General features: G+C 56.7%; 88 protein-coding genes, 5 tRNA genes and 1 pseudogene. 66 read left to right on the plus strand and 28 right to left on the minus strand.

The genetic code is table 11. The features are described from left to right. The first annotated feature begins 120 nt into the window (after positions 1–120). Positions 121–196: transfer RNA gene (locus tag ACESQ2_RS26405), tRNA-Trp, on the plus strand. Positions 197–278: 82 nt separating this feature from the next. On the opposite strand, the gene hdfR is transcribed toward ACESQ2_RS26405, so the two are convergent. Then, positions 279–1,100 carry an HTH-type transcriptional regulator HdfR gene (gene hdfR / locus ACESQ2_RS26410; RefSeq protein WP_004097454.1) on the minus strand — a complete coding sequence of 274 codons (822 nt, stop codon included), beginning with the start codon at positions 1,098–1,100 and terminating at the stop codon, positions 279–281. A 118-nt stretch (positions 1,101–1,218) separates the two neighbouring features. Here hdfR and ACESQ2_RS26415 point away from each other — a divergent pair, with 118 nt between their 5' ends. Beyond that, complete coding sequence (locus ACESQ2_RS26415) at positions 1,219–1,557, plus strand: DUF413 domain-containing protein (protein ID WP_004097464.1); 339 nt, start codon at positions 1,219–1,221, stop codon at positions 1,555–1,557. A 23-nt stretch (positions 1,558–1,580) separates the two neighbouring features. Here the strand turns inward: ACESQ2_RS26415 and ACESQ2_RS26420 are convergent, their stop codons facing one another. Continuing rightward, positions 1,581–3,101, minus strand: coding sequence for a YifB family Mg chelatase-like AAA ATPase (locus tag ACESQ2_RS26420; protein WP_373171557.1), 1,521 nt, complete (start codon positions 3,099–3,101; stop codon positions 1,581–1,583). A gap of 350 nt (positions 3,102–3,451) precedes the next feature. Here ACESQ2_RS26420 and ilvL point away from each other — a divergent pair, with 350 nt between their 5' ends. The 6 genes from ilvL (at position 3,452) to ilvA (ending at position 9,995) form a co-directional block, all read left to right on the plus strand. Further along, a complete protein-coding gene (gene ilvL, locus ACESQ2_RS26425) occupies positions 3,452–3,550 on the plus strand; it encodes an ilv operon leader peptide (RefSeq protein WP_001311244.1) in 99 nt (32 codons plus the stop codon). Positions 3,551–3,689: 139 nt separating this feature from the next. Next, complete coding sequence (ilvG, locus tag ACESQ2_RS26430; RefSeq protein WP_032747330.1) at positions 3,690–5,336, plus strand: acetolactate synthase 2 catalytic subunit; 1,647 nt, start codon at positions 3,690–3,692, stop codon at positions 5,334–5,336. After that, complete coding sequence (gene ilvM, locus ACESQ2_RS26435; RefSeq protein WP_004097471.1) at positions 5,333–5,590, plus strand: acetolactate synthase 2 small subunit; 258 nt, start codon at positions 5,333–5,335, stop codon at positions 5,588–5,590. Before ilvG ends, ilvM begins: the two co-directional genes overlap by 4 nt. Positions 5,591–5,606: 16 nt before the next feature. Then, positions 5,607–6,536 carry a branched-chain amino acid transaminase gene (locus ACESQ2_RS26440; RefSeq protein ID WP_025108419.1) on the plus strand — a complete coding sequence of 310 codons (930 nt, stop codon included), beginning with the start codon at positions 5,607–5,609 and terminating at the stop codon, positions 6,534–6,536. Between the two features lie 61 nt (positions 6,537–6,597). After that, complete coding sequence (gene ilvD, locus ACESQ2_RS26445; protein ID WP_014227447.1) at positions 6,598–8,448, plus strand: dihydroxy-acid dehydratase; 1,851 nt, start codon at positions 6,598–6,600, stop codon at positions 8,446–8,448. A gap of 2 nt (positions 8,449–8,450) precedes the next feature. Continuing rightward, the gene (ilvA, locus tag ACESQ2_RS26450) at positions 8,451–9,995 is read left to right on the plus strand and encodes a threonine ammonia-lyase, biosynthetic (RefSeq protein ID WP_014227448.1); all 1,545 of its coding nucleotides are present in this window, start codon (positions 8,451–8,453) and stop codon (positions 9,993–9,995) included. A gap of 56 nt (positions 9,996–10,051) precedes the next feature. Here ilvA and ilvY read toward each other — a convergent pair whose 3' ends face one another. Further along, positions 10,052–10,942, minus strand: coding sequence for an HTH-type transcriptional activator IlvY (ilvY, locus tag ACESQ2_RS26455; RefSeq protein ID WP_004097479.1), 891 nt, complete (start codon positions 10,940–10,942; stop codon positions 10,052–10,054). A gap of 153 nt (positions 10,943–11,095) precedes the next feature. Here ilvY and ilvC point away from each other — a divergent pair, with 153 nt between their 5' ends. After that, a complete protein-coding gene (ilvC, locus tag ACESQ2_RS26460; protein WP_373171558.1) occupies positions 11,096–12,571 on the plus strand; it encodes a ketol-acid reductoisomerase in 1,476 nt (491 codons plus the stop codon). Positions 12,572–12,741: 170 nt separating this feature from the next. Here ilvC and ppiC (ACESQ2_RS26465) read toward each other — a convergent pair whose 3' ends face one another. After that, positions 12,742–13,023 (minus strand): peptidylprolyl isomerase PpiC, encoded by a 282-nt coding sequence (gene ppiC / locus ACESQ2_RS26465; protein WP_004097481.1) that lies wholly within the window; start codon positions 13,021–13,023, stop codon positions 12,742–12,744. Positions 13,024–13,075: 52 nt separating this feature from the next. Next, positions 13,076–13,357 carry a peptidylprolyl isomerase PpiC gene (gene ppiC, locus ACESQ2_RS26470; protein ID WP_004127352.1) on the minus strand — a complete coding sequence of 94 codons (282 nt, stop codon included), beginning with the start codon at positions 13,355–13,357 and terminating at the stop codon, positions 13,076–13,078. Positions 13,358–13,551: 194 nt separating this feature from the next. Between ppiC (ACESQ2_RS26470) and ACESQ2_RS26475 the strand changes: the two genes are divergently transcribed. From ACESQ2_RS26475 to rep, 4 genes are all read left to right on the plus strand, one after another. Further along, positions 13,552–14,256 (plus strand): Crp/Fnr family transcriptional regulator, encoded by a 705-nt coding sequence (locus ACESQ2_RS26475; RefSeq protein ID WP_004097483.1) that lies wholly within the window; start codon positions 13,552–13,554, stop codon positions 14,254–14,256. A gap of 24 nt (positions 14,257–14,280) precedes the next feature. Next, on the plus strand, positions 14,281–15,030 hold the full coding sequence (locus ACESQ2_RS26480; protein ID WP_345911915.1) for a nucleoside phosphorylase: 750 nt from the start codon (positions 14,281–14,283) through the stop codon (positions 15,028–15,030). After that, positions 15,030–15,758, plus strand: coding sequence for a nicotinamide riboside transporter PnuC (gene pnuC, locus ACESQ2_RS26485; RefSeq protein WP_046878136.1), 729 nt, complete (start codon positions 15,030–15,032; stop codon positions 15,756–15,758). The genes ACESQ2_RS26480 and pnuC overlap by 1 nt, the downstream gene beginning before the upstream one ends. 102 nt (positions 15,759–15,860) lie before the next feature. Continuing rightward, positions 15,861–17,879, plus strand: coding sequence for a DNA helicase Rep (rep, locus tag ACESQ2_RS26490; protein ID WP_014227450.1), 2,019 nt, complete (start codon positions 15,861–15,863; stop codon positions 17,877–17,879). Positions 17,880–17,882: 3 nt separating this feature from the next. On the opposite strand, the gene ACESQ2_RS26495 is transcribed toward rep, so the two are convergent. Genes ACESQ2_RS26495 through ACESQ2_RS26505 form a run of 3 tightly spaced genes read right to left on the minus strand, consistent with a single transcriptional unit; the run spans position 17,883 to position 21,279 of the window. Next, positions 17,883–18,845 (minus strand): PfkB family carbohydrate kinase, encoded by a 963-nt coding sequence (locus tag ACESQ2_RS26495; protein ID WP_025108416.1) that lies wholly within the window; start codon positions 18,843–18,845, stop codon positions 17,883–17,885. Next, on the minus strand, positions 18,829–20,244 hold the full coding sequence (locus ACESQ2_RS26500; protein ID WP_014837065.1) for a cytosine permease: 1,416 nt from the start codon (positions 20,242–20,244) through the stop codon (positions 18,829–18,831). Before ACESQ2_RS26500 ends, ACESQ2_RS26495 begins: the two co-directional genes overlap by 17 nt. An 18-nt stretch (positions 20,245–20,262) precedes the next feature. Further along, a complete protein-coding gene (locus ACESQ2_RS26505; protein ID WP_046878135.1) occupies positions 20,263–21,279 on the minus strand; it encodes an ADP-ribosylglycohydrolase family protein in 1,017 nt (338 codons plus the stop codon). Between the two features lie 221 nt (positions 21,280–21,500). Here ACESQ2_RS26505 and ACESQ2_RS26510 point away from each other — a divergent pair, with 221 nt between their 5' ends. Beyond that, complete coding sequence (locus tag ACESQ2_RS26510) at positions 21,501–22,241, plus strand: GntR family transcriptional regulator (protein WP_032720758.1); 741 nt, start codon at positions 21,501–21,503, stop codon at positions 22,239–22,241. A 64-nt stretch (positions 22,242–22,305) separates the two neighbouring features. Here ACESQ2_RS26510 and gppA read toward each other — a convergent pair whose 3' ends face one another. After that, entirely contained in the window at positions 22,306–23,802 is a 1,497-nt protein-coding gene (gppA, locus tag ACESQ2_RS26515) for a guanosine-5'-triphosphate,3'-diphosphate diphosphatase (protein ID WP_160743202.1), read from the minus strand. 125 nt (positions 23,803–23,927) lie between these two features. Next, on the minus strand, positions 23,928–25,193 hold the full coding sequence (gene rhlB, locus ACESQ2_RS26520) for an ATP-dependent RNA helicase RhlB (RefSeq protein ID WP_004127388.1): 1,266 nt from the start codon (positions 25,191–25,193) through the stop codon (positions 23,928–23,930). 341 nt (positions 25,194–25,534) lie between these two features. On the opposite strand from rhlB, the gene trxA reads away from it, so the two are divergent. The 19 genes from trxA (at position 25,535) to ACESQ2_RS26615 (ending at position 42,635) form a co-directional block, all read left to right on the plus strand. After that, the gene (gene trxA, locus ACESQ2_RS26525) at positions 25,535–25,864 is read left to right on the plus strand and encodes a thioredoxin TrxA (protein WP_004097507.1); all 330 of its coding nucleotides are present in this window, start codon (positions 25,535–25,537) and stop codon (positions 25,862–25,864) included. Positions 25,865–26,193: 329 nt separating this feature from the next. Next, positions 26,194–27,453, plus strand: a complete 1,260-nt coding sequence (rho, locus tag ACESQ2_RS26530) for a transcription termination factor Rho (protein WP_002883293.1) — start codon at positions 26,194–26,196, stop codon at positions 27,451–27,453. Between the two features lie 242 nt (positions 27,454–27,695). After that, positions 27,696–28,790, plus strand: coding sequence for a UDP-N-acetylglucosamine--undecaprenyl-phosphate N-acetylglucosaminephosphotransferase (wecA, locus tag ACESQ2_RS26535; RefSeq protein WP_004097511.1), 1,095 nt, complete (start codon positions 27,696–27,698; stop codon positions 28,788–28,790). Between the two features lie 21 nt (positions 28,791–28,811). Continuing rightward, on the plus strand, positions 28,812–29,858 hold the full coding sequence (wzzE, locus tag ACESQ2_RS26540) for an ECA polysaccharide chain length modulation protein (RefSeq protein ID WP_014227454.1): 1,047 nt from the start codon (positions 28,812–28,814) through the stop codon (positions 29,856–29,858). Positions 29,859–29,914: 56 nt separating this feature from the next. Then, positions 29,915–31,045 (plus strand): non-hydrolyzing UDP-N-acetylglucosamine 2-epimerase, encoded by a 1,131-nt coding sequence (gene wecB, locus ACESQ2_RS26545; protein ID WP_004097518.1) that lies wholly within the window; start codon positions 29,915–29,917, stop codon positions 31,043–31,045. Further along, a complete protein-coding gene (wecC, locus tag ACESQ2_RS26550; RefSeq protein ID WP_046878134.1) occupies positions 31,042–32,304 on the plus strand; it encodes a UDP-N-acetyl-D-mannosamine dehydrogenase in 1,263 nt (420 codons plus the stop codon). Before wecB ends, wecC begins: the two co-directional genes overlap by 4 nt. Continuing rightward, on the plus strand, positions 32,301–33,368 hold the full coding sequence (gene rffG, locus ACESQ2_RS26555; protein ID WP_032720759.1) for a dTDP-glucose 4,6-dehydratase: 1,068 nt from the start codon (positions 32,301–32,303) through the stop codon (positions 33,366–33,368). The genes wecC and rffG overlap by 4 nt, the downstream gene beginning before the upstream one ends. 17 nt (positions 33,369–33,385) lie before the next feature. Next, entirely contained in the window at positions 33,386–34,267 is an 882-nt protein-coding gene (gene rfbA, locus ACESQ2_RS26560; RefSeq protein ID WP_064375203.1) for a glucose-1-phosphate thymidylyltransferase RfbA, read from the plus strand. Next, complete coding sequence (rffC, locus tag ACESQ2_RS26565) at positions 34,245–34,919, plus strand: dTDP-4-amino-4,6-dideoxy-D-galactose acyltransferase (RefSeq protein WP_046878133.1); 675 nt, start codon at positions 34,245–34,247, stop codon at positions 34,917–34,919. The genes rfbA and rffC overlap by 23 nt, the downstream gene beginning before the upstream one ends. A gap of 4 nt (positions 34,920–34,923) precedes the next feature. Then, positions 34,924–36,054 (plus strand): dTDP-4-amino-4,6-dideoxygalactose transaminase, encoded by a 1,131-nt coding sequence (rffA, locus tag ACESQ2_RS26570; protein WP_049070984.1) that lies wholly within the window; start codon positions 34,924–34,926, stop codon positions 36,052–36,054. Between the two features lies 1 nt (position 36,055). Continuing rightward, entirely contained in the window at positions 36,056–37,306 is a 1,251-nt protein-coding gene (wzxE, locus tag ACESQ2_RS26575; protein ID WP_046878132.1) for a lipid III flippase WzxE, read from the plus strand. Next, a complete protein-coding gene (locus tag ACESQ2_RS26580; RefSeq protein WP_046878131.1) occupies positions 37,303–38,382 on the plus strand; it encodes a TDP-N-acetylfucosamine:lipid II N-acetylfucosaminyltransferase in 1,080 nt (359 codons plus the stop codon). Before wzxE ends, ACESQ2_RS26580 begins: the two co-directional genes overlap by 4 nt. Further along, positions 38,379–39,725 (plus strand): ECA oligosaccharide polymerase, encoded by a 1,347-nt coding sequence (gene wzyE, locus ACESQ2_RS26585; protein ID WP_014227459.1) that lies wholly within the window; start codon positions 38,379–38,381, stop codon positions 39,723–39,725. The genes ACESQ2_RS26580 and wzyE overlap by 4 nt, the downstream gene beginning before the upstream one ends. Before the next feature lie 11 nt (positions 39,726–39,736). After that, positions 39,737–40,477, plus strand: a complete 741-nt coding sequence (gene wecG / locus ACESQ2_RS26590; RefSeq protein ID WP_014227460.1) for a lipopolysaccharide N-acetylmannosaminouronosyltransferase — start codon at positions 39,737–39,739, stop codon at positions 40,475–40,477. A 231-nt stretch (positions 40,478–40,708) separates the two neighbouring features. Next, the gene (locus ACESQ2_RS26595) at positions 40,709–42,094 is read left to right on the plus strand and encodes an amino acid permease (protein WP_014227461.1); all 1,386 of its coding nucleotides are present in this window, start codon (positions 40,709–40,711) and stop codon (positions 42,092–42,094) included. 102 nt (positions 42,095–42,196) lie between these two features. Continuing rightward, positions 42,197–42,273, plus strand: a tRNA-Arg gene (locus ACESQ2_RS26600). A gap of 55 nt (positions 42,274–42,328) precedes the next feature. After that, positions 42,329–42,404: transfer RNA gene (locus ACESQ2_RS26605), tRNA-His, on the plus strand. A gap of 22 nt (positions 42,405–42,426) precedes the next feature. Further along, positions 42,427–42,513: transfer RNA gene (locus ACESQ2_RS26610), tRNA-Leu, on the plus strand. A 45-nt stretch (positions 42,514–42,558) separates the two neighbouring features. After that, positions 42,559–42,635: transfer RNA gene (locus ACESQ2_RS26615), tRNA-Pro, on the plus strand. A 584-nt stretch (positions 42,636–43,219) separates the two neighbouring features. Here ACESQ2_RS26615 and hemY read toward each other — a convergent pair. Genes hemY through hemC form a run of 4 tightly spaced genes read right to left on the minus strand, consistent with a single transcriptional unit; the run spans position 43,220 to position 47,310 of the window. Beyond that, entirely contained in the window at positions 43,220–44,416 is a 1,197-nt protein-coding gene (gene hemY / locus ACESQ2_RS26620) for a protoheme IX biogenesis protein HemY (protein WP_046878129.1), read from the minus strand. A 3-nt stretch (positions 44,417–44,419) separates the two neighbouring features. Further along, a complete protein-coding gene (gene hemX / locus ACESQ2_RS26625; protein ID WP_004097536.1) occupies positions 44,420–45,610 on the minus strand; it encodes a uroporphyrinogen-III C-methyltransferase in 1,191 nt (396 codons plus the stop codon). 21 nt (positions 45,611–45,631) lie between these two features. Further along, positions 45,632–46,372, minus strand: coding sequence for a uroporphyrinogen-III synthase (gene hemD, locus ACESQ2_RS26630; RefSeq protein WP_004097542.1), 741 nt, complete (start codon positions 46,370–46,372; stop codon positions 45,632–45,634). Beyond that, entirely contained in the window at positions 46,369–47,310 is a 942-nt protein-coding gene (hemC, locus tag ACESQ2_RS26635) for a hydroxymethylbilane synthase (RefSeq protein WP_025108409.1), read from the minus strand. Before hemC ends, hemD begins: the two co-directional genes overlap by 4 nt. Positions 47,311–47,656: 346 nt before the next feature. Between hemC and cyaA the strand changes: the two genes are divergently transcribed. Further along, positions 47,657–50,206 carry a class I adenylate cyclase gene (gene cyaA, locus ACESQ2_RS26640; RefSeq protein ID WP_009651720.1) on the plus strand — a complete coding sequence of 850 codons (2,550 nt, stop codon included), beginning with the start codon at positions 47,657–47,659 and terminating at the stop codon, positions 50,204–50,206. A gap of 136 nt (positions 50,207–50,342) precedes the next feature. Here the strand turns inward: cyaA and cyaY are convergent, their stop codons facing one another. The 4 genes from cyaY to ACESQ2_RS26660 all read right to left on the minus strand — a co-directional run bounded on the left by cyaY (position 50,343) and on the right by ACESQ2_RS26660 (position 55,905). Beyond that, positions 50,343–50,663: an iron donor protein CyaY gene (gene cyaY / locus ACESQ2_RS26645; protein ID WP_004097546.1), complete on the minus strand. Its 321-nt coding sequence runs from the start codon at positions 50,661–50,663 to the stop codon at positions 50,343–50,345. A 44-nt stretch (positions 50,664–50,707) separates the two neighbouring features. Further along, positions 50,708–52,291: an MFS transporter gene (locus ACESQ2_RS26650; RefSeq protein WP_046878128.1), complete on the minus strand. Its 1,584-nt coding sequence runs from the start codon at positions 52,289–52,291 to the stop codon at positions 50,708–50,710. 86 nt (positions 52,292–52,377) lie between these two features. Next, a complete protein-coding gene (locus ACESQ2_RS26655; protein ID WP_373171559.1) occupies positions 52,378–54,054 on the minus strand; it encodes an MFS transporter in 1,677 nt (558 codons plus the stop codon). Positions 54,055–54,258: 204 nt separating this feature from the next. Next, positions 54,259–55,905 (minus strand): amidohydrolase, encoded by a 1,647-nt coding sequence (locus ACESQ2_RS26660; RefSeq protein WP_373171560.1) that lies wholly within the window; start codon positions 55,903–55,905, stop codon positions 54,259–54,261. A 132-nt stretch (positions 55,906–56,037) separates the two neighbouring features. On the opposite strand from ACESQ2_RS26660, the gene ACESQ2_RS26665 reads away from it, so the two are divergent. From ACESQ2_RS26665 to corA, 9 genes are all read left to right on the plus strand, one after another. Then, positions 56,038–57,498 carry a PLP-dependent aminotransferase family protein gene (locus tag ACESQ2_RS26665; RefSeq protein WP_009651706.1) on the plus strand — a complete coding sequence of 487 codons (1,461 nt, stop codon included), beginning with the start codon at positions 56,038–56,040 and terminating at the stop codon, positions 57,496–57,498. Positions 57,499–57,661: 163 nt separating this feature from the next. Next, complete coding sequence (locus ACESQ2_RS26670) at positions 57,662–57,865, plus strand: lipoprotein (RefSeq protein WP_009651708.1); 204 nt, start codon at positions 57,662–57,664, stop codon at positions 57,863–57,865. A 25-nt stretch (positions 57,866–57,890) separates the two neighbouring features. Continuing rightward, a complete protein-coding gene (gene dapF, locus ACESQ2_RS26675; protein ID WP_004127458.1) occupies positions 57,891–58,715 on the plus strand; it encodes a diaminopimelate epimerase in 825 nt (274 codons plus the stop codon). Then, positions 58,712–59,419, plus strand: a complete 708-nt coding sequence (locus ACESQ2_RS26680; protein WP_025108404.1) for a DUF484 domain-containing protein — start codon at positions 58,712–58,714, stop codon at positions 59,417–59,419. The genes dapF and ACESQ2_RS26680 overlap by 4 nt, the downstream gene beginning before the upstream one ends. After that, positions 59,416–60,318 carry a tyrosine recombinase XerC gene (xerC, locus tag ACESQ2_RS26685; RefSeq protein WP_046878126.1) on the plus strand — a complete coding sequence of 301 codons (903 nt, stop codon included), beginning with the start codon at positions 59,416–59,418 and terminating at the stop codon, positions 60,316–60,318. Before ACESQ2_RS26680 ends, xerC begins: the two co-directional genes overlap by 4 nt. Continuing rightward, positions 60,318–61,034, plus strand: coding sequence for a 5-amino-6-(5-phospho-D-ribitylamino)uracil phosphatase YigB (gene yigB, locus ACESQ2_RS26690; protein ID WP_014227468.1), 717 nt, complete (start codon positions 60,318–60,320; stop codon positions 61,032–61,034). The genes xerC and yigB overlap by 1 nt, the downstream gene beginning before the upstream one ends. Positions 61,035–61,111: 77 nt before the next feature. Then, positions 61,112–63,274, plus strand: coding sequence for a DNA helicase II (gene uvrD / locus ACESQ2_RS26695; RefSeq protein ID WP_014227469.1), 2,163 nt, complete (start codon positions 61,112–61,114; stop codon positions 63,272–63,274). A 148-nt stretch (positions 63,275–63,422) separates the two neighbouring features. Further along, positions 63,423–63,479 (plus strand): YsgD/CorL family protein, encoded by a 57-nt coding sequence (ysgD, locus tag ACESQ2_RS26700; protein ID WP_349817343.1) that lies wholly within the window; start codon positions 63,423–63,425, stop codon positions 63,477–63,479. Positions 63,480–63,628: 149 nt separating this feature from the next. Further along, the gene (corA, locus tag ACESQ2_RS26705) at positions 63,629–64,579 is read left to right on the plus strand and encodes a magnesium/cobalt transporter CorA (RefSeq protein ID WP_004097564.1); all 951 of its coding nucleotides are present in this window, start codon (positions 63,629–63,631) and stop codon (positions 64,577–64,579) included. Positions 64,580–64,620: 41 nt separating this feature from the next. Here the strand turns inward: corA and rarD are convergent, their stop codons facing one another. Further along, positions 64,621–65,514, minus strand: a complete 894-nt coding sequence (rarD, locus tag ACESQ2_RS26710; protein WP_014227470.1) for an EamA family transporter RarD — start codon at positions 65,512–65,514, stop codon at positions 64,621–64,623. A 49-nt stretch (positions 65,515–65,563) separates the two neighbouring features. After that, positions 65,564–66,028: an acyl-CoA thioesterase YigI gene (gene yigI, locus ACESQ2_RS26715; RefSeq protein WP_004097567.1), complete on the minus strand. Its 465-nt coding sequence runs from the start codon at positions 66,026–66,028 to the stop codon at positions 65,564–65,566. Positions 66,029–66,183: 155 nt separating this feature from the next. On the opposite strand from yigI, the gene pldA reads away from it, so the two are divergent. From pldA to rhtC, 3 genes are all read left to right on the plus strand, one after another. Then, positions 66,184–67,056 (plus strand): phospholipase A, encoded by an 873-nt coding sequence (gene pldA / locus ACESQ2_RS26720; RefSeq protein ID WP_004097569.1) that lies wholly within the window; start codon positions 66,184–66,186, stop codon positions 67,054–67,056. 67 nt (positions 67,057–67,123) lie between these two features. After that, positions 67,124–68,950, plus strand: a complete 1,827-nt coding sequence (gene recQ / locus ACESQ2_RS26725; protein ID WP_004097570.1) for an ATP-dependent DNA helicase RecQ — start codon at positions 67,124–67,126, stop codon at positions 68,948–68,950. A gap of 61 nt (positions 68,951–69,011) precedes the next feature. Continuing rightward, complete coding sequence (rhtC, locus tag ACESQ2_RS26730; protein ID WP_004097571.1) at positions 69,012–69,635, plus strand: threonine export protein RhtC; 624 nt, start codon at positions 69,012–69,014, stop codon at positions 69,633–69,635. Between the two features lie 41 nt (positions 69,636–69,676). Here rhtC and ACESQ2_RS26735 read toward each other — a convergent pair. Together ACESQ2_RS26735 and rhtB are read right to left on the minus strand one after the other, a co-directional pair. After that, positions 69,677–69,973 (minus strand): annotated as a pseudogene (locus ACESQ2_RS26735) (Rpn family recombination-promoting nuclease/putative transposase); the annotation flags it as partial. Positions 69,974–69,985: 12 nt separating this feature from the next. Beyond that, a complete protein-coding gene (gene rhtB / locus ACESQ2_RS26740) occupies positions 69,986–70,606 on the minus strand; it encodes a homoserine/homoserine lactone efflux protein (protein WP_014227472.1) in 621 nt (206 codons plus the stop codon). A gap of 109 nt (positions 70,607–70,715) precedes the next feature. Between rhtB and pldB the strand changes: the two genes are divergently transcribed. The 3 genes from pldB (at position 70,716) to ACESQ2_RS26755 (ending at position 73,540) form a co-directional block, all read left to right on the plus strand. Continuing rightward, the gene (gene pldB, locus ACESQ2_RS26745; protein ID WP_046878125.1) at positions 70,716–71,708 is read left to right on the plus strand and encodes a lysophospholipase L2; all 993 of its coding nucleotides are present in this window, start codon (positions 70,716–70,718) and stop codon (positions 71,706–71,708) included. 43 nt (positions 71,709–71,751) lie between these two features. Continuing rightward, positions 71,752–72,552: a sugar/pyridoxal phosphate phosphatase YigL gene (gene yigL, locus ACESQ2_RS26750; RefSeq protein ID WP_025108397.1), complete on the plus strand. Its 801-nt coding sequence runs from the start codon at positions 71,752–71,754 to the stop codon at positions 72,550–72,552. 88 nt (positions 72,553–72,640) lie between these two features. Then, on the plus strand, positions 72,641–73,540 hold the full coding sequence (locus ACESQ2_RS26755; RefSeq protein ID WP_025108396.1) for a carboxylate/amino acid/amine transporter: 900 nt from the start codon (positions 72,641–72,643) through the stop codon (positions 73,538–73,540). On the opposite strand, the gene metR is transcribed toward ACESQ2_RS26755, so the two are convergent. Continuing rightward, a complete protein-coding gene (gene metR / locus ACESQ2_RS26760; RefSeq protein WP_004097578.1) occupies positions 73,428–74,381 on the minus strand; it encodes an HTH-type transcriptional regulator MetR in 954 nt (317 codons plus the stop codon). The genes ACESQ2_RS26755 and metR overlap by 113 nt on opposite strands. Before the next feature lie 232 nt (positions 74,382–74,613). Here metR and metE point away from each other — a divergent pair, with 232 nt between their 5' ends. Then, positions 74,614–76,875 carry a 5-methyltetrahydropteroyltriglutamate--homocysteine S-methyltransferase gene (gene metE / locus ACESQ2_RS26765; protein ID WP_009651709.1) on the plus strand — a complete coding sequence of 754 codons (2,262 nt, stop codon included), beginning with the start codon at positions 74,614–74,616 and terminating at the stop codon, positions 76,873–76,875. A 206-nt stretch (positions 76,876–77,081) separates the two neighbouring features. Next, positions 77,082–77,771 carry a transporter substrate-binding domain-containing protein gene (locus ACESQ2_RS26770; protein WP_025108394.1) on the plus strand — a complete coding sequence of 230 codons (690 nt, stop codon included), beginning with the start codon at positions 77,082–77,084 and terminating at the stop codon, positions 77,769–77,771. Between the two features lie 3 nt (positions 77,772–77,774). Here the strand turns inward: ACESQ2_RS26770 and ACESQ2_RS26775 are convergent, their stop codons facing one another. Next, positions 77,775–78,587, minus strand: coding sequence for a dienelactone hydrolase family protein (locus ACESQ2_RS26775; RefSeq protein ID WP_004097582.1), 813 nt, complete (start codon positions 78,585–78,587; stop codon positions 77,775–77,777). A 267-nt stretch (positions 78,588–78,854) separates the two neighbouring features. Here ACESQ2_RS26775 and udp point away from each other — a divergent pair, with 267 nt between their 5' ends. The 9 genes from udp to tatD all read left to right on the plus strand — a co-directional run bounded on the left by udp (position 78,855) and on the right by tatD (position 86,761). Next, positions 78,855–79,616 (plus strand): uridine phosphorylase, encoded by a 762-nt coding sequence (gene udp / locus ACESQ2_RS26780; RefSeq protein ID WP_004097583.1) that lies wholly within the window; start codon positions 78,855–78,857, stop codon positions 79,614–79,616. Between the two features lie 138 nt (positions 79,617–79,754). Continuing rightward, positions 79,755–81,203, plus strand: a complete 1,449-nt coding sequence (gene rmuC, locus ACESQ2_RS26785) for a DNA recombination protein RmuC (protein WP_046878124.1) — start codon at positions 79,755–79,757, stop codon at positions 81,201–81,203. A gap of 70 nt (positions 81,204–81,273) precedes the next feature. Continuing rightward, positions 81,274–82,029, plus strand: a complete 756-nt coding sequence (gene ubiE, locus ACESQ2_RS26790; protein WP_004097585.1) for a bifunctional demethylmenaquinone methyltransferase/2-methoxy-6-polyprenyl-1,4-benzoquinol methylase UbiE — start codon at positions 81,274–81,276, stop codon at positions 82,027–82,029. Positions 82,030–82,042: 13 nt separating this feature from the next. Then, positions 82,043–82,648, plus strand: coding sequence for an SCP2 domain-containing protein (locus ACESQ2_RS26795; RefSeq protein ID WP_014227479.1), 606 nt, complete (start codon positions 82,043–82,045; stop codon positions 82,646–82,648). Next, positions 82,645–84,285 carry a ubiquinone biosynthesis regulatory protein kinase UbiB gene (ubiB, locus tag ACESQ2_RS26800; protein ID WP_025108392.1) on the plus strand — a complete coding sequence of 547 codons (1,641 nt, stop codon included), beginning with the start codon at positions 82,645–82,647 and terminating at the stop codon, positions 84,283–84,285. Before ACESQ2_RS26795 ends, ubiB begins: the two co-directional genes overlap by 4 nt. 77 nt (positions 84,286–84,362) lie before the next feature. After that, complete coding sequence (tatA, locus tag ACESQ2_RS26805) at positions 84,363–84,617, plus strand: Sec-independent protein translocase subunit TatA (RefSeq protein WP_025108391.1); 255 nt, start codon at positions 84,363–84,365, stop codon at positions 84,615–84,617. A 3-nt stretch (positions 84,618–84,620) separates the two neighbouring features. Next, positions 84,621–85,160 carry a Sec-independent protein translocase protein TatB gene (tatB, locus tag ACESQ2_RS26810; protein ID WP_014227481.1) on the plus strand — a complete coding sequence of 180 codons (540 nt, stop codon included), beginning with the start codon at positions 84,621–84,623 and terminating at the stop codon, positions 85,158–85,160. A gap of 2 nt (positions 85,161–85,162) precedes the next feature. Further along, positions 85,163–85,936, plus strand: a complete 774-nt coding sequence (tatC, locus tag ACESQ2_RS26815; protein ID WP_004097593.1) for a Sec-independent protein translocase subunit TatC — start codon at positions 85,163–85,165, stop codon at positions 85,934–85,936. 30 nt (positions 85,937–85,966) lie between these two features. After that, positions 85,967–86,761 carry a 3'-5' ssDNA/RNA exonuclease TatD gene (gene tatD, locus ACESQ2_RS26820; RefSeq protein WP_162934418.1) on the plus strand — a complete coding sequence of 265 codons (795 nt, stop codon included), beginning with the start codon at positions 85,967–85,969 and terminating at the stop codon, positions 86,759–86,761. 6 nt (positions 86,762–86,767) lie between these two features. Here the strand turns inward: tatD and rfaH are convergent, their stop codons facing one another. Continuing rightward, the gene (rfaH, locus tag ACESQ2_RS26825) at positions 86,768–87,256 is read right to left on the minus strand and encodes a transcription/translation regulatory transformer protein RfaH (RefSeq protein ID WP_004097595.1); all 489 of its coding nucleotides are present in this window, start codon (positions 87,254–87,256) and stop codon (positions 86,768–86,770) included. 177 nt (positions 87,257–87,433) lie between these two features. On the opposite strand from rfaH, the gene ubiD reads away from it, so the two are divergent. Together ubiD and fre are read left to right on the plus strand one after the other, a co-directional pair. Further along, the gene (gene ubiD, locus ACESQ2_RS26830) at positions 87,434–88,903 is read left to right on the plus strand and encodes a 4-hydroxy-3-polyprenylbenzoate decarboxylase (RefSeq protein WP_014227483.1); all 1,470 of its coding nucleotides are present in this window, start codon (positions 87,434–87,436) and stop codon (positions 88,901–88,903) included. Positions 88,904–88,957: 54 nt separating this feature from the next. Then, positions 88,958–89,659, plus strand: a complete 702-nt coding sequence (fre, locus tag ACESQ2_RS26835; RefSeq protein ID WP_014227484.1) for an NAD(P)H-flavin reductase — start codon at positions 88,958–88,960, stop codon at positions 89,657–89,659. A 44-nt stretch (positions 89,660–89,703) separates the two neighbouring features. Here fre and ACESQ2_RS26840 read toward each other — a convergent pair whose 3' ends face one another. From ACESQ2_RS26840 to fadB, 3 genes are all read right to left on the minus strand, one after another. Further along, a complete protein-coding gene (locus ACESQ2_RS26840; protein WP_025108389.1) occupies positions 89,704–90,015 on the minus strand; it encodes a hypothetical protein in 312 nt (103 codons plus the stop codon). A 240-nt stretch (positions 90,016–90,255) separates the two neighbouring features. Further along, positions 90,256–91,419 (minus strand): acetyl-CoA C-acyltransferase FadA, encoded by a 1,164-nt coding sequence (gene fadA / locus ACESQ2_RS26845; RefSeq protein ID WP_004097616.1) that lies wholly within the window; start codon positions 91,417–91,419, stop codon positions 90,256–90,258. Between the two features lie 9 nt (positions 91,420–91,428). Next, positions 91,429–93,618 carry a fatty acid oxidation complex subunit alpha FadB gene (fadB, locus tag ACESQ2_RS26850; protein WP_345911905.1) on the minus strand — a complete coding sequence of 730 codons (2,190 nt, stop codon included), beginning with the start codon at positions 93,616–93,618 and terminating at the stop codon, positions 91,429–91,431. Between the two features lie 191 nt (positions 93,619–93,809). Here fadB and pepQ point away from each other — a divergent pair, with 191 nt between their 5' ends. The 4 genes from pepQ to hemG are packed head-to-tail and all read left to right on the plus strand — an operon-like array spanning position 93,810 to position 97,793. After that, positions 93,810–95,141 (plus strand): Xaa-Pro dipeptidase, encoded by a 1,332-nt coding sequence (gene pepQ / locus ACESQ2_RS26855; RefSeq protein ID WP_009652560.1) that lies wholly within the window; start codon positions 93,810–93,812, stop codon positions 95,139–95,141. Then, positions 95,141–95,755 carry an IMPACT family protein gene (locus tag ACESQ2_RS26860; protein ID WP_014227487.1) on the plus strand — a complete coding sequence of 205 codons (615 nt, stop codon included), beginning with the start codon at positions 95,141–95,143 and terminating at the stop codon, positions 95,753–95,755. Before pepQ ends, ACESQ2_RS26860 begins: the two co-directional genes overlap by 1 nt. Positions 95,756–95,796: 41 nt before the next feature. After that, positions 95,797–97,248: a Trk system potassium transporter TrkH gene (gene trkH / locus ACESQ2_RS26865; RefSeq protein ID WP_004097624.1), complete on the plus strand. Its 1,452-nt coding sequence runs from the start codon at positions 95,797–95,799 to the stop codon at positions 97,246–97,248. An 11-nt stretch (positions 97,249–97,259) separates the two neighbouring features. Then, a complete protein-coding gene (gene hemG, locus ACESQ2_RS26870; protein ID WP_373171561.1) occupies positions 97,260–97,793 on the plus strand; it encodes a menaquinone-dependent protoporphyrinogen IX dehydrogenase in 534 nt (177 codons plus the stop codon). The last annotated feature ends 216 nt before the right edge of the window (positions 97,794–98,009 follow it).

Here is a 98,009-nt window from a genome sequence, read left to right on the forward strand (position 1 = left end):
TTCAGTCGGTTAGAATACCTGCCTGTCACGCAGGGGGTCGCGGGTTCGAGTCCCGTCCGTTCCGCCACTTATTAAAAAATTAAGCCTGCTGATTAAGCAGGCTTAATGATAAGAAAATTTAGGGGCGTAGCTCAGTTGGTAGAGCACCGGTCTCCAAAACCGGGTGTCGCGAGTTCGAGTCTCTCCGCCCCTGCCATATATAATCCTTTGCTCAGGCAAAGGATTTTTTTTTGCTTTAAATTTCCCGCCAATCGTCCTCCATCCCTGGAGGAGTGCGTTTATCCCAATATATTGTGCTTCAGGATCTCCCGAATCTGCGCTTGTTTATCGCTGTTCTGTAGCCAAATCGCATAGAGAGGCCTTGAAAGCGTCGCACTGTCGGTCACCGTATGCAGATTATTTTTCCCCTGTGCCCAGAGCACGGGCAGCCATGTACAGCCCTTAAGCGCGCTGAGCTGTTGGTAAGCTAACTCGGCAGAACTGGTGGTCAGCAGAGGAATATCATCATTTCCGATCAATCCCGCTTCGTTTTGTTGGAAATCGGGCCCCCATTCCAGGCGTAAATAATTCAATTCATTTGTGTATTTAGCCGGAGAGGCACAATAAAGCGCCAGGGTAAAATTACCCAGCAACTGGCTGCTTAGTTCATCCATCTTCGGCGATTCTGTCGTGATCAAGAGATCAAGCTGACGTTCGTGCAGCTGTTTGACCAGCGATTGCCGCTGCGCAATCCGCGCCTCAAACTGTAGGTTATAGGGCTCTGTATAGAGCTTTCCCAGCCATCCATTAAGCAGGCATTCCCACAGAGAAGCGCTGGCACCGATCGAAAATTCATTATGGCGGGAAGCATTCGCGACCTCCTTGCGCGCAGCTTGCCAGGTATTCATCAGGGTTTCGGCGTAGGGTAGCAGTTTCTCTCCGGCTGAGGTCAGACGGATATTATTACGATGACGGGTAAAAAGATTTACCCCCAGCTGGTTCTCCAGCTGACGAATACGAAAGCTAACTGCTGACTGCGTCAGATAAAGCGCCTCTGCGGCTCGGCCAAAGTGGCGAGTTCTGCTCACCTCAAGGAAAGTCTTGAGCAATTCCGTATCCACACTCTTCTCCGCAAAATTATTTGTCGTGATGATTTAAATGTTTTGTTTGACGCTCTGTCAAGCGTAACTAATACTCCGCGCCATAATTAGCTCGGCCAAAGAATCAGGAGCGTGTAGGATGGCGGAAAGCTTTACGACAACTAATCGTTTTTTCGACAATAAAAATTATCCGCGCGGGTTTTCCCGTCATGGAGATTTCACCATCAAAGAGGCGCAACTGCTGGAACGTCATGGTTATGCCTTTAATGAACTCGAACTAGGTAAACGCGAGCCTGTCACCGACGATGAAAAACAGTTTGTTTCGGTATGCCGTGGTGAACGTGAGCCCGCAACGGAAGCAGAACGCGTGTGGATTAAGTACATGGCGCGCATTAAGCGTCCGAAGCGTTTCCATACCCTATCCGGCGGCAAGCCGCAGGTGGAAGGTACGGAAGATTACACAGAAAGCGATGATTAAGAAAAAGGGCGTAAGCCCTTTTTTTACGCCATCATTTTTTGTAGATGGCTCAACATTCTGTCTATTGCCCGATAGCCGAGAGCCTCCTGCAAATGATGACGTTCGATGCGTTCGACTGCCTCAATATCGGCAATAGTTCGGGACACTTTAATCAGGCGCTGCCAGGCGCGGATTGAAAGCCCGAGCTGTATTAGCGTCTGCTCCAGCCAGACAGCGTCATCTTTATGAAGCCGGCAGCAGATTTTCATCTCATCATTTCCCAGATGCGCGTTAAGTTTTTTCTGCCGCGATAGCTGCCTTTCGCGTGCGGCCAGAACACGTTGGCGTACGCAGGCGCTACTTTCCTCTTCGTTTGTTCCCTGGCTGAGCACCCCCGGCGGCGGAAGCGGGATCTCCAGGGAGAGATCGAATCGGTCAAGAAACGGGCCGGATAAACGACCCAGGTAGCGTAGCGTCTGTTCCGGTGAAGCGCGATTATGCTGGCCCTGATAGTGTCCTGTCGGGCTGGGATTCATCGCTGCAATAAGCTGGAAACGGGCTGGATAATCGATTTTGGCGCGCGTGCGTGAGATATGGATAACCCCTGACTCAATGGGTTCGCGTAACGCATCCAGCACCCTGCGTTCGAATTCAGGCAGCTCATCCAGGAACAGGACTCCGTTATGGGCAAGGGAGATCTCTCCCGGTACCGGAATTGAGCCTCCGCCCACCATGGCCGCCAGGGAGGCGCTATGATGCGGGGCACGAAAGGGCCTGCGGCGCCAATTTTTCATGGCATGCCTGGAATCGACCAGGCTAAGTATTGCCGCGCTTTCCAGCGCTTCCTGATTACTCAGCGGCGGCAGTAGTCCCGGTAATCGACTGGCGAGCATCGTTTTTCCTGTGCCGGGCGGGCCTATCATCAGCAGGTTGTGACCACCTGCAGCGATGATTTCCAGCGCTCGTTTCCCCTGCCGCTGGCCAATAACATCACGCAGATCAACCGATGTTTCATCCGAATATTCCCCTTCTGGAAGGGGGTTAGCCAGGGTATGTCGACCTTCGAGAAAAGCGCAGACTTCCTGGAGATCGGTGGCGATAAGGCAGTCACTGCCGCCGATTAACCCCACCTCTGGAGAATTCTCATTAGAGATAACAATCTTCCGCCCCGCTTTTATGGCCTCCATGGCGCTGGATATGGCCCCAGGAACGCCACGCAGAGCGCCTGTAAGCGCCAGCTCGCCGACAAACTCATATTGATTTAGCCTGGGGGCCTTTAGCTGCTCTGAGGCCACCAGAAGCGCGAGAGCGATAGGTAAATCATATCTTCCCCCTTCTTTTGGTAGATCGGCCGGGGCCAGATTGATGGTGATTTTTTTCGCCGGATAAGCGTAACCGCTGTTGATAATCGCACTACGTACCCGGTCACGCGCTTCTCTAACCGTTGTTTCAGGCAGTCCTACCATTGTCAGGCCTGGGAGCCCGTTGCTGATATGAACTTCAACCGTGATAAGCGGGGCACCGATCCCGAGAGCGGCGCGGGTGTAAACAATGGCGAGTGACATAACACCTCCTGAGAACCGGGATTATGTCGGGGATTTGCTGTTGAGTAATTCGGCAATATTAAATTCTGCATGCTTGCTCCCAGCCAATTTTCCGGCAATTTCCGCTTTGCACTGGTGATGGATGCCGGCTCGTAAAATGCTGTCATCAGGCAACAAGATGAGAAAGAGCTGTGGAGTACGCCACAAATTGAAATATTTTCATTTCATATTTTTCCCATTAAAAACAATTGTTTTTTCTTAAATGGTTAGCAAGGTAAGAAATGAGGTCATAAAAAAATCTTGTGTTTAACGCGAAGTCTGTGGTACCTCTTTAGGTATTCCTTCGAACATGAAGCCAGAAAGAACATAAAATGACAGCCCTTCTACGAGTGATTAGCCTGGTCGTGATTAGCGTGGTGGTGATTATTATCCCACCGTGCGGGGCTGCACTTGGACGAGGAAAGGCTTAAAAAACAAGCCTTAACGAACTAAGACCCCCGCACCGAAAGGTCCGGGGGTTTTTTTATAACTTAAAAACAGAAAAGAGGAGCAGACGATGGCTGGTAGCATAAAATTCTGTTTCTCTCGATCTACGACGGGGAAGTAACTATGAATGGGGCGCGGTGGGTGGTACATGCTTTGCGAGCACAGGGAGTCGATACCGTTTTTGGCTATCCGGGTGGAGCAATTATGCCGGTTTACGATGCATTGTATGACGGCGGCGTGGAACACCTACTGTGCCGGCATGAACAGGGTGCGGCTATGGCGGCTATTGGCTATGCCAGGGCTACCGGCAAAACCGGGGTGTGTATCGCCACTTCGGGGCCGGGCGCAACCAACCTGATCACCGGCCTCGCCGACGCGCTGCTTGATTCCGTTCCCGTTGTTGCTATCACCGGCCAGGTTGCGGCCCCGTTCATTGGCACCGACGCATTCCAGGAAGTTGATGTCCTCGGTTTATCGCTGGCATGCACCAAGCATAGTTTCCTGGTGCAGTCGCTGGAAGAACTGCCGCGCATCATTGCCGAAGCTTTCCACGTAGCAAACTCCGGGCGTCCCGGTCCCGTGCTGGTCGATATCCCAAAAGACATCCAGCTGGCTCAGGGCGATCTCGATCCGCATTTTTCCATGGTAGCCGACGACGTTGATTTTCCATATGCGGATATCGAATACGCTTTGCAGATGCTGACCCAGTCGCAGAAGCCGATGTTATACGTTGGCGGCGGCGTGGGGATGGCGCAGGCGGTACCGGCGCTGCGCGAATTTCTTGCCGTTACGCAAATGCCCGTGACGTCCACCCTGAAAGGGCTGGGTGCGGTAGCGGCGGATTATCCCTACTATCTGGGCATGCTGGGGATGCACGGTACTAAAGCGGCCAACCTTGCAGTACAGGAATGTGACCTGCTGATCGCGGTAGGCGCCCGTTTTGACGATCGCGTCACCGGCAAGCTGAATACGTTTGCCCCGCACGCCAAAGTTATCCATATGGATATCGATCCGGCTGAACTGAACAAGCTCCGTCAGGCACATATCGGCCTGACCGGCGATTTGAATGTGATGCTGCCCGCGCTCCAGCAGCCGCTGTCTATCGACGCCTGGCGCCAACGTAATGCGCAGCTGCGCGCCGAGCATGCCTGGCGCTACGATCATCCGGGAGACGCTATCTATGCCCCGCTGCTGCTGAAGCAGCTTTCCGATCGCAAACCCGCAGACTGCGTCGTGACAACCGATGTGGGCCAGCATCAGATGTGGTCAGCGCAGCATATGAACTATACGCGCCCGGAGAATTTCATCACTTCCAGCGGATTAGGCACTATGGGTTTCGGCTTGCCCGCAGCGGTAGGCGCGCAGGTGGCCCGTCCAGACGATACGGTTATCTGTATCTCCGGTGACGGCTCCTTCATGATGAACGTGCAGGAGCTGGGCACCGTAAAACGCAAGCAGCTGCCGCTGAAGATAGTCTTACTGGACAACCAGCGTTTAGGAATGGTTCGACAATGGCAACAGCTGTTTTTTCAGGAACGTTATAGCGAAACCACCCTTACCGATAACCCCGATTTCCTTACTCTGGCCAGCGCCTTCGGCATCCCTGGTCAACACATCACCCGTAAAGACCAGGTTGAAGCGGCACTCGACACCATGCTTTCGAGCCAGGGGCCTTACCTGCTTCATGTCTCAATCGACGAACTTGAGAACGTCTGGCCGTTGGTGCCGCCCGGTGCCAGTAATGCAGAAATGCTGGAGAAATTATCATGATGCAACATCAGGTCGCCTTGCAGGCTCGCTCTAATCCAGAAACGTTAGAACGCGTGCTGCGCGTCGTGCGCCATCGCGGGTTCCAGATTTGCGCGATGAATATGGCAACCGCCGCCGATGCCCGGAATATTAATATTGAACTGACCGTTGCCAGCCAGCGGCCCGTCGAATTACTGTTTAGTCAATTAAGCAAACTGGTGGACGTCGCCTGCGTCGAGATCCAGCAACCTACATCACAACAAATTCGCGCCTGAGCGCAAAGGAAGAACAATGACGACGAAAAAAGCTGATTACATTTGGTTCAATGGTGAGATGGTTCCGTGGGGCGAGGCGAAGGTTCACGTGATGTCCCATGCGCTGCACTACGGGACTTCCGTATTTGAAGGCATCCGTTGCTACGACTCTCACAAGGGACCGGTGGTGTTCCGTCACCGTGAACATATGCAGCGTTTGCATGACTCAGCAAAAATCTATCGTTTCCCGGTTTCTCAGAGCGTTGATGAGCTGATGGAAGCCTGCCGTGAAGTCATTCGTAAAAACAGTCTGACCAGCGCCTATATCCGCCCGTTAGTCTTCGTCGGCGACGTGGGTATGGGCGTCAACCCGCCTCCGGGCTATAGCACTGACGTGATCATCGCGGCGTTCCCGTGGGGCGCCTACCTGGGTGCCGAAGCGCTGGATCAGGGGATCGATGCGATGGTTTCTTCCTGGAATCGCGCGGCGCCGAACACCATTCCGACCGCGGCTAAAGCCGGCGGTAACTATCTCTCTTCGCTGCTGGTCGGCAGCGAAGCGCGTCGCCATGGCTATCAGGAAGGTATCGCGCTGGACGTGAACGGCTACATCTCTGAAGGCGCCGGTGAAAACCTGTTTGAAGTGAAGGATGGCGTGCTGTTTACCCCGCCGTTCACCTCTTCCGCGCTGCCTGGCATCACCCGCGACGCTATCATCAAGCTGGCGAAAGATCTCGGCCTGGAAGTCCGCGAGCAGGTATTGTCCCGCGAGTCCCTGTACCTGGCCGACGAAGTGTTTATGTCCGGTACCGCCGCAGAGATCACGCCGGTACGCAGCGTTGATGGTATTCAGGTGGGTGAAGGCCGCTGCGGCCCGATCACCAAGCGCATTCAGCAAGCATTCTTTGGCCTCTTCACCGGTGAAACCGAGGATAAATGGGGCTGGTTGGATCAGGTTAATCAATAAGCATAAAAAAATGGGGCGACACGCAACGCCCCATTTCACCGAAACTGGGAGTAACTAAAGCATGCCTAAGTACCGTTCCGCCACAACCACTCACGGCCGTAATATGGCGGGTGCCCGCGCGCTGTGGCGCGCCACTGGAATGACCGACGATGATTTCGGTAAGCCGATTATCGCCGTGGTGAACTCTTTCACCCAGTTCGTGCCGGGTCACGTTCACCTGCGCGATCTCGGCAAACTGGTTGCTGAGCAAATCGAAGCCGCTGGCGGCGTCGCCAAAGAATTCAACACCATTGCGGTGGATGATGGGATCGCGATGGGCCACGGGGGTATGCTTTATTCACTGCCATCCCGCGAACTGATCGCCGACTCGGTTGAGTATATGGTTAACGCCCACTGTGCTGATGCGATGGTCTGTATCTCCAACTGCGACAAAATCACCCCGGGGATGTTAATGGCGTCTCTGCGCCTGAATATTCCGGTTATTTTTGTTTCCGGCGGTCCGATGGAAGCCGGGAAAACTAAACTGTCCGATCAAATCATTAAACTCGACCTCGTTGACGCGATGATTCAGGGCGCTGACCCGAAAGTCTCCGACGATCAGAGTCATCAGGTTGAGCGTTCCGCCTGCCCGACGTGCGGCTCTTGTTCGGGAATGTTCACCGCGAACTCCATGAACTGCCTGACCGAAGCGCTGGGCCTGTCGCAGCCGGGCAACGGCTCGCTGCTGGCGACTCACGCCGATCGTAAACAGCTGTTCCTCAATGCGGGCTCACGTATCGTTGAGCTGACTAAACGCTATTACGAGCAGGACGATGCCTCTGCGCTGCCGCGTAATATCGCCAATAAGGCGGCGTTTGAAAACGCCATGACGCTGGATATCGCCATGGGCGGTTCCACCAATACCGTACTGCATCTGCTGGCGGCGGCGCAGGAAGCGGAAATCGACTTCACCATGAGCGATATCGATAAACTTTCCCGCAAAGTGCCGCAGCTGTGTAAGGTCGCGCCAAGTACGCAGAAATATCATATGGAAGACGTGCATCGCGCGGGCGGCGTATTGGGTATTTTAGGTGAACTCGATCGTGCCGGGCTGCTGAACCGCGATGTGAAAAACGTGCTTGGTTTGTCCCTGCCGCAGACGCTGGAGCAGTACGATATCACCGTCACGCAGGATGAAGCGGTTAAGAAGATGTTCCGCGCTGGCCCTGCGGGTATCCGCACAACGCAGGCTTTCTCTCAGAACTGCCGTTGGGACACCCTGGATGACGATCGCGCAGAAGGCTGTATCCGCTCGCTGGAACATGCTTACAGCAAGGACGGCGGTCTGGCGGTTCTGTACGGCAACTTTGCCGAGAACGGCTGTATCGTGAAAACCGCCGGCGTTGACGACAGTATCCTCAAGTTTACCGGCCCGGCGAAGGTATACGAAAGCCAGGACGCGGCTGTGGATGCGATCCTCGGCGGCAAGGTGGTCGCCGGTGACGTAGTCGTCATCCGCTATGAAGGGCCGAAAGGCGGGCCGGGGATGCAGGAGATGCTCTACCCGACGACCTTCCTGAAATCAATGGGCCTGGGTAAAGCCTGTGCGCTGATTACCGACGGACGCTTCTCCGGCGGTACCTCGGGTCTCTCTATTGGTCACGTTTCTCCGGAAGCGGCCAGCGGTGGCAATATCGCGATCATTGAAGATGGCGACATGATTGCTATCGATATCCCGAACCGCGGCATTCAGCTGCAGCTAAGCGATGCCGAGATTGCGGCGCGCCGCGAAGCTCAGGAAGCGCGCGGTGATAAAGCATGGACGCCGAAAGATCGCGAGCGTCAGGTTTCCTTTGCCCTTCGCGCCTATGCCAGCCTGGCAACCAGCGCCGACAAAGGCGCGGTGCGCGATAAATCGAAACTTGGGGGTTAATGATGGCCGAGTCTCAACCCCTCTCCGCCGCCCCCGAGGGGGCGGAATACCTCAGAGCGGTACTGCGCGCGCCGGTATACGAAGCCGCGCAGATCACGCCGCTGCAAAAAATGGAAAAGCTCTCGTCGCGCCTCGATAACGTTGTGCTGGTGAAGCGTGAAGATCGTCAGCCGGTGCACAGCTTTAAGCTGCGCGGAGCCTACGCGATGATGGCGGGCCTGACGGAAGAGCAAAAATCGCATGGCGTGATTACCGCTTCGGCGGGTAATCATGCGCAGGGCGTGGCTTTCTCGGCATCTCGCCTGGGCGTGAAGGCGCTCATCGTCATGCCAACCGCCACCGCGGATATCAAAGTTGATGCGGTGCGCGGCTTCGGCGGCGAAGTGCTGCTGCACGGCGCGAACTTCGATGAAGCCAAGGCCAAAGCCATCGAGCTGGCGCAGCAGCAGGGGTTCACCTGGGTTCCGCCCTTCGACCATCCGATGGTGATTGCCGGGCAGGGGACGCTGGCGCTGGAACTGCTGCAGCAGGATGCCCATATCGATCGCGTATTTGTCCCGGTCGGCGGCGGCGGTCTCGCGGCCGGCGTGGCGGTGCTGATCAAACAGCTGATGCCGCAGATCAAAGTCATTGCGGTTGAGGCCGAGGATTCTGCCTGTCTGAAAGCCGCTCTGGATGCGGGTCATCCGGTCGATTTACCCCGCGTTGGGCTTTTTGCCGAAGGCGTGGCGGTGAAACGCATCGGCGATGAGACTTTCCGTCTGTGCCAGGAGTATCTCGACGACATCGTTACCGTCGATAGCGATGCCATCTGCGCGGCGATGAAAGACCTGTTTGAAGATGTGCGTGCGGTAGCAGAACCTTCCGGGGCGCTGGCGCTGGCGGGGATGAAAAAATATATCGCTCAGCATAATATTCGCGGCGAACGCCTGGCGCACGTGCTTTCCGGCGCGAACGTCAACTTCCACGGCCTGCGCTACGTTTCCGAACGCTGCGAGCTGGGAGAACAGCGCGAAGCGCTGCTGGCGGTCACCATTCCGGAAGAGAAGGGCAGCTTCCTCAAGTTCTGCCAGCTGCTGGGCGGCCGTTCGGTGACCGAGTTCAACTACCGCTTCGCGGATGCGAAAAATGCCTGCATTTTTGTCGGCGTGCGCCTGAGCCGGGGGCTGGAAGAGCGGAAAGAGATCCTCAACCTGCTGCACGACGGTGGCTACAGCGTAGTGGATCTCTCTGACGATGAAATGGCCAAGCTTCACGTGCGCTATATGGTGGGCGGGCGTCCGTCGCAGCCGCTGCAGGAGCGTTTATTCAGCTTCGAGTTTCCGGAATCACCCGGCGCGCTGCTGAAGTTCCTGCATACGCTGGGCACCCACTGGAACATCTCTCTGTTCCACTATCGCAGTCACGGTACCGATTACGGCCGCGTGCTGGCGGCATTCGAACTGGGCGATCACGAGCCTGACTTCGAAACCCGCTTGCATGAGCTGGGCTACGATTGCCACGATGAAAGCAATAATCCAGCGTTCAGGTTCTTCCTCGCCGGTTAAGAAGCGCTGTGCTTGTCAGGCCTGCGGTCGGGCTGTAGGCCTGAGCAGGCCCGGCATTAGTGGCCAGGCAGCAAATTCCAGAACGCATTAATCAGCGGCTCATGCAGCCGCTTTTTTGGCGCGCAGACGCCAAGCTCAAACGGGGTTTTCTCGTCGCTACGCTCCAGAATCATCACGCGATTGCGCACTGGCTCAGGGCTGTTTTCCAGCACCACCTCCGGCAGCAGCGCGACGCCGCAGCCGAGCGCCACCATGGAGACCATGGCTTCATGCCCGCCCACCGTGGCGTAAATTGACGGATTACTGATTTTATGGCGGCGAAACCATAGCTCAATGCGGCGACGCACGGGGCCCTGGTCGGCCATAATAAAGGGTACCGTTGCCCAGTCAGGCTTCTCCACTGAGACCTGGTTACGAACCGGACAAGGCAGCGCCGGGGCGATCAGCACCACCGCCAGATTCTCCAGCATGGAAAAAGCCACCGCGCCGGGCAGCGTTTCCGGTTTCCCGGCAATCGCCAGATCGGCCTCACCCGTCACCACTTTTTCCATCGCATCAGCGGCATCGCCGGTGGTGAGCTTTATTTCCACCGAGGGATGCTCGGCGCGGAACCGATCGAGAATCGGCGGCAGATGGCTATAAGCGGCCGTCACCGAACAGAAGATATGCAGTTCGCCCGACAGCGACGGACCTTGCTGATCGATAGTGTGGCGCAGCTGCTGATACTGCAACAGCGTCTGCTGGGCAAACGTTCGTAGCTCTTCTCCCGCTTCGGTAAGCGTTACCGTGCGGTTATCACGGACAAACAGCGGCTGCCCGAGGTCTTCTTCCAGGCGCTGAATTTGTCGGGAAAGCGTGGAGGGGCTGACGTGCATCGCCCGCGCGCTGCGGCCAAAATGGCGGCTTTCAGCCAGATGCAGGAAGGTTTTCAGATCGCGTAAATCCACCGGCGGCACTCCACGATTTTACATTGCAGAAATTGCAACGTGACGTTGTGAATATATCAATTTCCGCAATAAATTTCCTGTTGTAATGTGGGTACATTCTCGCTGAAAGGCGAACCGAACAAAATAAGACACACAACATCACGAGGTATCACCATGGCTAACTACTTTAATACACTGAACCTGCGCCAGCAGCTGGCGCAGCTGGGCAAATGTCGCTTTATGGGTCGCGACGAATTCGCCGATGGCGCAAGCTACCTTCAGGGTAAAAAAGTGGTCATCGTCGGCTGTGGCGCTCAGGGCCTGAACCAGGGTCTGAACATGCGCGACTCCGGTCTGGATATCTCCTACGCGCTGCGTAAAGAAGCGATTGCCGAAAAGCGCGCATCATGGCGCAAAGCAACCGAAAACGGCTTCAAGGTGGGTACCTACGAAGAGCTGATCCCGCAGGCCGATCTGGTGGTTAACCTGACGCCGGACAAACAGCACTCTGACGTTGTACGTTCCGTTCAGCCGCTGATGAAAGACGGCGCGGCGCTGGGCTACTCTCACGGCTTCAACATCGTGGAAGTTGGCGAGCAGATCCGTAAAGATATCACCGTCGTGATGGTGGCGCCGAAGTGCCCGGGTACCGAAGTACGTGAAGAGTACAAACGCGGTTTCGGCGTTCCGACCCTGATCGCGGTTCACCCGGAAAACGATCCGAAAGACGAAGGTATGGCCATTGCTAAAGCCTGGGCTGCGGCGACCGGCGGTCACCGTGCGGGCGTGCTGGAATCGTCCTTCGTTGCCGAAGTGAAATCCGACCTGATGGGCGAGCAGACCATCCTCTGCGGTATGCTGCAGGCCGGTTCTCTGCTGTGCTTCGATAAGCTGGTGGAAGAGGGTACCGACCCGGCATACGCCGAAAAACTGATTCAGTTCGGCTGGGAAACCATCACCGAAGCGCTGAAGCAGGGCGGTATCACCCTGATGATGGATCGTCTGTCTAACCCGGCTAAGCTGCGTGCTTACGCGCTGTCCGAACAGCTGAAAGAGATTATGGCGCCGCTGTTCCAGAAGCATATGGATGACATCATCTCCGGTGAATTCTCCTCCGGCATGATGGCTGACTGGGCCAACGACGATAAAAAACTGCTGACCTGGCGTGAAGAGACCGGCAAAACCGCGTTCGAAACCGCACCGCAGTTTGAAGGTAAAATTGGCGAGCAGGAGTACTTCGATAAAGGAGTTCTGATGATCGCAATGGTGAAAGCGGGCGTTGAGCTGGCGTTTGAAACCATGGTGGATTCCGGCATCATCGAAGAGTCCGCTTACTACGAATCACTGCACGAGCTGCCGCTGATCGCCAACACCATCGCTCGTAAGCGTCTGTACGAAATGAACGTGGTTATCTCCGATACCGCTGAATACGGTAACTACCTGTTCTCTTACGCTTGCGTACCGCTGCTGAAAGAGTTCATGACCACCCTGCAGACCGGCGACCTGGGCAAAGCGATTGCCGAAGGCGCGGTAGACAACGCTCAGCTGCGCGACGTGAACGAAGCCATTCGCAGCCACGCTATCGAGCAGGTTGGTAAGAAACTGCGTGGCTATATGACCGATATGAAGCGTATTGCGGTAGCGGGCTAATTCCCCGTCGTCTTTCAACTTGCAGATGCGTTGGCTGCGTTCGTACACCCCAGTCACATAGTTATCTATGCTCCTGGGGCTGTACTCACTTGCCGCCTTCCTGCAAGCTGAAATCCTTAGGGGAAAGCTGTGAGATAAAAAACCGGTGCAATTCAAAGACACCGGTTTTTTTAATTGCGGTACAGCACCTTGATGATGTGATAACCAAACTGGGTGTGTAGCGGGCCGGTCGGCTCCAGCACCGGGCAGGAGAAGACGACTTTATCAAACGCCGGCACCATCTGGCCCTGGCGGAATTCACCTAAATCGCCGCCGCGTTTGCCTGACGGGCAGATCGAGTGCTTCTTCGCCAGTTTACCGAAATCGGCGCCGTTTTTAATTTGCTCCAGAAGATCCAGTGCCAGCTGCTCTTCTTTAACCAGGATATGCAGTGCTGCTGCCGTTTTTGCCATGATCGTACCTTGATGGAATAGGAGATGAATCAGGGCGCAATAGTAGCATGGGCTAGCGGCGATACAGCACCTTAATGATGTGGTAGCCGAATTTGGTTTTGACCGGTCCGTAAGGCTTGAGCAGCGGGCAGCTGAAGACCGCCTTATCGAACGGCCCGACCATAACGCCTTGATTAAACTCCCCGAGATCGCCGCCGTTGCGTCCGGATGGGCACTTTGAATAGCGCTTTGCCAGATGATCGAAGCTCACGCCACGTTCCAGTTTGGCGAGGATCTCTTGCGCCAGCTTCTCTTCTTTTACCAGGATATGCAGGGCTGCTGCGCTCTTTGCCATTATTTTGCTCTCATGTCTCAAAGATATCCCGTTACTTTACCATCCGCTTTGGTCGCGGACCTATACTCTTCGCCATCGCGGGACAGGTGTCTCGCCTGATAGACGGAAGCGGGAGATGGGCAACACTTTTCTTCGGCGTTTTCCTTCTGGCCGGGGACAGCCGTCCTGTCCTTATCGTCGTGGAGCGAGATAACATGGATACAATGAAAAAACCTGAATTTTCAGTCGGCTGGCTTTCCGGGCTGAGCGAGATTGTGCGCGATCCGCTGCTCTATGAATTACTGAAATATTGTCCTCTGGAGATCATGCGGCGCTGGCGCTTCGAAGACATTCCGCGCGGTGATTTTATCTGCCGACAGGGGGAAGTGTGCCAGCGTTTTTCGCTGATTATCGCCGGTGAGGTAGACGTTTTCTATGAGGCTGAAGACGGGCGCCGCTACCGTCAGGCCCGCTACCGTAAAGGCGACATGGTGGGCGAACTCGAGATCTTTGAGTCGCGTCATTACATCTGCTCGGTGGTGGCGGTGGACCATGTGCAGCTCCTGAGCCTGTCGCAGGAACATTTCTGCCGCTGGCTGGCGCTGGATAACCACTTTAACCAGCGGATGCTGCGCTTCTTTAGCCAGCAATATTATCAGCTGTCGAAAAAGGCCAGCAGCGACAATCTCTACTCGCTGCATCAGCGGGTGTGTCAGGCGCTATGGCTGCGTTATCAACAGGATGGCGCGAATGAAATCTTGCTGGATAAGCAGAATCTCAGTCAGGAGTTCGCGGCGACGACCCGCAGCATTAACCGTATTTTGCATGACCTGAAAGCGCTACAGATTATTGATACCGATGGTGAACGCATTGTGTTGTTAGCTCCTGAAAAACTGAAGCAGGAGGCTGATATCGGATAACCGCAAGAGTAAGGAGGCGGGAGAATGTCGCTGCAACCCCATATCCAGTTAAGCAAAGAGATGACCGGCGCGCGGTACGCGCTGCTGCCGGGCGACCCGCAGCGGGTCGACCGCATCGTCAAGTTTCTTGATAATCCACAGCTGCTCGGTCAGAACCGGGAGTTTCGCGCCGCGCGCGGTTGGTATCAGGGCATCGAGATTTTGGTGCTCTCCACCGGAATCGGCGGACCCTCCACGGCGATCGCCATTGAAGAGCTGCGCCAGATTGGCGTAACAACCCTGATTCGTATCGGCAGCTGCGGCGCATTGCAGGATAATCTTGCGCTCGGCGATGTGATTATCGCTCACGCTGCGGTGATGGATGATGGTACCAGCCGAACCTATGCGCCGGCGGGCTATCCGGCCTGCGCCGACCCGCTGCTGACCTGGGAACTGGTGGCGCAGGCGCGGCAAATGAACATCCCCGCCGCGTGCGGGCTGGTGCGCAGCCACGACAGTTTCTATACCGATCGTGAGGCGCAACTGGATGCGCAGTGGTCGGCGCGAGGCGTTCTGGGCGCGGATATGGAGAGCGCCGCCCTGATGACTATCGGCGCTCTGCGCGGCCTACGTACGGCATCATTACTCAATGTGGTTGTTGCCCACAACGGTTGCCTGGATAGCAGCATCAATGATTATGTCCAGCAGGAGGCGCTGTGCCAGCAGGGCGAAGAACGGCAAATTACCCTGGCGCTGCGCGCCATTTATTCCGCTAGCCAGCAAGGAGGTCTGTGATGGACTTTTTTAGCATTAACAATGTGATGGTCAACATTCCTCTCGGCGAAGGCGGCTATGCGCTATCGTGGATTGAGGCTATCGGTACCGTATTCGGCCTGCTGTGCATCTGGTGCGCCAGCCGGGAAAAAATCATCAACTATCTGTTTGGCCTGATTAACGTCACGCTGTTTGCGGCGATCTTTTTCCAGATCCAGCTCTATGCCAGCCTGCTGCTGCAGGTATTTTTCTTCGCCGCTAACATTTACGGCTGGTATGCGTGGAGCCGGCAAAACGAGGCGCAGGAGGCCGCGCTCAAGGTACGCTGGCTTTCCCGTCAGCAAACGCTGGCGCTGGGCGGCGTCTGCGCGGTGGCGATTGTGCTGATGACGCTGTTTATCGATCCGGTGTTCGCGACGCTCACTCGTATCATGATTGCTCTGCTGCAAACGTTCGGTATGCAGGTCGCGATGCCCGACCTCCAGCCCGACGCCTTCCCGTTCTGGGATTCCACCATGCTGGTGTTGTCGATTGCCGCCATGGTGCTGATGACGCGTAAATTCGTCGAAAACTGGCTGCTGTGGGTGGTTATCGACGTGATTAGCGTGGTTATCTACGCGGTACAGGGCGTTTACGCCATGTCGCTTGAGTATGTCCTGCTGACGGCGATCGCGGTAATGGGTTCATACAGCTGGATCAAGAGCGCACAGCGTAACGGCTATACGCCGCTTGCCGCGGACGCATCCTGATTGACCGATTTCCAGGCTGCCTGAATGGGCAGCCTGTTGCTCTCTGTGCCCCTCTTTCTGCTACAATCCCCACCCCGTTCGAAGATTGAGCAAAAGACTCCCATGCGTTTAAATCCTGGCCAACAACAAGCCGTCGAATTCGTTACCGGACCGTGCCTGGTGCTGGCGGGTGCCGGTTCCGGTAAGACCCGCGTGATTACCAATAAAATCGCCCACCTGATCCGCGGCTGCGGCTATCAGGCGCGTCATATCGCGGCGGTCACCTTTACCAACAAGGCGGCGCGCGAAATGAAAGAGCGCGTCGGGCAAACGCTGGGACGCAAAGAGGCGCGCGGTCTGATGATTTCCACCTTCCACACGCTGGGGCTGGATATCATCAAACGCGAATACGCCGCGTTAGGGATGAAATCAAACTTCTCGCTGTTCGACGATACCGACCAGGTGGCGCTGTTAAAAGAGCTCACCGAAGGGCTGATCGAAGACGATAAAGTGGTGCTTCAGCAGCTGATCTCGACGATCTCCAACTGGAAAAACGATCTGCAAACCCCTGCCCAGGCCGCCGCTGGGGCGAAAGGGGAGCGGGATCGGATCTTTGCTCACTGCTACGGGCTGTACGACGCGCACATGAAAGCCTGCAACGTACTCGACTTTGACGATCTGATCCTGCTGCCAACGCTGCTGCTGCAGCGCAACGAAGAGGTGCGGGAGCGCTGGCAGAATAAGATTCGCTATCTGCTGGTGGATGAATACCAGGATACCAACACCAGCCAGTACGAGCTGGTGAAACTGCTGGTGGGACAGCGGGCGCGCTTTACCGTGGTCGGCGATGACGATCAGTCGATCTACTCCTGGCGCGGCGCGCGGCCGCAGAACCTGGTCCTGCTAAGCCAGGATTTCCCGGCGCTGCAGGTGATCAAGCTGGAGCAAAACTACCGTTCTTCCGGGCGCATCCTGAAGGCGGCTAACATCCTGATTGCCAATAACCCACACGTTTTCGAGAAGCGTCTGTTTTCCGAACTGGGCTATGGCGTAGAGCTGAAGGTGCTCTCTGCTAATAACGAAGACCATGAGGCGGAGCGCGTTGCCGGTGAACTGATCGCGCATCACTTTATTAATAAAACCGCCTATAAGGACTACGCGATTCTGTATCGCGGCAACCATCAGTCGCGGGTTTTTGAAAAGATGCTGATGCAGAACCGCATCCCGTACAAAATTTCCGGCGGCACGTCGTTCTTTTCCCGCCCGGAAATTAAAGACCTGCTGGCCTATCTGCGCGTGCTGACTAATCCCGATGATGACAGCGCTTTCATGCGCATCGTTAATACGCCAAAGCGTGAAATCGGTTCGGCGACGCTGAAAAAGCTGGGTGAATGGGCGATGGGGCGCAATAAAAGCATGTTTACCGCCAGCTTCGATATGGGCCTGACCCAGACGCTGAACGGACGCGGCTATGAGTCTTTGACCCGCTTTACCCACTGGCTGCGGGAGATCCAGCAGCTTTCAGAGCGTGAACCGATTGCCGCCGTCCGCGATCTGATCCGCGGCGTGGATTATGAATCCTGGCTCTATGAGACCTCGCCCAGCCCGAAAGCCGCTGAAATGCGGATGAAAAACGTCAATACGCTGTTCACGTGGATGACCGAAATGCTCGAAGGCAGCGAGATCGATGAACCGATGACGCTCACTCAGGTCGTTACCCGCTTTACCCTGCGCGATATGATGGAGCGCGGCGAGTCGGATGAGGAGACGGATCAGGTGCAGCTGATGACGCTTCACGCGTCAAAGGGGCTGGAGTTCCCCTACGTCTACCTGGTTGGTATGGAAGAGGGGCTGCTGCCGCACCAGAGCAGCATTGATGAAGACAACGTCGATGAAGAGCGCCGTCTTGCCTACGTAGGTATCACCCGCGCGCAGAAAGAGCTGACTTTTACCCTGTGCAAAGAGCGCCGTCAGTACGGCGAGCTGGTGCGACCGGAGCCGAGCCGTTTTCTGCTGGAACTGCCGCAGGACGACCTGATTTGGGAACAGGAGCGCAAAGTGATTTCGCCGGAAGAGCGCATGCATAAAGGCCAGGCGAACGTCGCCAACATCCGGGCGATGCTGGCGAAAGCGCGTAAATAGCGGCTAGCGGCTGTTTTGCTGTTGAATCTGGAACTGACGTAGCGCTTTGCGACCGGGTGCGCCGTCTGAACCGGGTTGACTGACGACAATGGCCGCCACTTCATTGCCCAGCCGCGTTGCCTGCTGCAAATCCATTCCACAGGCCAGCCCGGCGATCGTACCGGCACAGTGGCTGTCTCCTGCGGCAATCGTGTCGTGGACCTTCACGCGGCAGGCCGGAATATGCTGCGGTGCTGCGTCAGGTTCAACCACCCATGCGCCATCCTTATCAAACCGACAGATCGCCCGAATATGCCAGTCGCTGGCGAGCCGTGAGGCGGCATCAAGGGTCGCGCTATCCAAATCGTATAAACGCGCGCACAGCACGCTGAGTTCATCGCGATTCAGGGTGAGCAGGGGGCGTTTGCGCAGCAGCGCCTGGATAAAGTGAATATCCAGGTCGCACAGACGCGGGCCAAAATCGACGAACAGCGTTTTATCTTCCGTCTGGGCAAGGATCCACTGGCGCAGCGCTTCGCTGGCCAGTTCGTATCCCGAGACGTAAATAATCGCCTCCTTCGGCAGCGGTATTTGCGCTAATAGTTCATCAGTCCAGTGCTGTTCGCAGCCCTCAATGGTGATAAACGTCCGCTCTTTGCTGGCTTCGACAAGAGCCAGACACCAGCCGTTATCGTGGGTGGGATGGCGCAAGAGGACGGGCAAGTTTTCCAGCGCCATTTTTTGCGCAACGGCCTGCCCCCAATCGCCATTGCCTACCGGTATGGCGTTAATGGGAAACAGTTCGAGGCGCGAGAGCGCGCGGGCGACGTTGAACGCGCAGCCGCCAATCTGCCGTCCGCCGTCGCGGGCGGAGACATCGCTACCGCTTTGCGGCAGCGCATCGAGATGGAGAATAATGTCGCCAAAAGCGGCGCCGATAACCACGATTGGCCGCTGAGGCGATAGCAGGTCAGCGCTGATTGTCACGGCAGGCCCCCTTTCTCGTTCCGAAGGCGAGATACAGCGCCAGGCTCAGAATAAAAGAGACGAATAACCCGAGGCTGGAGTCCGCGAAAATACCGACCGCGAAAGGTCCGTCGATAAAACCGGTTTTAGAGACCATCAATCCTGCCAGCGCACCGACAATCCAGCAGCCCAGCGCGGTACGGTTTGCGCCGCTCTCCCTGAATAAATCAGCTTCAGGATATCCGGCACGGCGGCGCAGCCGATAAAAATCGACCATAAAGATGGCGGCCCAGGCGGCCAGAAATACACCGCAGAAAATCAAAAACGCGATAAACGGCCCGAGAAAATCTTTCGAGACAAACAGCACATAGAGGGCAATCCCCAGCACCAGCACGGCGTCGAGGGCCACGGCGGAACGCTGCTGTAGCTTAATCCCCATGCTTAACAGGTTAAGGCTGGCGGAATAGAGGCTCAACACGGCGATGGTCACGACCCCGGCGGTAGCCGCGGCCAGATAGGGGATTGCCATCCACGAAGGCAGCAGTTTACCGATCGCTGAAATGGGATTCTCGCTGGAGGCCAGATCGGGGATCTGCGCGGTAAGCAGTATTCCGGTGAGCATCAGCAACAGCAGGGGGAGGGCGGCGCCGCTGACCACGGCGAGAAAAATAGGCTTTTCCCCGGAGTCAGGGCGCTGATCGCGACTATAGTCGGCGCCGGCGATAGCCCAACTGATGCCGGTGCCCGCGGCAATAATAGACACGGCCGGCAGAAAGCCGGTCAGCCAGCTGCCTGAAGGCAGCGCAAGGATGGCCTGCCAGTCCGCGGTGAAGAGTAAATAGATCACCACCAGCAGCGTCATGGCGCCAAAGATCCGGGTGATCCATTTTTGCATCATCAGCACGGCGTTTTGCCCGAGCACGCTGACCAGTACGGTCAGCCCGCCAAACAAGAAAAGCGACAGCGCGGTGGTGGTCAGACTCTCTTCAAAACCCATGGCGGCAAACAGCGCGACGAGGGTGAGCGTGCCGGTAATGATATTGACCGCTTCCCAGCCCATCAGATTCACCCAACAGAAGCTGGTGGGGGCGATATTACCGCGTTTGCCAAAAATGACGCGGGAGAGGGTTAGCGTCGTCGTACGACCAATTTTCCCGGCGATGCTGGTGATGCCGACCAGCGCAAAGGAGGCGACGCCCGCCACGGCGGCAAGAATCGCCTGCCAGAATGAGAGGCCGAACGACACAATCACCGCGCCGTAAACGACGCCAAGAATGCCAATATTCGCGGCGCACCAGACGAAAAACAGCTGGACCGGTTTCTGGGTCTGGTGGACCGGGGGGACCAGACCGATCCCTAATTCTGCCATTCCGGGATCTGCCGCCTGGATATTTCCATCGTATGAAGCTTTGCTGTCCATAGTGATACCCTCTGTGAATTATGCGAAGCGGTAGCCTGCAAGCCGCTGTGCGTAAGGCGCGAAGTCGATGCTGTTGGCCTGCTTAATCCGTTGTATATGTTCTTCAGGAAAAGCCTCTATGCCATGAAGCGCGCCGCAGATGGCGGTGGCCATCGCGCCAATGGTGTCGGTGTCGCCGCCTAAATTGGCTGCCAGCATAGCGCATTTCATAGGCTGCGTTTTTGCCAGCTCAACCAGAGCAATCGCTGCGGGGACGGACTCGATAATATCCATACCGGCGCCGATGTCCTCATAAATCCGTTCAATACCCGTCAGATGGTCAGTCTCCCCGGCGATCGTTTCCAGCGCCAGGTGGATACGGTTTCCCAGCAGTGGACTAAAAGTGGACTCATAATGGCGCTGCGTCTCATTGGCGAGCGACGCCAGCTCCGTTTTGATTAACGGCCATTCGGCCCCTTCAATGGCGCGGCCGATCGCCCATGCAATGACCACCGCGCCGGCGATAGCGATGTCTGATTTATGCGTCGGCAGGCAGGATAGCCGCACTTGCTCAATGAAAAACGTTCTATCCCCGGTGGGCAGTAGACAGCCCATCGGCGCCACGCGCATTGCCGCGCCGTTGGTTACGCCGTTGGCCGCGATCTCCTCCAGCGGCTGCCCCTGTTCAAGCGCGATCAGGGAAGCCTTCGAGGTCGGGCCAAGAATATTTTTTTCAAAGGCCTGACAGCGTCTGGCCCACAGCAGAATATGCCTGGCGATGACCAGTGGATCGGTCACGCCGTTGGTTTCATTCAGGGCATCCATGAGTGCGATGCACTGATGGGTATCATCGGTGAACTCAGCGGCGCGAAATTCGCAGGCCGCAATATTCTCTTTCGGTCCGGGGAGGAAGCGCTCAATCCAGCCAAAATGGTTGATAATTCGGCGCTTAGGCCACAGTTCGGAAGGCATACCCATCGCATCACCGATGGCTTGCCCATAAAGGCAGCCGAGGATGCGGTTTTCGGTGGTATAGGTAGGGTGAATAGCAAACATCATCGGCTCCCTGGAAGAAATGAATAAAAGTTATACTAAAAGTAGATCCAGATTAAGTCCAGTTAAAGTCCTTTGTGGCCACGCTGTGATCGAAGACGCATTCTGAAAGAAAAGTGAGAAGCTAAAAAAGGGTGGGGAGACGTTATGAGGGGGCTATTGATTCCAGTATGGATCCACTATGATAAATCCACTGCCACTGAATTCCGGAAGACTACGACATTATGCCGCAATCGCTGCTTGAGTATATAAAAGGGCGTCTGAATGCAGAGGCTCCCGCGCCGCTTTATATTCAACTTAAACAAGCTATTGAAGCGGCAATGACCGAGCGGTTGCTGACGCACGGCAGCATCCTGCCTTCCGAACGCAAAATGTCGCAGACGCTTGAGCTATCGCGCGTGACGGTCGTGAAGGCGCTTGATGCGCTGCTGGAGGCCGGGCTGGTTATTAAACGCCACGGAAAAGGGACCGAGGTGAATCTGCCGGTAAGCTATAACCTTGCCAGCGGCGGATTTTCTGCCCAGCTACAAAATTCAGGCACGGTGTCCAACCGATGGCTGGTGAGGGAAAAGCTGGCGGCGGATGATTTTCTGGCCCGTGAGCTGGAGATCGCGGTCGGCGATCGGGTGGCGAAAATCAAACGCGTCCGTCTGGTCGATGCCCTCCCGGTGTCTCTCGAAACCATGTTTATCCCCGAGCGTTTCTTACCCCGCCCGGATCTACTTGAAGGTTCGCTGTACGCGCACTGGGCGGAAAATGATATTTATCCCGATCTTCAGGATTACTCACTGACGGTGCATATTCCTTCGGCGGAAGAGCTGAATTTGCTCGACCTGCCGCAAGGCGTGCCATTGATGAAAATTACGCTGAAAAGCCGCAATGCTCAGGGAGAGGTGCTTGAGTACGGAACCGCATTCTGCCTGAGCAATTACTTTAATTTTGATTTCAGAGTGAAGCTGCAATAAGCGCTTTGGCATGGCCGGTGTATAAAACCCGCCATCGCTTTATGCGAGAGCGGATCGTAGCCGACTACTGCTCGTTAAGCCGCAGCGGCCAGTGAACGTAGCTCTGCCACTGGCACTCCTGTTCGACCATTTCCCGGCCCAGCGGATGATTCTCCAGCCAGCCCTGCGGCAGCGTTAACGTCAAATTTTCATCTTCGGCAGCCAGCGTAAGCATCGGCAGCAGATCGTCGCGTCGGCGGCTGGCAAACAGAATCGCCAGACGCAGCAGACGGCACATATGCTCCGCGACTCTCGGAGGCACCGCGTTTTGTTGATGAATGGATGAAAGGTCGACGGCGTTGGTTTGGTTTAACAGCAGCGTCGCCAGCAGCTTCTTTTGTGCGGGGGTAAAGCCGGGCAGGTCAAGATTGCGCACCAGCCAGGCGGCGTGCAGGGGGGCCTGCTTGTACTCCACGCTCAGACCAATTTCATGCAGCTGGCAGGCACTTTGCAGCAAATCGAAGCATAGCGGCTCAATTTCCCAGCTGTTTTCCACCTGATGAACGAAATGGGCGGCCAGTTGGGCAACGCGCTGTGCCTGTTCAGTATCAACCAGAAACCGGCGCTGAATATTGCGTAAGGTACGACTGCGAATATCCTGATCGATCGACAGGTGCAGCATGCCGTAGACCAGACCTTCACGCAGCGCGCCGCCGGCGAGCGTCATACACTGAATATTCAGCTCGCTGAAGATGGCCATAAGAATCGCCAGCCCGCTGGGAAAGACGAGCGCCCGTTCAAGCGTCAGGCCTTCGATCTCCAGCTCTTCCAGACGACCGCACTGAATGGCGCGCTGTTTGAGCTGCTGTAGCTTGGCTAAGGTGATGCGTTCATCCATCCCCTGCGCCATCATGATTTCCTGTAACGCCTGAACCGTACCGGACGCCCCGACGCACACTTTCCAGCCGTGATAGCGCAGCACATCGGCGACGGGACGCAAAACTTCACGCGCGGCGGTTTCGGCCTGGTCAAAGTTCTCTTTGGTCAGGCTGCGATCGGCAAAGTAGCGTTCCAGCCAGGTCACGCAGCCCATGGACAGGCTGAAAAGCGAGGTGGTTTGCGCGCCGGTACCGGTAACCAGTTCGGTGCTGGCGCCGCCAATATCCACGACCAGACGCTGATCTGCGCCGCCTGTTGTATGCGCAACGCCCTGATAAATCAGGCGCGCTTCCTCTTCACCGCTGATAACCTGAACCGCGCAGCCGAGGATTTCCCGCGCTTTCTCCAGAAACTCACCGGCGTTAACCGCCAGGCGCAGCGTCGCTGTGGCGACCACGCGGATTTGCGTCGGGGGGATATCCTGCAAACGCTCGGCAAACAGGCGTAAACATTGCCAGCCGCGCTCCATGGCTTCTGCCGAGAGCGTATTGTCGCCGCTGAGTCCAGCGGCCAGACGGACTTTGCGTTTGATACGACTCAGGGTCTGGATGCTTCCGGCAACCTCGCGTACAACCAACATATGAAAGCTATTGGAGCCAAGATCGATAGCGGCATAGAGCGAGGTGGAGCTCATACACTTCATCCTTCAAGTTGCCTCTGTGTTGGCTGCGTTCTCTTACCCGAATCACTTACCAGCGTCAGCTCGCCGCGATTCGCTTTCCTGCGGCCTTGATGCAACTTGAATGATTTTGTGTATGGCATAGTGCTTTAACCTGAACGACGACGATTACGTGGCGGACCGTTACGACGCGGGCCGTTGCCCGGGCGCGGGCGCGTAAGACGTAGCGGTCTGGGCAGTTCAGTCATCAGCGCGTCCGAATTGTATTTGCTGACCGGAATTGAATGGCCGATATAGGTTTCAATTGCCGGCAGATTCAGCGCGTACTCTTCACAGGCCAGGCTGATGGAGTGACCGCTGGCGCCAGCGCGGCCGGTACGGCCAATACGGTGAACGTAGTCTTCGCAATCGTCCGGCAGGTCGTAGTTAAAGACGTGCGTAACGGCCGGAATATGCAGACCGCGGGCGGCAACGTCGGTTGCGACCAGAATGTCGATATCGCCGCGGGTAAATTCATCGAGAATGCGCAGACGTTTTTTCTGCGCGACGTCGCCGGTTAACAGACCAACGCGATGGCCGTCCGCCGCCAGGTGACCCCAGATATCTTCACAACGATGTTTGGTGTTGGCGAAAATAATCGCGCGATCCGGCCACTCTTCTTCCAGCAGCGTCTGCAGCAGGCGCATTTTTTCTTCGTTGGAAGGATAGAACAGCTCTTCTTTAATACGGTGGCCCGTTTTCTGCTCAGGCTCAACTTCGACGTACTCGGCGTTGTTCATTTGTTCGAACGCCAGTTCACGGACGCGATAAGAAAGGGTGGCAGAGAACAGCATGTTCAGGCGCTGATTCGCTGGCGGCATACGGCGGAACAGCCAACGGATATCTTTAATAAAGCCGAGATCGTACATGCGATCGGCTTCGTCAAGCACGACAACCTGAATGGCGCCGAGGTTAATATGGTTCTGTTTGGCGTAGTCGATAAGGCGACCGGTGGTACCGATCAGAATATCCACGCCGCTTTCCAGCACTTTCAGCTGCTTATCGTAGCCGTCGCCGCCGTAAGCCAAGCCGAGTTTCAGACCGGTAGCCTGCGCCAGCGGTTCGGCGTCAGCGTGGATCTGAACCGCCAGTTCACGCGTCGGCGCCATGATCAGCGCGCGCGGCTGGTTGACCTGGCGGTCAGCGATCGCCGGGTGAGTGAGAAGATAATGAAACGTTGACGTCAGAAACGCCATCGTTTTACCGGTACCGGTTTGCGCCTGCCCGGCGACATCGCGACCTTCCAGCGTAAGCGGGAGGGCGAGTGCCTGAATGGGTGTACAATTATGAAACCCTTTCTTTTCAAGGGCTTCAATCACTGCCGGGTGCAGGGCGAAGTCGGAAAACTTCTGTTCTGTTAAATGTGTTTTGCTCATAGTGTGGTAGAATATCAGCTAACTATTGCATTAAGAAAGCGTATCCGGTGAAATAACGTCAACCTTTCGTTGGCTATGTATGAAATTATTCAAGGTGCGTCTGCGGCAACTGAACGAATCTTCGAAAGCTTAGACTACTAAGCGAGGCGAGGGTGACAAATCTGCGATAAGCCGGTTTGAACGCTGGTTGCTTTATCTTTTGCGGGGCAAAGTTCATGATGGGCATTGTGATGCAGAGAGATAAAAGAGGCATTCTGAAGAACAGCGTGCATAACGTAGCATCGACACGTCGTTGATGGCCGCGACACCAACACACCAGGCTTATTCCTGTGGAGTTAAATATGAGCGATAAAATTATTCACCTGACTGACGACAGTTTTGACACGGACGTACTCAAGGCTGACGGGCTAACCCTCGTCGATTTCTGGGCAGAGTGGTGTGGTCCGTGCAAAATGATCGCCCCGATTCTGGATGAGATCGCTGAAGAGTATCAGGGCAAACTGACCATTGCGAAACTGAACATCGATCAGAACCCGGGTACTGCGCCGAAATACGGCATTCGCGGCATCCCGACCCTGCTGCTGTTCAAAAATGGCGAAGTGGCAGCGACCAAAGTTGGCGCGCTGTCCAAAGGCCAGCTGAAAGAGTTCCTCGACGCCAACCTGGCGTAAGCGGCTTGTTCTCCCGGCGTCCAGCGTCCAATTTTTTGCGGATCTCTGGACGCCCGGCGAGAGTCGTGCTAAGTTAATCTCAGACTTCGTTTTAAACATACCTTTGTTTGAATCTTGTTTTACCCAAAGCGTCCCGCAAAAATGCGCGTGAGGCTTATAATCCGGGCTTATCACTCATTCCGTTTAGTCGTTTCAGTTCTGCGTTCTTTCCTGTGACCAGGCAACGTACAGACACGAGATGAAGGCCGTTAACAGGCATGGATGTTCCTGCCATACCATTCACAACATTAAGTTCGAGAATTACCCCGAGTTTAAGAACCCACACCATTATGAATCTTACCGAATTAAAGAATACGCCGGTTTCTGAGCTGATTACTCTCGGCGAAAATATGGGGCTGGAAAACCTGGCCCGTATGCGTAAGCAGGATATTATTTTTGCCATCCTCAAGCAGCATTCGAAGAGTGGCGAGGATATCTTTGGCGATGGCGTACTGGAGATACTGCAGGATGGATTTGGTTTCCTCCGTTCAGCAGACAGCTCCTACCTCGCCGGTCCCGACGACATCTACGTATCCCCCAGCCAAATCCGCCGCTTCAACCTCCGCACTGGTGACACCATTTCCGGTAAGATTCGTCCTCCTAAAGAGGGTGAGCGTTACTTTGCGTTGTTGAAAGTTAACGAAGTTAACTACGATAAGCCGGAAAACGCGCGTAACAAGATTCTGTTCGAGAACTTAACCCCTCTGCACGCAAATTCACGTCTGCGTATGGAGCGTGGTAACGGCTCAACGGAAGACTTAACCGCTCGCGTCCTGGATCTGGCATCGCCGATCGGCCGTGGCCAGCGTGGTCTGATTGTTGCGCCGCCGAAGGCCGGTAAAACCATGCTGCTGCAGAACATCGCGCAGAGCATTGCGTACAACCATCCTGATTGCGTTCTGATGGTACTGCTGATCGACGAACGTCCGGAAGAAGTGACCGAGATGCAGCGTCTGGTTAAAGGCGAAGTTGTCGCTTCTACCTTTGACGAGCCGGCATCTCGCCACGTTCAGGTTGCCGAGATGGTTATCGAGAAAGCGAAGCGTCTGGTTGAGCATAAGAAAGACGTTATCATTCTGCTCGACTCCATTACCCGTCTGGCGCGTGCCTACAACACCGTCGTCCCGGCTTCCGGTAAAGTGTTGACCGGTGGTGTGGACGCCAACGCCCTGCATCGTCCGAAGCGTTTCTTCGGTGCCGCGCGTAACGTGGAAGAGGGCGGCAGCCTGACGATTATCGCTACGGCGCTGATCGATACCGGTTCTAAAATGGACGAAGTTATCTACGAAGAGTTTAAAGGCACCGGTAACATGGAGCTTCACCTCTCTCGTAAGATCGCAGAAAAACGCGTCTTCCCGGCTATCGACTACAACCGTTCCGGTACCCGTAAAGAAGAGCTGCTCACCACTCAGGAAGAGCTGCAGAAGATGTGGATCCTGCGTAAAATCATTCACCCGATGGGTGAGATTGACGCGATGGAATTCCTCATCAATAAACTGGCGATGACCAAAACTAACGATGACTTCTTCGACATGATGAAGCGCTCGTAAGCTAAAAACGCCAGAGAACGCCACGCTATTGCGTGGCGTTTTGTTTTCCGGGTTTGTATGATCCAGGAAGGGAAAACAAAATGGGTCTTAACGTATGATATGCGCAGGATGATGGCAGGCAGAGACGGCTTTAACAGTCTAAAATTTCTACAATAAATTTGTAATGTTCTGCTTTGCCCCTTCTGGAGTTGAGGCATCATCGTTATACTTCCCGGATTAACTATGCTGAGAGCACATGCGTTGTGAATTTACTCACTGCTATTACTGAATTAATCAGTATTTTCTTATTCACCACCCTGTTTATATTTATCGCTCGCAAGGCGGCAAAAAGAGTTGGGCTGGTGGATAAACCTAACTATCGCAAACGGCATCAGGGTTTGATTCCGTTAGTCGGTGGTATTTCAGTTTTCGCAGGTATTTGTTTTACGTTTGCTATCGCCGATTATTACATTCCCCACGCTCGGTTATACCTGGGATGTGCCGGGGTACTCGTGCTGGTCGGTGCGCTGGACGATCGCTTTGATATCAGCGTAAAAATTCGCGCGGTTATTCAAGCCGCTATCGCCGTCATTATGATGATGGTGGGTAATCTTCATCTTAGTAGCCTCGGTTTTATATTCGGCTCATGGGAGCTGGTGCTCGGCCCTTTTGGCTTCTTCCTCACGCTGTTCGCCGTCTGGGCGGCGATCAACGCCTTCAATATGGTTGATGGTATCGATGGGCTGCTTGGCGGTCTATCGTCAGTCTCTTTCGCGGCAACGGGCATTATCCTGTGGTTTGATGGCCAGTACAGCCTGGCGATGTGGTGTTTTGCGATGATCGCCGCCATTTTGCCCTATATTTTACTTAACCTCGGTGCGCTTGGTCGTCGCTATAAGGTCTTTATGGGTGATGCCGGCAGCACCATGATTGGCTTCACTATCATCTGGATCCTGCTGGAGACCACGCAGGGAAAAACGCATCCTATCAGCCCGGTCACGGCGCTGTGGATTATCGCTATTCCGTTGATGGATATGGTGGCGATTATGTACCGTCGCCTGCGCAAAGGGATGAGCCCATTCTCCCCGGACCGTCAGCATATTCATCATTTAATCATGCGCGCCGGGTTTACTTCCCGTCAGGCGTTTGTGCTGATCACCCTGGCCGCCGCGCTGCTGGCCCTGGTTGGCGTGGTGGCGGAATACACCCGCATTGTTCCTGAATGGGTGATGTTAATACTCTTTTTGTTAGCCTTCTTTCTTTATGGCTACTGCATTAAACGCGCCTGGAAAGTGGCGCGCATGGTTAAGCGCATTAGACGCAGAATACGGCGACACAGCGGCAATAATCCAAATTAACCAAGTCAATCTGGGGACGTGATGACTCAACCATTACCGGGAGCACAAACAGTGAACGTTGAGAACGAGCTGGATATTCGCGGGCTGTTTCGCGCCTTATGGGCCGGAAAAAGCTGGATAGCAGGTATCGCAGTGCTCTTTGCACTGATTGTTCTGGTTTATACCTTTTTTGCTCGTCAGGAGTGGAGCGCGACGGCGATTACCGACCGACCGACGGTGAACATGCTGGGGGGATACTATTCACAACAGCAGTTCTTACGCAATCTCGATATCAAGGCCAATCTCGTCTCTGTCGATCAGCCTTCGGTCATGGACGAAGCATATAAAGAGTTCATCATGCAGCAGGCGTCGTGGGATACCCGCCGCGACTTCTGGTTGCAAACGGACTACTACAAGCAGCGCCAGTCGGGTAACGCTCGCGCCGATGCCGCGCTGTTGGATGACCTGATTAACGATATCCAGTTCATGCCCGGCGATGCGCTAAAAAGCATCAACGATAGCGTGAAGCTGACGGCAGAAACCGCGCCTGATGCCAACAATCTGCTGCGCCAGTATGTGGCTTTCGCCAGCCAGCGTGCGGCAGGGCATCTGAATGATGAGCTCAAAGGCGCCTGGGCCGCGCGTACCGTACAGATGAAAGCGCAGGTGAAGCGCCAGGAAGAGGTGGCGCGAGAGATTTTCAATCGCCGCATGCACAGCGTGGAACAGGCGCTGAAAGTCGCGCAGCAGCACAACATCTCCCGCAGCGAAACCGATATTCCACCAGACCAGCTGCCGGATTCCGAGCTGTTTTTACTGGGGCGTCCAATGCTGCAGGCCCGGCTGGAAAATCTGCAGGCGGTGGGGCCGCAGTACGATCTTGATTATGACCAAAGCCGTGCCATGTTAACGACGTTGAACGTGGGGCCGACCCTGGACCCGCGTTTTCAGACTTACAGGTATTTGCGAACGCCTGAAGAACCGGTAAAACGCGATAGCCCGCGCCGCGTGTTTCTGATGGTGATGTGGGGGATTGTGGGCGCGCTCATCGGCGCAGGCGTTGCGTTATCGCGTCGCCGTGTCCAGTGAATGCGGCCTGTGGTGAAGGATATGTCGCCTTCATCGCCTAATCGAAGAGAATCGATGTGAAAGTACTAACGGTATTTGGCACGAGACCAGAAGCTATCAAGATGGCGCCTCTGGTTCATGCGCTGGCAAAGGATCCTCATTTTGAGGCGAAAGTTTGCGTGACCGCGCAGCATCGGGAGATGCTCGATCAGGTGTTGAAACTTTTTTCTATTGTTCCGGAATACGACCTTAACATTATGCAGCCGGGTCAGGGATTGACGGAGATTACCTGTCGCATCCTTGAAGGTTTAAAGCCGGTGCTGGAGTCGTTTAAGCCAGACGTGGTGCTGGTGCATGGCGATACCACCACGACGATGGCGGCAAGTCTGGCCGCTTTCTATCAGCGGATCCCGGTAGGACACGTGGAAGCCGGGCTGCGCACGGGCGATCTGAGCTCGCCGTGGCCGGAAGAGGGGAACCGTACGTTGACCGGGCATCTGGCGACGTACCACTTTGCGCCGACCGAAACCTCAAGGCAGAACCTGCTGCGGGAAAACATCGCCGACAATCGGATCACGGTAACCGGTAATACGGTTATTGACGCGCTATTCTGGGTGCGCGACCGGGTGTTGAGCGATGAAGCCCTGCACAACGAGCTGACTCAGCGTTATCCCTTCCTCGCCAACGGCAAGAAGATGATTCTGGTCACTGGACACCGTCGGGAAAGCTTTGGCCGCGGTTTCGAGCAAATCTGCCATGCGCTGGCGGAGATCGCCGCGAACAATCCGGACGTACAAATCGTCTATCCGGTGCATTTGAATCCGAACGTCAGCGAACCGGTGAAGCGCATTCTCGGCCACGTTGAGAACGTCATACTTATTGAGCCGCAGGATTATTTGCCGTTTGTCTGGCTGATGAACCGCGCGTGGTTGATCCTGACCGATTCCGGCGGTATCCAGGAAGAGGCGCCCTCGCTCGGGAAACCGGTGCTGGTGATGCGTGAAATGACCGAGCGCCCGGAGGCGGTCAGCGCGGGCACCGTGTGCCTGGTGGGTACCGATAGCCAGCGCATCGTCAATGAAGTCACGCGCCTGCTGCAAGATGAGTCCGCGTATCAGGCCATGAGCCGGGCGCATAACCCGTATGGCGATGGACATGCGTGTCATCGTATTTTGTCTGCACTTAAAAATAATCAGGTAACGCTATGAATTTTTCTACCATTTCAGTGATTGGCCTTGGATATATTGGCCTGCCAACCGCTGCCGCGTTCGCCTCCCGGCAAAAGCGGGTGGTCGGCGTTGATATCAATCAACACGCCGTGGAGACCATTAACCGTGGTGAAATTCATATCGTGGAGCCGGATCTGGCGAGCGTCGTCAAAACGGCGGTCGAGCAGGGCTACCTGAGCGCCACTACCGCGCCGGTAGAAGCCGACGCTTACCTGATTGCGGTGCCGACGCCGTTTAAAGACCTGCACGAACCGGATATGGTTTTCGTCGAGTCGGCGGCGAAATCTATCGCACCGACGCTGAAGAAAGGGTCGCTGGTTATCCTTGAGTCCACCTCGCCGGTGGGTTCAACCGAGCAGATGGCGGGCTGGCTGGCGGAAATGCGCCCCGATCTGAGCTTCCCGCAGCAGGTTGGCGAAGCGGCGGACGTCAATATCGCCTACTGTCCGGAGCGCGTGTTGCCGGGGCAGGTGATGGTTGAGCTGATTAAAAACGATCGCGTGATTGGCGGCATGTCGCCGGTTTGCTCAGCCCGCGCCAGCGAGCTGTATAAAATATTCCTCGAAGGCGAATGTGTGGTGACCAACTCGCGCACCGCCGAGATGTGCAAGCTGACTGAAAACAGCTTTCGCGACGTTAATATCGCTTTTGCCAATGAACTTTCGCTAATTTGCGCCGATCAGGGGATCAACGTCTGGGAACTGATTCGTCTGGCGAATCGTCATCCGCGCGTCAATATCCTCCAGCCGGGGCCGGGCGTTGGCGGCCACTGCATCGCGGTCGACCCGTGGTTTATCGTGGCGCAAAACCCGCAGCAGGCGCGGCTTATCCGGACCGCGCGTGAAGTCAACGACCACAAACCAGAATGGGTGATCGATCAGGTCAAAGCGCGGGTCGCCGACTGCCTCGCCGCCAGCAACAAACGCGCCAGCGAGCTAAAAATCGCCTGTTTTGGCCTCGCGTTTAAGCCGAATATTGATGACCTGCGCGAAAGCCCGGCCATGGCCATTGCCGCGCAGATCGCCCGCTGGCACGGCGGCGAAACCCTGGTCGTTGAGCCAAATATTCATCAGCTGCCGAAAAAGCTCGACGGACTGTGCGCTCTGGCGTCGCTGGACGAGGCGCTGGCGAGCGCCGAGGTGCTGGTGATGCTGGTCGATCATAAAGAATTTAAAGCGGTTGGCGGGGAGAGCGTTAGCCAGCAGTTTATCGTCGATACCAAAGGGGTGTGGCGGTGAGCACGATTCTGGTCACCGGCGGCGCCGGATTCATCGGTTCGGCGGTGGTGCGCGAAATCATTACCGCAACCAGCGATAACGTGGTGATTATTGATAAGCTGACCTACGCCGGGAATCTGATGTCGCTGGCGCCTGTAGCTGGGGATCCGCGTTTTGCTTTTGAACGGGTGGATATCTGCAATCGCGCCGAACTGGATCGGGTATTTCGCCACTATCAGCCCGATACGGTGATGCATCTGGCTGCCGAAAGCCACGTCGACCGCTCTATTGATGGCCCGGCGGCGTTTATCGAAACCAACATTGTCGGGACCTATACGCTGCTGGAAGCTGCTCGGGCCTGGTGGAATACGCTGGCGAGAGATAAAAAATCCGCCTTTCGTTTCCACCACATCTCAACGGATGAGGTCTATGGCGATCTACACGACAGCGGCGCGTTTTTTACCGAAACAACGGCCTATGCGCCCAGCAGTCCCTATTCGGCCTCGAAAGCCAGCAGCGACCATCTGGTTCGCGCCTGGCAGAGGACCTACGGCTTGCCAGCGCTGGTCACTAACTGCTCGAATAACTATGGGCCGTATCATTTCCCGGAAAAACTGATCCCGCTGACCATCCTGAATGCGCTGGCGGGCAAACCGCTGCCGGTTTATGGCAACGGGCAGCAGATCCGCGACTGGCTGTTCGTTGAAGATCACGCCAGGGCGCTCTATCAGGTAGCAACGCGCGGTGAGCCGGGCGAAACTTACAATATTGGCGGCCATAATGAACGGAAGAATATCGAGGTGGTAGAAACCATTTGCGATCTGCTGGAAGAGCTGGCGCCGCACAAGCCGGATGGCCTGGCGTGCTATCGCGATCTCATCACTTTTGTTGCCGATCGTCCCGGCCATGACCTGCGCTATGCCATTGACGCGACGAAAATAGAGCGTGAGCTGGGCTGGACGCCGGATGAAACGTTTACCAGCGGGATGCGCAAAACCGTTGCGTGGTATCTGGCCAATGAATCCTGGTGGCGGCAGGTGCTGGACGGCAGCTATCAGGGCGAACGCCTGGGGCTGCATGCCTGAGCGCTTGAGGGGGAAAAATGAAAGGTATTATTCTGGCTGGCGGATCGGGTACTCGCCTGCATCCGATCACGCGCGGCGTCTCAAAACAGCTGCTACCTATCTACGACAAGCCGATGATCTACTATCCGCTCTCGGTGCTGATGCTGGCCGGGATTCGCGAAGTGTTGATCATTACCACTCCGGATGACCAGCGTGATTTCCAACGACTGCTTGGTGATGGTTCGGAGTTCGGCATGCAGCTAAGCTACGCCGCGCAGCCAAGCCCGGACGGGCTGGCGCAGGCTTTTATCATTGGAGAGGCTTTTCTCAACGGTGAGCCCTCATGTCTGGTGCTGGGCGATAACATCTTTTTCGGCCAGGGTTTTAGCCCGAAGCTGCGTAGCGTCGCGGCCCGCATGACCGGGGCGACGGTGTTCGGCTATCAGGTGATGGACCCGGAACGCTTTGGCGTGGTGGAGTTTGATGACGAATTCCGCGCCATTTCTCTGGAAGAGAAGCCCAGGCAGCCCAAGTCTAACTGGGCGGTAACCGGCCTCTATTTTTACGATGGTAAAGCGGCAGAGTACGCGAAGCGGGTTAAACCCTCAGAGCGCGGTGAGCTGGAGATCACTTCCATCAATCAAATGTACCTCGATGATGGTGCACTGACGGTGGAGCTGCTGGGACGTGGTTTTGCCTGGTTGGACACCGGCACGCACGATAGCCTGATCGAGGCCAGCATGTTTGTGCAGACGGTGGAGAAGCGTCAGGGCTTTAAAATTGCTTGCCTGGAAGAAATCGCCTGGCGCAATGGCTGGCTGGATGACGACGGCGTGAAGCGAGCGGCGAAACGGCTGGAAAAAACCGGCTACGGCCAATACTTACTGGATTTACTCCGTGCCCGCCCGCGCCAGTATTGAGCCCCTTGAGTGGGAAAACCGCTTCTTCGGCGTCAATAGCGCCATTCTCCGCTTTGGCGACGATGCGCCGCCGCTGACGGTGGACGCGCTGGCGAACTGGTCACGGGTGCAGGCGAAAGTCGCGGCGGATGATGCCGCGCGCCTGGATTCGCTGCAGGCATTAGGCTTCCGGCTGGTGGAGGGCGAGGTCGATCTTGCGCTTTCGCCCGCGGCTTCTGATGATATCGGCGCCGAGCCGGCGACCGAGGTGGATATCCCCCGGCTGCGCGAACTGGCGGCGCTGGCCTTTGCGCAGAGCCGTTTTCGCGCCCCCTGGTACGCCGACGATGCCAGCGGTCGTTTCTACGCCCAGTGGATTGAAAATGCGGTGCGCGGAACCTTCGATCACCAGTGTCTGGTGCTTCGCGCCCCTGACGGCGATATCCGCGCGTTTGTCTCCCTGCGCCAGCTCAGCGAGCGCGAGGCGAGGATTGGCCTGCTGGCCGGACGCGGCGCCGGAGCGGAATTAATGCAGGCGGCGCAGCGCTGGGCCGCGCTGCGCGAGCTGACGACACTGCGGGTGGCGACCCAGATGGGCAACACCGCCGCGCTTAAACGTTACATTCTTAGCGGTGCCAATGTCGAAAGCACCGCGTACTGGTTATACAGGTGACATGATGATTCCATTTAACGCGCCGCCGGTGGTGGGCACCGAGCTTGATTATATGCAGTCCGCGATGGGGAGCGGCAAGCTGTGCGGCGATGGCGGTTTTACCCGCCGCTGCCAGCAGTGGATGGAGCAGCGTTTTGGCACCGCGAAAGCGCTGCTGACGCCGTCCTGCACCGCTTCGCTGGAAATGGCGGCGCTGCTGCTGGATATTCAGCCGGGCGATGAAGTGATTATGCCGAGCTATACCTTCGTCTCCACCGCCAACGCCTTTGTGCTGCGCGGCGCGAAAATCGTCTTCGTTGATATTCGTCGCGATACCATGAATATCGATGAAACGCTGATTGAAGCGGCCATCACCGAGAAAACCCGCGCGATTGTACCGGTCCACTACGCCGGCGTGGCCTGCGAGATGGACACCATTATGGCTATCGCCAGCAAGCATAATCTGTTTGTGGTGGAGGATGCCGCTCAGGGCGTGATGTCGACCTATAAAGGACGGGCGCTCGGCACTATCGGCCATATTGGCTGCTTCAGCTTCCATGAAACCAAAAACTACACCGCGGGCGGTGAAGGCGGCGCAACGCTGATTAACGATCGCATGCTGATAGAACGCGCGGAGATCATTCGTGAAAAAGGCACCAACCGCAGCCAATTTTTCCGTGGCCTGGTGGACAAATATACCTGGCGCGATATCGGCTCCAGCTACCTGATGTCCGATTTACAGGCGGCCTATCTGTGGGCGCAGCTGGAAGCGGCGGAGCGGATTAACCAGCAGCGTCTGGCGCTGTGGCAGAACTACTACGACGCCCTGCTGCCGCTGGCGCGCGCCGGGCGTATCGATCTGCCCATCGTGCCTGCCGACTGCGGGCAAAATGCGCATATGTTCTATATCAAGCTGCGCGATATTGACGATCGCAGCAAGCTGATCGCCTGGCTGAAAGAGGCGGAAATTCTGGCGGTATTCCACTATATCCCGCTGCACAGCTGCCCGGCCGGGGAGAACTTCGGCGAGTTCCACGGGACGGATCGCTACACGACCCAGGAGAGCGAACGCCTGCTGCGCCTGCCGTTATTCTACAATTTGTCGAACGTTAACCAGCGCACGGTGATTAACTCGCTGCTGAGCTATTTCTCCTGATATGTCGCTGGCAAAAGCGTCTCTGTGGACCGCGGCGTCCACGCTGGTCAAAATCGGCGCCGGTCTGCTGGTGGTAAAACTGCTGGCCGTGTCGTTCGGCCCGGCTGGCGTGGGGCAGGCGGGTAACTTCCGCCAGCTGGTGACCGTGCTTGGCGTGCTGGCGGGGGCCGGGATATTTAACGGCGTCACGAAGCTGGTGGCCCAGCATCATGACGATCGCCGGCAGTTGAACAACGTCGTTGGCACCGCTTCAGCGATGGTACTCGGTTTCTCCACCCTGCTGGCGCTGATCTTCCTGCTGGCGGCCGCGCCAATAAGCCAGGGGCTATTCGGTCATCAACATTACCAGAATCTGGTACGGCTGGTGGCGCTGGTGCAGATGGGGATTGCCTGGGCGAATTTCCTGTTAGCGCTGATGAAAGGCTTTCGCGATGCGGCGGGTAATGCGCTGTCGCTTATCGCCGGGAGCCTGATTGGCGTGGCGGCGTACTATGCCTGCTACCGTTTTGGCGGCTATCAGGGCGCATTGCTGGGGCTGGCGCTGGTGCCGGCGCTGGTGGTGGTGCCGGCGGCTATCGTACTGTGGCATCGCGGCAATATTCCGCTAAGCGCGCTGCGCCCGCGCTGGGACAACGGCCTGGCGGGGCAGCTGTCGAAATTTACCCTGATGGCGCTGATTACCTCGGTGACGCTGCCGGTCGCCTACGTGATGATGCGTAACCTGCTGGCGGCCCACTATGGCTGGGAAGCGGTGGGGATCTGGCAAGGGGTGAGCAGCATCTCCGACGCCTATTTGCAGTTTATTACCGCGTCATTTAGCGTTTATCTTTTACCGACGCTGTCCCGTCTGACGGCGAAAGCGGATATCACCCGCGAGATTGGCAAATCGTTAAAATTTGTCCTCCCGGCGGTGGCGGCAGCGAGCTTAACGGTGTGGCTACTGCGTGATTTCGCTATCTGGCTACTTTTTTCCGACCGCTTTACGGCGATGCGCGATCTGTTTGCCTGGCAGCTGGTGGGCGATGTGTTAAAGGTCGGGGCTTATGTTTATGGTTATCTGGTGATCGCCAAAGCCTCGCTGCGTTTTTATATTCTGACGGAAATCAGCCAGTTCACGCTGTTGACCGCATTCTCGCACTGGCTTATCCCGGCGCACGGCGCAATCGGCGCGGCGCAGGCGTATATGGCTACCTATATTGTTTATTTCGCCCTCTGCAGCGGCGTGTTTTTACTTTGGCGTAAACGGGCATGACAGCACTGATACATGTACTGGGATCGGATATCCCGCACCACAACCAGACCGTGCTGCGGTTCTTTAATGATGAGCTGGCCGTGGATGACGAACAGGCTCGCCTGTTTATGGTCGTCGGTGATGCGACAGAAATTTGCGCCGTTTATCCCGCACTCTCCATTCGCTGCTATCCGGGGAAAAAGTCGCTGGCAAAGGCGGTTATCGCGCTGGCAAAGGCGAACCGGCAGCAGCGCTTTTTCTTTCACGGCCAGTTTAATACCGGCCTGTGGCTGGCGTTGCTCAGCGGCGGGATCCGCCCGGCGCAGTTTAACTGGCATATCTGGGGAGCGGATCTGTACGAGAACTCCGCCAGCCTGAAGTTTCGCCTGTTTTATCCCCTGCGGCGCCTGGCGCAGGGCCGGGTAGGCCGCGTGTTTGCGACCCGGGGCGATTTGAGCTGGTTCGCCGCCCGCCATTCTGGCGTAGCGGGAGAGCTGCTCTACTTTCCGACCCGCATGGATCCGGCGCTGAATTCGCTCGCCGTTAGCGCGCCGCGCGGCAACACGCTCACTATCCTGGTGGGTAATTCCGGCGACCGTAGCAACGAGCATATCGCGGCGCTGCGTGCGATTCGCCAGCAGTTTGGCGATACGGTTAACGTTGTCGTGCCGATGGGTTATCCGGCAAATAATGGCGACTACATCAACGAAGTCCGCGCGGCCGGCGCGGCGCTGTTCAGCCCGCAGCATTTCCAGGTATTGAGCGACAAGCTGGCGTTTGATGACTACCTTGCCCTGCTCCGCCGCTGCGATCTTGGCTACTTCCTGTTTGCCCGCCAGCAGGGTATCGGCACGCTGTGCCTGCTGATTCAGGCGGGGATCCCCTGCGTGCTGAACCGGGAGAACCCCTTCTGGCAGGATATGTCGGAGCAGCATATTCCGGTACTCTTTACCAGCGATGCGCTGGACGTGAGCGTTGTGCGTGAAGCGCAGCGCCAGCTGGCCGGAGTGGATAAAAATCAAATCGCCTTCTTCCGGCCGAATTACCTGACGGGCTGGCGACGAGCGTTGCGAATTGCTGCGGGGGTGGACGCATGACATTAATGCAATTTAGCGGGCTGCTGCTGGTCTGGCTGCTGTCGACGCTATTTATCGCCACCGCCACGTACTTTGAATTTCGTCGCGTACGCTTCAACTTCAACGTCTTTTTCTCGCTGCTGTATCTGCTGACGTTTTTCTTTGGCTTCCCGCTGACCAGTATTCTGGTGTTCCGCTTTGACGTCGCGGTCGCCCCGCCGGAAATTCTGCTGCAAACCCTGCTGGTTTCCGTCTGCTTTTATGCGGTTTACTACGTGACTTATAAAACGCGGCTACGGTCGGCGACGCACGGTCATCCGCATCGTCCGCTGTTTACGATGAATCGCGTGGAGACCCACCTCACCTGGGGCATTTTGCTGGGGCTGGCGCTGCTTTGCGTCGGCATCTTCTTTGCGCATAACGGCTTCCTGTTATTCAAGCTCAACTCCTATAGCCAGATCTTCTCCAGCGAAGTCTCCGGCGTGGCGCTAAAGCGCTTCTTCTACTTTTTCATCCCGGCAATGCTGGTGGTCTATTTTCTGCGTCAGGATTATAAAGCGTGGATATTCTTCCTTGTCAGCACCGTCGCCTTTGGCCTGCTGACCTACGCCATCGTTGGCGGCACCCGGGCGAATATCATCATCGCGTTTGCCATCTTCCTGTTTATCGGCATCATTCGCGGCTGGATCAGCCTGTGGATGCTGGCGGCTGCGGGCGTGCTGGGCATCGTTGGTATGTTCTGGCTGGCCCTGAAGCGCTATGGCATGAACGTCAGCGGCGATGAGGCGTTTTATACTTTCCTCTATCTGACCCGCGACACCTTCTCGCCGTGGGAGAATCTGGCCCTGCTGCTGCAAAATTACGACAAGATTGAGTTCCAGGGGCTGGCGCCAATCATCCGGGATTTTTACGTCTTTATCCCCAGCTGGTTGTGGCACGGTCGTCCGACAATGGTGCTCAATACCGCGAACTATTTCACCTGGGAAGTATTGAATAATCATTCTGGTCTGGCGATTTCGCCGACCCTGATTGGCTCGCTGGTGGTGATGGGCGGCGTCTGGTTCGTCCCGCTGGGCGCGGTGGCGGTTGGGCTGATTATTAAATGGTTTGACTGGCTGTACGAGCTTGGCAACCGGGAAACGAACCGCTATAAAGCGGCGATTCTGCACAGTTTCTGTTTTGGCGCTATCTTCAACATGATCGTGCTGGCGCGTGAAGGGCTGGATTCATTTGGCTCTCGCGTGGTTTTTTTCCTCGTTATCTTTGGGATCTGCCTGCTGGCGGCAAAACTGCTGTACTGGTTCCTTGATAGCGTGGGGCTGATTCACCGGCGGGCCAAACCGCTGACGCAACCTCAAGTCTGATAAGGGTGTACATGACTGAGACCACATCCGCGCCGTTGTACCTGCTGAGAGGGCTACAACTCATTGGTTGGCGCGATATGCAACACGCTCTGGATTATCTGTACGCCGATGGTGAGATCCGCACGGGAACGCTGGTGGCGATTAATGCAGAGAAGATGCTGGCGGTAGAAGACAGCCCCGAAGTCCGGGCGCTGATTGAAGCGGCAGAATTCAAATACGCTGATGGCATCAGCGTAGTACGTTCATTACGTAAAAAATACCCTCAGGCTCAGGTGTCGCGCGTCGCCGGCGCCGATTTATGGGAAGCCCTGATGGCGCGCGCAGGCGCTCAGGGAACGCCGGTATTTCTGATCGGCGGCAAGCCCGAGGTGCTGGCGCAGACGGAGCAGCAGCTTCGCCAGCGCTGGAACGTGAATATCGTTGGAAGCCAGGATGGCTATTTTGCCGCTGACCAGCGTCAGGCGCTATTTGAGCGTATCCGCGATAGCGGGGCGAAGATCGTCACGGTGGCGATGGGCTCGCCGCGTCAGGAGATCCTGATGCGCGACTGTCGGGACGTTTATCCTCAGGCGCTGTATATGGGCGTGGGCGGCACCTACGATGTTTTTACCGGCCACGTTCAGCGGGCGCCGAAGTTCTGGCAGGACCTGGGTCTGGAGTGGTTCTATCGCCTGGTTTCGCAGCCGAGCCGCATAAAAAGGCAGGCGCGCCTGCTGCGCTATTTACGCTGGCATTACACCGATAAGCTGTGACATTCCACTGCAAGCGGGCGGGTTTACCTGGGTATTCTGTGTAATGTCTTCACTCGCCTGATACTTTATTTGCCATTTCCCTCAAATTCATTAACCATTCGCATGCTTAAAACGCGACGGTCAGTTTACCGTCGCGCAGGCAGGGCTATTCATTCAATAAAAATAACCGGCATAGACACATCCCTGTTGGGATGCGCTTAAACCCGGAGCAGGGCAAACACAAGAGGCTATATGACTGAGAAAAAAGCGGAACTTCAGCGGGGACTGGAGGCGCGGCACATTGAGCTAATCGCTCTTGGTGGGACAATTGGCGTCGGGTTATTTATGGGCGCGGCCAGTACGCTGAAGTGGGCCGGACCTTCGGTTCTGCTGGCGTATATTATCGCCGGGCTCTTTGTCTTCTTCATCATGCGTTCGATGGGCGAAATGCTGTTCCTCGAACCGGTAACCGGATCGTTCGCCGTTTACGCACACCGCTATATGAGCCCGTTTTTCGGCTATCTCACCGCCTGGTCCTACTGGTTTATGTGGATGGCGGTCGGGATATCGGAGATTACGGCTATCGGGGTTTATGTGCAGTTCTGGTTCCCGGATATGGCGCAGTGGATACCGGCGCTGATTGCCGTCGGGCTGGTGGCGCTGGCGAACCTCGCGGCGGTACGGCTGTACGGCGAAATTGAATTCTGGTTTGCCATGATTAAGGTCACCACCATTATTGTGATGATCGTGGTGGGGCTGGGCGTTATTTTCTTTGGCTTTGGCAACGGCGGGCACGCCATTGGCTTTGGCAATCTGACCGAGCACGGTGGCTTCTTCGCCGGCGGCTGGAAGGGCTTTCTGACGGCGCTGTGCATCGTGGTCGCGTCTTATCAGGGCGTCGAGCTTATCGGGATTACCGCCGGTGAAGCGAAGAACCCGCAGGTTACGCTGCGTAGCGCGGTTGGCAAGGTGCTGTGGCGAATCCTGATTTTCTATGTAGGGGCGATTTTTGTGATCGTCACTATTTTCCCGTGGGATCAAATTGGCTCCAACGGCAGTCCGTTCGTACTGACCTTTGCCAAAATCGGCATCACCGCGGCGGCGGGCATTATCAACTTTGTGGTGCTCACGGCGGCGCTTTCCGGCTGTAACAGCGGCATGTACAGCTGCGGACGCATGCTCTACGCGCTGGCAAAAAACCGTCAGCTGCCCGCGGCCATCGCCAAAGTCTCGCGCAACGGCGTGCCGTCAGCGGGCGTGGCGCTGTCGATCCTGATTCTGCTGGTCGGCTCGTGCCTGAACTACATTATCCCTAATCCACAGCGCGTTTTCGTCTACGTCTACAGCGCCAGCGTGCTGCCGGGGATGGTGCCGTGGTTTGTGATTCTGATTAGCCAGCTGCGTTTTCGTCTCGTGCATAAAGAAGCGATGGCCAGCCATCCGTTTCGCTCGCTGCTGTTCCCGTGGGCGAACTATTTGACCATGGCGTTCCTGATTTGCGTGCTGATAGGGATGGGATTTAACGACGATACGCGTATGTCGCTCTTTGTCGGAATGATTTTCCTCGCCGCCGTGACGCTTATTTATAAGGTATTTGGCCTTGGCCGACGCGGAAATGTTGATAATGTGGCGCAATAAGCAACAAAACGCACAAAGCATGAGCAAACAATAATTTTCTTTAAAAAGGCACTAGACAGCGGGGTAGGAAGTCCGTATTATCCGACCCCGCAACGGCGCTAAGCGCCCGTAGCTCAGCTGGATAGAGCGCTGCCCTCCGGAGGCAGAGGTCTCAGGTTCGAATCCTGTCGGGCGCACCATTTACCCGGTGCTGGAGCTGCGGTGGTTTCAATACCGCGTAAAAGATTTGCAGTGGTGGCTATAGCTCAGTTGGTAGAGCCCTGGATTGTGATTCCAGTTGTCGTGGGTTCGAATCCCATTAGCCACCCCATTATTTAGAAAGTTGTGATATTGCGAAGGTGGCGGAATTGGTAGACGCGCTAGCTTCAGGTGTTAGTGTTCTTACGGACGTGGGGGTTCAAGTCCCCCCCCTCGCACCACGACTTTATAAAGAATTGAACTAAAAATTCAAAAAAGCAGTACATCGGCGAGTAGCGCAGCTTGGTAGCGCAACTGGTTTGGGACCAGTGGGTCGGAGGTTCGAATCCTCTCTCGCCGACCAATTTTGAACCCCGCTTCGGCGGGGTTTTTTGTTTTCCGCTTCGGCAAAAACGTTCCTATCTCCCTGATATCGCAAAAAATATCTCGCTAATCAGCATGCGATTTATTGTCCAGAATAGTCCCAATTCCTTGTGCGGATAGATGCATTTTCTACCGCTCCTGTGCGATAATAAACGGGTAGATGCTCATTCCATCTCTTATGTTCGCCTTAGTGCCTCATAAACTCAGGAATGATGCAGAGCCGTTTTACGGTGCTTATCGTCCACTGACAGATGTCGCATTTTATATGCTAAATCATTCATGATGTGTCGAGACGGCCAGCACGGGAATCCCCCGGAGCTTACAAAGGTAAGTGACTGAGGTGAGCGTGTGCAGCCAACGAAGAGACAGCGTGAAGGATGAAGCATATAGCCTCATCAAACACCATGGACACTACGTTGAGTGAAGCACCCAATTTGTTGTCAAACAGACCTGTTTTAACGCCTGCCCTGGTTTCAGAGCAGGCGTTTTTTTCTTTTCAGGGATAGAGAAACGTTCAGGCGGGAAGAGAAGAGATTCTCGCCCCCGATGGAGGCGAGAAGGGCATTACTGCTGCGGGTTGTTTTGCAGGGTTAACAGCAGGCCGTCGCGACGCATCGTCGCCGCTTCTTCCGGCTGATGCAGGCGGTCAAGAGTATCGGCCAGCCACGCGTAGTCAAACGCATCCGGGCGCTGCTTGAGCGCTGCGCGGAACGCGATGCTGGCTTCCTGCCACTCGCCGTGACGCATGAGCGATTGCCCCAGCGTACTCCACAGCAGCGGACGGTCGCCGACCGTTTTGATCTGCTGGCGCAGCACCTTTTCCAGCTGTTCCGGATTATTCGTTTTCAGCCGCGGGATCGGCATCACCAGACGATCGTCGTAGTGCTTTTTCAGACCTTCGATAATAATCTGCTGCGCGGTATCATGGTCGTCGCTTTCGATAAGGCGATTAGCCATTGCCACCTGTAGCGCCACTTGGCTGCGGGTTTTTCGGTTCTGGCTTTTCCACCAGTCGCGCAGACCTTCGCTGCCCCCATCGGCCAGCGTTTTATCCATCAGGCCAATCCACGCCAGCTGTTCCAGTTCGGCACGGTGCTCTTCATCGCTGACGTTGGCTTTCGCCATTGATGGAATGATATCCAGCAGCGGATTCCAGGCGCCGGTACGAATGTAGGCCTGCTCGGCGAGGCGCAGGACCTCCGGATGACGCGGCGTGATCTCCAGCAGCTTGTCGATGCCGTGGCGGGCGGCGTGGTTTTCATTACGCGCCAGCTGCAGGCGTACGCGGGTGATTTCGACAGGTATCAGGTCGTCGCCGGCGAGCTCTGTCGCGCGCTCCAGATGCTGGTTGGCGCGGGCTTCATCGCCACGCTGCTGGGCGGCTTCTGCCGCCAGCAGGTAGTTCACAACGGGCTGCTCAGCGTGATCGGCATTTTTCGCCATCAGCTTCTCAACCTGCTGATAATCGCCCTCTGCCAGCTTCAGCAGCGCCTGCTCGGTTTGCTTACGCGCGCGGCGACGCTTGCGGCCCACGAACCAGCCGCGGGTATGCGCGCCGGTGCGGAAAATGCGCCGCAGCAGCCACTCAATGGCAAAAAGCACTACCATGGTGAGGATCATGATGATCGCTAACCCGGTGACGCTGGTTTCAATGTTGTAATTATCGGTCTGGATCAGGACGTAGCCCTGATGACCCGCGATCATCGGACCGACCACGATCCCGGCAAGCAGCAGCGCGAAGAGTAAGAGAATTTTCAACATGCGTTACTCTCCTTGTGGCGCAGGCGTTGGCGCGTGGGCAGCAGGTGCCGGCGCGGGAGCCGGGGCGCTGGCCTGGGTTTCAGCCGGCTGCGCCATCAGATTACGTACCCGCGTTTGCATCAGTTTCTCAAGCAGCGCCTGGCTCTGCAGGCTCTCCGGTACGTTCATGGTGATACTTTGCTGGCTGAGCTTATCCACGTCCTCAAGGAAGGCTTTGGTGGTGGCATCTTCAGTGTCGTAGTAAGCACGAACCCACGTCGAGACGTTATCCAGCGCCTGTTTGTAGGTTTCTTCCTGATGACGCGGAACCGCCTGCGCCGCGACCAGCAGACGGGAGCGGATGTTTTCGCGCAGATAGACGTCCTGGTTTGGCGCCAGCAGCGGCACGGCGGTCTCATCGCGGCGGCGAACGGTAATAAAGCTGTCCATAAAGTTCTGCCAGCTTTTTTGCAGGTTTACCCGCCACTCGCTAATGGAGCTGGATAGCTCATCGCTATCGGAATCCATCGGGGTGTCATCGTCGTTGTTGTCCGCCAGGCGTAAATTATCAATCTGGTTGGCGAGCTGGTTCACTTTCAGAATGATGCCGTCGTAGTCGACCTGACTCACGGCGGAAAGCGAAGCAATATCGTCGGTAATGGCGCGACGGGCGGAAATCAGGCTCGGATCGTTCATATCGGCGAGGCTGGCGTCGGCGCTTTTCAGCAGCGCGGCGGCGGTCGTCACGTCCTGATCGCTCCACAGCTTACGTCCGGCCAGTTTTACGAGGAAATCAGCCTGCGCGAGCAGCCAGGTTTTTGCATCGCTGCCGGAAATGACCGCGACCTTCTCCTGCACTTCTTCCAGCTTCTTCGCCAGAGAATCCTGCTGACGCTGCGCTTCCGTCAGCTGGTCGGCCTGCTGCTTGATGATGCCTTCAAGCTCGCTTTTTTGGCTCTCCTGCGCTTTTTGCAGCGCGGCGATCTGGCTGGATAGCCCGGCGCTGGCTTCGCTCTGGCGGGTTGCCTGAGTCTTCGTCAGACCATAAAGGCCTACGCCAGCGGCGAGGGCGATAGCGATAGCTATTGCGCTCAGGGCGAGGCTGGTTTTACTGCCGCCGTTTTTCTTTTCGACATTCTTCTCTGGCTGTGGCGTCGTTTCCACGGCCTCCCTGGTCTCTTCAACCACGGCGGATTGATTCTGTTGTTCCGTCATTATGGCTTCCAATGTTGAGAGTTATTGTAATGCGCGTAGCAGCGCATCGTTGTCGGCGCTATCGGCAACCTGGATATCCTGCCAGCCCAATTCCCTGGCCTGCTCGGCCAGACGTTCACTGACAACGAAAATGCGACAGCTCAGGAGCCAACGTTCGCGATACCACTGTGGTATTAGCGTCCAGAGCTGCTGCAGCATCTCGCCGCTGGTGATGACCAGCGTCGAAACCCCGCGAGACTGCCAGCGCATTGCTTCTTCTGCGCCATCGTAGTGCCTTGCACTACGTTGATAACATTCACAAAAAGTGACATCAGCGCCGCGTTCGCGAAGCGTGTCACCGAGTAATTCCCGCCCGCCGTTGCCGCGCAGGATGAGCGCTTTTTTCCCCGCAATGTTTTGTAATTCAGGTAATTGTAGCAAGACTTCGCTGATTTCCCGATCTAACGGGTAGCGAACTTGTCGATTACTGACCTTATGCAGGGCCAGCGCGGTGGTGCGGCCAATGGCAAAATAGTCGGGCGCCGTGGGCCAGCGCAGCCCCTGCTGCTGGAGGCGAGCGTGGGCAAACTCGACGGCATGCTGAGATAGCGCGAAGAGCAAATCGCCTGCGGCGAGGCTTGCCAGCTGGCCGCCCAGCTCAGGGAGCTGACGGCCCGGGGTAAACTCAATGAGCGGAAAGCTCCAGGCCACGCGTCCCAGCGCGCGCAGGCGGCTGACTAACTCTTCGCCTTGCGGCAGCGGACGGGTAACCAGAATGCTCATTGAGGCGCTTCTCCTGCGTAGACGACGGCGAGAATGTCGCGAGCGCCGTTATCCAGAAGTTCTTCGGCAAGGGCGACGCCCAGCGTTTCGGCATCTTCCGGGCGACCGCGCCGCTCGCCGCGTACCGTGTGTGAGCCATCCGGCGCGCCAACCAGCGCGCGCAGCCATAGCTCACCGTCGATCAGTTCGGCATAGCTGCCGATAGGCACCTGACAGCCGCCTTCAAGCCGGGTGTTCATCGCCCGTTCAGCGCGGACGCGGATGGCCGTTTCCGTATGATTCAGCGGGGCCAGCAGCGTTTTGGTCCATTCGTCGTCAAGGCGACACTCAATGCCGACCGCGCCCTGGCCGACGGCGGGCAGAGATTGCTCCGGGGACAGCGGTTGACGAATACGCGCCTCAAGGTTCAGGCGCTTAAGCCCTGCGGCGGCCAGAATAATGGCGTCGTACTCGCCGCTATCAAGCTTGCCCAGACGCGTGCCAACGTTGCCGCGCAGGGAGCGGATCGTGAGATCCGGCCGCGCGGCGGCCAGCTGACACTGACGGCGTAAACTTGAGGTGCCAACGATGCTGCCGTGGGGGAGTTCATCAATGGAAGCGTAGTGATTCGAGACAAAGGCATCGCGCGGATCTTCGCGTTCACAGATGGTCACCAGCCCCAGCCCTTCGGGAAACTCCACCGGCACGTCCTTCATAGAATGGACGGCAATGTCGGCGCGACCTTCCAGCATGGCCAGCTCTAACTCTTTCACAAAGAGGCCCTTACCGCCCACTTTTGCAAGGGGCGTATCAAGGATCACGTCGCCGCGGGTGACCATAGGCACCAGCTCAACGGAAAGCCCCGGATGACAGGACTCCAGGCGCTCTTTCACATAATGTGCCTGCCATAGCGCAAGCGGGCTTTGCCGTGTGGCAATTCTCAAAACTTTGTCTAACATGCTTGTTACCGTCATAGTCGACCACTAACCATCCTAACATTGTTGTCTTAGGGATGTTAGTTTTGTGGGGTTAAGGGTCGCGGCCATTTTTTTAGCCTTTCATGCGTTTGCGGGTTGCCGCAAACGTAGTGAAGAATTTACACGTAGTAAAGGGTGCTACACTTGTATGTAGCTCATCTTTCTTTACGGTCAATCAGCAAGGTGTTAGATTGATCACGTTTTAAACCATTTGTCAGTCAGCAGTTCATCACAACCACACCGACGACGAATGGTGACGGTTTTTGTTGAAATACTGAAACTCTCCGTACTATTGTACGTCGGGTTTTTGAACATCAGGCGATATGTCTTGTACCTCTATATTGAGACACTGAAACAGAGACTGGATGCCATCAACCAATTGCGCGTGGATCGCGCCCTTGCTGCCATGGGACCCGCTTTCCAGCAGGTTTACAGTCTACTGCCGACATTACTACATTATCATCATCCGCTGATGCCGGGTTACCTTGACGGTAACGTTCCCCGTGGCATTTGCCTCTACACGCCTGATGAAACCCAACGTCACTATCTTGATGAACTCGAGCTCAACCGTGGAATGCTGGCCAAAGAGCCGCCGAAAGGCGAGCTGCCGATCACCGGCCTTTACTCTATGGGCAGTACGTCTTCCGTCGGCCAAAGCTGCTCTTCCGACCTGGATATCTGGGTATGCCACCAATCATGGCTGGATAGCGAAGAGCGCCAGCTGCTGCAGCGCAAATGTAGCCTGCTCGAGAGCTGGGCCGCGTCGCTGGGCGTTGAGGTCAGCTTCTTCCTGATCGACGAAAACCGCTTCCGCCATAACGAAAGCGGCAGCCTGGGCGGTGAAGACTGCGGCTCAACTCAACACATCCTGCTGCTGGATGAGTTTTACCGTACCGCGGTGCGCCTTGCCGGGAAACGTATTCTGTGGAATATGGTGCCGTGCGATGAAGAAGAGCATTACGACGATTACGTGATGAGCCTCTACGCGCAGGGCGTGCTGACGCCGAACGAATGGCTGGATCTCGGCGGCCTGAGCTCCCTCTCGGCAGAAGAGTACTTCGGCGCCAGCCTGTGGCAGCTGTATAAAAGTATCGACTCGCCCTATAAGGCCGTGCTGAAGACGCTGCTGCTGGAAGCGTACTCCTGGGAGTACCCCAACAACCGTCTGCTGGCGAAAGATATCAAGCAGCGCCTGCATGACGGTGAAATCGTATCGTTTGGCCTTGACCCTTACTGCATGATGCTGGAGCGCGTCACGCTCTATCTGCAGGCCATCGAAGATGAAACGCGCCTCGATCTGGTGCGTCGATGTTTCTATTTAAAAGTGTGCGAGAAGCTGAGCCGCGAGCGCGCCTGCGTCGGCTGGCGCCGTGAAGTCGTCAGCCACCTGGTGAAAGAGTGGGGCTGGGATGAAAAGCGTCTGATGATGCTCGATAACCGGGCCAACTGGAAGATTGACGAAGTCCGTAAAGCGCACAACGAACTGCTTGATGCGATGATGCAGAGCTATCGCAACCTGATTCGCTTTGCGCGCCGTAATAACCTGAGCGTTTCCGCCAGCCCGCAGGATATTGGCGTGCTGACGCGTAAGCTGTACGCCGCCTTTGAAGCGCTGCCGGGGAAAGTGACCCTGGTAAACCCGCAAATTTCGCCGGATCTGTCTGAGCCGAATCTGACTTTCATCCACGTGCCGCCGGGCCGTGCCAACCGTACCGGCTGGTATGTCTATAACCGCGCGCCGGACATGGAATCGATCATCAGCCATCAGCCGCTGGAATATAACCGTTATCTTAATAAGCTGGTGGCCTGGGCCTGGTTTAACGGCCTGCTGACGTCACGTACGCGCCTGTTTATTAAGGGCAACGGGATTGTCGACCTGGCAAAACTGCAGGAGATGGTGGCCGATGTGGCGCATCACTTCCCGCTGCGCCTGCCGTCTCCGACGCCGAAAGCGCTGTATAGCCCCTGCGAAATTCGCCACCTGGCGATTATCGTCAACCTCGAATATGACCCGACGGCGGCCTTCCGCAATCAGGTGGTGCATTTCGACTTCCGCAAGCTGGATGTTTTCAGCTTCGGCGAAGAGCAAAAGTGCCTGATTGGCAGCATCGATTTGCTGTATCGCAACTCGTGGAACGAGGTGCGCACGCTGCACTTTAATGGCGAGCAGGCGATGATCGAAGCGCTGAAAACCATTCTTGGCAAGATGCACCAGGACGCCGCGCCGCCGGATAGCGTGGAAGTTTTCTGCTATAGCCAGCATCTGCGCGGCCTGATCCGCACTCGCGTGCAGCAGCTGGTGTCTGAATGCGTTGAGCTGCGTCTTTCCAGCACCCGCCAGGATACCGGCCGTTTTAAAGCGCTACGCGTTTCCGGGCAGACCTGGGGGCTCTTCTTCGAGCGTCTTAACGTCTCGGTACAGAAGCTGGAAAACGCCATCGAATTCTACGGCGCGATTTCGCATAACAAACTGCACGGCCTGTCGGTGCAGGTGGAAACCAACCACGTCAGGCTGCCGCAGGTGGTGGATGGTTTTGCCAGCGAAGGGATTATTCAGTTCTTCTTTGAAGATGCGGATAACGATAACGGATTTAACATCTATATCCTTGATGAGAGCAACCGCGCCGAGGTGTATCACCACTGCGAAGGTAGCAAAGAAGAGCTGGTACGCGACGTCAGCCGCTTCTACTCTTCGTCGCACGACCGCTTTACCTACGGCTCCAGCTTTATCAACTTTAACCTGCCGCAGTTTTATCAAATCGTCGACGTCGACGGTCGCGAACAGGTGATCCCGTTCCGCAGCCAGGTGATTGCCGCGGCCACCCTTGCTGCAGGTGAGGATTCCGCGACATCATCGATGTTGCAGCACTACTCATGACCCGCCGCGTAGACCTGTCATTCGGCGCAGGTGAATTTCCCGGGGGCGCTTCGCTTGCCTGGGCTTCGGGGTGATATGGGTTTTGTCGCCCGGATACGGCGTTAGCCGCAATCCGGGGAACTCGAGTCACGCGCGTTTAGCGAAAACTCACCGCTTCACCGGCCTGCGCGGTCGCCGCCTGTTCCAGCAGATCCCAGAAGGTTTCGCCGCTGCGGTCGCATACCCACTCGTCGCCTTTCAAGTCGAAATGGTAGCCGCCTTGTTTTGTCGCCAGCCACACCTGGTGCAGCGGCTCCTGGCGGTTGATAATAATTTTGCTGCCGTTTTCAAAGCTGATAGTCAGCACGCCGCCGTTGATTTCACAGTCGATATCGCTGTCGCCATCCCAGTCGTCGAGACGCTCTTCGATGGTCATCCACAGGGTATCGGCCAGGCGATGGAATTCACTGTCGTTCATGGTTCTTTCCCGCTTTTTTGATCGTGGCGGCAGTATAGCGCAATCTACGATGACTTCGGCAGATGGCGAAGGCGGATCAGCAGTAGAGACGTCACGATCGCCATCGCCAGCAGCCCGTAACGCGCGCTCAGCATCCGGCTCTGTTGATAATGCTGAAGAAGGCCAGAGAGATCGCCGGGCGCCAGGTTTTGTGTCTGGATAAGCTGATGGAAAGTCCGATCGCTCGTCCAGGGGATAAACGTGAGATGGCCGATGGCCTGTCGGGCGGCCAGGCCCATTGCCAGGTCGTGCTGTACCTGATATTTCATCAGAAAGGTCAACACCGTGAGCATGACGGTACTGATTAACGCCATTCCTAATGCCTGCCCGATATCGCGCGAGGCGGCCTGAACGCCGCCGGACTGTTCGGCGTGCCGATTCCCTGCGCCAGTGGTGACCAGTATCGGGGCATTGGCCGCGATGGTGCCCATCCCCGCGCCGATTAAACAAAGCCCTGACGCCATCAGTACAGGGGTAAACCCCGTTACGTGCAGCGCCGCGGCGGCGACCAGAGCGCCGGCGATTCCCGCCGTCAGCCCCATCTGGCACTGGCGGCGAGGGTTTCGCTGCTGAATAAACAGCGGCAGGCCCAGCGAACAGGCGGCGAGACATATCGCAAAAGGGAGTATCAGCAGCCCTGTTTCCATCGCCGATACGCTTTTAACAATCTGCGCAAAACTCACCACGGTAAAAATAGCCGAACTGTAGGCAAAAAATATCCAACCGGTGAGATAGAGCCCGTGGCGCACCAGGCGGGTTTTCAGGAAAACCGCGGGGAGCAGAGCGTGGCCGGTGGTGGCTTCAAAATGACGTTCCCAGCGCAGCATCATCACCAGCACCATCAGGCCGCAGAGAATAACGAAAGGGGCGGGGCTCAGGCCGAGAACGCTCACTGCCGGGTCGAAGGGCATAACCAGCCCCCAGACCGGGATGCGCAGAATACCGAAAATCGTCAGGAACAGCCCCAGGGTGCCTAACAGAAAGCCCGGGGTATCGAAGGCGATAGCGGCGCGTTTGTTTTCTGATGCCGGGATGATGACGGAGCAGAGCAGGATAAGCAGCGCCAGCAGGCCAAGCGAGGCAAACGCGATGCGCCAGCCGACGTGGTCCAGCAAATATCCGCATACAATTGGACCACAGGCGAATGAAATGCCGCTGGAGGCACCCAGCGCGCCAAAGGCGGCAACCCGTCGTCGCTGCTGATACAGGGCAGAGATCAGGCCAAAAACGGCGGGGATCATCAGGCTACCGCCTATCCCGGCGGTCAGACGCGCGCCCCAGGTAAAGAGCGCGATCGATGGCGAAAAAAAGGCGCAGGCTTCGGCGAGGATAAAAATCAGGCAGCCGATGCGAAACAGCATCCGCCAACCCCAGATACACCCCAGCATTCCGCCTGCCACCATAAACGTGCCCGCAACCAACGGATACATGGTATTCGCTGTACTGACCTGCCCAAGCGTGGCGTGCAGATCGTTCATTAGCGCCTGCGTGGCGATACTTAACGTCACGTTATCGGCGGAAGCCAGAAACTGTGCGCAGCATAAGACAACCAAAGGTAACCAGTTTGTCGGTGTAGGGTTGGTGGTCACAGCGTGTTCCTTTTTGATAGAAACGACAAAACGCGCCCTTCCTCGCGGGAGGGGCGCGTTATTGTTAGTTATCTTTCGATCTTAACTCAGATTTTCGACTTCTTCGCATGCGGCTCTTCTCCTGCTGCGTCATCAGAACCTCTGGCGCGGACGGGAAGATTGCGCGTCCCGAATAAAAACAGCAGCGTCATGACCGCGGTGGCGACCATCCCCGCTCGCGTGGCTTTCAGGCGGGCGGTTTTATAGACCTGGTTGAGTTCCGTTACATCCTTCTGATTCACGCCCTGGTCCAGCATCAGCGTTGAGAAACCCGTATCGCTGAGATAAGGAATAACGGAAAGATTTGCCACCTTCTGCTGTGTATCTTGGCTTAGCGAAGCGTCGTGGCTGGCCATATCCTGTACCGTCATGGTGATCGCCGTCAGCATCACCATACCGCAAACCGCTACGCCGATTGCCTGGCCGACGTTACGCGAAGTCGCCTGCACGCCGCCGGACTGCTGCGCATCGCGCGCCGGCAGGGCGCTGGTAACAATATAGCTGGAATAGGCGGAAACGATGCCCATACTGACGCCAATCAGACACATCCCAACCGGCACGATCATGCTGAAATCGGACGGGCCGAAGCCGAAGATGCACAACACGGAACCCAGCGTGCCGATGAGCAGCGCGCTCTGGCACATCCGTTTCGGATTCGCGTTTTTCCAGACGATCGGCAGCCCCAGCGAAAAGACCACGACGCCCAGCGCAAACGGCAGAATGAGCAAGCCGGTTTCAATACCGTTCAGCCCGGCAACCACCTGTACAAAGCTCACGGTCACAAAAATACCGGAACCGTAGGCGAGGAAGATAAACGCCGTCAGATAGAGACCGTTACGCACCTGCGGCGTTGCGAGGAACGACAGCGGAATCAGCGCGCTGCCGGTGGTGGCTTCGCGATGGCGCTCCCACTTCAGCATAATCGCCAGCACGATCAGGCCAAACAGGACGAGGAACGGCGCCGGGCTAAGGCCCATAACGGTGAACGGCGCGTTAAACGGCGTAAACAGACCCCAGCTTGATACTTTCAGGAAGCCGAGGATCACGCTGAACAGGCCGATAACCGTCAGGACGACGCCCGGCAGATCGAACACCACTTTGCGTTCAGGTTTTGCCGGCGTAGGGACCAGGAAGGAGCCGCTGAAGATAACGATGCACAGGCCGGCGATAGCGGCAAACGCGGCGCGCCAGCCGAGGTGGTCAACCAGCAGGCCGCAAATCAACGGGCCGGCGGCGAAGGAGACGCCGCTTGCCGCGCCGATCGCGCCAAAGGCGATCGCCTGCTGGCGGCCTTTGTAGTTACTGGCGATAAGCCCCAGCACCGAAGGGATCATAAAGCTTCCGCCAATACCGGAAAGCAGACGGGCGCCGTAGGTGAAGACCAGCATGTTCGGTGAGAAATAAGCGGTCAGCTCGGCAAGAAACAGCAGCGCGCAGCCGATGCGGAAGGTTTTCTTCCAGCCGACGATAAGCCCGGCCATCCCGGCGGCGACCATCAGAGAGCCCGCGGCCAGCGAATACATCGCGTTGGCGATGCTGATGAGATCCATTGACGCGTGCAGGTCTTTGACCAGCGCGCCGGTAGCGATGCTCAGCGTGGCATTATCGCCGGATGTCGAAAGCTGAGCGAGGCACAGCACCAGCAGCGGCAACCATTTCATCGCCGTATCGGCGGCCGCGTTGCGCGACATGCCGGGAGAGTTAATTACTGAATTTGTCGTCATGATCGTGTTCTGTGGTTAATTTCAGGCAATCTACACATCATCCTTCAAGCTGCCTCTGTGCTGGCTGCCTGCGTTCACCCCGGTCGCTTACTGTAATAAGTGACCGAGGATTCTCTCAGGTGCCGCCTTGATGCAATGTGAATGATTTTGTGCAATAGCTATCCGCCCGACGACGACGCCGGGTGGATAATGTTCGCAACAGGATTACTGGATTTGCTGTTTCTTACCGCCCAGCACGGTGCCCCAGACCTTCACATCTTTAAGCTGAACCGGCTCGATGGCCTGCGGATCCTCTTCCAGCACGGTGAAGTCGGCATATTTACCGCATTCGATGCTGCCGATCAGATGGTCCATTTTCATGGTCCACGCCGCGCCGAGGGTCATCGCGTGCAGCGCTTGATCGACGGAGATTTTTTCCGCTTCGCCCAGTACGCGCCCGGATGCCGTCAGGCGGTTCACCGCGCACCAGCCGGTGAACAGTGGGTTGATGGGGGTGATGCCGCAATCGCTGTGGAAGGCGAAAGGAATACCGTGGCGCACCGCGCTGCTGCAGGCGTCCATACGCATTGCGCGCTCCGGGCCCATGGTTTTGCTGTAGTGCTGATCGCCCCAGTAATAGATGTGGTTGCTGAAAAAGTTCACGCCCATACCCATCTCTTTGATGCGTTTGAACTGATCTTCACGCAGCATCTGCGCGTGCTGCATCACCGCGCGGTGGTTCACTGCAGGAATACGATTCAGGGTTTTCTCGACGGCTTTAATGAACGCTTCCGAGGCCTCGTCGCCGTTACAGTGGCAGTGAACCTGGTAGCCGCGGGACATGATGTCGTAGACCTGCTGCTCCACCTCTTCCGGCGTGGCGTTCCACGCGCCGTTGTGGCCATCCAGATAATAGAAGGGCTCCAGCATCCGTCCTGACCCACCCTGGATAGAGCCGTCGAGGAAGATTTTCATCGGGCCGAAGTGCATTTTTTCGTGCCCGTGACGCATGACGTCCGGGGCGAAATCCAGCGCTTCCTGGAAGGGTTTTTTGACGAAAGGAGGACCGTAGGCCACCAGCAGACGAATCGAGAAGTCCTCTTCACGGGTCATGCGGATGTAGTTGGTCATCAGCTCGGGATTGCTGAAATCGGTCAGACCCATATCGGCTGCGCTGGTGCAGCCTGCGCGAAACGCTTCCTGGCCGAAATTGGCGATGGCGATTTCGGTGGTGAGTTCGTCCCAGAAACCATATTTATTCAGGATTGGCCCCATGGCGGCGAACTCCACCAGCTCGCCGTGCAGCGTACCGTCCTGATTTTTCACCACGCCTTCGATCTGGCAGTCGTCAAATATTCCGCAGTCGTGCAGCGCGGCGGTATTGGCGCCCATCAGGTGGATGCTCATATGGATAACCGCGACCGGACGGGTGGTTGAGACGCGGTCCAGATGTTCGCGGCCCAGCTTTTCGCTGCCGAAATAAATGGGATCAACGCCCCATGCGATCAGCGGCGCGTGCGGATCGGTCATCTCACGTTCCACCGCCTGCAGCGCGCTGACGACGTCGTCAAAAGAGCGGCAGCCTTTCCAGACTTTACCGGTATGGTCCGGGCGATCGTAGTAACCCACATAGGGGAATTGCCACATACCGCCGCCGGTGACGTGCGAGTGGGCTTCAATCAGGCCGGGCATTAACACTTTATCGGCAAAGGTCTCGTCCAGCTGGTATTCGCCAAAGCCGGTGAGTTCTTCAAGCGTGCCGGTGCCTAAAATACGGCCGCCGCGCACCGCGACATGGGTGGTCTCCGGGCGGTTCGGGCACATCGTAATGATTTTTTTGGCGGCAAAAATCGTGATTTCTGATGCTGACATAGTAGGCTCAATCATTCAGGGTTCAGAGAGCGATGAAAGGCGTCGCTTTCATCATGAGTATTAATGCGCCTATGCTAATTGTCATATTGGATGTATAACAGGACCAAAAACCCACGATATTAAGGTGCCAATTTGTCGGTTGCTCTGCCTTTTGATTTAACGGGTATAAAGCTGGATGCTGGCAGAAAGCGTAGCGAGCAGCTTTATCGCGCCCTGAGAGAGAAGATGGTGAATACGCCCGGTCTTCACGGGGCTAAACTACCCGCGACGCGTGAGCTGGCGCGGCTGCTGGGGGTTTCTCGCAATACGGTGGTCTCGGTCTACGAGCGTTTATATGCCGATGATTTAATTGAAACCCGACAGGGCGACGGCACCTATATACGTTATCGCGGGCAGGAGGTTGACGAAGGCCCCGACGTCCCTGAAATTCCTGCCTTACGCGTCGACTCGCGCCTGCCGCTGACGGCGCGGTTTAATCGCCATTTTGTGCACGATGGCCCGCCGAAGGCTTTTCGCATCGGCATGCCCGCGATTGACCATTTCCCGTTTGATACCTGGTCGCGCCTGCAAAACCGCTTCTGGCGGCGGCGACCCATTGCGCAAATGGGTTACGGCGTTCCGGCGGGCGATTTACAGCTGCGCGAGCTTATCGCCAGCTATCTGCATACCTCGCGCGGCCTGAAGTGCGATCCGGCTCAGGTGATTATTACCCTTGGCGCACAACAGGCGATAATGCTCTGTTCCGCGCTGCTGCTGCGCGCCGGGCAGGACGTCATTATGGAAAACCCCTGCCACTGGGCGGCGGCGGGCGTATTCTCCTGCCTTGGTTTGAATATTAAAGCGATTAACGTTGATGATGAGGGGCTTCAGACGGCGCAGTTGACGGATTATCCCGACGCCCGGATGGTCTACGTGAGCCCGTCATGCCAGTACCCGACGGGCGCGACGCTCTCGCTATCGCGGCGGATGACGCTGCTGGAGTGGGCCAGAAAGCATCAGGCGTGGATTATGGAGGATGATTACGACGGCGAGTATCGCTATAACGGCACGCCGCTGATGCCGCTCGCCGCGCTGGATAACCGCCATCGGGTGATTTATATCGGTTCGTTTTCCAAAGTGATGTATCCCGCGCTACGCCTGGGCTACATGGTGGTTCCGCAACAGCTGGTGGAACCGCTGAACCTGCTGCGTACGCTATCCACCCGCCAGCCGCCAATGAACGACCAGCAGGTGATGGCGAGCTTTATTTCGGAGGGGCATTTCCAGCCCCATATCCGGCGAATGCGCAGAATCAGTAAAAGCCGTCGCGATCTGCTGCTGGCCGAGTGGAATCAGCATCTGAGCCATATTGGCGTGATGCCGGAAGTGGCCTCGGGGCTACATGCGGCGATTACGCTGGATGATGCTGAAACAGAAACCCGTCTCGTTAGCCAGGCCCAGGCGGCAGGCGTGGAAATTACGCCGCTGAGCGCATTGTGGATCCCCGGTACGCCTGAAAGCCGCCATCATTACGGCGTGGTGCTGGGATTTGCCGGCGTGATGGAAGCGGATATTGTGCAGTCGATACAGGTGCTAAAAAAATGCTGGCAGTGACCCTGCTAAAATGAATACTCAGCGTATATCTACCAACGCGTTTGCGCTGTAACCCTGGTGGAAAGCCGCTTTTCAGATGTCATAAAGCTGCCCTAAACGCTTGCTTTTACGTCTTCTCCTGCGATGATAGAAAACAGAAAGAATGAATTACGGGCTACTATCCATGAAAAACGTTTTCCCAGCGCTTGCCGTTTTATTTGCGGTCCTCAGCCTCACCGGCTGCGGTCTGAAAGGGCCGCTCTATTTCCCGCCAGCGGATAAAACGGCGCCTCCGCCGACTAAACCGGTTGATAGCGGTATCCAGAGCTCTACGCCGGATCGTAACGATCGCGGTGATAGCGGTGGTCCGACCCAGGTGAATTACTGACAGTTCCGCGCTGCTGGAGTAGATGATGCAGTTCTCTAAAATGCATGGCCTTGGCAATGACTTTATGGTTGTTGACGCGGTAACTCAGAATGTTTTTTTCTCACCGGAACTGATTCGTCGTCTGGCGGATCGGCATCTTGGCGTGGGCTTCGATCAGCTGCTGGTGGTTGAGCCGCCCTACGATCCGGAGCTCGACTTCCACTATCGCATCTTCAATGCCGACGGTAGCGAGGTGGCGCAATGCGGCAACGGCGCGCGCTGTTTCGCCCGCTTTGTGCGCCTGAAAGGCCTGACCAATAAACGTGACATCCGCGTCAGTACCTCGAACGGCCGTATGGTATTAAGCGTAACGGAAGACGATCTGGTGCGCGTGAATATGGGTGAGCCAAACTTCGAACCGTCGCAGGTGCCGTTCCGCGCCAACAAAGCGGAAAAGACCTATATCATGCGCGCCGCTGAACAGACAGTATTGTGCGGCGTGGTGTCCATGGGCAACCCGCACTGCGTTATCCAGGTCGATGATGTGGAAACCGCGACGGTGGAAACGCTCGGCCCGGTGATGGAAAACCACGAGCGCTTCCCGGAGCGGGCGAACATCGGCTTTATGCAGGTGGTCAGCCGTTCCCATATTCGCCTGCGCGTGTATGAACGCGGCGCGGGTGAAACGCAGGCCTGCGGCAGCGGCGCCTGCGCGGCGGCGGCGGTCGGTATCCAGCAGGGGTTACTGGGCGAGGAGGTCCGCGTGGAATTACCCGGCGGGCGTCTTGATATCGCCTGGAAAGGTCCGGGCCAACCGCTGTATATGACTGGCCCGGCGGCACATGTCTATGACGGATTTATTCATTTATGAAACAAGTCGGGGAAGAACAGCAGGAACTCGCCAGCGAGCTGAACGATCGCGCAGTGGTGGACTATCTGTTGCAACATCCTGAATTCTTTATTCGTAATGCGGCGCTGGTGGAGCATATGTCGGTGCCGCATCCGGTACGTGGTTCGGTCTCGCTGGTGGAATGGCACATGGCGCGGGCGCGGAACCATATCAACGTGCTGGAAGAGAATATGACGCTGCTGATGGCCCAGGCGACGGCTAACGAAAGCCTGTTTCAGCGCCTGTTTGATCTCCAGACGCGGCTGGCGGCGGCCGATAGCCTTGATGAAATGCTGAACCGCTTTCATCGCTGGGCGCGCGAGCTGGGCCTGGCGGGCGCCACGGTGCGCCTGTTTCCCGACAGCTGGCGGCTCGGCGCGCCCTCCAAATTCACTCATCTGGCGATAAGCCGTCAGGCGTTTGAGCCGATTCGCATTCAGCGTCTTGGGCAACAGCGCCATTATCTTGGCCCATTAAACGGCCCGGAACTGCTGGTGGTGCTGCCGGAAGCAAAAGCCGTGGGTTCGGTGGCGATGTCGCTGCTGGGAGGAGATGAAGCGCCCGGCGTGATGCTGTTCAGCAGTCGCGACCCTCAGCACTATCAGCAAGGTCAGGGAACGCAGCTTTTGCAGGAAATTGCGTCGATGCTCCCGGGGTTGCTGGAGCGCTGGATCGAGCGCGCATGACCGACTCGCCGCTGTTTACGCCCGTAGAACGCTTTTTACGCTATCTCGGCGTGGAGCGTCAGCTGAGCCCGATAACGCTGCTGAACTACCGCCGCCAGCTTGAGACGCTTATCGCGCTGGCGGATAGCGACGGGCTGAAAAGCTGGCAGCAGTGCGATGCTGCCCAGGTCCGTAGCCTGGCGGTGCGCAGCCGTCGCCAGGGGCTGGGGCCAGCCAGCCTGGCTTTACGTCTCTCCGCCTTACGCAGCTTCTTTGACTGGCTGGTGAGCCAGGGCGAACTGGCCGCGAATCCGGCGAAGGGGATTTCGGCGCCGAAAACACCGCGCCATTTACCAAAAAATATCGACGTCGACGACGTTAACCGACTGCTGGATATCGATCTTAACGATCCGCTGGCGGTACGCGACAGGGCGATGCTGGAAGTGATGTACGGCGCGGGACTGCGTCTCTCGGAGCTGGTGAATCTCGACATTAAGCACCTCGATCTGGAATCCGGCGAGGTGTGGGTGATGGGCAAAGGCAGCAAAGAGCGCCGCCTGCCGATTGGCCGCAACGCGGTGGTGTGGATTGAGCACTGGCTCGACCTGCGCGGCCTGTTCGGCGCTGATGAAGACGCCCTGTTCTTATCAAAGCTGGGTAAGCGAATTTCCGCGCGTAACGTGCAAAAGCGCTTTGCCGAATGGGGCATTAAGCAGGGCCTCAACAGCCACGTGCATCCGCATAAGCTGCGCCACTCTTTCGCGACCCATATGCTGGAGTCGAGCGGCGATCTGCGCGGGGTGCAGGAGCTGCTGGGTCATGCGAATCTGTCCACCACTCAAATTTATACCCATCTTGATTTTCAACACCTTGCGTCGGTGTACGATGCGGCGCATCCGCGCGCCAAACGGGGGAAATAATGCGTTTTTACCGACCTCTGGGCCAGATTTCAGCACTGACATTTGACCTGGACGATACCCTTTATGACAACCGTCCGGTGATTGACCGAACGCTGCATGAGTCGCTGAGCTTTGTGCGCAGCTACCACCCGTCGCTGAGTCAATTTGACGCCAGCGAACTCAACCGGCTGCGCCAGACGCTGCTGGCGTCAGAGCCGGAAATTTACCACGATGTCACCGAGTGGCGCCGCCGCGCGCTGGAGCTGGGGATGATCAACGCCGGGCTTTCTGCGGCGCTGGCGAAAACGGGGGCCGAGGAAGCGATGGCGAACTTCGCCCACTGGCGCAGCCTGATCGATGTCCCGCAGGAAACGCACGATACGCTGGCGCAGCTGGCGGAAAAGTGGCCGCTGGTGGCCATTACCAACGGTAATGCCCAGCCGGAGCTTTTTGGCCTGAGCGACTACTTCCGCTTCGTGCTGCGCGCCGGTCCGGACGGGCGCTCTAAGCCTTTTGCCGATATGTATCATCTCGCAGCCGAGCGGCTGGCGCTGCCGCTGGGGCAGATTCTGCACGTCGGGGACGATCTGACGACCGACGTGGCGGGCTCCATTCGTTGCGGCATGCAGGCCTGTTGGATCAAACCGCAGGGCGCAGACCTGATGCGCACCGCCGACAGCCGCCTGTTACCGCACATCGAAATTTCACGGTTGGCATCTCTGACCTCGCTGATATAATCGTCAGTAGTTCTGTATAAATTAACAGTAGCCCGGTGGACTGAACGTTGCCGGGCGTCTCATTTCCGGCGGTGCCAATGGACGTTTCTTATCTGCTCGACAGCCTTAATGACAAACAGCGTGAAGCCGTTGCGGCATCACGTACGAATATGCTGGTTCTGGCAGGCGCGGGCAGCGGTAAGACGCGCGTGCTGGTACACCGCATCGCCTGGCTGCTGAGCGTTGAGCACTGTTCCCCTTACTCCATTATGGCGGTGACCTTTACCAATAAAGCGGCGGCGGAAATGCGCCATCGTATTGGCCAACTGATGGGTACCACCCAGGGCGGTATGTGGGTCGGCACTTTCCACGGACTGGCGCACCGGCTGCTGCGCGCTCATCACCTTGACGCCAACCTGCCGCAGGACTTCCAGATCCTCGACAGCGAAGACCAGCTGCGCCTGCTCAAGCGTCTGATTAAGGCGATGAATCTCGATGAGAAGCAGTGGCCGCCGCGTCAGGCGATGTGGTACATCAACGGCCAGAAAGATGAAGGGCTGCGCCCGCACCATATACAGAGCTACGGTAACCCGGTTGAGCAGACCTGGCAGAAGGTTTATCAGGCCTACCAGGAGGCCTGCGATCGGGCGGGGCTGGTGGATTTCGCCGAACTGCTGCTGCGCGCCCACGAGCTGTGGCTCAACAAGCCGCACATTCTTCAGCACTACCGCGAGCGCTTTACCAATATCCTGGTGGACGAATTTCAGGATACCAACAACATTCAGTACGCGTGGATCCGCCTGCTGGCGGGCGATACCGGCAAGGTGATGATCGTCGGCGATGACGATCAGTCCATTTACGGCTGGCGCGGCGCGCAGGTGGAGAACATCCAGCGCTTCCTCAACGATTTCCCCGGCGCGGAAACTATCCGCCTCGAGCAAAACTATCGCTCGACCAGCAATATCCTCAGCGCGGCCAACGCCCTGATTGAAAACAACAGCGGGCGCCTGGGGAAAAAGCTGTGGACCGACGGCGCCGACGGCGAGCCGATTTCGCTCTACTGCGCGTTTAACGATCTTGATGAGGCGCGCTTTGTCGTCAACCGCATCAAAACCTGGCAGGAAAACGGCGGGGCGCTGGAGCAGTGCGCGATTCTGTATCGCAGCAACGCCCAGTCGCGCGTGCTGGAAGAGGCGCTGCTGCAGGCCAGCATGCCGTATCGTATTTATGGCGGCATGCGCTTCTTCGAACGCCAGGAGATCAAAGATGCGCTCTCCTATCTGCGCCTGATCGCCAATCGTAATGACGACGCGGCCTTTGAGCGCGTGGTGAATACCCCGACGCGTGGTATCGGCGATCGCACGCTGGACGTGGTGCGCCAGACCTCGCGCGACCGTCAGCTGACGCTGTGGCAGGCCTGTCGCGAGCTGTTAAAAGATAAAGTGCTTGCCGGACGCGCCGCCAGCGCCCTGCAGCGTTTTATGGAGCTCATTGACGCCCTGGCGCAGGAAACCGCCGATATGCCGCTGCACGTGCAGACCGATCGGGTGATTAAAGACTCCGGCCTGCGCATGATGTACGAGCAGGAGAAAGGCGAGAAAGGCCAGACGCGCATTGAAAACTTAGAGGAGCTGGTAACGGCAACGCGCCAGTTCAGCTACAACGAAGAAGATGAAGATTTGATGCCGCTGCAGGCGTTCCTCTCGCATGCGGCGCTGGAAGCGGGAGAAGGGCAGGCGGATACCTGGCAGGATGCGGTACAGCTGATGACCCTGCACTCGGCGAAAGGGCTGGAGTTCCCGCAGGTCTTTATCGTCGGCGTGGAAGAGGGGATGTTCCCGAGCCAGATGGCGCTTGATGAGGGCGGTCGCCTGGAAGAAGAACGCCGTCTGGCCTACGTCGGCGTCACCCGTGCGATGCAGAAGCTCACGCTGACCTATGCGGAAACCCGCCGCCTGTATGGCAAAGAGGTTTATCACCGTCCGTCGCGCTTTATCGGCGAGCTGCCGGAGTCGTGCGTGGAAGAGGTGCGGCTGCGCGCCACGGTGAGCCGTCCGGTCAGCCATCAGCGGATGGGGACGCCGATGGCGGAAAACGACACCGGCTATAAGCTGGGCCAGCGCGTGCGCCATGCCAAGTTTGGCGAAGGCACGATCGTGAACCTCGAAGGCAGCGGCGAACACAGCCGCCTGCAGGTTGCGTTTCAGGGGCAGGGGATTAAATGGCTGGTCGCGGCGTATGCCCGGCTTGAAACAGTGTAACAGTAAGAAAAGTATCATTATTTTGTAATATTCTGCTACCTTTATACGTTAAGGAGCTTGATTTGCTCTTTAGCGTTCCGTTGCGTGTTGACGCCGTTTTTGCGCTGGCGTAACATGCGCGCACGATTACGCTAAGAGGACATTCGCCTTGGACACACCCAGTAGATGCTGGCTCAATTTCCTGCCCATCAGGAACAACTCCTAAGGCTATCCTCTTATGCTGATAGCCTTAGCGGTTGTCGGCGACCCGTTCTATTCCCGTCGCTCTGAGTCAGGCTTAATGGTCTGAAACCCAAATTGTTTCTGTGTGCCCACCGAACTGTCCGATAATTTTTTGCATTGGGAGTCCCGGTCATGCTGAGCGCATTTCAACTGGAAAACAATCGTTTAACGCGTCTGGAAGCCGACGAGATCAAGCACCTCGCCAGTTCGGTGTGGGTCGATCTGGTCGAGCCTGACGACGATGAACGAAGCCGCGTGCAAACGGAATTGGGCCAGAACCTGGCGACGCGCCCGGAGCTGGAAGACATCGAAGCGTCAGCGCGTTTCTTTGAGGATGAAGACGGTCTGCATATCCACTCATTTTTCTTTTTTGAAGATGCAGAGGATCACGCCGGTAACTCTACCGTAGCGTTTACTATCCGCGAAGGGCGTCTGTTCACCCTGCGCGAACGGGAGCTGCCCGCTTTCCGCCTGTATCGCATGCGCGCCCGCAGCCAGTCGATGGTGGACGGCAACGCTTACGAGCTGCTGCTGGACCTGTTCGAAACCAAAATCGAGCAGCTGGCGGATGAAATTGAAAACATCTATAGCGACCTGGAAAAGCTCAGCCGGGTGATCATGGAAGGTCGTCAGGGCGATGATTACGACGAGGCGCTCTCGACGCTGGCGGAGCAGGAAGATATCGGCTGGAAAGTCCGCCTGTGTCTGATGGATACCCAGCGCGCGCTGAACTTCCTCGTGCGCAAAGCCCGCCTTCCGGCCGGTCAGCTGGAGCAGGCGCGTGAGATCCTGCGCGACATCGAATCCCTGCTGCCGCACAACGAATCGCTGTTCCAGAAGGTTAACTTCCTGATGCAGGCGGCGATGGGTTTTATCAACATCGAGCAGAACCGCATCATCAAGATCTTCTCGGTGGTCTCCGTCGTCTTCCTGCCGCCGACGCTGGTGGCTTCCAGCTATGGCATGAACTTTGAGTTTATGCCCGAGCTGCACTGGAGCTTTGGCTATCCCGGCGCGATTGTCTTTATGATGCTCGCCGGCCTGGCGCCGTATCTGTACTTTAAGCGTAAAAACTGGCTGTAAAAAAAGGAGCTTCGGCTCCTTTTTTGCGTACCAGCTTGGCTTTATGCCCTGCGCGTACGGCGTATTGTGTAAACCGCATCCATCACGAAAATCGCCAGCGCCACCCAGATAAAGGCGAAGGTTACCATTTTATCCGCGCCCGGCACTTCGCCGTAGAAGGTTACCGCCAGCAGGAACATCAGCGTCGGGCCGATATACTGGAAAAATCCCAGCGTGGAGAGGCGCAGACGCGTCGCCGCGCCGGTAAAGCACAGCAGCGGGATGGTGGTGACCACGCCCGCCGCCATCAGCAGCAGGTTCAGCGACCACGGATTCTGCCCCATGTGGCTGGTCGGGCTATCGGCAATACCAAACAGATAAATCGCGGCGACCGGCAGCAGCCAGAGCGTCTCAAACAGCATCCCGGTTTGCGCATCCACGGCGATCTTTTTACGCAGCAGGCCGTAAAAAGCGAAGCTGAACGCCAGGCCCAGCGCGATAATCGGCAGCGAGCCGAAGGTCCAGAGCTGTACCAGCACGCCGCAGGCGGCCAGCAGCACCGCCAGCCACTGCATCCGGCGAAAGCGCTCCCCGAGGAAGATCATCCCCAGCAAAATATTCACCAGCGGATTGATAAAATAGCCCAGGCTGGCTTCCAGCATATGATGGTTATTCACCGCCCAGATAAACAGCAGCCAGTTGCCGCCCACCAGCACCGCAGAGAGCGCCAGCAGGAACACCTTTTTCGGCGTTTTCAGCAGCCTTTTGACCTGCGGCCACTGACGGCTGATGCTGATCAGCGCGACCATAAAGAAGAAGGACCAGATCACGCGGTGAGTCAGAATTTCATCGGCGGGAACATAGTAGATAAGCTTGAAGTACGCCGGCGCGATACCCCAGATAAAATAGGCGGCCAGGGCCAGAAGAATCCCCACCCGCGTTTGTTTAGCGTCCATCGGTACAAATCCATTGCCAAAGAGAGAGATGTTACTCGATTTAGGCCGATCAACCCACCATATACGTCGCCGTGGCGCTGGCGATATACACCTGCTCTTCGTTATGCAGCTCGACGCGGGCCACCGCCACTTTATTACCGGCGCGCAGCAGGCTGCTGGTAGCGGTAAAGCGTTCCCCGCGGCCCGGACGCAGGTAGTCGACGCGCAGATCGATAGTGCCCATCCGCGACAGGCGCTGGCGCAGCTCTTCTTCATTGATGGTGTCGTGGCGAGTCAGCGTGCTGCCGACGCATACCAGCCCCGCAGCGACGTCCAGCGCTGAGGCGATCACGCCGCCATGTAAAATGCTCTGCGCCCAGTTGCCCACCATCATCGGCTGATTGTTGAAACTCAGCTGGGCAAACTCCTTTTCATAGCGCTCCAGCTCCAGCCCTAAGGCACGATTAAACGGCATATGGTAGACGAAGATCTCTCCCACCAGCTTCAGGGCGGCGGCGGCGGTCAGTTCAGACATAACAACACTTCCATAAGTTAATGAAATGTTGATTTTATGCTTCTAAAATATTGATTTCTACTTTAAGAACGGATAACAGGTCAGATGCCGCATAAATAGGTAGAATGCTGCCTGGGTTAAACAGAAATAATAAATATCCATCCAGGAGAACAGCAATGCGTATCTCTTTGGCCTGCCTGCTGGCGCTTGTTGCGCTTCCGGCCGGCGTTCTGGCGCAGGACGCGCCGGTGAATAAACAGGTCCACGACGCTCCGGTCGTTCGCGGGAGCATTATCGCCAACCTGTTACAGGACCATGATAATCCGTTCCTGCTCTATCCCTACGAGAGCAACTATCTGCTCTATACGTGGACCAGCGATCTCAATAAAGAAGCGATTCGTAGCTACGACTGGGCCGAAAATGCGCGTAAAGATGAAGTGAAGTTCCAGCTCAGCCTGGCGTTTCCGCTGTGGCGAGGGATCCTCGGCGAGAATTCGCTGCTGGGCGCTTCTTATACGCAAAAATCCTGGTGGCAGCTCTCCAACAGCAAAGAGTCCGCGCCGTTTCGCGAAACCAACTATGAGCCGCAGCTGTTCCTCGGGTTTGCGACCGATTACTCGTTCGCCGGCTGGACGCTGCGCGACGTTGAGATGGGTTATAACCACGACTCTAACGGCCGTTCCGATCCCACCTCCCGCAGCTGGAACCGCCTCTATACCCGGCTGATGGCGCAAAACGGCAACTGGCTGGTTGAGGTGAAGCCCTGGTACGTGATTGGCAGCACCGACGATAATCCGGATATCACCAAATATATGGGGTATTACCGGCTGAAAGTGGGTTATCAGCTGGGCGACGCCATCCTCAGCGCCCAGGGGCAATATAACTGGAATACCGGCTACGGCGGCGCCGAGCTTGGGGTGAGCTATCCGATCACCAAACACGTGCGCGTCTATACTCAGGTCTATAGCGGTTATGGCGAGTCGCTCATCGATTATAACTTCAATCAGACCCGCGTCGGCGTCGGGCTGATGCTCAACGATCTGTTTTAATCGTTGCACTCTGGCTCTCAGGCGCTGAAAATAGCGCCTGTTTTCTTTTCAGGCATATGGGGTCAACGTGGCGCAGGCGGAAGTATTGAATCAGGAATCGCTGGCTAAGCAGGTTTTACAAGAGACCTTCGGCTACCAGCAGTTTCGCCCGGGCCAGGAAACTATCATTGATACGGCGTTGGCCGGGCGCGATTGCCTGGTGGTGATGCCAACCGGCGGCGGTAAGTCGCTGTGTTATCAGGTTCCGGCGCTGGTGCTGGGCGGTCTCACCGTCGTGGTGTCGCCGCTTATTTCCTTGATGAAGGACCAGGTCGATCAGCTGCTGGCTAACGGCGTGGCGGCGGCGTGCCTGAACTCAACCCAGAGCCGGGAGCAACAGCAGGAAGTGATGGCCGGCTGCCGCAGCGGGCAGATTCGCCTACTGTATATCGCCCCGGAGCGCCTGATGCTGGATAACTTCCTTGAGCATCTTACGCACTGGAATCTGTCGATGGTGGCGGTGGACGAGGCGCACTGTATTTCCCAGTGGGGGCACGATTTCCGTCCGGAATACGCCGCGTTAGGGCAGCTGCGCCAGCGGATACCGCAAATCCCGTTTATGGCGCTGACCGCCACCGCCGATGACACGACGCGTCGCGACATTGTTCGCCTGCTGGATCTAAACGACCCGCTCATTCAGGTCAGCAGCTTCGACCGACCCAACATCCGCTATATGCTGATGGAGAAGTTTAAGCCGCTGGATCAGCTGATGCGCTACGTGCAGGACCAGCGCGGTAAGTCGGGCATTATCTACTGCAATAGCCGCTCAAAAGTGGAAGACACCGCCGCTCGCCTGCAAAGTCGCGGTATCAGCGCCGCGGCCTATCACGCCGGGCTGGAAAACCATATCCGCGCCGACGTGCAGGAGAAATTCCAGCGCGACGACCTGCAAATCGTGGTGGCGACGGTAGCCTTCGGTATGGGTATCAACAAACCGAACGTCCGTTTTGTAGTGCATTTCGATATCCCCCGCAATATTGAATCCTATTACCAGGAGACCGGCCGCGCCGGGCGCGATGGGCTGCCTGCCGAGGCGATGCTGTTTTACGATCCGGCGGATATGGCGTGGCTCAGACGCTGCCTTGAGGAGAAACCCGCCGGGCCGCTGCAGGACATTGAACGCCATAAGCTCAACGCGATGGGGGCCTTTGCCGAAGCGCAAACCTGCCGCCGTCTGGTGCTGCTCAACTACTTTGGCGAGGGGCGCCAGGAGCCCTGCGGCAACTGCGATATCTGCCTCGATCCGCCGAAACAGTACGACGGTTTAATGGACGCGCGTAAGGCGCTGTCGACGATTTACCGCGTCAACCAGCGCTTTGGTATGGGCTACGTGGTGGAAGTGCTGCGCGGCGCCAATAACCAGCGTATTCGCGATATGGGGCACGACAAGCTGCCGGTCTACGGCATTGGGCGCGAACAGAGCCACGAGCATTGGGTCAGCGTTATCCGTCAGCTTATTCATTTAGGCCTGGTTACGCAGAATATAGCCCAGCACTCTGCGCTACAGCTTACCGAGGCCGCGCGTCCGGTCCTGCGCGGCGACGTGACGCTACAGCTTGCCGTGCCGCGTATTGTGGCGCTGAAACCGAAAGCGATGCAGAAATCCTTTGGCGGTAATTACGATCGCAAGCTGTTCGCCAAGCTGCGCAAACTGCGTAAGGCGATTGCCGACGAAGAGAATATCCCGCCCTACGTGGTGTTTAACGATGCGACGCTAATTGAAATGGCCGAGCAAACGCCGCTGACGGCCGGGGAGATGCTCAGCGTCAACGGCGTTGGCACGCGTAAGCTCGAGCGTTTTGGTAAAGAGTTTATGGCCCTGATCCGCGCGCACGTGGATGGCGATGATGAGTAGTCAGCCAGACGAAAAAGTGTAAATATAGTTTTCGTCCTGACTATTTCCCTGCGAGTTAATTATGTTGACGCTTTTTTTCACCGTGGCGCTGGTGCATATCATTGCGCTGATGAGTCCTGGCCCGGACTTCTTCTTTGTTTCACAAACCGCCGTTAGCCGCTCCCGCAAAGAGGCGATGATGGGCGTGCTGGGGATCACCTGCGGAGTAATGGTATGGGCGGGCGTAGCGCTGCTCGGCCTGAACCTGATTATCGAGAAGATGGCCTGGCTGCATACCATTATTATGGTCGGCGGCGGCCTGTATCTGTGCTGGATGGGTTTCCAGATGCTGCGCGGCGCGCTGAAAAAAAGCGAAGCGGCAGCGGCGGTAGAGCCTCAGGTCGAACTGGCGCGCAGCGGCCGGAGCTTCCTGAAAGGGCTGCTGACCAATCTGGCTAACCCAAAAGCGATTATCTATTTTGGCTCCGTGTTCTCGCTGTTTGTCGGCGACAGCGTCAGTTCCGGCGCGCGCTGGGGGATTTTCCTGCTGATTGTTCTGGAGACGCTGGCCTGGTTTACGGTGGTCGCCAGCCTGTTCGCCCTACCGGGCATGCGCCGCGGCTATCAGCGGATGGCGAAGTGGATCGACGGCATTGCCGGTACTCTGTTTGCCGGGTTTGGTATTCACCTGATTATTTCGCGCTAAGCGTTCTGCGGCCCGCCCAAGGGTTATGGGCGGGCCGGATATTAATGACGCAGCTGCTGCAAATCGTCGGACGTCAGACCGGTCATTTCCATAACCGCAGTAGTATCAATGCCCCGCTCGAGCATGGCCTTTGCGACGTTAAGAAGCGCAGCGCGTTTGCCCTCTTTTATGCCTTCCTTAATGCCCTTCTGCATACCTTCCTCAAGCCACTTTTCTGCCAGAGTCATCAGTACACCTCCATGTTGCGGCACCCGCTGTGCCAGCTCATATAATAGCGGCCGAACATCCTGCTCTTCTCCCGCCTGGGCCATATATTTTATCAGTACGGTAATTTGCTGTTTATCTATACATCAGGCGTGGCGCGCAGAGGCCAGCAGGGCGCCGACCAGCATAAACAGCGATCCAAAAACCTTGTTTAGCGCTTTCATCTGTTTCGGCCCCTTGATCCACGCGGCGATGCGCTGCGCCAGCGTGGCGTAGCCAATCATCACGATAATATCGACCACGATGGTGGTGACGCCGAGCACGAGGTACTGCATCACCTGGGGCTGGTGCGGCACGATAAACTGCGGGAAGAGCGCGGCGAGGAACACGATGCTTTTTGGGTTGGTCAGGTTGACGAACACCGCGCGCTTAAAGAGTTTGCCGCGGCTCTGCGCTTGCGCAAGGGTATTCAGATCGAGAGAACCCGCGGCTCGCCACTGCTGAATGCCGAGCCAGATAAGATAAGCGGCGCCCGCCCATTTCAGGATTTCAAAGGCCAACAGCGAACGGGAAAAAAGCGTACCCAGGCCAACGCCCACCAGCACGATATGAATGCCGAGCCCGGTCTGTAGCCCGGCAATAGAAGCCGCCGCGCCGCGATAACCGTGGTTGATTGAGGTGGTCATGGTATTTATCGCCCCGGATCCCGGCGACAGGCTGAGAATAAGAGATGTCAGCAGATAGGCAAACCACCACTCGAACGTCATGAGAAACTCCCTGATTGTCTGTTTTTATGCCACAATACGCTATTGTGTAAGCATTGTGTGATGCACGATAAAAAAACGATTTTCAGCGGTTATCAGGGGTGTAAGCCCGATGTTTTTGCAGCAAAAGGACTGGGAAACACGAGAAAACGCGTTTGCGGCCTTTACCATGGGGCCACTGACCGATTTCTGGCGTCAGCGGGAAGAGGCTGAATTTACGGGCGTGGATAACGTTCCGGTGCGCTTTGTTCGCTTCTGCGCCAAAAGTCATGACCGGGTCGTGGTTATTTGTCCGGGTCGCATTGAAAGCTACGTTAAGTACGCCGAACTGGCTTATGATCTTTTCCGCAGCGGTTTTGACGTGATGATTATCGATCATCGCGGCCAGGGGCGCTCCGGACGCATGCTTTCAGATACCCACCGCGGGCACGTCGTTAATTTCAGCGATTACGTCGACGATCTCGCCGCGTTCTGGCAGCAGCAGGTGGCGCCCGGACGCTGGCGGAAACGGTTTATACTGGCCCACTCCATGGGCGGCGCCATTGCGACGCTATTTTTGCAGCGCTACCACCGGCATTGCGACGCGATGGCGCTCTGTGCGCCGATGTTCGGCATCGTTATGCGCCTGCCTGACTGGATGGTGCGCCATATTCTCGATTGGGCTGAGGGCCATCAGCGCATTCGTGAAGAGTATGCCCTCGGTACCGGCCGCTGGCGGGCGCTGCCCTTTGCGGTTAACGTACTGACGCACAGCCGTCAACGCTATCGCCGCAACCTGCGCTTTTACGCCGATGAGCCGCAGCTGCGGGTCGGCGGGCCGACGTTCCACTGGGTGCGCGAGGGGATCCTCGCCGGCGAAGAGGTGCTGGCCGGTGCGGAGAAAGACGTCACGCCAACATTACTGCTCCAGGCGGAAGAAGAGCGGGTGGTCGATAACCGTATGCACGATCGTTACTGTGAACTTCGCGCCGCTGGCGGTCATCCCTGTGAAGGGGATAAGCCGTTTGTCATAGAAGGGGCATACCATGAGATCCTTTTTGAAAAGGACGCAATGCGCTCGGTCGCGCTAAACGCTATCGTCGATTTTTTTGGTCGACACACTTAATCCGGCGAAACGCTCGTCGCCCTGCTTAGAGGTTAAAATTTTTATGTACCAGGTTGTTGCGTCTGATTTAGATGGCACGCTGCTTTCTCCCGATCACTGCTTAACTCCCTACGCCAAAGAGACGCTGAAGCTGCTTACTGCACGCGGTATCAACTTCGTGTTCGCGACCGGCCGCCACTACATCGATGTTGGGCAAATTCGCGATAATCTCGGCATTAAATCCTATATGATCACCTCGAACGGCGCTCGCGTGCACGATAGCGAAGGGAAGCAGATCTTCGCCCACAACCTTGACCGCGATATCGCCGCCGACCTGTTCGAAATGATGCGTAACGATCCGGCGATTGTGACCAACGTCTATCGTGAAGATGAGTGGTATATGAATCGCCATCGTCCGGAAGAGATGCGCTTCTTCAAAGAGGCGGTGTTTAACTACAAGCTGTACGAGCCGGGCGAGCTGGATCCTGAAGGGATCAGCAAAGTCTTTTTCACCTGCGATAAGCATGAGCATCTGCTGCCGCTGGAGCAGGCGATCAACGCCCGCTGGGGCGATCGGGTGAACGTGAGCTTCTCTACCGTTACCTGCCTCGAAGTGATGGCGGGCGGCGTGTCGAAAGGGCATGCGCTGGAGGCCGTGGCGAAGATGCTCGGCTATAGCCTGAAAGAGTGTATCGCCTTCGGCGACGGTATGAACGATGCGGAAATGCTGTCAATGGCGGGCAAGGGCTGCATTATGGCCAACGCGCACCAGCGGCTGAAAGACCTGCATCCTGAGCTGGAAGTGATCGGCAGCAACGTCGATGACGCCGTTCCCCACTACCTGCGTAAACTCTATCTTGACTAAAAAAGATTGACGATTGCTTAATTAATAAGCAGTCGTCAACCTGTCACTTCGCTACAATGCGTGTTCTTTACTCTATGAGACATTCATTGTGGCGCTACTGATTATCACCACCATTCTGTGGGCCTTTTCCTTTAGCCTGTATGGCGAATACCTGGCAGGCCACGTCGACAGCTATTTTGCGGTGCTGGCGCGCGTTGGCCTGGCGGCGCTGGTGTTTTTGCCCTTCCTGCGCACCCGCGGGCAGAGCCTGTCAACCATCGGCCTGTATATGCTGGTGGGGGCGATGCAGCTCGGCATTATGTATATGCTGAGTTTCCAGGCCTATCTGTACCTGACGGTATCGGAGCTTCTGCTGTTTACCGTCCTGACGCCGCTCTATATCACGCTGATTTACGATGTGATGAGCCGCCGTCGCCTGCGCTGGGGCTACGCCTGTAGCGCGCTGCTGGCGGTAATCGGCGCGGGCATCATCCGTTATGACCAGGTGACCAACCATTTCTGGACCGGTTTGATCCTGGTTCAACTCTCCAACATCAGCTTCGCGATTGGCATGGTGGGATATAAGCGCCTGATGGAAACGCGTCCGATGCCGCAGCATAACGCCTTCGCCTGGTTCTACATCGGGGCGTTTCTGGTGGCGGCGGTTGCCTGGTCGATGCTGGGTAACGCGCAGAAAATGCCGGAAACTTCGCTACAGTGGGGCATCCTGGCCTTTCTTGGCGTGGCGGCATCCGGGATTGGTTACTTTATGTGGAACTACGGCGCCACCCAGGTGGATGCCGGTACGCTCGGCATCATGAACAATATGCACGTGCCTGCCGGGCTGCTGGTGAACCTGGCCATCTGGCAGACGCAGCCCCGCTGGCCGAGCTTTATTATTGGCGCTCTGGTGATCCTGGCCTCGCTATGGGTCCATCGACGCTGGGTCGCTCCGCACTCCGCACAAACGGTAAATGATCGCAAGCGTGGTTCCGCGCTGAGCGAATAAACGCCTCGGTAACCGGCTGGCGCTGCTCGCCGTCGCGCACCGCGGCGTACAGTCGGCTCCACAGTCCCTCGCCCAGGGTTTTGGTCACCACCAGGCCCTGGCGCTCAAAGCTTTCCACGACCCAGTGCGGCAGGGCGGCGATGCCCATTCGCGCCGCCACCATCTGAATTAACAGCAGCGTATTGTCGACGCTCTTCAGCTGCGGGCTAATCCCGGCAGGCTGCAGGAAGTGACGCCAGATATCCAGACGTGCGCGCTGGACCGGATAAATCAGCAGCATTTCGGTCGCTAAATCCTCGGGCGCGATGCGCGCCTTTGTCGCCAGCGGATGATCCGGCGCCATCACCAGGCGTACTTCGAAATCAAACATTGGCGAATAGTGCAGTCCGCTGCGCGGCAGGATATCGGAGGTCATCACCAGATCCAGCTCGCCCTGCTGCAGGCCCGGCTGTGGGTCGAAGATCACCCCGGACTGAAAGTCCACCTCCACATGCGGCCAGCGGGCGCGGAAACTCTCCAGCGCCGGCGTGAGCCACTGAATACAGCTATGGCATTCGATGGCGATACGCAGCCGGGTTTGCTGCGGCTCATTGCAATCCTGCAGGGCGCGGCTGATTTGCGGCAGGACCTGATTGGCCAGCTGCAGCAGGATCTCTCCCTGCGGCGTAAAGCGCAGCGGCTGACTTTTACGTACAAACAGACGGAAGCCGAGGCGCTGTTCCAGATCGCTGAACTGGTGGGACAAGGCGGATTGGGTCTGGTGCAGGGCCGCCGCCGCGCCTGCCAGAGAGCCGCTATTCCGCAACGCCTGGAGCGTTTTCAGGTGTTTAATTTCGATCATGAAAGTCCTTCACTTCGGCATGAATAATTTGCGCTTGAGGAATATACAGTAACTGCCAATTATGGATGTGTAAACATCTGGACGGCTAAATCCTTTATCTTTCGAATTTATGGCAGCGTTGGCTGCACTTCCTCACCCCAGTCACTTACTTCAGTAAGCTCCTGGGGATGAGCAAGTTTGCAGCCTTCCCTAAATCCGAAATCTTTCGGATTGCAATTATGAGGCTCAAAAAATGACAATTATTAACCACACCCTCGGTTTCCCTCGCGTTGGCCTGCGCCGCGAGCTGAAGAAAGCGCAAGAAAGCTACTGGGCGGGCAATACCAGCCGCGAAGAATTGCTGGCCGTTGGCCGCGAACTGCGCGCTCGCCACTGGGAACAGCAGAAGCAGGCGGGCATTGACCTGCTACCGGTGGGCGATTTCGCCTGGTACGACCATGTTCTGACCACCAGCCTGTGGCTTGGCAACGTGCCGGCTCGTCATCAGAACAAAGACGGCTCCGTTGATATCGATACCCTTTTTCGCATAGGCCGCGGCCGCGCGCCGACCGGCGAACCGGCCGCGGCGGCGGAAATGACCAAATGGTTTAACACTAACTACCACTACATAGTGCCGGAATTTGTGAAGGGCCAGCGGTTCAAACTGAGCTGGACCCAGCTGCTGGATGAGGTGGACGAAGCGCTGGCGCTGGGCCACAAGGTGAAGCCTGTTCTGCTGGGGCCGGTCACCTACCTGTGGCTCGGTAAGGTGAAAGGCGAGCCGTTCGACCGCCTGAGCCTGCTGAACGATATTCTGCCGGTTTACCAGCAGGTGCTGACTGAACTGGCAAAACGCGGCGTTGAGTGGGTGCAGATTGATGAACCGGCGCTGGTGCTCGAGCTGCCGCAGGCGTGGCTGGACGCCTTCAAACCGGCTTACGCGGCCCTTAGCGGTCAGCTTAAGCTGCTGCTGACTACCTACTTTGAAGGCATTACCGATAACCTCGACACCATCACCGCACTGCCGGTACAGGGCCTGCATGTGGATCTGGTCCACGGCCAGGATGATGTCGCCGAACTGCATAAGCGCCTGCCTGCCGACTGGCTGCTCTCCGCGGGGCTGATCAACGGCCGCAACGTCTGGCGCGCCGATCTGAGCGAGAAATACGCGCAGGTTAAAGATATCGTCGGCAAACGTGAACTGTGGGTAGCCTCTTCCTGCTCCCTGCTGCACAGCCCGATCGATCTGAACGTGGAAACGCGGCTCGATGCCGAAGTGAAGAGCTGGTTTGCCTTCGCCCTGCAAAAATGCCGGGAGCTGGCGCTGCTGCGCGATGCGCTGAACAGCGGCGACACCGCGGCGATTGCTGACTGGAGCGCGCCGATCCAGGCACGTCGCCAGTCAACCCGCGTGCACAACGCTGCGGTAGAGAAGCGTCTGGCGGCCATTACCGCTCAGGACAGCCAGCGTCAAAGCGTCTACGAAGTTCGCGCCGAAGCGCAGCGCGCCCGCTTTAAGCTGCCGGCCTGGCCAACCACCACCATCGGCTCCTTCCCCCAGACCACCGAGATCCGCGGCCTGCGTCTGGACTTCAAAAAGGGCAATCTCGACGCTAACCGCTACCGCACCGGCATCGCCGAACACATTAAGCAGGCGATCGTTGAGCAGGAGCGACTGGGGCTGGACGTGCTGGTACACGGTGAAGCCGAGCGTAACGATATGGTGGAATACTTCGGCGAACACCTGGACGGCTTTATTTTCACGCAGAACGGCTGGGTACAGAGCTACGGCTCCCGCTGCGTCAAACCGCCGGTGGTCATCGGCGATATCAGCCGCCCGGAGGCGATCACCGTCGAGTGGGCAAAATACGCTCAGTCCCTGACCGACAAACCGGTAAAAGGCATGCTGACCGGCCCGGTGACCATTCTTTGCTGGTCCTTCCCGCGTGAGGACGTCAGCCGTGAAACGATTGCGAAACAGATAGCCCTCGCGCTGCGCGATGAAGTGGCGGATCTGGAAGCCGCCGGTATCGGTATCATCCAGATCGACGAACCGGCCCTGCGGGAAGGCCTGCCGCTGAAGCGTAGCGACTGGGATGCGTATCTGGCATGGGGGGTGGAAGCTTTCCGTATCAATGCCGCGGTGGCGAAAGACGACACGCAGATCCACACCCATATGTGCTATTGCGAGTTCAACGACATCATGGATTCCATCGCCGCGCTGGATGCGGACGTGATTACCATCGAAACCTCGCGCTCTGATATGGAGCTGCTGGAGTCGTTCGAAGCGTTCGACTACCCGAATGAAATCGGGCCGGGCGTGTACGACATTCACTCCCCGAACGTGCCGAGCGTGGAGTGGATTGAAGCGCTGCTGGAAAAAGCCGCGCAGCGTATCCCGGCAGAGCGCCTGTGGGTGAACCCGGACTGCGGCCTGAAAACCCGCGGCTGGACGGAAACGCGCGCCGCGCTGGCCAACATGGTCAAGGCCGCGCAAAACCTGCGCCAGGCGTAATATAAATCACACTTGTGGGAGGCCCCGGCCTCCTTTTTTGGTTTCTTCTCTTCGCTGGCAAAACCGAATGTGAAGAACTGTTCGGCGTGAGGCGGCAGCGTCTGGACAACGTCCACCCGCTCCCGGCTGTTGCTCAGGACGGATGTCTTTGACTACAGTTAAGCGTTCCCTGAACCGAAGCTGTGATAACTCTCCTGAGGTGAAAGATGATTGAACACCACGATCAAAAAGGGTATTTGCGTTTTGCCATTAATCTGGGTAATCCGGTGCTTACGACACTGCTGCCGGATGGGTCTCCGGGGGGGATTACCGTCGAGCTGGCAAAGAAACTGGCTGCAGAGAGCCAGCGCGAAGCGCGGTTTGTGACCTGGCCGACGGCCGGGCAGGTAGTTGACGCGGCGCTGCAGGATCAATGGGATATCGCCTTTCTGGCTATCGACCCGGCGCGGGAAGATAAGCTTCGCTTTACGCCATCCTACGTCACTATCGAAAGCTCGCTGATGGTGAAAAAAGAGAGCCAGATTCAATCGGTTCAGGAGATGGACCGCGCAGGCGTGGTAATTAACGTGGGCAAAGGCGCGGCCTACGAGCTGTATCTGATTCGCACGCTGCAGCATGCGACGATGCGCCAGTACGCCACCTCACAGGAGGCTATTCAGGCGTTTATCAACGGCGAAGGCGATTGGGTGGCCGGTATTCGCCAGCCTCTGGAGAAAGCCGCGCAGGAGAATCCGCAGTTTCGCGTTCTGCCCGACAGCTTTAGCCAGATACACCAGGCGATATGCGTACCGCGCAATGCGACGCAGCACTATGAATTTATTTGCCGCCGCCTCTCTTCCTGGATAGCGGACGGTACTATTGCCGGGATGGTGAGCCGCCATATCGGCAATAGCTGATCGTTAACCGCGCTTACCGCCATACTGCGCAAACCAGGCCAGCATCCGCTGCCAGCCGTCTTTTGCCGACTCTTCATGATAGCTGGCGCGATAGTCGGCATTAAAAGCGTGGTCGGCGTGCGGGTAAACCACGATTTCCGCCGTGGCGTTGGCCGCCCGCAGCGCCTGACGCATCGTTTCCACCGTGTCCTGCGGGATGCTGTCATCTTTCGCGCCATAAAGCCCTAACACCGGCGCGTTAAGATCGACGGCAATATCGACCGGATGCTTCGGCGAATTCAGCGTTTTCTCGCCGACCAGCTTGCCGTACCATGCGACGGCGGCTTTTAACTGCGGATTATGCGCAGCGTACAGCCAGGTAATACGCCCGCCCCAGCAGAAGCCGGTAATCAGCAAGCGATGAGCATCGCCGCCGTGGCGGTAGGCCCAGCTGGCCACGTGATCGAGGTCGGCCAGCACCTGAGAATCCGGCACCTTTTTGACCAGTCCCTGGAACAGAGAAGGGATGTCGCTGTAATCATTAGGATCGCCCTGGCGGAAATAGAGCTCCGGTGCGATAGCCAGATACCCCTCCTTTGCCAGACGGCGGCAGATATCGCGGATATGTTCATGCACGCCGAAAATTTCCTGGACCACGATAACGACCGGCAGCGGACCGTCGACGCCGCGCGGGCGAGCATGGAACGCCGGCATGTTATCTCCCTGTGAAGGGATGGATGTCTCCCCGGAGACGATGTTCTCATCTGATGTGTGAACGGCAGTTGAGGCGTGCGGCGTGGCTGCAGGTGCAAAGCCGGTTTGCTTAATTGTCGTCATGGTATTCTCCGTACCCTCAATTTATTAGCGCATCAATAACTATAGCTGCTCTGGACAGGACGTTAATCAAACACAGTGCCCGAAACAGGCTATCTTTTGTTCAGGCTTCTACGATTTAGCTTGTTAATGTGATGTATATCACTCTTTTATGGAAAGTTATTGCAATGAATTTCATTCATGGTGATTGTGGTCACAAAATTGAGCCGACAGCTTCTGTAAAGTACCGTTTTGCTTCTGCTGATAATTCGACCCACAGAGGAGTTTTTTATGTCCAAGTCTGATGTTTTTCATCTCGGCCTCACCAAAAACGATTTACAAGGGGCTACGCTGGCTATCGTCCCTGGCGATCCGGAGCGTGTGGAAAAGATCGCCGCGCTGATGGATAAGCCGGTTAAGCTGGCATCTCACCGTGAATTCACCACCTGGCGCGCTGAGCTGGATGGTAAAGCAGTGATTGTCTGCTCTACCGGTATCGGCGGCCCATCGACCTCTATCGCCGTGGAAGAGCTGGCCCAGCTGGGCATCCGTACCTTCCTGCGCATCGGTACCACCGGCGCCATTCAGCCGCATATTAATGTCGGCGACGTTCTGGTGACGACCGCGTCCGTCCGTCTGGACGGCGCAAGCCTGCACTTTGCGCCAATGGAGTTCCCGGCGGTGGCTGACTTTGAATGTACTACCGCGCTGGTTGAAGCGGCGAAGTCTATCGGCGCGACCACCCATATCGGTGTCACCGCCTCTTCCGACACCTTCTATCCGGGCCAGGAACGTTACGATACCTTCTCCGGCCGCGTTGTTAGCCGCTTTAAAGGCTCGATGGAAGAGTGGCAGGCGATGGGCGTGATGAACTATGAAATGGAATCCGCCACGCTGCTGACGATGTGCGCCAGCCAGGGCCTGCGCGCCGGGATGGTTGCCGGAGTTATCGTCAACCGTACCCAGCAGGAAATTCCGAACGCTGAAACTATGAAGCAAACCGAAAGCCACGCGGTGAAAATTGTCGTGGAAGCGGCGCGCCGCCTGCTGTAGTTACCCTTTCTTCTGCCAGGGGTCGGACTCTCCGGCCCTTCTTTTTTGCGTAGCGCCTCGCAGGAAAACCCTTTCAAACTGGACGTTTGTACAGCACAATTCTATTTTGTGCCGTAAGTCGTTGCCGCAGGGGGCGTTGTGGATATCTCAATTATTATTAGTGCCGTTGTGGCGCTGGCCGTCGGGCTGATTGTCGGCTGGCTGGCGACCAAAGCGCACGCCGATCAAATTCGCGCCGATCTTATCGATGAGCGGCGCGAGCTGGATATTGAGCTGAGCGCGGCCCGCCAACGTCTGGTGCAGGAGTCACACTGGCGAGAAGAGTGTGAACTGCTCAATAACGAACTGCGCAGCCTGCGCGATATCAACGCCTCGCTGGAAGCCGATCTTCGCGAAGTGACCACCCGACTTGAATCCACTCAGCTGCATGCGGAAGACAAAATTCGCCAGATGGTTAACAGCGAGCAGCGTCTTAGCGAACAGTTTGAGAATCTGGCAAATCGCATTTTTGAGCACAGCAACCGGCGGGTGGATGAGCAGAATCGCCAGAGCCTGCACGGCCTGCTGACGCCGCTTCGCGAACAGCTGGATGGCTTTCGTCGGCAGGTGCAGGATAGCTTTGGCCAGGAAGCGCGGGAGCGCCATACTCTGGCCCATGAAATCCGCAATCTTCAGCAGCTGAATGCGCAAATGGCCCAGGAGGCGCTAAACCTGACGCGCGCGCTCAAAGGCGATAACAAAACCCAGGGCAACTGGGGCGAGGTGGTGTTGACCCGCGTGCTGGAAGCGTCCGGACTGCGGGAAGGATATGAATATCAGACCCAGGTCAGCATCGAAACGGACAACCGCGCGCGGATGCAGCCCGATGTGATTGTCCGTTTACCGCAGGGGAAAGACGTGGTGATCGATGCCAAGATGACCCTGGTGGCCTATGAGCGCTATTTCAACGCCGAAGATGATTACACCCGTGAAGCGGCGCTGCAGGAGCATATCGCTTCGGTACGCAACCATATGCGCCTGCTGGGGCGTAAAGACTACCAGCAGCTGCCGGGGCTGCGTTCGCTCGACTACGTTCTGATGTTTATCCCGGTGGAGCCCGCCTTCCTGCTGGCTATCGATCGTCAGCCGGAACTCATTAGCGAAGCGCTGAAGAACAACATCATGCTGGTGAGTCCAACCACGCTGCTGGTGGCGCTGCGGACTATCGCCAATCTCTGGCGCTATGAGCATCAGAGCCGTAACGCGCAGAAAATTGCCGAAAGAGCGGGGCGGCTGTATGACAAGATGCGCCTGTTTGTCGATGATATGTCCGCCATCGGACAGGGCCTGGATAAAGCTCAGGATAACTACCGCCAGGCGATGAAAAAGCTCGCCTCCGGACGAGGTAACCTGCTGGTACAGGCGGAATCATTCCGTGAGCTGGGCGTGGAGGTTAAGCGTGAGATTAATCCTGAGTTAGTTGAACAGGCGACGGCCCAGGATGAAGAATACCGCCTTGCGCAGGGGGGTAACCCGCCGGAAGATAACGATATTTCATCCGATCCTACGGCTACTGCCATGTTTGGGGGCGGCTCCCGGCCACGTTGAAGCGTATGGGAAGTGCGCTAAACCTGTTACACTCAACGAACATTTTCTTGATAAGCAAGCAGGCATTGAGATGGTTGAGGATTCACAAGAAACGACGCATTTTGGCTTTCAGACTGTCGCCAAAGAGCAGAAAGCTGACATGGTGGCGCATGTATTTCATTCTGTGGCCGCAAAATATGACGTAATGAACGACCTGATGTCGTTCGGTATTCATCGTTTGTGGAAGCGTTTCACCATCGACTGCAGCGGCGTCCGCCGCGGGCAAACCGTATTGGATCTGGCTGGTGGTACCGGCGATCTGACGGCGAAATTCTCTCGCCTGGTGGGTGAAACCGGCCGCGTGATGCTGGCGGACATCAACGACTCTATGCTGAAAATGGGCCGCGAAAAGCTGCGTAACATTGGTATTGTCGGCAACGTGGAATACGTCCAGGCAAACGCTGAAGCGCTGCCTTTTGCAGACAACACCTTTGATTGCATTACGATTTCTTTCGGTCTGCGTAACGTGACCGACAAAGAAAAAGCGCTGCGCTCAATGTATCGCGTATTAAAGCCGGGCGGCCGCCTGCTGGTGCTGGAATTCTCAAAACCGATTATTGAGCCGCTCAGTAAAGCCTACGACGCCTATTCCTTCCATATCCTGCCGCGCGTGGGTGAGCTGGTTGCTAAAGATGCCGAAAGCTATCGTTATCTTGCTGAATCTATTCGAATGCATCCCGATCAGGACACGCTGAAAGGCATGATGCAGGACGCAGGGTTTGAAAGCGTCGACTACTACAACCTGACGGCAGGTATCGTTGCGCTACACCGCGGATATAAGTTCTGACAGGAGGGACGCTATGCCTTTCAAACCACTGGTTACCGCCGGTCTTGAGACGGTCCTTAACACCTTCCTCTGGCGCGATCGGGCGCTGAAACCCGCGCGCCAGCGCCTGCTGGGGAAAGTGCTGCGCATCGAGCTGCAAGAGCTTTCCGATCCTGTGGTGCTGGTTTTTAGCGAACGTCAGCTGGACGTGCTGGGCGCGTGGGAAGGTGAGGCTGATTGCACCGTACGTACCCGCCTTAGCGTGCTTCCGCAATTGCGCAATCGCCAGCAGCTTACCGCGCTGATTCGCAGCGGCGATCTTGAAGTGCAGGGCGACCTGCAGGTGGTGCAAAATACCGTCACGCTGTGCGATCTGGCAGAGTTCGATCCGGCTGAACTGCTTGCCCCGTATACCGGTGATGTGGTTGCTGAAGGCTTTAGTAAAGTATTCCGCGGCGGCGCTCGCTTTCTTCTGCATGGCGCTCAACGCCAGCAGCGCTATGTCGCGGAAGCGATTACCGAAGAGTGGCGCCTGGCGCCGGGGCCGCTGGAGCTGGCCTGGTTTGCAGAGGAAACCGCTGCGGTAGAACGAACCCTGGCCGCGCTGGAAAAACGGCTGGACACGCTGGAGGGCAAATGACGCCAGGAGAATTACGGCGCCTGTATTTTATCGTCCACACCTTTTTGAGCTACGGGCTTGATGAGCTCATTCCCAAAATGCGTATCACGCTGCCGCTGCGAATCTGGCGGCGGATGCTGTTCTGGATGCCCAACCGCCATAAAGATCGTCCTCTTGGCGAGCGACTGCGCCTCGCATTACAAGAGCTGGGGCCGGTGTGGATCAAGTTTGGTCAGATGCTCTCGACCCGTCGCGACCTGTTTCCGCCGCACATTGCCGATCAGCTGGCCATGCTGCAGGATCGCGTCGCGCCCTTTGACGGTCTGCAGGCCAAAAAGCAGATTGAGCAAGCCATGGGCGGCCTGCCGGTAGAAGCCTGGTTTGATGACTTCTCTGTTGAACCGCTCGCTTCCGCTTCTATTGCCCAGGTGCATACCGCGCGTCTGAAAGAGAACGGTAAAGAGGTGGTCATTAAGGTGATCCGCCCGGATATCGTGCCGGTTATCAAAGCGGATATGAAGCTTATCTACCGTCTTGCCCGCTGGGTGCCGCGTCTGTTACCGGACGGCCGTCGCCTTCGCCCGCAGGAAGTGGTTCGCGAATATGAAAAAACGCTGCTGGATGAGCTCAACCTGCTGCGTGAATCGGCTAACGCTATCCAGCTTCGCCGCAACTTCGACGAGAGCCCAATGCTTTATGTCCCGGAAGTTTATTCGGACTACTGTAGCGAAGGCATGATGGTGATGGAGCGGATTTACGGGATCCCGGTGTCCGACGTCGCCGCGCTGGAAGCGCAGGGGACTAACATGAAGCTGCTGGCCGAGCGTGGCGTGCAGGTCTTCTTTACGCAGGTTTTCCGCGACAGCTTCTTCCATGCCGACATGCATCCGGGCAATATTTTTGTCAGTCGTCATCATCCGGAAGATCCGCAGTACATTGGTATTGACTGCGGTATTGTCGGTTCGCTGAACAAAGAGGATAAGCGCTATCTGGCGGAGAACTTCATTGCCTTCTTCAACCGCGATTATCGCAAAGTTGCGGAGCTGCACGTTGATTCCGGCTGGGTTCCCGCGGATACCAACGTCGAAGAGTTCGAGTTTGCTATTCGTACCGTCTGCGAGCCTATCTTTGAAAAACCGCTGGCGGAAATCTCGTTTGGCCACGTGTTGTTGAACCTGTTTAATACGGCGCGACGTTTCAATATGGAAGTGCAGCCGCAGCTGGTTCTGCTGCAGAAGACATTACTTTACGTAGAAGGTGTAGGTCGCCAGCTCTATCCTCAGTTAGACTTGTGGAAAACGGCGAAACCGTTCCTTGAATCGTGGATCAAAGATCAGGTGGGCATTCCGGCTCTGGTGCGGGCGTTTAAAGAAAAAGCGCCGTTCTGGATCGAAAGAATGCCGGAAATACCGGAGCTGGTTTACCAGAGCCTGCAGCAAAGCAAGCAGCTGCAGAATAGCGTCGATACCATCGTGCGCGACATCCAGGTGCGGCACGTGCGCCAGGGTCAGTCCCGCTATTTGTTCGGTATAGGCGCGGTTTTATTACTGAGTGGTACGCTGCTATTCATTCATCGTCCCGAGTGGGGCATGATGCCAGGCTGGCTGATGGCCGCTGGGGTCGTAACCTGGCTTATCGGCTGGCGAAAGACGAACTGACGGCGGCCGCCTTTATCACTGCGCATAATGTGTATAATGCGTCCTAATAATTCATCATCTGTCATAGGGGAATGTGTATGGGTGGTATCAGTATTTGGCAGTTACTCATTGTTGTCGTCATCGTGGTTCTGCTTTTTGGGACAAAAAAGCTGAGCTCGCTCGGTTCAGATTTAGGGGCGTCGATCAAAGGCTTTAAAAAGGCCATGAGCGACGAAGAGAAACCGGAAAAATCCTCCGCGCCGGATGCAGATTTCGCGGCGAAGACCCTTGCTGATAAGCCGGATGATGCAAAGAAAGACGAGACTAAACGCCACGACAAAGAGCAGGTGTAATTCGTGTTCGATATCGGTTTTAGTGAGCTGCTGCTGGTATTCGTGATTGGCCTCATCGTTCTGGGGCCACAGCGACTACCGGTAGCGGTAAAGACGGTGGTGAGCTGGATCCGCACGCTGCGGTCGCTTGCGGCTACCGTACAAAATGAAATTACCCAGGAATTAAAACTGCAGGAGTTTCAGGAAAGCCTTAAAAAGGTGGAAAAGGCCAGCCTGGACAACCTGACGCCCGAGCTAAAAGCTTCAATGGATGAACTGCGTGAAGCGGCTGAATCTATGAAGCGATCCTACTCCGCCCACGATCCTGAAAAAGCCAGCGATGAAGCCAATACCATTCACAACCCGGTCGTAAAAGGGAGTGAAGAGCAGCGCAAGGACGTGACGCCAGCGACGGCTGAACATCAGGCCAGTGCGCCAGAGCATGCGCCTGACTCCGTGTCTGAAGAACTCCCCGCTTCGCAGAGTGAAATCCCGGCAGCGAAAGTGAAAGCTGCCGTGTCGGCTTCCGATTCCTCCTCCCCTGTACCGAGTGATAAACAGTAAAAATGGGCGTAGACGATACTCAACCGCTAATTACGCATCTGATTGAGCTGCGCAAGCGCTTGATCAACAGCATTCTTGCGATTCTGGTGATTTTCCTGGCGTTAGTCTATTTCGCCAACGATATCTATCAGCTGGTTTCCGCGCCGCTGATTCGGCAGATGCCGGTCGGTGCGACCATGATCGCCACGGATGTGGCCTCGCCTTTCTTCACGCCGATCAAGCTGACCTTTATGGTATCGATAATTTTGTCGGTCCCGGTCATTTTGTATCAGGTCTGGGCCTTTGTGGCGCCAGCGCTGTATAAGCATGAACGTCGGCTGGTTATGCCGCTGCTGGTCTCCAGTACGCTGCTGTTCTATATCGGCATGGCCTTTGCCTACTTCGTCGTTTTCCCGCTGGCGTTTGGTTTTCTGACCCACGCGGCGCCGGAAGGCGTACAGGTCTCTACCGATATTCGTAGCTACCTCGACTTTGTGATGGCGCTGTTTATCGCCTTTGGCGTCTCATTCGAGGTTCCGGTGGCCATAGTCCTGCTGTGCTGGATGGGCGTCACCACGCCGGACGACCTGCGTAAGAAACGCCCCTACGTACTGGTTGGCGCATTCGTTGTCGGGATGCTGCTGACCCCGCCGGACGTGTTCTCGCAAACCCTGCTGGCGATTCCGATGTACTGTCTGTTTGAGGTCGGGGTCTTCTTCGCGCGGTTCTACACCGGTAAACGCCTGACGCGTGATGAGGATGCCGCTGCCGAAGAGGCGCAGGGCAAAGAAGAATAACGTTCAACCGCCCGCCAGGGCGGTTGCCGTATGGGAGCGATGATGTTTGATATCGGCGTAAATCTGACCAGTTCGCAGTTTTCCCGCGATCGCGACGAGGTGGTTTCCCGGGCCCGGGCGGCGGGCGTCAGCGGGATGCTATTGACGGGAACCAACCTGCATGAAAGCGCGCAGGCTCAGCAGCTGGCGCGCCGTTATTCCGGGTGCTGGTCAACGGCCGGCGTTCATCCCCACGACAGTCGCAGCTGGACGGACTCGGCGGCGGCAGCGGTCTATGCGCTGGCTCGCGAGCCGGAAGTCGTTGCGGTGGGTGAGTGCGGGCTGGATTTCAACCGCAATTTTTCGACGCCTCAGGAGCAAGAAGCGGCGTTTAGCGCTCAGCTGGCGCTGGCCGCGGAGCTGTCGATGCCGGTATTTCTGCACTGCCGCGATGCGCACGAGCGCTTCCTGGCCCTGCTGGTGCCCTGGCTTGATAAGCTCCCGGGGGCCGTTGTGCATTGTTTTACCGGTAGCCGCGAAGAGATGCGCGAATGCGTGGAGCACGGTTTATTTATTGGTATCACCGGCTGGGTATGCGATGAGCGTCGGGGGCTGGAGCTGCGAGAGCTGCTGGTCGATATTCCGGCAGAGCGCCTGCTGATTGAGACCGATGCGCCGTACCTGTTGCCGCGAGATATGCTGCCAAAACCCGCTTCTCGCCGCAATGAGCCCGCCTACCTGCCGCATATTCTGACCCGCATCGCGCAATGGCGTGGGGAGGAGGCGCAATGGCTGGAAGATGTGACTGATGCTAACGTCAGAAGACTTTTTGGCGTGGGTTTTTAAGCGCCGTCAGATTTTATAAAAGTCAGTATTTTTAACGCTCTGGAGCACCTGCTTGTTAAGCAGATTCAGCAGCAGCATCGAGCGGGCTTCGCCGTCCGGTTCGGTAAAAATAGCCTGCAGACCCTCAAAAGCGCCATCGGTAATCAGCACGCTGTCGCCTTCGTGCGGCGTTTCAGGATCGGTGATACCTTCCGGTTTGTAGATGGAAAGCTGATGAATGACGGCAGATGGCACGATAGCGGGCAGCGCGCCGAAACGCACAAAACTGTTCACACCGCGCGTGGCGCTGATGGTAGTGGTATGAATCACTTCCGGGTCGAACTCGATAAACAGATAATTTGGGAACAGGGGCTCGCTGACCGTCGTGCGTTTACCGCGGACGATTTTTTCCAGCTCGATCGTTGGCATCAGGCAATTAACGGCCTGCCGTTCAAGGTGTTCCTGGGCTCGTTCAAGCTGCCCACGTTTGCAATAAAGTAAGTACCAGGCTTGCATAATGACTCTTTCCAATGCTACTAGCTGCAAGCATAACAAAAGCCCGGTACGATCGCGAAATCATTGCGGGTGAAAACTAAATTTCAGCGTTCTTTCACGCTAATTTAACAAAAATACAGCATAGCTCCGGCGAACGCCGTATAATCACCCGCCTGTATAGAGGTCAATAACAACTCCATGAAATACCACGATCTACGCGAATTTCTGACATTACTGGAGCAGCAGGGGGAATTGAAACGGATCTCCCTGCCGGTCGATCCTCACCTGGAAATCACCGAAATTGCCGACCGCACTTTGCGAGCTGGCGGTCCGGCGCTGCTATTCGAAAATCCCAAGGGCTACGCCATGCCGGTGCTGTGTAATCTTTTCGGCACGCCGCGGCGAGTCGCGCTGGGGATGGGGCAGGAGGATGTCAGTTCTCTGCGGGAAGTGGGTAAGCTTCTGGCATTCCTGAAAGAGCCGGAACCCCCAAAAGGTTTCCGCGATCTGTTTGATAAGCTGCCGCAGTTCAAACAGGTGCTGAATATGCCGACTAAGCGTCTGCGCGGAGCTCCGTGCCAGCAAAAAATCATTCAGGGTGATGAAGTTGATTTGACCCGTATCCCGATCATGACCTGCTGGCCGGAAGATGCCGCGCCGCTGATCACCTGGGGTCTGACGGTGACCCGCGGCCCGCATAAAGAGCGGCAGAATCTGGGCATTTATCGCCAGCAGCTGATTGGCAAGAACAAGCTGATTATGCGCTGGCTATCGCATCGCGGCGGCGCGCTGGACTTCCAGGAGTGGTGCGCGGCGCGTCCTGGCGAGCGTTTCCCGGTCTCCGTCGCGCTGGGTGCCGATCCGGCAACCATTCTCGGGGCGGTGACTCCGGTTCCGGATACTCTTTCCGAATACGCTTTTGCCGGACTACTGCGCGGCACCAAAACCGAAGTCGTGAAGTGCATCTCTAACGATCTTGAGGTGCCCGCCAGCGCGGAGATCGTGCTGGAAGGGTATATTGAAGCCGGAGAAATGGCGCCGGAAGGCCCCTATGGCGACCATACTGGCTACTACAATGAAGTGGATAACTTCCCGGTCTTTACCGTTACCCACATTACTCAGCGTGAAGATGCCATCTATCACTCGACCTATACCGGGCGTCCGCCGGATGAGCCGGCGGTACTGGGCGTTGCGCTGAACGAAGTGTTCGTCCCCATTCTGCAAAAGCAGTTTCCTGAAATCGTGGATTTCTATTTGCCGCCTGAAGGCTGTTCCTATCGCCTGGCGGTCGTCACGATGAAGAAGCAGTACGCCGGTCACGCGAAACGCGTCATGATGGGCGTCTGGTCGTTCCTCCGCCAGTTCATGTATACCAAGTTCGTTATTGTCTGCGATGACGATGTCAACGCGCGCGACTGGAATGATGTGATTTGGGCGATTACTACCCGTATGGACCCGGCGCGTGATACGGTACTGGTAGAAAATACGCCAATTGATTATCTGGATTTTGCCTCACCGGTTTCCGGTTTGGGTTCAAAAATGGGGCTGGATGCCACAAATAAATGGCCTGGAGAGACCCAGCGCGAGTGGGGTCGTCCGATCAAGAAAGATCCTGAGGTGACGGCGCGCGTCGACGCCATCTGGGATGAACTGGCTATCTTCAAATAACAGTAAGCGGGGCTACGCCGCTGTTTTGCACAATAGACCCGACAGAGGGGACGCATGACAACCTTAAGCTGTAAAGTGACCTCAGTGGAGGCGATTACCGATACTGTGTATCGCGTTCGATTAGTGCCGGAAGCGGCGTTTTCCTTCCGTGCCGGTCAGTATCTGATGGTCGTGATGGACGAACGCGATAAGCGCCCATTCTCGATGGCCTCCACGCCGTCGGAACAGGAGTTTATCGAGCTGCATATCGGTGCATCTGAACTTAATCTGTATGCGATGGCAGTGATGGATCGGATCCTGAAAGAGCGTCAAATCGAGGTCGATATGCCGCATGGCGAAGCCTGGCTGCGCGATGACGAAGAACGCCCGCTGATTTTAATCGCCGGGGGAACGGGCTTCTCTTACGTGCGTTCGATTCTGCTCACCGCGCTGGCGCGCAATCCGAATCGCGATATCGCCATCTACTGGGGCGGGCGCGAAGCGAAACATCTCTATGACCTGGCCGAGCTCGAAGCGTTAAGCCTGCAGCATCCGGGCCTGCGCGTCGAACCTGTTGTTGAGCAGCCTGACGCCGAGTGGCGTGGCCGTACCGGAACCGTACTCACGGCGGTTCTGCAGGATTACGGTACGCTGGGCGAGCATGATATCTATATCGCTGGCCGCTTCGAGATGGCGAAAATTGCCCGCGACCTGTTCTGCAACGAGCGCGGCGCGCGCGAAGATCGCCTGTTTGGCGATGCCTTTGCGTTTATCTGATAGCCGCTCTGCCGGCATCCGGGCTTTTGGCCCGGATGCTGTTGTTACCGGGCATCGCTGAAGTAAACGTACAGCGGTCGCTCGTTTTCCAGCAAACAGAGCATTTTCCCTACCGGGTTCCCTTCTTTTTCCAGCGTGGCGGCTAGCTGCGTCGCGATATGCTGGCTGCCTATCTTCTCATCATAGCGTTCGGTAGTGATATCGGTGACGGTCAGATCCTTGAACCGCTCGCTTTGCGGATCCTGCGCCATTTTACCGATCCCCCATGAGAGGCAGGCCTGAGCGTTATCCTGTTCGCTGGCGAGCGCTGCGGCAGGGAACGTCGTTAGCAAAAAAATGATGGGGATTATTTTCATGACTCTTCATTATCCTTAATGAGCGTGACGTATCCGGTGATAATAACCGAATAGCGGAAATAAAAAACCCGCCCCTGACAGGCGGGAAGAACGGCAACTAAACCCTCTCTCTTCGCCATTGTCACCATAACTGCGTTGGCTGCATTCATTCACCCGAATCACTTACTATATGTAAGCTCATCGGGATTCATTCACTTGCCGCCTTGTTCTGGCACCAATGGCTTTGAGATGACTCTTTGATTAAACCCGCTCGAATACCGTCGCGATACCCTGACCTAAACCAATACACATCGTCGCCAGGCCGAACTGCGCGTCTTTGCGCTCCATCTGATTGATCAATGTGGTGCTAATGCGCGCGCCGGAACAGCCGAGCGGATGACCCAGGGCGATCGCGCCGCCGTTGAGGTTGATCTTCTCGTCGATCTGTTCCATCAGTCCCAGATCTTTAATGCACGGCAGGATCTGCGCGGCAAAAGCTTCGTTCATTTCGAACACATCGATATCGCTGGTGGAGAGCCCGGCTTTTTTCAGCGCCAGTTTTGACGCGGGAACCGGACCATAACCCATTATTGACGGGTCGCAGCCGACGACAGCCATCGAACGCACGCGAGCGCGGGGCTTCAGGCCCAGTTCGCGGGCGCGGCTTTCGCTCATTAACAGCATGGCTGCGGCGCCATCGGAGAGGGCGGATGAGGTTCCCGCCGTCACGGTTCCGGTTACCGGATCGAAAGCGGGTCTAAGCGCGGCCAGCGCTTCAACCGTTGTCTCCGGGCGAATCACTTCGTCGTAGCTGTAAGACTTCAGCACGCCGTCGGCGTCGTGACCGCCGGTCGGGACAATTTCCGCTTTGAATGCGCCGGATTGCGTCGCGGCCCAGGCGCGGGCGTGGGAGCGAGCCGCAAACTGGTCCTGCATCTCGCGGCTGATGCCGTGCAGGCGCGCCAGCATTTCTGCCGTCAGCCCCATCATTCCGGCGGCTTTGGCGACGTTACGGCTCAGGCCCGGATGGAAATCTACGCCGTGGCTCATCGGGACGTGGCCCATATGCTCTACGCCGCCAATCAGGCATACGCTGGCGTCGCCGGTCATGATCATGCGTGCCGCGTCGTGAAGCGCCTGCATGGAAGAACCGCACAGCCGATTGACCGTGGTGGCGGGTACCGAATGCGGGATTTCCGCCAGCAGCGCCGCGTTGCGGGCAATATTGAAGCCCTGTTCCAGAGTCTGCTGAACGCAGCCCCAGTAAATATCGTCAATCGTGCTGGCTTCAAGGGATGGGTTGCGAGAAAGCAGGCTACGCATCAGGTGCGCGGAGAGATCTTCTGCGCGCACGTGGCGAAAGGCGCCGCCCTTTGAACGGCCCATCGGGGTACGAACTGCATCGACAATGACAACCTGTTCCATTGTGACTCCTTAAGCCTTTTTCAGGTCGCCTGGCGCACGGGCAGGCTCAACCGGTGGATAGTACGGTTCGTTATGACGCGCTTTGCTGCGCAATCCTTCCGGCACGTCGTATAGCGGGCCGAGATGCTGATACTGCTGGGCCATATCGAGATATTTTGCGCTACCGAGCGTATCCAGCCAGCGGAACGCGCCGCCGTGGAACGGAGGGAAGCCCAGGCCATAAACCAGCGCCATATCGGCTTCTGCCGGGGTGGCGATAATGCCCTCTTCGAGACAGCGCACCACTTCGTTGACCATGGGGATCATCATGCGGGCGATAATCTCTTCATCGCTGAAATCACGCTTCGGCTGGCTGACTTCCGCCAGCAGGCTATCGACTGCGGCATCCTCTTCCTTCTTCGGCTTACCTTTACTGTCTTCTTTGTAGCGCCAGAAGCCGAGGCCATTTTTCTGGCCGAAACGGTTAGCGTCGAACAGCGCATCGATCGCATCGCGATAATCTTTCTGCATCCGCTGCGGGAAGCCCGCCGCCATGACCGCCTGCGCGTGATGCGCGGTATCAATGCCAACGACGTCCAGCAGATAGGCCGGGCCCATCGGCCAGCCAAACTGCTTCTCCATCACTTTATCGACTTTGCGGAAGTCCGCGCCGTCGCTCAGCAGCTGGCTGAAACCGGCGAAGTAGGGGAACAGCACGCGGTTAACAAAGAAACCGGGGCAGTCGTTGACCACAATCGGCGTTTTGCCCATTTTGCTGGCCCAGGCGACCACTTTCGCAATGGTTTCGTCCGAGCTTTTCTCGCCGCGAACGATCTCGACCAGCGGCATCCGGTGCACCGGGTTAAAGAAGTGCATACCGCAGAAGTTTTCCGGGCGCTTCAGTACGCTGGCCAACTCGCTGATGGGAATGGTGGAGGTATTCGAAGCCAGCACGGTATCCGGGCGGACTTTGTCTTCCGTTTCCGCCAGCACCGCTTTTTTCACTTTCGGATTCTCAACAACGGCTTCGACCACGACGTCCACGCGTTCAAAGCCGGCGTAATCCAGGGTTGGCTGAATAGTAGAAATGACGCCAGCCATCTTAAGACCGTCGATTTTGCCGCGCTCAAGCTGTTTATTCAGCAGCTTGGCCGCTTCGGTCATGCCCAGCGTCAGCGATTTGTCGTTGATATCTTTCATGACGACCGGCACGCCTTTCCAGGCTGACTGGTATGCAATGCCGCCGCCCATAATTCCCGCGCCCAGCACGGCCGCGTGTTTTGGCGTGTCGATATCTTTCGTCAGCTTCTTCGCTTTTGCTTTGACGTACTGATCGTTAAGGAAGATACCTACCAGCGCACGCGCCTCGTTGGTATGCGCCAGCGGAACGAAACTTTTATTTTCCAGATCCAGCGCTTCTTCGCGGCCAAAGCGGGCGGCGGCTTCGATGGTTTTAACGGCGGTAATCGGGGCCGGGTAGTGCTTCCCGGCGGTTTGCGCCACCATGCCTTTGGCGATGGTAAAACTCATCGCGGCTTCAATTTTACTCAGATGCAGCGGCTCCAGCTTCGGCTGGCGCTTCGCCTTCCAGTCCAGGTCGCCTTTAATAGCCTGACGCAGAATCGCGACCGCGCCATCGATCAGTTTTTCATGCTTAACCACGCCATCGACGAGGCCGATTTTTAAGGCCTGTTCGGCGCCAACGTCTTTGCCGGCGGCAATGATTTCCAGCGCGCTGTCCGCGCCAAGCATCCGCGGCATCCGCACCGAGCCGCCAAAGCCCGGCATGATGCCCAGCTTCGTTTCCGGCAGACCAATGCGCAGATCCGGCGTCGCCAGGCGATAATCGGTCGCCAGCACGCATTCGCAGCCGCCGCCCAACGCATAGCCGTTGACGGCGGAGATGGTCGGAACCGGCAAATCTTCCAGGCGATTAAATACGCTATTAGCGAAATGCAGCCACTGGCTGAGCTGTTCTTCGGGAACCAGGAACAGAGAAAGAAATTCGGTGATATCCGCGCCGACAATAAAAGCGGCTTTCTCGGAGCGTAGCAGCAGCCCTTGCAGATCTTTTTGTTTTTCGAGTACGTCCAGCGCTTCACCGAGGCTGGCTACGGTTGCGGTATCGAGCTTGTTGACCGAGCCGGGGGCATCAAATACCAGTTCGGCAATGCCGTCTTCCCGCCAGTCGAGGTACAGGGTGTCGCCTTTGTAGAGCATGTCAGTCTCCTGAATCCAGCAATATGATCTGGTCATACCAGATGAGACGGAGTGTGGATTTTATGTTAAGAAATTGCAAATAAGACTTTAAATAAATGCTGGTCGGATCACACCCGGTAGAGATCACCCCGTTTGAGGTCATTGTGCTAAGATGCGAAGCATCACGATCTCATAAAATCAAAGGATAAATGATGGAATCCCTTGCCGGTCTCTATAAAAATCATATCGTTACCTTACAAGAACGCACCCGCGATGTTCTGGCCCGCTTTAAGCTGGATGCCCTGCTGATCCACTCCGGTGAACTGGTCAACGTCTTCCTTGACGATCATCCGTATCCGTTCAAGGTCAATCCCCAGTTCAAAGCCTGGGTGCCGGTTACGCAGGTCCCTAACTGCTGGCTGCTGGTGGACGGCGTCAATAAACCCAAACTGTGGTTCTATCTGCCGGTCGACTACTGGCATAACGTGGAACCGCTGCCGACCTCATTCTGGACCGAAGAGGTGGATGTGATTGCCCTGCCGAAAGCGGATGGTATCGGTAGCCAGCTGCCTGCCGCGCGCGGCAATATTGCCTATATCGGGCCGGTGCCAGAACGTGCGTTGGGGTTAGATATCGCGGCGGATAAAATCAACCCGAAAGGGGCGATCGATTATCTGCACTACTATCGTTCTTATAAAACTGACTATGAGCTGGCCTGCATGCGCGAAGCGCAGAAGTCAGCGGTTAACGGTCATCAGGCCGCTCATGAAGCGTTCCTCTCCGGGATGAGCGAGTTTGATATCAACCAGGCCTATCTGACCGCGACCGGCCATCGCGACACCGATGTACCGTACAGCAACATTGTGGCGCTGAACGAACATGCCTCCGTGCTGCATTATACGAAGCTGGATCATCGCGCGCCGGCGGAATTGCGCAGCTTCCTGCTGGATGCGGGCGCGGAATATAACGGCTATGCGGCGGATCTGACGCGTACCTGGGCGGCGCATGGCGATAGTGACTATGCTCAACTGATTAAAGACGTTAATGAGGAACAGCTGGCGCTGATTAGCACCATGAAGGCGGGCGTGAGCTACGTGGATTATCATGTCCAGTTCCATCAGCGTATTGCCAAACTGCTGCGCAAACATCAGATAGTCAAAGATATGAGCGAAGAAGCGATGGTGGAAAACGACCTGACCGGACCGTTTATGCCACACGGCATTGGTCATCCTTTAGGTCTCCAGGTTCATGATGTCGCGGGTTTTATGCAGGATGATTCGGGTACCCATCTGGCCGCGCCGGCAAAATATCCTTACCTGCGCTGCACGCGCGTACTGCAGCCGCGGATGGTATTGACGATTGAACCGGGCATCTACTTTATTGAATCGCTGCTGGCGCCGTGGCGCGAAGGGCAGTTCAGCAAACACTTCAACTGGCAGAAAATTGAAGCGCTGAAACCGTTTGGCGGTATTCGTATTGAAGACAACGTCGTGATCCACGAAAACAGTATTGAAAACATGACGCGCGATCTGAAACTGGCGTAATGGAAAGCTGGTTGATACCGGCCGCGCCGGCCACCTTTGTGGAAGAGATCAAAAAGAGCCGCTTTATCACGCTGTTGGCGCACACCGACGGCGTAGCGGCAGCAAAGGCGTTTGTCGAGTCAGTCAGGGCGGATCACCCGGATGCCCGTCACCACTGCGTGGCGTGGGTCGCCGGGCCTCCGAATGACTCGCAGCAGCTGGGGTTTTCCGACGATGGCGAACCGGCGGGGACGGCGGGTAAACCGATGCTGGCGCAGCTGATGGGTAGCGGCGTCGGCGAGATAACCGCTGTCGTCGTGCGCTACTACGGTGGTATTCTGCTGGGCACCGGCGGCCTGGTCAAAGCGTACGGCGGCGGTGTGCACCAGGCGCTTGCGCTGCTGACAACACAGCGCAAGACGCCGCTGACCGCGTATACTTTGCAGTGTGAATACGGGCAGTTGGCCGGGATTGAAACGCTGTTGGCTCAGTTCTCAGGGAAAATTGTCGAAAGCGAATATCAAGCGTCTGTTCAGCTGCGCGTGGCGCTTCCTCAGGCTGAAGTGGCGCTATTTTCAGCAAAACTGGCTGATTTTAGTCGCGGTTCGTTGCAATTACTGAAGATTGACGAATAATCCCCACCTGATTTTTTTGCATATCAAAGGAAGCGCCAGAGATGCATTTTCGCGCGATAACCCGAATCGTTGGACTGCTGGTCATTTTGTTTTCGGGGACAATGATCCTCCCGGGATTAATAGCCCTGATATATCGCGATGGTGCGGGACGGGCGTTTACCCAGACCTTTTTTGTTGCCCTGGCGATCGGTTCGCTGCTGTGGTGGCCCAACCGTCGTGAGAAGGGTGAACTGAAATCCCGCGAAGGGTTTCTCATCGTCGTGCTGTTCTGGACGGTGCTCGGAAGCGTCGGTTCGCTGCCCTTTATCTTCTCTGAACAGCCCAACCTGAGCATTACGGATGCCTTCTTTGAATCCTTCTCGGGTCTGACAACGACCGGGGCAACCACGCTGGTTGGGTTAGATTCGTTACCCCACGCCATTCTTTTCTATCGTCAGATGCTGCAATGGTTTGGCGGGATGGGGATCATCGTGCTGGCGGTAGCGATACTGCCGATACTGGGCGTCGGGGGGATGCAGCTGTATCGGGCGGAAATGCCCGGGCCGCTGAAAGATAACAAGATGCGGCCGCGCATTGCTGAGACGGCGAAAACGCTGTGGCTTATCTATGTCTTACTGACGGTGGCCTGTGCGCTGGCGCTGTGGTTTGCCGGCATGCCGGCGTTCGACGCCATCGGGCACAGTTTCTCGACGATTGCGATTGGCGGATTCTCCACCCATGACGCCAGCGTGGGCTACTTTAATAGCCCAACGATTAACTCCATTATTGCTATTTTCTTGCTGATATCGGGCTGTAACTACGGCCTGCACTTTTCATTACTCAGCGGGCGCAGCCTGAAAGTGTACTGGCGCGATCCCGAATTCCGCATGTTCATCGGCGTGCAGCTCACGCTGGTGGTGGTATGTACCCTGGTGCTGTGGCTGCATGACGTCTACAGTTCGGCACTCATGACGGTGAATCAGGCGTTCTTTCAGGTTGTGTCGATGGCGACAACGGCGGGCTTCACGACCGACAGCATTGCGCGCTGGCCGCTATTTTTACCGGTCCTCCTCCTCTGTTCGGCTTTTATCGGCGGCTGTGCCGGGTCGACTGGCGGTGGTTTGAAGGTTATCCGTATTCTTCTGCTTTTCAAGCAGGGTAACCGTGAGCTTAAACGGCTGGTACATCCTAACGCGGTATATAGTATTAAACTGGGGAACCGCGCGCTGCCGGAACGTATCCTGGAAGCCGTCTGGGGATTCTTCTCCGCCTATGCGCTGGTGTTTATCATTAGTATGCTGGCGATTATCGCCACCGGCGTGGATGATTTCTCGGCCTTTGCTTCGGTCGTTGCGACGCTGAATAACCTTGGCCCTGGGCTGGGCGTGGTGGCGGATAACTTTGCGACGATGAACCCTGTCGCAAAATGGATCTTGATTGCTAATATGCTGTTTGGTCGTCTGGAAGTGTTCACCTTGCTGGTGCTATTTACTCCGACTTTCTGGCGCGAATAACAGGAGTGCCTGTGAAAACTTTGATTCTCTTTTCTACCCGCGACGGACAGACGCGTGAAATCGCCTCCTATCTGGCATCTGAATTAAAAGAGCAGGGGATTGATGCGGACACGATCGATCTCAACCGCACCAATGAAGTGGAGTGGCCCTTATACGATCGTGTCGTCATCGGCGCATCAATCCGCTATGGTCATTTTCATCCCGCCTTAGAACGGTTTGTAAAAACGCATCTTCAGCCGCTGCAGGCGCTACCGGGCGCCTTTTTCTCGGTCAACCTCGTCGCGCGTAAGCCAGAAAAACGAACGCCGCAGACCAACAGCTACACCCGCAAGTTTCTGCTTAACTCGCCGTGGCAGCCGCAGCACTGCGCGGTGTTTGCCGGCGCGCTCCGCTATCCACGCTATCGTTGGTACGATCGGTTTATGATTCGCCTTATTATGAAGATGACCGGCGGCGAAACGGATGTCACTAAAGAAGTGGTGTATACCGACTGGCAGCAGGTGGGCAGATTTGCGCGGGAAATTGCGCAAATGACCAGCAAATAGCGCGTTAAATCACCCTGGTGATGGAAAGTTGAGCGAACGAAAAGTTTTTTGAAATTTCCCCTTGTCACTTCGGAATTACTCCCTATAATGCGCTCCCACTGACACGGAACAACGGCTTACAGCCCGCCGGGTCAGCGGGATTCAGCGATGAATACCGGCAGAGAAAAGCGAAAATAATCGCTTGACTCTGAATGAGGAAAACGTATTATACGGGAC

It is taken from the genome of Klebsiella sp. Q11, from assembly GCF_964241505.1.
Classification (GTDB): domain Bacteria; phylum Pseudomonadota; class Gammaproteobacteria; order Enterobacterales; family Enterobacteriaceae; genus Klebsiella; species Klebsiella michiganensis.

Bases quoted from the DNA above. Each gene is read 5' to 3' on its own strand.
- ACESQ2_RS26415 (WP_004097464.1), top strand. From the start codon at position 1,219: ATGGCGGAAAGCTTTACGACAACTAATCGTTTTTTCGACAATAAAAAT.
- ACESQ2_RS26420 (WP_373171557.1), bottom strand. From the start codon at position 3,101: ATGTCACTCGCCATTGTTTACACCCGCGCCGCTCTCGGGATCGGTGCC.
- ilvL (WP_001311244.1), top strand. From the start codon at position 3,452: ATGACAGCCCTTCTACGAGTGATTAGCCTGGTCGTGATTAGCGTGGTG.
- ilvG (WP_032747330.1), top strand. From the start codon at position 3,690: ATGAATGGGGCGCGGTGGGTGGTACATGCTTTGCGAGCACAGGGAGTC.
- ilvM (WP_004097471.1), top strand. From the start codon at position 5,333: ATGATGCAACATCAGGTCGCCTTGCAGGCTCGCTCTAATCCAGAAACG.
- ACESQ2_RS26440 (WP_025108419.1), top strand. From the start codon at position 5,607: ATGACGACGAAAAAAGCTGATTACATTTGGTTCAATGGTGAGATGGTT.
- ilvD (WP_014227447.1), top strand. From the start codon at position 6,598: ATGCCTAAGTACCGTTCCGCCACAACCACTCACGGCCGTAATATGGCG.
- ilvA (WP_014227448.1), top strand. From the start codon at position 8,451: ATGGCCGAGTCTCAACCCCTCTCCGCCGCCCCCGAGGGGGCGGAATAC.
- ilvC (WP_373171558.1), top strand. From the start codon at position 11,096: ATGGCTAACTACTTTAATACACTGAACCTGCGCCAGCAGCTGGCGCAG.
- ppiC (WP_004097481.1), bottom strand. From the start codon at position 13,023: ATGGCAAAAACGGCAGCAGCACTGCATATCCTGGTTAAAGAAGAGCAG.
- ppiC (WP_004127352.1), bottom strand. From the start codon at position 13,357: ATGGCAAAGAGCGCAGCAGCCCTGCATATCCTGGTAAAAGAAGAGAAG.
- ACESQ2_RS26475 (WP_004097483.1), top strand. From the start codon at position 13,552: ATGGATACAATGAAAAAACCTGAATTTTCAGTCGGCTGGCTTTCCGGG.
- ACESQ2_RS26480 (WP_345911915.1), top strand. From the start codon at position 14,281: ATGTCGCTGCAACCCCATATCCAGTTAAGCAAAGAGATGACCGGCGCG.
- pnuC (WP_046878136.1), top strand. From the start codon at position 15,030: ATGGACTTTTTTAGCATTAACAATGTGATGGTCAACATTCCTCTCGGC.
- rep (WP_014227450.1), top strand. From the start codon at position 15,861: ATGCGTTTAAATCCTGGCCAACAACAAGCCGTCGAATTCGTTACCGGA.
- ACESQ2_RS26500 (WP_014837065.1), bottom strand. From the start codon at position 20,244: ATGGACAGCAAAGCTTCATACGATGGAAATATCCAGGCGGCAGATCCC.
- ACESQ2_RS26505 (WP_046878135.1), bottom strand. From the start codon at position 21,279: ATGTTTGCTATTCACCCTACCTATACCACCGAAAACCGCATCCTCGGC.
- ACESQ2_RS26510 (WP_032720758.1), top strand. From the start codon at position 21,501: ATGCCGCAATCGCTGCTTGAGTATATAAAAGGGCGTCTGAATGCAGAG.
- gppA (WP_160743202.1), bottom strand. From the start codon at position 23,802: ATGAAGTGTATGAGCTCCACCTCGCTCTATGCCGCTATCGATCTTGGC.
- rhlB (WP_004127388.1), bottom strand. From the start codon at position 25,193: ATGAGCAAAACACATTTAACAGAACAGAAGTTTTCCGACTTCGCCCTG.
- trxA (WP_004097507.1), top strand. From the start codon at position 25,535: ATGAGCGATAAAATTATTCACCTGACTGACGACAGTTTTGACACGGAC.
- rho (WP_002883293.1), top strand. From the start codon at position 26,194: ATGAATCTTACCGAATTAAAGAATACGCCGGTTTCTGAGCTGATTACT.
- wzzE (WP_014227454.1), top strand. From the start codon at position 28,812: ATGACTCAACCATTACCGGGAGCACAAACAGTGAACGTTGAGAACGAG.
- wecC (WP_046878134.1), top strand. From the start codon at position 31,042: ATGAATTTTTCTACCATTTCAGTGATTGGCCTTGGATATATTGGCCTG.
- rfbA (WP_064375203.1), top strand. From the start codon at position 33,386: ATGAAAGGTATTATTCTGGCTGGCGGATCGGGTACTCGCCTGCATCCG.
- rffA (WP_049070984.1), top strand. From the start codon at position 34,924: ATGATTCCATTTAACGCGCCGCCGGTGGTGGGCACCGAGCTTGATTAT.
- wzxE (WP_046878132.1), top strand. From the start codon at position 36,056: ATGTCGCTGGCAAAAGCGTCTCTGTGGACCGCGGCGTCCACGCTGGTC.
- ACESQ2_RS26580 (WP_046878131.1), top strand. From the start codon at position 37,303: ATGACAGCACTGATACATGTACTGGGATCGGATATCCCGCACCACAAC.
- wzyE (WP_014227459.1), top strand. From the start codon at position 38,379: ATGACATTAATGCAATTTAGCGGGCTGCTGCTGGTCTGGCTGCTGTCG.
- wecG (WP_014227460.1), top strand. From the start codon at position 39,737: ATGACTGAGACCACATCCGCGCCGTTGTACCTGCTGAGAGGGCTACAA.
- ACESQ2_RS26595 (WP_014227461.1), top strand. From the start codon at position 40,709: ATGACTGAGAAAAAAGCGGAACTTCAGCGGGGACTGGAGGCGCGGCAC.
- hemY (WP_046878129.1), bottom strand. From the start codon at position 44,416: ATGTTGAAAATTCTCTTACTCTTCGCGCTGCTGCTTGCCGGGATCGTG.
- hemX (WP_004097536.1), bottom strand. From the start codon at position 45,610: ATGACGGAACAACAGAATCAATCCGCCGTGGTTGAAGAGACCAGGGAG.
- hemD (WP_004097542.1), bottom strand. From the start codon at position 46,372: ATGAGCATTCTGGTTACCCGTCCGCTGCCGCAAGGCGAAGAGTTAGTC.
- hemC (WP_025108409.1), bottom strand. From the start codon at position 47,310: ATGTTAGACAAAGTTTTGAGAATTGCCACACGGCAAAGCCCGCTTGCG.
- cyaY (WP_004097546.1), bottom strand. From the start codon at position 50,663: ATGAACGACAGTGAATTCCATCGCCTGGCCGATACCCTGTGGATGACC.
- ACESQ2_RS26655 (WP_373171559.1), bottom strand. From the start codon at position 54,054: ATGACGACAAATTCAGTAATTAACTCTCCCGGCATGTCGCGCAACGCG.
- ACESQ2_RS26660 (WP_373171560.1), bottom strand. From the start codon at position 55,905: ATGTCAGCATCAGAAATCACGATTTTTGCCGCCAAAAAAATCATTACG.
- ACESQ2_RS26670 (WP_009651708.1), top strand. From the start codon at position 57,662: ATGAAAAACGTTTTCCCAGCGCTTGCCGTTTTATTTGCGGTCCTCAGC.
- dapF (WP_004127458.1), top strand. From the start codon at position 57,891: ATGCAGTTCTCTAAAATGCATGGCCTTGGCAATGACTTTATGGTTGTT.
- ACESQ2_RS26680 (WP_025108404.1), top strand. From the start codon at position 58,712: ATGAAACAAGTCGGGGAAGAACAGCAGGAACTCGCCAGCGAGCTGAAC.
- xerC (WP_046878126.1), top strand. From the start codon at position 59,416: ATGACCGACTCGCCGCTGTTTACGCCCGTAGAACGCTTTTTACGCTAT.
- yigB (WP_014227468.1), top strand. From the start codon at position 60,318: ATGCGTTTTTACCGACCTCTGGGCCAGATTTCAGCACTGACATTTGAC.
- uvrD (WP_014227469.1), top strand. From the start codon at position 61,112: ATGGACGTTTCTTATCTGCTCGACAGCCTTAATGACAAACAGCGTGAA.
- corA (WP_004097564.1), top strand. From the start codon at position 63,629: ATGCTGAGCGCATTTCAACTGGAAAACAATCGTTTAACGCGTCTGGAA.
- rarD (WP_014227470.1), bottom strand. From the start codon at position 65,514: ATGGACGCTAAACAAACGCGGGTGGGGATTCTTCTGGCCCTGGCCGCC.
- yigI (WP_004097567.1), bottom strand. From the start codon at position 66,028: ATGTCTGAACTGACCGCCGCCGCCGCCCTGAAGCTGGTGGGAGAGATC.
- pldA (WP_004097569.1), top strand. From the start codon at position 66,184: ATGCGTATCTCTTTGGCCTGCCTGCTGGCGCTTGTTGCGCTTCCGGCC.
- rhtC (WP_004097571.1), top strand. From the start codon at position 69,012: ATGTTGACGCTTTTTTTCACCGTGGCGCTGGTGCATATCATTGCGCTG.
- rhtB (WP_014227472.1), bottom strand. From the start codon at position 70,606: ATGACGTTCGAGTGGTGGTTTGCCTATCTGCTGACATCTCTTATTCTC.
- pldB (WP_046878125.1), top strand. From the start codon at position 70,716: ATGTTTTTGCAGCAAAAGGACTGGGAAACACGAGAAAACGCGTTTGCG.
- yigL (WP_025108397.1), top strand. From the start codon at position 71,752: ATGTACCAGGTTGTTGCGTCTGATTTAGATGGCACGCTGCTTTCTCCC.
- metR (WP_004097578.1), bottom strand. From the start codon at position 74,381: ATGATCGAAATTAAACACCTGAAAACGCTCCAGGCGTTGCGGAATAGC.
- metE (WP_009651709.1), top strand. From the start codon at position 74,614: ATGACAATTATTAACCACACCCTCGGTTTCCCTCGCGTTGGCCTGCGC.
- ACESQ2_RS26770 (WP_025108394.1), top strand. From the start codon at position 77,082: ATGATTGAACACCACGATCAAAAAGGGTATTTGCGTTTTGCCATTAAT.
- ACESQ2_RS26775 (WP_004097582.1), bottom strand. From the start codon at position 78,587: ATGACGACAATTAAGCAAACCGGCTTTGCACCTGCAGCCACGCCGCAC.
- udp (WP_004097583.1), top strand. From the start codon at position 78,855: ATGTCCAAGTCTGATGTTTTTCATCTCGGCCTCACCAAAAACGATTTA.
- ubiE (WP_004097585.1), top strand. From the start codon at position 81,274: ATGGTTGAGGATTCACAAGAAACGACGCATTTTGGCTTTCAGACTGTC.
- ACESQ2_RS26795 (WP_014227479.1), top strand. From the start codon at position 82,043: ATGCCTTTCAAACCACTGGTTACCGCCGGTCTTGAGACGGTCCTTAAC.
- ubiB (WP_025108392.1), top strand. From the start codon at position 82,645: ATGACGCCAGGAGAATTACGGCGCCTGTATTTTATCGTCCACACCTTT.
- tatA (WP_025108391.1), top strand. From the start codon at position 84,363: ATGGGTGGTATCAGTATTTGGCAGTTACTCATTGTTGTCGTCATCGTG.
- tatC (WP_004097593.1), top strand. From the start codon at position 85,163: ATGGGCGTAGACGATACTCAACCGCTAATTACGCATCTGATTGAGCTG.
- tatD (WP_162934418.1), top strand. From the start codon at position 85,967: ATGGGAGCGATGATGTTTGATATCGGCGTAAATCTGACCAGTTCGCAG.
- rfaH (WP_004097595.1), bottom strand. From the start codon at position 87,256: ATGCAAGCCTGGTACTTACTTTATTGCAAACGTGGGCAGCTTGAACGA.
- ubiD (WP_014227483.1), top strand. From the start codon at position 87,434: ATGAAATACCACGATCTACGCGAATTTCTGACATTACTGGAGCAGCAG.
- fre (WP_014227484.1), top strand. From the start codon at position 88,958: ATGACAACCTTAAGCTGTAAAGTGACCTCAGTGGAGGCGATTACCGAT.
- ACESQ2_RS26840 (WP_025108389.1), bottom strand. From the start codon at position 90,015: ATGAAAATAATCCCCATCATTTTTTTGCTAACGACGTTCCCTGCCGCA.
- fadA (WP_004097616.1), bottom strand. From the start codon at position 91,419: ATGGAACAGGTTGTCATTGTCGATGCAGTTCGTACCCCGATGGGCCGT.
- fadB (WP_345911905.1), bottom strand. From the start codon at position 93,618: ATGCTCTACAAAGGCGACACCCTGTACCTCGACTGGCGGGAAGACGGC.
- pepQ (WP_009652560.1), top strand. From the start codon at position 93,810: ATGGAATCCCTTGCCGGTCTCTATAAAAATCATATCGTTACCTTACAA.
- ACESQ2_RS26860 (WP_014227487.1), top strand. From the start codon at position 95,141: ATGGAAAGCTGGTTGATACCGGCCGCGCCGGCCACCTTTGTGGAAGAG.
- trkH (WP_004097624.1), top strand. From the start codon at position 95,797: ATGCATTTTCGCGCGATAACCCGAATCGTTGGACTGCTGGTCATTTTG.